Annotated in this window: 116 protein-coding genes, 4 tRNA genes and 2 pseudogenes (2 of these 122 running past the window's edge); 54 read left to right on the plus strand and 68 right to left on the minus strand. The window is 68.6% G+C overall.

All coding sequences use genetic code 11. The features are described from left to right. Positions 1–890 carry the 3' portion of a cytochrome P450 gene (locus tag QSK25_RS08935; protein WP_285636208.1) on the plus strand. The gene continues 295 nt to the left of window position 1, outside the view, so 890 of the gene's 1,185 nt are visible here — the last part of the coding sequence; the start codon falls outside the window, past its left edge; its stop codon occupies positions 888–890. A gap of 3 nt (positions 891–893) precedes the next feature. Here the strand turns inward: QSK25_RS08935 and QSK25_RS08940 are convergent, their stop codons facing one another. From QSK25_RS08940 to QSK25_RS08990, 11 genes are all read right to left on the minus strand, one after another. Further along, on the minus strand, positions 894–1,904 hold the full coding sequence (locus QSK25_RS08940) for a glycerophosphodiester phosphodiesterase (RefSeq protein ID WP_285636211.1): 1,011 nt from the start codon (positions 1,902–1,904) through the stop codon (positions 894–896). A 63-nt stretch (positions 1,905–1,967) separates the two neighbouring features. After that, positions 1,968–2,873 carry a DUF4328 domain-containing protein gene (locus QSK25_RS08945; RefSeq protein WP_285636213.1) on the minus strand — a complete coding sequence of 302 codons (906 nt, stop codon included), beginning with the start codon at positions 2,871–2,873 and terminating at the stop codon, positions 1,968–1,970. Positions 2,874–2,875: 2 nt separating this feature from the next. After that, positions 2,876–3,214 carry a rhodanese-like domain-containing protein gene (locus QSK25_RS08950; RefSeq protein WP_285636216.1) on the minus strand — a complete coding sequence of 113 codons (339 nt, stop codon included), beginning with the start codon at positions 3,212–3,214 and terminating at the stop codon, positions 2,876–2,878. Positions 3,215–3,274: 60 nt separating this feature from the next. Further along, positions 3,275–4,015, minus strand: coding sequence for a hypothetical protein (locus QSK25_RS08955; RefSeq protein ID WP_285636219.1), 741 nt, complete (start codon positions 4,013–4,015; stop codon positions 3,275–3,277). After that, the gene (locus QSK25_RS08960) at positions 4,012–4,506 is read right to left on the minus strand and encodes a SigE family RNA polymerase sigma factor (RefSeq protein ID WP_285636222.1); all 495 of its coding nucleotides are present in this window, start codon (positions 4,504–4,506) and stop codon (positions 4,012–4,014) included. The genes QSK25_RS08955 and QSK25_RS08960 overlap by 4 nt, the downstream gene beginning before the upstream one ends. Before the next feature lie 121 nt (positions 4,507–4,627). Further along, a complete protein-coding gene (locus tag QSK25_RS08965) occupies positions 4,628–6,220 on the minus strand; it encodes a monocarboxylic acid transporter (RefSeq protein WP_285636225.1) in 1,593 nt (530 codons plus the stop codon). Beyond that, positions 6,217–6,567 carry a DUF485 domain-containing protein gene (locus tag QSK25_RS08970; RefSeq protein WP_285636228.1) on the minus strand — a complete coding sequence of 117 codons (351 nt, stop codon included), beginning with the start codon at positions 6,565–6,567 and terminating at the stop codon, positions 6,217–6,219. Before QSK25_RS08970 ends, QSK25_RS08965 begins: the two co-directional genes overlap by 4 nt. Before the next feature lie 258 nt (positions 6,568–6,825). Continuing rightward, a complete protein-coding gene (locus tag QSK25_RS08975) occupies positions 6,826–8,625 on the minus strand; it encodes a sodium/solute symporter (protein ID WP_285636231.1) in 1,800 nt (599 codons plus the stop codon). Position 8,626: 1 nt separating this feature from the next. Further along, positions 8,627–9,055 carry a hypothetical protein gene (locus QSK25_RS08980; protein WP_285636234.1) on the minus strand — a complete coding sequence of 143 codons (429 nt, stop codon included), beginning with the start codon at positions 9,053–9,055 and terminating at the stop codon, positions 8,627–8,629. Beyond that, positions 9,052–9,909 carry a LytR/AlgR family response regulator transcription factor gene (locus tag QSK25_RS08985; RefSeq protein WP_285636237.1) on the minus strand — a complete coding sequence of 286 codons (858 nt, stop codon included), beginning with the start codon at positions 9,907–9,909 and terminating at the stop codon, positions 9,052–9,054. The genes QSK25_RS08980 and QSK25_RS08985 overlap by 4 nt, the downstream gene beginning before the upstream one ends. 72 nt (positions 9,910–9,981) lie before the next feature. After that, positions 9,982–10,842, minus strand: a complete 861-nt coding sequence (locus tag QSK25_RS08990) for a S49 family peptidase (RefSeq protein ID WP_285636240.1) — start codon at positions 10,840–10,842, stop codon at positions 9,982–9,984. A 103-nt stretch (positions 10,843–10,945) separates the two neighbouring features. Between QSK25_RS08990 and QSK25_RS08995 the strand changes: the two genes are divergently transcribed. Beyond that, a complete protein-coding gene (locus tag QSK25_RS08995; protein ID WP_177220854.1) occupies positions 10,946–11,113 on the plus strand; it encodes a hypothetical protein in 168 nt (55 codons plus the stop codon). A 241-nt stretch (positions 11,114–11,354) separates the two neighbouring features. Here QSK25_RS08995 and QSK25_RS09000 read toward each other — a convergent pair whose 3' ends face one another. The 3 genes from QSK25_RS09000 to QSK25_RS09010 are packed head-to-tail and all read right to left on the minus strand — an operon-like array spanning position 11,355 to position 13,745. Continuing rightward, positions 11,355–11,771, minus strand: a complete 417-nt coding sequence (locus QSK25_RS09000; RefSeq protein WP_285636250.1) for an Imm1 family immunity protein — start codon at positions 11,769–11,771, stop codon at positions 11,355–11,357. A 2-nt stretch (positions 11,772–11,773) separates the two neighbouring features. After that, positions 11,774–12,457, minus strand: coding sequence for a DddA-like double-stranded DNA deaminase toxin (locus QSK25_RS09005; protein WP_285636253.1), 684 nt, complete (start codon positions 12,455–12,457; stop codon positions 11,774–11,776). 25 nt (positions 12,458–12,482) lie between these two features. Then, positions 12,483–13,745 (minus strand): sensor histidine kinase, encoded by a 1,263-nt coding sequence (locus QSK25_RS09010; protein WP_285636256.1) that lies wholly within the window; start codon positions 13,743–13,745, stop codon positions 12,483–12,485. Between the two features lie 111 nt (positions 13,746–13,856). Between QSK25_RS09010 and QSK25_RS09015 the strand changes: the two genes are divergently transcribed. The 3 genes from QSK25_RS09015 to QSK25_RS09025 are packed head-to-tail and all read left to right on the plus strand — an operon-like array spanning position 13,857 to position 16,532. Then, entirely contained in the window at positions 13,857–14,564 is a 708-nt protein-coding gene (locus QSK25_RS09015) for a (Fe-S)-binding protein (protein WP_285637572.1), read from the plus strand. Further along, positions 14,546–15,964: a LutB/LldF family L-lactate oxidation iron-sulfur protein gene (locus QSK25_RS09020; protein ID WP_285636259.1), complete on the plus strand. Its 1,419-nt coding sequence runs from the start codon at positions 14,546–14,548 to the stop codon at positions 15,962–15,964. Before QSK25_RS09015 ends, QSK25_RS09020 begins: the two co-directional genes overlap by 19 nt. Continuing rightward, positions 15,957–16,532 carry a LutC/YkgG family protein gene (locus QSK25_RS09025; protein ID WP_285636263.1) on the plus strand — a complete coding sequence of 192 codons (576 nt, stop codon included), beginning with the start codon at positions 15,957–15,959 and terminating at the stop codon, positions 16,530–16,532. The genes QSK25_RS09020 and QSK25_RS09025 overlap by 8 nt, the downstream gene beginning before the upstream one ends. Here the strand turns inward: QSK25_RS09025 and QSK25_RS09030 are convergent. The 4 genes from QSK25_RS09030 to QSK25_RS09045 form a co-directional block, all read right to left on the minus strand. Then, the gene (locus QSK25_RS09030) at positions 16,529–16,975 is read right to left on the minus strand and encodes a hypothetical protein (RefSeq protein WP_285636266.1); all 447 of its coding nucleotides are present in this window, start codon (positions 16,973–16,975) and stop codon (positions 16,529–16,531) included. The two genes, QSK25_RS09025 and QSK25_RS09030, sit on opposite strands and share 4 nt — an antisense overlap. Before the next feature lie 35 nt (positions 16,976–17,010). Continuing rightward, positions 17,011–17,877, minus strand: a complete 867-nt coding sequence (locus QSK25_RS09035; RefSeq protein WP_285636269.1) for an Fpg/Nei family DNA glycosylase — start codon at positions 17,875–17,877, stop codon at positions 17,011–17,013. A gap of 15 nt (positions 17,878–17,892) precedes the next feature. Next, positions 17,893–18,330, minus strand: coding sequence for a DUF983 domain-containing protein (locus QSK25_RS09040; RefSeq protein ID WP_285636271.1), 438 nt, complete (start codon positions 18,328–18,330; stop codon positions 17,893–17,895). A gap of 94 nt (positions 18,331–18,424) precedes the next feature. Continuing rightward, positions 18,425–19,750, minus strand: coding sequence for a sigma-70 family RNA polymerase sigma factor (locus tag QSK25_RS09045; RefSeq protein WP_285636274.1), 1,326 nt, complete (start codon positions 19,748–19,750; stop codon positions 18,425–18,427). Positions 19,751–19,909: 159 nt separating this feature from the next. On the opposite strand from QSK25_RS09045, the gene QSK25_RS09050 reads away from it, so the two are divergent. Continuing rightward, entirely contained in the window at positions 19,910–20,308 is a 399-nt protein-coding gene (locus QSK25_RS09050) for a DUF7674 family protein (protein WP_285636278.1), read from the plus strand. Between the two features lie 31 nt (positions 20,309–20,339). Further along, a tRNA-Gly gene (locus tag QSK25_RS09055) sits at positions 20,340–20,415 on the plus strand. A 100-nt stretch (positions 20,416–20,515) separates the two neighbouring features. Here QSK25_RS09055 and QSK25_RS09060 read toward each other — a convergent pair. Next, positions 20,516–21,421, minus strand: coding sequence for a S66 peptidase family protein (locus tag QSK25_RS09060; RefSeq protein ID WP_285636281.1), 906 nt, complete (start codon positions 21,419–21,421; stop codon positions 20,516–20,518). Between the two features lie 125 nt (positions 21,422–21,546). On the opposite strand from QSK25_RS09060, the gene QSK25_RS09065 reads away from it, so the two are divergent. After that, complete coding sequence (locus QSK25_RS09065) at positions 21,547–21,975, plus strand: OsmC family protein (RefSeq protein ID WP_285636284.1); 429 nt, start codon at positions 21,547–21,549, stop codon at positions 21,973–21,975. On the opposite strand, the gene QSK25_RS09070 is transcribed toward QSK25_RS09065, so the two are convergent. After that, the gene (locus QSK25_RS09070) at positions 21,950–22,996 is read right to left on the minus strand and encodes a cytochrome P450 (protein ID WP_285636287.1); all 1,047 of its coding nucleotides are present in this window, start codon (positions 22,994–22,996) and stop codon (positions 21,950–21,952) included. The two genes, QSK25_RS09065 and QSK25_RS09070, sit on opposite strands and share 26 nt — an antisense overlap. Before the next feature lie 57 nt (positions 22,997–23,053). Here QSK25_RS09070 and QSK25_RS09075 point away from each other — a divergent pair, with 57 nt between their 5' ends. Genes QSK25_RS09075 through QSK25_RS09090 form a run of 4 tightly spaced genes read left to right on the plus strand, consistent with a single transcriptional unit; the run spans position 23,054 to position 27,335 of the window. Then, on the plus strand, positions 23,054–25,843 hold the full coding sequence (locus QSK25_RS09075) for an AfsR/SARP family transcriptional regulator (RefSeq protein ID WP_285636291.1): 2,790 nt from the start codon (positions 23,054–23,056) through the stop codon (positions 25,841–25,843). 39 nt (positions 25,844–25,882) lie between these two features. Then, positions 25,883–26,512, plus strand: a complete 630-nt coding sequence (locus QSK25_RS09080; RefSeq protein ID WP_285636294.1) for a hypothetical protein — start codon at positions 25,883–25,885, stop codon at positions 26,510–26,512. A 28-nt stretch (positions 26,513–26,540) separates the two neighbouring features. Beyond that, positions 26,541–26,933 carry a contact-dependent growth inhibition system immunity protein gene (locus tag QSK25_RS09085; protein WP_285636297.1) on the plus strand — a complete coding sequence of 131 codons (393 nt, stop codon included), beginning with the start codon at positions 26,541–26,543 and terminating at the stop codon, positions 26,931–26,933. Between the two features lie 45 nt (positions 26,934–26,978). Then, positions 26,979–27,335 (plus strand): septal ring lytic transglycosylase RlpA family protein, encoded by a 357-nt coding sequence (locus QSK25_RS09090; protein WP_285636300.1) that lies wholly within the window; start codon positions 26,979–26,981, stop codon positions 27,333–27,335. Positions 27,336–27,480: 145 nt separating this feature from the next. Here the strand turns inward: QSK25_RS09090 and QSK25_RS09095 are convergent, their stop codons facing one another. From QSK25_RS09095 to msrA, 4 genes are all read right to left on the minus strand, one after another. Further along, positions 27,481–27,771, minus strand: a complete 291-nt coding sequence (locus tag QSK25_RS09095; protein WP_285636303.1) for a hypothetical protein — start codon at positions 27,769–27,771, stop codon at positions 27,481–27,483. Positions 27,772–27,806: 35 nt separating this feature from the next. Beyond that, positions 27,807–29,717, minus strand: coding sequence for an LPXTG cell wall anchor domain-containing protein (locus QSK25_RS09100; RefSeq protein ID WP_285636307.1), 1,911 nt, complete (start codon positions 29,715–29,717; stop codon positions 27,807–27,809). A 136-nt stretch (positions 29,718–29,853) separates the two neighbouring features. After that, a complete protein-coding gene (locus QSK25_RS09105; protein ID WP_285636310.1) occupies positions 29,854–30,828 on the minus strand; it encodes a hypothetical protein in 975 nt (324 codons plus the stop codon). Beyond that, the gene (gene msrA, locus QSK25_RS09110) at positions 30,825–31,496 is read right to left on the minus strand and encodes a peptide-methionine (S)-S-oxide reductase MsrA (RefSeq protein WP_285636313.1); all 672 of its coding nucleotides are present in this window, start codon (positions 31,494–31,496) and stop codon (positions 30,825–30,827) included. Before msrA ends, QSK25_RS09105 begins: the two co-directional genes overlap by 4 nt. A gap of 123 nt (positions 31,497–31,619) precedes the next feature. Here msrA and QSK25_RS09115 point away from each other — a divergent pair, with 123 nt between their 5' ends. The 7 genes from QSK25_RS09115 to QSK25_RS09145 all read left to right on the plus strand — a co-directional run bounded on the left by QSK25_RS09115 (position 31,620) and on the right by QSK25_RS09145 (position 41,389). Then, the gene (locus QSK25_RS09115) at positions 31,620–32,723 is read left to right on the plus strand and encodes an SHOCT domain-containing protein (RefSeq protein WP_285636316.1); all 1,104 of its coding nucleotides are present in this window, start codon (positions 31,620–31,622) and stop codon (positions 32,721–32,723) included. Then, on the plus strand, positions 32,716–36,396 hold the full coding sequence (locus QSK25_RS09120; RefSeq protein WP_285636319.1) for an FkbM family methyltransferase: 3,681 nt from the start codon (positions 32,716–32,718) through the stop codon (positions 36,394–36,396). The genes QSK25_RS09115 and QSK25_RS09120 overlap by 8 nt, the downstream gene beginning before the upstream one ends. Positions 36,397–36,484: 88 nt before the next feature. After that, a complete protein-coding gene (locus QSK25_RS09125) occupies positions 36,485–37,141 on the plus strand; it encodes a DUF7373 family lipoprotein (RefSeq protein ID WP_285636322.1) in 657 nt (218 codons plus the stop codon). Continuing rightward, the gene (locus QSK25_RS09130; RefSeq protein ID WP_285636325.1) at positions 37,134–38,180 is read left to right on the plus strand and encodes a hypothetical protein; all 1,047 of its coding nucleotides are present in this window, start codon (positions 37,134–37,136) and stop codon (positions 38,178–38,180) included. The genes QSK25_RS09125 and QSK25_RS09130 overlap by 8 nt, the downstream gene beginning before the upstream one ends. Next, positions 38,177–39,283 (plus strand): acyltransferase family protein, encoded by a 1,107-nt coding sequence (locus tag QSK25_RS09135; RefSeq protein ID WP_285636328.1) that lies wholly within the window; start codon positions 38,177–38,179, stop codon positions 39,281–39,283. The genes QSK25_RS09130 and QSK25_RS09135 overlap by 4 nt, the downstream gene beginning before the upstream one ends. 90 nt (positions 39,284–39,373) lie before the next feature. Then, positions 39,374–40,699, plus strand: a complete 1,326-nt coding sequence (locus tag QSK25_RS09140; protein WP_285636330.1) for an acyltransferase family protein — start codon at positions 39,374–39,376, stop codon at positions 40,697–40,699. Positions 40,700–41,014: 315 nt separating this feature from the next. After that, positions 41,015–41,389 (plus strand): hypothetical protein, encoded by a 375-nt coding sequence (locus QSK25_RS09145; RefSeq protein WP_191302224.1) that lies wholly within the window; start codon positions 41,015–41,017, stop codon positions 41,387–41,389. A gap of 10 nt (positions 41,390–41,399) precedes the next feature. Here the strand turns inward: QSK25_RS09145 and QSK25_RS09150 are convergent, their stop codons facing one another. Further along, positions 41,400–41,579 (minus strand): DUF397 domain-containing protein, encoded by a 180-nt coding sequence (locus tag QSK25_RS09150; RefSeq protein ID WP_502881816.1) that lies wholly within the window; start codon positions 41,577–41,579, stop codon positions 41,400–41,402. 17 nt (positions 41,580–41,596) lie between these two features. Then, positions 41,597–42,409, minus strand: coding sequence for a helix-turn-helix domain-containing protein (locus QSK25_RS09155; protein WP_285636342.1), 813 nt, complete (start codon positions 42,407–42,409; stop codon positions 41,597–41,599). 55 nt (positions 42,410–42,464) lie between these two features. Between QSK25_RS09155 and QSK25_RS09160 the strand changes: the two genes are divergently transcribed. The 3 genes from QSK25_RS09160 to QSK25_RS09170 all read left to right on the plus strand — a co-directional run bounded on the left by QSK25_RS09160 (position 42,465) and on the right by QSK25_RS09170 (position 43,464). Continuing rightward, on the plus strand, positions 42,465–42,740 hold the full coding sequence (locus QSK25_RS09160) for a hypothetical protein (protein ID WP_285636345.1): 276 nt from the start codon (positions 42,465–42,467) through the stop codon (positions 42,738–42,740). 65 nt (positions 42,741–42,805) lie between these two features. Next, positions 42,806–43,153 (plus strand): hypothetical protein, encoded by a 348-nt coding sequence (locus QSK25_RS09165; RefSeq protein WP_285636348.1) that lies wholly within the window; start codon positions 42,806–42,808, stop codon positions 43,151–43,153. Between the two features lie 89 nt (positions 43,154–43,242). Further along, on the plus strand, positions 43,243–43,464 hold the full coding sequence (locus QSK25_RS09170; RefSeq protein ID WP_285636352.1) for a hypothetical protein: 222 nt from the start codon (positions 43,243–43,245) through the stop codon (positions 43,462–43,464). Here QSK25_RS09170 and QSK25_RS09175 read toward each other — a convergent pair. Next, positions 43,461–45,242 carry a gamma-glutamyltransferase family protein gene (locus tag QSK25_RS09175; RefSeq protein WP_285636355.1) on the minus strand — a complete coding sequence of 594 codons (1,782 nt, stop codon included), beginning with the start codon at positions 45,240–45,242 and terminating at the stop codon, positions 43,461–43,463. The genes QSK25_RS09170 and QSK25_RS09175 overlap by 4 nt on opposite strands. A 373-nt stretch (positions 45,243–45,615) precedes the next feature. Between QSK25_RS09175 and QSK25_RS09180 the strand changes: the two genes are divergently transcribed. Next, complete coding sequence (locus tag QSK25_RS09180) at positions 45,616–46,374, plus strand: SDR family NAD(P)-dependent oxidoreductase (RefSeq protein WP_285636358.1); 759 nt, start codon at positions 45,616–45,618, stop codon at positions 46,372–46,374. Positions 46,375–46,476: 102 nt separating this feature from the next. Here QSK25_RS09180 and QSK25_RS09185 read toward each other — a convergent pair whose 3' ends face one another. Continuing rightward, positions 46,477–48,123 carry a TM0106 family RecB-like putative nuclease gene (locus QSK25_RS09185; protein WP_285636361.1) on the minus strand — a complete coding sequence of 549 codons (1,647 nt, stop codon included), beginning with the start codon at positions 48,121–48,123 and terminating at the stop codon, positions 46,477–46,479. An 83-nt stretch (positions 48,124–48,206) separates the two neighbouring features. Here QSK25_RS09185 and QSK25_RS09190 point away from each other — a divergent pair, with 83 nt between their 5' ends. Then, positions 48,207–48,641, plus strand: coding sequence for a DUF6474 family protein (locus tag QSK25_RS09190; protein ID WP_285636364.1), 435 nt, complete (start codon positions 48,207–48,209; stop codon positions 48,639–48,641). Here QSK25_RS09190 and QSK25_RS09195 read toward each other — a convergent pair. Then, positions 48,619–50,268, minus strand: coding sequence for a BCCT family transporter (locus QSK25_RS09195; RefSeq protein WP_285636367.1), 1,650 nt, complete (start codon positions 50,266–50,268; stop codon positions 48,619–48,621). The genes QSK25_RS09190 and QSK25_RS09195 overlap by 23 nt on opposite strands. Positions 50,269–50,327: 59 nt before the next feature. Between QSK25_RS09195 and QSK25_RS09200 the strand changes: the two genes are divergently transcribed. Genes QSK25_RS09200 through QSK25_RS09215 form a run of 4 tightly spaced genes read left to right on the plus strand, consistent with a single transcriptional unit; the run spans position 50,328 to position 53,165 of the window. Further along, positions 50,328–50,843, plus strand: a complete 516-nt coding sequence (locus tag QSK25_RS09200) for a hypothetical protein (RefSeq protein WP_285636370.1) — start codon at positions 50,328–50,330, stop codon at positions 50,841–50,843. Between the two features lie 50 nt (positions 50,844–50,893). Further along, positions 50,894–51,628, plus strand: coding sequence for a YcnI family copper-binding membrane protein (locus tag QSK25_RS09205; RefSeq protein ID WP_285636373.1), 735 nt, complete (start codon positions 50,894–50,896; stop codon positions 51,626–51,628). After that, positions 51,625–52,149, plus strand: coding sequence for a copper resistance CopC family protein (locus QSK25_RS09210; protein ID WP_285636376.1), 525 nt, complete (start codon positions 51,625–51,627; stop codon positions 52,147–52,149). The genes QSK25_RS09205 and QSK25_RS09210 overlap by 4 nt, the downstream gene beginning before the upstream one ends. Beyond that, on the plus strand, positions 52,146–53,165 hold the full coding sequence (locus QSK25_RS09215; RefSeq protein WP_285636379.1) for a CopD family protein: 1,020 nt from the start codon (positions 52,146–52,148) through the stop codon (positions 53,163–53,165). The genes QSK25_RS09210 and QSK25_RS09215 overlap by 4 nt, the downstream gene beginning before the upstream one ends. Here QSK25_RS09215 and QSK25_RS09220 read toward each other — a convergent pair. Continuing rightward, positions 53,158–53,976: a LysR family transcriptional regulator gene (locus QSK25_RS09220; protein WP_285636382.1), complete on the minus strand. Its 819-nt coding sequence runs from the start codon at positions 53,974–53,976 to the stop codon at positions 53,158–53,160. The genes QSK25_RS09215 and QSK25_RS09220 overlap by 8 nt on opposite strands. 87 nt (positions 53,977–54,063) lie before the next feature. On the opposite strand from QSK25_RS09220, the gene QSK25_RS09225 reads away from it, so the two are divergent. Next, the gene (locus QSK25_RS09225) at positions 54,064–54,768 is read left to right on the plus strand and encodes an SDR family oxidoreductase (protein WP_285636385.1); all 705 of its coding nucleotides are present in this window, start codon (positions 54,064–54,066) and stop codon (positions 54,766–54,768) included. Between the two features lie 91 nt (positions 54,769–54,859). Here QSK25_RS09225 and QSK25_RS09230 read toward each other — a convergent pair whose 3' ends face one another. Then, positions 54,860–55,141, minus strand: a complete 282-nt coding sequence (locus QSK25_RS09230; protein ID WP_093596166.1) for a hypothetical protein — start codon at positions 55,139–55,141, stop codon at positions 54,860–54,862. A gap of 154 nt (positions 55,142–55,295) precedes the next feature. Continuing rightward, complete coding sequence (locus QSK25_RS09235) at positions 55,296–56,678, minus strand: helix-turn-helix transcriptional regulator (RefSeq protein ID WP_285636392.1); 1,383 nt, start codon at positions 56,676–56,678, stop codon at positions 55,296–55,298. Between the two features lie 219 nt (positions 56,679–56,897). On the opposite strand from QSK25_RS09235, the gene QSK25_RS09240 reads away from it, so the two are divergent. Continuing rightward, a complete protein-coding gene (locus QSK25_RS09240; protein WP_352235719.1) occupies positions 56,898–57,161 on the plus strand; it encodes a hypothetical protein in 264 nt (87 codons plus the stop codon). 13 nt (positions 57,162–57,174) lie between these two features. After that, on the plus strand, positions 57,175–57,534 hold the full coding sequence (locus QSK25_RS09245) for a hypothetical protein (RefSeq protein ID WP_030480258.1): 360 nt from the start codon (positions 57,175–57,177) through the stop codon (positions 57,532–57,534). A 261-nt stretch (positions 57,535–57,795) separates the two neighbouring features. On the opposite strand, the gene QSK25_RS09250 is transcribed toward QSK25_RS09245, so the two are convergent. Genes QSK25_RS09250 through QSK25_RS09260 form a run of 3 tightly spaced genes read right to left on the minus strand, consistent with a single transcriptional unit; the run spans position 57,796 to position 61,026 of the window. After that, positions 57,796–58,578, minus strand: a complete 783-nt coding sequence (locus QSK25_RS09250) for an SDR family NAD(P)-dependent oxidoreductase (RefSeq protein ID WP_285636414.1) — start codon at positions 58,576–58,578, stop codon at positions 57,796–57,798. Then, on the minus strand, positions 58,578–59,738 hold the full coding sequence (locus tag QSK25_RS09255; RefSeq protein ID WP_285637574.1) for an MFS transporter: 1,161 nt from the start codon (positions 59,736–59,738) through the stop codon (positions 58,578–58,580). Before QSK25_RS09255 ends, QSK25_RS09250 begins: the two co-directional genes overlap by 1 nt. Before the next feature lie 40 nt (positions 59,739–59,778). Then, the gene (locus tag QSK25_RS09260) at positions 59,779–61,026 is read right to left on the minus strand and encodes a GH1 family beta-glucosidase (protein WP_285636417.1); all 1,248 of its coding nucleotides are present in this window, start codon (positions 61,024–61,026) and stop codon (positions 59,779–59,781) included. A gap of 82 nt (positions 61,027–61,108) precedes the next feature. Here QSK25_RS09260 and QSK25_RS09265 point away from each other — a divergent pair, with 82 nt between their 5' ends. Then, positions 61,109–61,753 carry a TetR/AcrR family transcriptional regulator gene (locus QSK25_RS09265; protein WP_502881817.1) on the plus strand — a complete coding sequence of 215 codons (645 nt, stop codon included), beginning with the start codon at positions 61,109–61,111 and terminating at the stop codon, positions 61,751–61,753. 2 nt (positions 61,754–61,755) lie between these two features. On the opposite strand, the gene QSK25_RS09270 is transcribed toward QSK25_RS09265, so the two are convergent. Continuing rightward, entirely contained in the window at positions 61,756–62,940 is a 1,185-nt protein-coding gene (locus tag QSK25_RS09270; RefSeq protein ID WP_285636423.1) for an amino acid deaminase/aldolase, read from the minus strand. Between the two features lie 86 nt (positions 62,941–63,026). On the opposite strand from QSK25_RS09270, the gene QSK25_RS09275 reads away from it, so the two are divergent. Next, entirely contained in the window at positions 63,027–64,307 is a 1,281-nt protein-coding gene (locus QSK25_RS09275; protein WP_285636427.1) for a D-arabinono-1,4-lactone oxidase, read from the plus strand. On the opposite strand, the gene QSK25_RS09280 is transcribed toward QSK25_RS09275, so the two are convergent. From QSK25_RS09280 to QSK25_RS09300, 5 genes are all read right to left on the minus strand, one after another. Continuing rightward, positions 64,304–64,957, minus strand: a complete 654-nt coding sequence (locus QSK25_RS09280; protein ID WP_285636430.1) for an NAD(P)H-binding protein — start codon at positions 64,955–64,957, stop codon at positions 64,304–64,306. The two genes, QSK25_RS09275 and QSK25_RS09280, sit on opposite strands and share 4 nt — an antisense overlap. 14 nt (positions 64,958–64,971) lie before the next feature. Beyond that, complete coding sequence (locus QSK25_RS09285; RefSeq protein WP_285636433.1) at positions 64,972–65,589, minus strand: hypothetical protein; 618 nt, start codon at positions 65,587–65,589, stop codon at positions 64,972–64,974. A gap of 315 nt (positions 65,590–65,904) precedes the next feature. Then, positions 65,905–66,690, minus strand: coding sequence for an NADP-dependent oxidoreductase (locus QSK25_RS09290; protein ID WP_285636437.1), 786 nt, complete (start codon positions 66,688–66,690; stop codon positions 65,905–65,907). A 1-nt stretch (position 66,691) separates the two neighbouring features. Next, the gene (locus QSK25_RS09295; protein WP_285636440.1) at positions 66,692–67,027 is read right to left on the minus strand and encodes a hypothetical protein; all 336 of its coding nucleotides are present in this window, start codon (positions 67,025–67,027) and stop codon (positions 66,692–66,694) included. Between the two features lie 236 nt (positions 67,028–67,263). Next, positions 67,264–67,346: transfer RNA gene (locus QSK25_RS09300), tRNA-Leu, on the minus strand. A gap of 118 nt (positions 67,347–67,464) precedes the next feature. On the opposite strand from QSK25_RS09300, the gene QSK25_RS09305 reads away from it, so the two are divergent. From QSK25_RS09305 to pknB, 7 genes are read left to right on the plus strand one after another with little or no spacing between them, the layout of a single operon-like run. Beyond that, a complete protein-coding gene (locus QSK25_RS09305) occupies positions 67,465–68,715 on the plus strand; it encodes an FHA domain-containing protein (RefSeq protein ID WP_285636443.1) in 1,251 nt (416 codons plus the stop codon). A 51-nt stretch (positions 68,716–68,766) separates the two neighbouring features. Then, entirely contained in the window at positions 68,767–69,228 is a 462-nt protein-coding gene (locus tag QSK25_RS09310) for an FHA domain-containing protein FhaB/FipA (RefSeq protein WP_030480247.1), read from the plus strand. Beyond that, a complete protein-coding gene (locus QSK25_RS09315) occupies positions 69,225–70,661 on the plus strand; it encodes a PP2C family protein-serine/threonine phosphatase (protein ID WP_285636448.1) in 1,437 nt (478 codons plus the stop codon). The genes QSK25_RS09310 and QSK25_RS09315 overlap by 4 nt, the downstream gene beginning before the upstream one ends. A 3-nt stretch (positions 70,662–70,664) precedes the next feature. Beyond that, positions 70,665–72,137 carry an FtsW/RodA/SpoVE family cell cycle protein gene (locus QSK25_RS09320; RefSeq protein ID WP_285636451.1) on the plus strand — a complete coding sequence of 491 codons (1,473 nt, stop codon included), beginning with the start codon at positions 70,665–70,667 and terminating at the stop codon, positions 72,135–72,137. Next, positions 72,134–73,606 (plus strand): peptidoglycan D,D-transpeptidase FtsI family protein, encoded by a 1,473-nt coding sequence (locus QSK25_RS09325; RefSeq protein WP_285636454.1) that lies wholly within the window; start codon positions 72,134–72,136, stop codon positions 73,604–73,606. The genes QSK25_RS09320 and QSK25_RS09325 overlap by 4 nt, the downstream gene beginning before the upstream one ends. Further along, positions 73,606–75,087 carry a serine/threonine-protein kinase gene (locus tag QSK25_RS09330; protein ID WP_285636456.1) on the plus strand — a complete coding sequence of 494 codons (1,482 nt, stop codon included), beginning with the start codon at positions 73,606–73,608 and terminating at the stop codon, positions 75,085–75,087. Before QSK25_RS09325 ends, QSK25_RS09330 begins: the two co-directional genes overlap by 1 nt. 55 nt (positions 75,088–75,142) lie before the next feature. Then, complete coding sequence (gene pknB / locus QSK25_RS09335; protein ID WP_285636459.1) at positions 75,143–77,149, plus strand: Stk1 family PASTA domain-containing Ser/Thr kinase; 2,007 nt, start codon at positions 75,143–75,145, stop codon at positions 77,147–77,149. A 58-nt stretch (positions 77,150–77,207) separates the two neighbouring features. On the opposite strand, the gene QSK25_RS09340 is transcribed toward pknB, so the two are convergent. Beyond that, positions 77,208–77,849, minus strand: coding sequence for an aminodeoxychorismate/anthranilate synthase component II (locus QSK25_RS09340; protein WP_285636462.1), 642 nt, complete (start codon positions 77,847–77,849; stop codon positions 77,208–77,210). A 77-nt stretch (positions 77,850–77,926) separates the two neighbouring features. Between QSK25_RS09340 and QSK25_RS09345 the strand changes: the two are divergent. Beyond that, positions 77,927–79,269 (plus strand): annotated as a pseudogene (locus QSK25_RS09345) (FAD-dependent oxidoreductase). 53 nt (positions 79,270–79,322) lie between these two features. On the opposite strand, the gene QSK25_RS09350 reads toward QSK25_RS09345, so the two are convergent. Next, a complete protein-coding gene (locus QSK25_RS09350; RefSeq protein WP_285636465.1) occupies positions 79,323–79,478 on the minus strand; it encodes a hypothetical protein in 156 nt (51 codons plus the stop codon). A gap of 4 nt (positions 79,479–79,482) precedes the next feature. After that, the gene (locus QSK25_RS09355; protein WP_285636468.1) at positions 79,483–80,616 is read right to left on the minus strand and encodes a class E sortase; all 1,134 of its coding nucleotides are present in this window, start codon (positions 80,614–80,616) and stop codon (positions 79,483–79,485) included. Between the two features lie 238 nt (positions 80,617–80,854). Between QSK25_RS09355 and crgA the strand changes: the two genes are divergently transcribed. Continuing rightward, entirely contained in the window at positions 80,855–81,121 is a 267-nt protein-coding gene (crgA, locus tag QSK25_RS09360; protein ID WP_030465604.1) for a cell division protein CrgA, read from the plus strand. A 234-nt stretch (positions 81,122–81,355) separates the two neighbouring features. After that, a complete protein-coding gene (locus QSK25_RS09365; RefSeq protein ID WP_285636482.1) occupies positions 81,356–81,751 on the plus strand; it encodes a PH domain-containing protein in 396 nt (131 codons plus the stop codon). 7 nt (positions 81,752–81,758) lie between these two features. On the opposite strand, the gene QSK25_RS09370 is transcribed toward QSK25_RS09365, so the two are convergent. Both QSK25_RS09370 and QSK25_RS09375 read right to left on the minus strand, forming a co-directional pair. Further along, positions 81,759–82,502, minus strand: coding sequence for a rhomboid family intramembrane serine protease (locus QSK25_RS09370; protein WP_352235720.1), 744 nt, complete (start codon positions 82,500–82,502; stop codon positions 81,759–81,761). Positions 82,503–82,669: 167 nt separating this feature from the next. Next, positions 82,670–83,218, minus strand: a complete 549-nt coding sequence (locus QSK25_RS09375) for a peptidylprolyl isomerase (RefSeq protein WP_285636485.1) — start codon at positions 83,216–83,218, stop codon at positions 82,670–82,672. Between the two features lie 93 nt (positions 83,219–83,311). Between QSK25_RS09375 and QSK25_RS09380 the strand changes: the two genes are divergently transcribed. After that, on the plus strand, positions 83,312–83,878 hold the full coding sequence (locus QSK25_RS09380) for a hypothetical protein (protein ID WP_285636488.1): 567 nt from the start codon (positions 83,312–83,314) through the stop codon (positions 83,876–83,878). A 63-nt stretch (positions 83,879–83,941) separates the two neighbouring features. On the opposite strand, the gene QSK25_RS09385 is transcribed toward QSK25_RS09380, so the two are convergent. Then, positions 83,942–84,475 (minus strand): DUF2020 domain-containing protein, encoded by a 534-nt coding sequence (locus QSK25_RS09385; protein WP_285636491.1) that lies wholly within the window; start codon positions 84,473–84,475, stop codon positions 83,942–83,944. A 108-nt stretch (positions 84,476–84,583) separates the two neighbouring features. On the opposite strand from QSK25_RS09385, the gene QSK25_RS09390 reads away from it, so the two are divergent. Then, a complete protein-coding gene (locus tag QSK25_RS09390; RefSeq protein ID WP_285636494.1) occupies positions 84,584–84,976 on the plus strand; it encodes a DoxX family protein in 393 nt (130 codons plus the stop codon). A gap of 69 nt (positions 84,977–85,045) precedes the next feature. On the opposite strand, the gene QSK25_RS09395 is transcribed toward QSK25_RS09390, so the two are convergent. The 12 genes and pseudogenes from QSK25_RS09395 to dnaA form a co-directional block, all read right to left on the minus strand. Next, the gene (locus QSK25_RS09395; protein WP_285636497.1) at positions 85,046–85,477 is read right to left on the minus strand and encodes a hypothetical protein; all 432 of its coding nucleotides are present in this window, start codon (positions 85,475–85,477) and stop codon (positions 85,046–85,048) included. 211 nt (positions 85,478–85,688) lie between these two features. Next, positions 85,689–85,761, minus strand: a tRNA-Ala gene (locus QSK25_RS09400). A gap of 40 nt (positions 85,762–85,801) precedes the next feature. Further along, positions 85,802–85,960, minus strand: a pseudogene (locus tag QSK25_RS09405) (DLW-39 family protein); the annotation flags it as partial. 159 nt (positions 85,961–86,119) lie between these two features. After that, positions 86,120–86,193: transfer RNA gene (locus tag QSK25_RS09410), tRNA-Ile, on the minus strand. Between the two features lie 70 nt (positions 86,194–86,263). Then, the gene (locus QSK25_RS09415) at positions 86,264–86,881 is read right to left on the minus strand and encodes a DUF3566 domain-containing protein (protein ID WP_285637580.1); all 618 of its coding nucleotides are present in this window, start codon (positions 86,879–86,881) and stop codon (positions 86,264–86,266) included. 448 nt (positions 86,882–87,329) lie between these two features. Beyond that, positions 87,330–89,873: a DNA gyrase subunit A gene (gyrA, locus tag QSK25_RS09420; protein WP_285636500.1), complete on the minus strand. Its 2,544-nt coding sequence runs from the start codon at positions 89,871–89,873 to the stop codon at positions 87,330–87,332. A gap of 55 nt (positions 89,874–89,928) precedes the next feature. After that, entirely contained in the window at positions 89,929–91,899 is a 1,971-nt protein-coding gene (gene gyrB / locus QSK25_RS09425) for a DNA topoisomerase (ATP-hydrolyzing) subunit B (RefSeq protein WP_285636503.1), read from the minus strand. Positions 91,900–92,148: 249 nt separating this feature from the next. Beyond that, on the minus strand, positions 92,149–92,682 hold the full coding sequence (locus QSK25_RS09430; RefSeq protein ID WP_285636507.1) for a DciA family protein: 534 nt from the start codon (positions 92,680–92,682) through the stop codon (positions 92,149–92,151). 118 nt (positions 92,683–92,800) lie between these two features. Beyond that, positions 92,801–93,907 carry a DNA replication/repair protein RecF gene (gene recF / locus QSK25_RS09435; protein WP_285636510.1) on the minus strand — a complete coding sequence of 369 codons (1,107 nt, stop codon included), beginning with the start codon at positions 93,905–93,907 and terminating at the stop codon, positions 92,801–92,803. A gap of 5 nt (positions 93,908–93,912) precedes the next feature. Further along, the gene (gene gnd, locus QSK25_RS09440) at positions 93,913–94,827 is read right to left on the minus strand and encodes a phosphogluconate dehydrogenase (NAD(+)-dependent, decarboxylating) (protein WP_285636513.1); all 915 of its coding nucleotides are present in this window, start codon (positions 94,825–94,827) and stop codon (positions 93,913–93,915) included. Positions 94,828–94,871: 44 nt separating this feature from the next. Next, positions 94,872–95,996, minus strand: coding sequence for a DNA polymerase III subunit beta (gene dnaN, locus QSK25_RS09445; protein WP_285636517.1), 1,125 nt, complete (start codon positions 95,994–95,996; stop codon positions 94,872–94,874). A gap of 897 nt (positions 95,997–96,893) precedes the next feature. Beyond that, on the minus strand, positions 96,894–98,516 hold the full coding sequence (dnaA, locus tag QSK25_RS09450) for a chromosomal replication initiator protein DnaA (protein ID WP_285636522.1): 1,623 nt from the start codon (positions 98,514–98,516) through the stop codon (positions 96,894–96,896). A gap of 347 nt (positions 98,517–98,863) precedes the next feature. On the opposite strand from dnaA, the gene rpmH reads away from it, so the two are divergent. From rpmH to QSK25_RS09475, 5 genes are all read left to right on the plus strand, one after another. Beyond that, entirely contained in the window at positions 98,864–99,007 is a 144-nt protein-coding gene (rpmH, locus tag QSK25_RS09455) for a 50S ribosomal protein L34 (RefSeq protein WP_030465619.1), read from the plus strand. A 74-nt stretch (positions 99,008–99,081) separates the two neighbouring features. Then, positions 99,082–99,375, plus strand: a complete 294-nt coding sequence (gene rnpA, locus QSK25_RS09460) for a ribonuclease P protein component (protein WP_502881826.1) — start codon at positions 99,082–99,084, stop codon at positions 99,373–99,375. After that, positions 99,372–99,629: a membrane protein insertion efficiency factor YidD gene (gene yidD, locus QSK25_RS09465; RefSeq protein WP_030480223.1), complete on the plus strand. Its 258-nt coding sequence runs from the start codon at positions 99,372–99,374 to the stop codon at positions 99,627–99,629. Before rnpA ends, yidD begins: the two co-directional genes overlap by 4 nt. 5 nt (positions 99,630–99,634) lie before the next feature. Then, the gene (yidC, locus tag QSK25_RS09470) at positions 99,635–100,678 is read left to right on the plus strand and encodes a membrane protein insertase YidC (protein WP_285636540.1); all 1,044 of its coding nucleotides are present in this window, start codon (positions 99,635–99,637) and stop codon (positions 100,676–100,678) included. A gap of 30 nt (positions 100,679–100,708) precedes the next feature. Next, on the plus strand, positions 100,709–101,266 hold the full coding sequence (locus tag QSK25_RS09475) for a Jag family protein (RefSeq protein ID WP_285636542.1): 558 nt from the start codon (positions 100,709–100,711) through the stop codon (positions 101,264–101,266). 728 nt (positions 101,267–101,994) lie between these two features. Here the strand turns inward: QSK25_RS09475 and QSK25_RS45350 are convergent. After that, entirely contained in the window at positions 101,995–102,444 is a 450-nt protein-coding gene (locus QSK25_RS45350) for a protein-tyrosine phosphatase family protein (protein WP_352235721.1), read from the minus strand. A gap of 205 nt (positions 102,445–102,649) precedes the next feature. On the opposite strand from QSK25_RS45350, the gene rsmG reads away from it, so the two are divergent. The 3 genes from rsmG to QSK25_RS09490 all read left to right on the plus strand — a co-directional run bounded on the left by rsmG (position 102,650) and on the right by QSK25_RS09490 (position 105,299). Next, positions 102,650–103,297, plus strand: coding sequence for a 16S rRNA (guanine(527)-N(7))-methyltransferase RsmG (rsmG, locus tag QSK25_RS09480; RefSeq protein ID WP_285637582.1), 648 nt, complete (start codon positions 102,650–102,652; stop codon positions 103,295–103,297). Between the two features lie 158 nt (positions 103,298–103,455). Further along, positions 103,456–104,331: a ParA family protein gene (locus QSK25_RS09485; RefSeq protein WP_285637585.1), complete on the plus strand. Its 876-nt coding sequence runs from the start codon at positions 103,456–103,458 to the stop codon at positions 104,329–104,331. After that, on the plus strand, positions 104,328–105,299 hold the full coding sequence (locus QSK25_RS09490; RefSeq protein ID WP_285636545.1) for a ParB/RepB/Spo0J family partition protein: 972 nt from the start codon (positions 104,328–104,330) through the stop codon (positions 105,297–105,299). Before QSK25_RS09485 ends, QSK25_RS09490 begins: the two co-directional genes overlap by 4 nt. 137 nt (positions 105,300–105,436) lie before the next feature. On the opposite strand, the gene QSK25_RS09495 is transcribed toward QSK25_RS09490, so the two are convergent. Continuing rightward, complete coding sequence (locus tag QSK25_RS09495) at positions 105,437–106,381, minus strand: D-alanine--D-alanine ligase family protein (RefSeq protein ID WP_285636548.1); 945 nt, start codon at positions 106,379–106,381, stop codon at positions 105,437–105,439. 20 nt (positions 106,382–106,401) lie between these two features. Further along, complete coding sequence (locus QSK25_RS09500; protein ID WP_285636551.1) at positions 106,402–107,718, minus strand: aminotransferase-like domain-containing protein; 1,317 nt, start codon at positions 107,716–107,718, stop codon at positions 106,402–106,404. A gap of 135 nt (positions 107,719–107,853) precedes the next feature. Here QSK25_RS09500 and QSK25_RS09505 point away from each other — a divergent pair, with 135 nt between their 5' ends. After that, positions 107,854–108,486, plus strand: a complete 633-nt coding sequence (locus QSK25_RS09505; protein ID WP_285636554.1) for a GNAT family N-acetyltransferase — start codon at positions 107,854–107,856, stop codon at positions 108,484–108,486. 60 nt (positions 108,487–108,546) lie between these two features. On the opposite strand, the gene QSK25_RS09510 is transcribed toward QSK25_RS09505, so the two are convergent. The 6 genes from QSK25_RS09510 to QSK25_RS09535 all read right to left on the minus strand — a co-directional run. Continuing rightward, a complete protein-coding gene (locus tag QSK25_RS09510) occupies positions 108,547–109,686 on the minus strand; it encodes an N-acetylmuramoyl-L-alanine amidase (protein ID WP_285636557.1) in 1,140 nt (379 codons plus the stop codon). Positions 109,687–109,909: 223 nt separating this feature from the next. Beyond that, entirely contained in the window at positions 109,910–110,239 is a 330-nt protein-coding gene (trxA, locus tag QSK25_RS09515; RefSeq protein WP_285636560.1) for a thioredoxin, read from the minus strand. Positions 110,240–110,273: 34 nt separating this feature from the next. Further along, entirely contained in the window at positions 110,274–111,254 is a 981-nt protein-coding gene (gene trxB, locus QSK25_RS09520) for a thioredoxin-disulfide reductase (protein ID WP_285636563.1), read from the minus strand. 78 nt (positions 111,255–111,332) lie between these two features. Next, positions 111,333–112,082 carry an RsmA family anti-sigma factor gene (locus QSK25_RS09525; RefSeq protein WP_285636567.1) on the minus strand — a complete coding sequence of 250 codons (750 nt, stop codon included), beginning with the start codon at positions 112,080–112,082 and terminating at the stop codon, positions 111,333–111,335. Next, the gene (gene sigM, locus QSK25_RS09530; RefSeq protein WP_285636571.1) at positions 112,079–112,696 is read right to left on the minus strand and encodes an RNA polymerase sigma factor SigM; all 618 of its coding nucleotides are present in this window, start codon (positions 112,694–112,696) and stop codon (positions 112,079–112,081) included. Before sigM ends, QSK25_RS09525 begins: the two co-directional genes overlap by 4 nt. Positions 112,697–112,793: 97 nt before the next feature. After that, positions 112,794–113,361, minus strand: the 3' end of a protein-coding gene (locus QSK25_RS09535; protein ID WP_285636574.1) for a protein kinase family protein. The gene runs 953 nt beyond the window's last position; the window shows 568 of its 1,521 coding nt (coding positions 954–1,521); the start codon falls outside the window, past its right edge — the gene reads right to left on this strand; its stop codon occupies positions 112,794–112,796.

Here is a 113,361-nt window from a genome sequence, read left to right on the forward strand (position 1 = left end):
GCCACGTCGAACGCCTCCGCCCGTGGGTGGCCGACCTCGCCGACAAGCTCGTCGACGACCTGGCCGAGAAGATCAAGGACGAGGGCCAGGCCGACCTGCTCGCCCACGTGGCCGCCCCCCTGCCGGTCGAGGTGATCGCCGAACTCCTCGGCGTGCCCGGCCCGGACCGCCACCTGCTCCAGCCGTGGTCCAACGCCATCGTGAAGATGTACGAGTACGGCCTGCCCGCCGACCAGCAGGCGGCCGCCGAACGTGCCGCGACCGAGTTCGTCGCCTACCTGCGCGAACTGGTGGCGCTGCGCCGCGTCTCCCCCGGCTCGGACCTGGTGTCCGACCTGGTGGCCGTCACCGACACCGACGGCGCTCGCCTCACCGAGGACGAACTCGTTGCCACGGCCGTGTTGTTGTTGATGGCGGGACACGAGGCGACGGTCAACGTCATCGGCAACGGCGTGTACGCGCTGATGCAGCACCGGTCGCAGTGGGAACGGCTTTCGCCGGCCTTGATGCCCACGGCCGTCGAGGAGCTCATCCGCTTCGACTCGCCGTTGCAGCTCTTCGAGCGCACGGCCACCGAGCGCGTGGAGATCGCCGGGCACGTGATCGAGCCCGGCGAGAAGATCGCCGCTCTGCTCGGTGCCGCCGCGCGCGACCCGCTGGTGTTCGAGAACCCCGACTCGCTGGACATCGGGCGGGAGAAGAACCAGCACCTCGGGTTCGGGATGGGCATCCACTACTGCCTCGGGGCGCCGTTGGCCCGGATCGAGGTGGAGGCGGCGCTGTCGTCGTTGCACCGGAAGCTGCCCGGGGTGGTGCTGGCCGAGGAACCGCACCGGCGGGCCGAGTTCGTGATCCGCGGCCTGCACTCGCTGCCGCTCAGCGCCGAGTGACTCCTAACGCCTCGGGTAGCGCTTCGGGAGCTTGAACCCGCGGTCCTCCATCACGTCGCGCAGCCGGTCCGGGTAGTCGGTGATGATCCCGTCCACGCCGTCGTCGATGAGCTTGTGCATCGTCGCCGGGTCGTTGGTGGTCCACGGGACCACCTTGAGACCCTGGCGGTGTGCGTCAGCCACCAGCGCGCGGGTCGTGAACGGCACGTAGTCCGGGTCGCCGACCTTGCCGTTCTGCGGGTTGCCGTGCACCGGCGACAGGGCGGAGGCGCCGAAGGACTTCACGGCTCGCGCGACGCTGCCGCCGAAGTCGGCCAGTTCCAGGCCGCCCGTCCACGGTGAGCCGGGGCGCAGCATCTCGGGCTGGGTCAGCGCGACGAGCGGGAGGCGCGGTTCGACCTGGCGCATGCGCATCAGGGTGCCCCAGTCGAAGGACTGGACGGTCACGTTCGGCAGGAAGCCGGAGCGGCGGACCTCCTGGGCGGTGCGCTGCACGAACTGTTCGCGCGGGGCCGTTTCGTGCGGGGCTGCGGCTTCCACCTTGGTCTCGATGTTGAAGCGGACGCCCCACGCGCGGTGCTTGCGGGCCAGGTCGAAGAGTTCGGCGAGGGTGGGCATGCGGGCGCCGGGCGAGAGTTCCTGGTCCGGGTACTGCGACCAGCGCGTGCTGCCGCAGTCCAGTGTTCTGACCTGGGCGAACGTCAGGTCCTTCACGTACTTGCCTGCGTACGGGAACTCCGGGTCGCCGGGGAACGCGGGCGCCGTGTCCAGGCACTTGGAGGGGTTCGTCCTGCGGTCGTGGGTGATGACCTCACGGCCGTCGCGGGTGATCTGGACGTCCAGTTCCAGGGTGGTCACGCCGAGTTCGAGCGCCTTGCCGAACGCTTTGAGCGTGCTCTCGACCGTCAGGCCGATGCCGCCGCGGTGGGCCTGGAGGTCGAAGTCCCGGTGGTGAGCCTGAGCGACGCCCGGAACGGCCAAAGCGATCACCAGAGCCCCGATGAGTGTCCGCATGAACCCAACCTGGCACTCGCGCGGTGGCGCCGGAAGGTCCGCGAGGGCGAACGCGGGCTGAACTCAGCGGGGCGAACCGGAGGCGCGCACGGCCCGCAGCGGCGGCTCGGGAGCGTCCTTGACCTCGACCACGCGCATCAGCCGGACGGACGCGGCGTCCACCGGCAGCAGCAACGTCGTGATGCGGCGGATCACCAGCAGCGACGTCACGGCGAGACCGGCGAGCACCAGGTCGGCGAACGCGTGCAGCAGGACGCCGTCCGCCCTGGCCTGCGTGCTGTCCCGCGCGCTCCACATCAGCATGATCCAGAAGAGCAGGCCGGCGGCGACCCAGAAGCCCCACCACCAGCGCAGCACCTTCGACGGCTGCGGGCGCTGGTCGGCCGGACGGCGGGCCACGGCGTGTTCGAGTTCCGCGAGCACCGAACCGGGCACCACGAGGTTCACGCCGGGCACGAGCATCAGCAGCAGGGAGGTGACGCCGGACCGCGACGGCCCGTAGCCCGCGAGGCCCGCGGCCACGTTCCGCGCCCGCCACAACCACAGCAGGACGGGGACCTGGGCCAGGACCACGACGCACATGTAGAGCACCCCGGACGCGACGACCATGGCGTCCGAGGTGTTCACGACGGTCGGCGACAACGCGCCGAAACGGCTCTGCGCGACCAGCACGTAGCGCCAGATCTCGGAGCCCGCCGCCCACACGGCGAGGACGGCCAGCACGAACTGGGTGTTCTGCGCGAACCGGCCCAGCCGCCGGACGTTGTCGACGGAGTTCGCCGTCTCCGAGGCACCCGGCACCGCGGTCGGCCAGCGCCACGCGAGCAGCGGGAAACCCCACCGCGGCGGGACCGGGTAGGTCGGCGGACCGGCGTAGGACCGCCGCTGCGACCGGCGCGACGGCTGCGGGTACGCACCGGGTGGCGGGGTCGCCACCCAGTCCACGCGCATCGGCTGCAGCGGCTGCACGATCAGATGACCTGGGGTTCCGCGCCGTCGGTGCCGCCTTCGAGCGGACGGCCGGCGGCCTCCCAGTGCTGCATGCCGCCCTCGACGTTGACGGCCTCCCAGCCGTTCTCGTTGAGGTACTGGGTCACGCGGGCGGACCGGCCACCGGCGCGGCACACGACGTAGAGCTGCACGTCGTTCGGCACCTCCTCGAGGCGGGCGCCGATCTCGCTCATCGGGACGTGCACGGCGCCGGGCGCGTGGCCCGCGTCCCACTCGTCCTGCTCACGCACGTCCAGCAGGACGGCGCCCTCGGGCAGCTCGGCAGGAACGTCGGTGATACCCACGCTTGGAACAGTCACGCCGTAGATGTTCCCATGCCGGAGGTTGCACGGACGTGAACCTCCGGCACGGGTCCACCCTCAGAGCCCCTCCGCGACGGCGGCTCCGAGCTTCACGAAGTCCGCCTCGGACAGCGGCAGCGACCCGGCCTCCGACGCCACGCTGACCTGTTCCAGCTGCAGCGAGCGGCCGTCGGCCCGGAAGACGTACAGGGCCTGTCCCGTCGGGGCGGCGTCGTAGAGCTGGAACACGGTGCCCTCGGCGTTGGTGGTCCGGCGTGGCGGCGTACACCCGCCGGACGCCCACAGCGCCCGGTCCGCCGCCGCCGACGGGCTGAGACCGTCGAACCGCACCCTGGAGAACCGCACGGCGCTGGAGGTGCCCACGTCGACCGTGAACACGCGGACGAGGTCGTACCCGATGGGCGTCGAGGTGAGCTTCTCGTTCGGCAGCAACGACTGCGTCAGGTCCAGCCACGCGTCCGTCTGCTTCCGGTCCAGCGACTCGCCTCCCCTGCTGAGCACGGGCGGCGGGTTCGGGTTCTCGCTGCACGCCCGGCTGTCCCGGGGAGGGTCCGGCTGCTGCCCCGGCGCCTGGGTCGCACGAGCCCAGTTCACCGGGTCGGCCGGACCCGCCGACCTGAACGGCAGGCCGAGCACACCCGCCGCGACCACCGCGACGACGACCAGCACGCTTCCCGCGACACCGGCCCGCCGAACTGCGACCTTGCGCTTGCCGCGCCTGAGCACGTCTTCGAGCGTGGTGGCGGCTGGTGGCGCGGGCACGTCGAGAGCTCCGCGCAGCTCGTCTTCGATCCTCATGAGGCACTCTCCGATTCGACCGGGCGGCCGTACGCCTCGCGGAGCGCCGACAACCCCCTTGCTGACTGGCTCTTCACGTTGCCCTCCGAACAGCCCAGCTCAGCGGCTGCCTGCTCGATGGACAGGTCGTGCACGTACCGCAGCACGAGCACGGCCCGTTGCTTGGGCGGCACCTGTTGCAACGCCCGGTGCAACTGGGAGTCGGGCTCGCCGAAACCCCCGGCGACACCGCGTTCCGGCACCTCGGCGACGGGGTCTTCACGTCCGCGCACCCGTCGCTTGGTGTCCAGGAACAGGCGGGTGAGGATCATCCGCACGTACGCCTCGGCACTGTCGCGCCGCACGCTCGGCCACTTCGCATACGCCTTCACGAAGGCGTTCTGTGCGAGTTCTTCCGCTTCCGACCAGTCGCCGCACAACGCGTACGCCGTGCGCCTCGCCCAGTCGAACCTGCTCTGGAAGAACTCCGAGAACTCTTCGTCTCGTCGCACTCCGGTCCCCCAAGTTCTTGCCGCGGTCGCGTGCAATACGCCAACCGCGAGCTCAGGGTTGCACGACGACGAACGGGCCGCCCCTGGTGAGGGACGGCCCGTTCGCGGTGCTGCGGGGGAACTAGTGCGCGATGGCCTTCTCGGCGCCCGCACCCGTGAGGGAGCGGACCTCCATCTCGGCCTGCTTGGCGGGGTCGGCCTTGTCCTTCGAGAGGATCGTGCCGACGTAGCCCAGCAGGAACGCGACGGGGATCGAGACGATGCCGGGGTTCGACAGCGGGAACAGGTCGAAGTCGGCGTTCTTGAACATCGAGGTCGGCTTGCCGGAGACGGCGGGCGACAGGATGATCAGGGTGATCGTCACGATCAGACCGCCGTAGATGCTCCACAGCGCGCCCGAGGTGTTGAACCTCTTCCAGAACAGCGAGTAGAGGATCGTCGGCAGGTTCGCCGAGGCCGCGACCGCGAAGGCCAGTGCCACGAGGAACGCGATGTTCTGGCCGTTGGCGATGATGCCGCCGCCGATGGACACGAGGCCGATGACGATCGCGGTCATGCGAGCGACCTTGACCTCGGAGTCCTTGTCCTCCTCCTGGCCCTTCTTGATGATGTTGGCGTAGATGTCGTGTGCGAACGACGCCGACGCCGTGATCGTCAAGCCCGCCACGACCGCGAGGATCGTCGCGAAGGCGACCGCCGCGATCAGGCCGAGCAGGATCGGGCCACCCAGTTCCAGCGCGAGCAGCGGGGCGGCCGAGTTGGCCTTGCCGGGCGCCGCGTTGATCTTGTCGGGACCGACGAGCGCGCCGGCGCCGTAGCCCAGGACCAGGGTGAACAGGTAGAAGATGCCGATCAGCCAGATCGCCCAGACGACCGAGCGACGGGCTTCCTTCGCCGTCGGCACGGTGTAGAAGCGCATCAGGATGTGCGGCAGACCCGCGGTGCCGAGGACCAGGGCGAGGGCCAGCGACAGGAAGTCCAGCTTGCTGGTGCCGGTCGCGCCGTACTGCAGGCCCGGGCCGAGGAGCTTCTCGCCCGCCTTCGGGGCGGCGTCGACCGCGGCACCGAGCAGGGACGAGAGGTTGAAGCCGTACTTGGCGAGCACCCAGACGGTCATGATGCCCGCACCGGCGATCAGCAGGACCGCCTTGATGATCTGCACCCAGGTGGTGCCCTTCATGCCGCCGATGAGGACGTAGGCGATCATCAGGGCGCCAACGACGGCGATGACCAGGGCCTGGCCGCCGGTGCCGGTGATGCCGAGCAGCAGCGCGACGAGACCGCCGGCACCGGCCATCTGGGCCAGCAGGTAGAAGAACGAGACCGCCATGGTCGACGTGGCGGCGGCGGCGCGGACCGGACGCTGGCGCATCCGGAAGCTCAGCACGTCGCCCATCGTGTACTTGCCGGTGTTGCGCAGCAGCTCGGCGACCAGCAGCAGCGCGACGAGCCACGCCACCAGGAAGCCGATCGAGTACAGGAAGCCGTCGTAGCCGTTGAGGGCGATGGCGCCCGCGATGCCGAGGAACGACGCGGCCGACAGGTAGTCACCGGCGATCGCGATGCCGTTCTGCGGACCGGTGAACGCGCGGCCCGCCGCCAGGTAGTCGGCGGCGGTCTTCGTGTTGCGGCTCGCCCGGATGACCACGATCAACGTGGCGATGACGAAGACACCGAAGATGCTGATGTTGAGGATCGGGCTGGACTCGTTCACTTGCCGTCTCCCTCGATCTCGTTGCGGAGCTTCTCCGCGAGCGGGTCGAGGTTCTTGTTGGCGTGCCGCACGTACAGCGTCGTGATGACGAAGGTCGACACGAACTGCAGCAGGCCGAAGATGAGCCCGACGTTGATGTTGCCGATCACCTTGGTGGACATGAAGTCGTGTGCGTAGTCAGCCAGCAGCACGTACAGCAGGTACCAGGCGAGGAACAGTCCGGAGACGGGGAACACGAACTTGCGCAGTCGTTGCTTCAGCTCGGTGAAGTCAGCGCTCGCTTGGACGTCGGCCCACTTCTGTGCGTCTGGGGCCGACTCAGACGGGGTGTGTTCAACGCTGCTCACAGGCCCCTCCTCGCGGTACTCGTCGTAGGTGTCAGCAACGTGACGTGCACGTAATGCCTCCAGGTGCGGTCCGTTCTTGGTCAGGAACCGTATGGAGACTTGAGTCACTCAGGTAAGGCCCCGTTCGTGCCGTTGCGCCCAGCAGTCGGGTGATGCGACGAACGGTCAGTATGCGTAGACGAAGGGCACTCTGCGTGACCGGAATCACCGTTCACCGATTCGAGTGACCAATTTTCACCCATTTGAAACGGTGGTGACTCACAGTGTTCGTCCAGCTCCCCTGCGCTTGTCCTCGGCCATCCTGGCCTTCTCCTCGGCGGTCCCGAAGCGGGCGACGTCGCGGTCCCGGATGAAGCCCAGTGGGTCCGGGGCGTGCAGCCGCAGCAGGATCTGGCTGACGTCCGGCGGCACCCGTCTGCGGGTCGCCTTGCTGACCACGATCATGGTCGCGAACGCGATCGGAACGGTGATCAGCGCAGGTTGCGTGATGAACGCGGGCGCCCAGCGGCCGGTGTACGAGCTGACGACGCTGACGGCCTGGGCCGCGATGACCATGCCACCGCCGAGCACGAGCCCGCACACCGCGCCCACCCAGGTGAGTCCCCTCCACCAGATGCCCAGCACGAGGAGCGGGCAGAAGGTCGAGGCCGCCAACGCGAACGACATGGCCACGGTCAGTGACGCGTCCGAGCGCGGCAACAGCAGAGCGAGCCCGATAGCTACGAGTCCGGTGAACACGGTTGCCCACCGGAAGTCACGAACCTTGCCCGGCATGATGTCCGTCGACACGACGCCGGCGACCGACACCACGAGTCCCGAACTGGTCGAGAGGAACGCCGCGAACGCACCCGCCGCGACGATCGCGCCGACGATCTGACCGCCGAGGTTCGGCAGCATCGTCTCCGGCAGCATCAGCACCGCCGCGTCGGTCCGCCCGGTCACCAGCAGCTGCGGCAGGTAGAGCCGCGCCAGCACGCCCAGCACCGTCGGGAAGATGTAGAAGAGGCCCAGCAGGTAGAGCACGTGCAACGCCGTGCGCCGGGCCGCCTTGCCGTCCGGGTTGGTGTAGAAGCGGACCAGCACGTGCGGCAGGCCCATCGTGCCGAGGAACGTCGCGAAGATCAGCGAGTACGTCCTGATCAGCTCGGAGATGCCGCCGGTCTGCGGGCGCGTCCAGTCGTAGTTCGACGTCGGCGAGCCCTCGACCACCGGCACCGGGCTGCCCGCGGTGAACTCCATGGTCGTGCCGGGGCTCAGCTCGTAGACGCCGCGACCCCAGAACACCGGCCCGTCCGCGTCCCTGCCGTCGATCTGGCCGCGCACCCGCAACGTCAGCGGCTGGTCGACGCGGACCTTCACGACCTGTTCGGCGATGGTGACCGACTCGGACTTCGGGAACCGCACCACGCCGTCGTCGCTGATCGGCTGCGTGCCGCGGTCCGGCGCGGCCAGGAACACCACGAACAGCACGAACGTCGGCGCGGCGATCGCGAAGAGCTTGCCCCAGTACTGGAACGCCTGCACGAGCGTGATCGCGCGCATGCCGCCGCCGAGCACGTTGATCACCACGATGGCCGTCACGATCAGGCCGCCGAACCACGCGGGCAGGCCGGTGATCGTGGTCAGCGTGAGACCCGCGGACTGGAGCTGCGGCACCAGGTACAGCACGCCGATGCAGACCACGAAGAACGTGCTGAAGTGCCGGACGTTCGCCGATCCCAGCCGGGCCTCGGCGAAGTCGGGCAGCGTGTAGGCGCCGGACCGCCTGAGCGGTGCCGCCACGAACAGCAGCAGCGCGAGGTAGCCCGCCGTGAAGCCGATCGGGTACCAGAGGGCGTCGACGCCGTCCTTCAGCACGAGCCCGGCGACGCCGAGGAACGACGCCGCGGACAGGTACTCGCCGGAGATCGCGGCGGCGTTGCGGGTGGCCGGGATCGCGCGGCGCGCCACCAGGAAGTCCGGGGTGGTGTTCGCCTTGCGCGACCCGACGTAGCCGAGCAGGAACGTCACGGCCGCAACGGCGACGATGGCGCTGAGGCTCCAGTAGGTGGCGTTCACGTCAGCGGTCGACCATGTTCACGAAGTCCCGCTCGTGCCGTTCGGCCTGCCTGCGGAACACCCACCCGACGCCGTAGAGGATCGGGAAGGGCGCGAGACCGAGCACGAGCCACGGGAGGGGGATGCCGAGGATCTCGAGGTCACCGATGGACGGGACCAGGTAGAACGTGATCGGCAACAGGCACATGCCGATCAGGACCGCGAACGCGAGCCCGAACGCCGACTTGAGCTGCTGGCGGATGAGGTCGCGCACCAGCTTCTCACCGACGCTGGTCTGCTCCTCCAGCTCGATGATCGTGCGTAACGCCTTGCCGCTCTTCTTCGTGGAGTCCGCGAGCACGACCCGGCGCCGTCGTGGCCTGCTGCCCTGTTCACCCAGCCAGGCCTCGCGGGCGGGCTGCTCCGGCTTTCCCGCGTCGTGCCTGCTCACCAGCCGCTCTTCGGCGGTCGCACGATCCGTTCCTTGAGCTCCTTGGTGTGCCTGCGGCTGACCGGGAGCTCCTTGGCCCCGTCCCCGGTGCCGATCACGACCGCGTAGCCGTTCGCCGTCATCCGCAGCTCGCTCACCAGCGGCAACGCCACCAGGTACGACCGGTGGATGCGCACGAACCCGGCGTTCGCCCAGCGCTCTTCGAGCTGCGCCAGCGGGATGCGGACGAGGTGGCTGCCGTCCTGCGTGTGCAGGCGGGCGTAGTCGCCCTGCGCCTCGACGTACCGCACGGACGCGCGCGGGACGAGCTTGATGGTGCCGCCGAGCTCGACGGGGATGACCTCGTCGTCGGTCGGTTCGGCGGGGTTCTGGGCGGACTGCGCCGCCGGCGTGCTGGGGGCAGCCGTGCGCCCCACCCGGTCCGCGACCCGCGAGATGGCCTTGAGGACGCGTTCCTCGTTGATCGGCTTGTTGATGAAGTCGAGCGCGCCGACGTCGAAGGCCGTCACGAGCGCGTCCCGTTCCTCGACACCCGTCACGAACACGAGCGCGGGCGGGTACCGGAACGCGCTGAGCACCCGCGCCAGGTCCATGCCCGACAGCCCCGGCATGTTGATGTCGGCGAAGACGGCGTCGACCGGCGGCAGGCCTGCCTTGGTCCGAGCCATGACCTCCTGCTCGTAGTCACCCCTCAGGATGCGCAGTGCCTCGGCGGCGTCGAACGCCGTGAGGACGCGCCGGATGTGAGGGCTGCTCTCGAGCAGGAACTTGATCTCGCTCAGGCCAGGGGCCTCGTCATCGACTGCGAGGACGAGGAGACCGGCGTTGTCTTGGGTACTCACTGTGTCGGGCATCTTGCCCACCAATGTGCAGCCGTGTCTACGCCGGGGCAGGTCTCGACACGCCCGGTGAAACCGAACTGATGCTCACAGCCCGAATCGGGACCAGCGAGCACGTTCCTCGACGCTGGCGAGCACCTGCGTCACGAGATCGCCCGATCGGGTGGACGCGCCGGTCAGCCCGAGCTTGGCCAGCAACGGCTTGCGCGGCTCCGCGATGGTCAGCTCGGCGTCCGGGAACCGCTTCGCGATGACGGTCCGGATCGTGCCGAGACCGTCGATCAGGCCGAGTTCCTGCGCCTTGCTGCCGGTCCACACCTCGCCGCTGAACAGGTCGGCGTCTTGGGAGAGCTTCGCGCCGCGGCGTTCCGTCACCCACGCCTTGAACTGCTCGTGCAGATCGGCGTGCAGGCCCTTGAGCCACTCGACGTCCTCCGGCTTCTCGGCCTGGAACGGGTCGAGCCGCACCTTGTTCTCGCCCGCGGTGTAGACGCGGCGCTCGACGCCCGCCTTGTCCAGCAGGCCGTTGAGACCGAACCCCGAGCTCACGACACCGATCGAACCGACGAGGCTCGTGCCGTGCGCGTAGATCTCGTCACCGGCGCAGGCCAGCCAGTAGCCACCGGACGCCGCCACGTCCTCGCAGAACGCGAGCACCGGCACGTGCTTCTTGGTGGCGAGCTCGCGGATGCGTTCGGCGATGAGGGCGGACTGCGTCGGCGCGCCGCCGGGAGAGTTGATGAGCAGGGCCACGGCGATCAGCCGCTCGTTGTCGAACGCCCGGTTGATGGCCGACTCGACGTTCTGGAGGCTGATCGTGTTGCGGGCGACCGGCGAGGACTGCGGGGTGATGACCCCGTGCAACCGCACCGCAGCGACGACCGGAGGCCGTTCACCCCGGTCCATGACCCTCGGGAGACGGGCCGCGATCTTGTCCGTGACGCTCATGTACTCGACAGTACGTGCGTTTCGCGGTGACGCGGGAGCCTCGATGGTGGTCGGGTTGCTCCCACGTGACCTGGAACACCTTTTGGGCTGCTAGGTTCGGTCGGTGACGTTCAACCCGATCCGGTGGCTCGAACGGTACGTCGAGTGGTGGGACGACCGGGGACGGCAGAACGCGGCCGGGCCGACGCCGATGCACATCTACTGGATGTGGGTGAGCTGGGGGGTGTGCGCGGTCGTGCTGATCACGACCCTGGCGGTCGCGGCGCGCTGAACTGCGGGTTCACCGTGGTGCCGGGTCAGCACTTGCAGCTGTTGAAGCCCTTCGCGGTGCACTTGATGCAGACGCGGACGCGTTCGGGTGCTTTGGGTTCGTGCACTGGATGTGGCCTTTACTCGCGGCCGGCCTCTGGTTGCTCAACGACCGGCGGATCATTGGTCAACACCACAATCGGCACGATGCACGCCGGGGTTGAGCATGCTTGACCTTGCAACTTTCGTTGCGTCGGCGCGGGTCAGTCCGTCTCGGTCCAGTCCTGACCGACGGGCCGCTCGCCGCGGCTCTCCAGCAGCCCCCACAGGACTTCCCGGACGCGCCTCAGTGGTACCTCGGCGTCAGGCGGGAACTCCTGTGCTGTCCCGAAGTAGCCGAACGAGATGTTCTCGGGCCTGATGTGCTCGCCACGGACGTACCAGGTACCCGCCTCTGCGCTGTAGCGCACGGCCCCGAGCCCGGTCACCGCGTTCGCGCCGATCAACAGCTCGTGGTCGGGGAGGTCTTCGCTGTCTTCCTCCACCGCATACGCGGTGGCGGCGTTGTAGGAGGGTCCGAGGGTCAGCAGTTCGTCGACGAACGCGTCCACGTCCTCGCGGCTCCGCAGGTGTCTGGGCTCCTGATCGTGCCGATAAGCGATGTCGAGCACATAGCCCACGGTCAACGCTCCTTGCCGATGTACGACTTCACTCCGCCCGGCCAGTAGACCGTAAGCCGTTGGCCAGGCCGCAGCACCCTCGGTACCACCCGGTCGCAGGAGAACGGACCGACGTCGCACGGGCGGTTGTTGACCGCCAACATCGTGTCGGCTTCCCCGCTGAGCTCCGTTTGGACGGCGATCTGCACCTCGACGTGGTCCGCGACCGTCAAGGTGCCCTTCCCGGACACGAGGCCGAGCCGGCGAAGCCCTTCGACAGCTTGATCGCGCAGCGGCCCCCGACCACTCACGACCGGCCCTCGCACCCGTCCGTCCTGGTCCAGCCAGAACCCCGTGGTCTTCCCTCCGGGTTCCTCACGCTCGGGGAGGACCGAGAGAAGTCGCTCCTGCGGTTGCGCCCCAGCGGCGTCTTCGGCACGGGGGGTGCGGTCTTGCTTCGCACCCTGCCCTTCCAGTCTGTTCGCGGTCTCGACGACCGAACGCTCGATGCCGGTGAGCCGTTCCTGCAGTTCACCGATGCCGTCGACTGCCTGATCGAACGAACCGATGACCTGGGCGAACTCATCCTGCCCGCTGCCTTCGGCGACACGTTCGACCAACGCCTTCGCGCCTTCAGCCAGTTCGAGCGCATCCGCGAGCGCAGCGAACGGCAGGTCAGCGACCACGTGCCGGAGGGCGGCGACCACCTCGCCGATGCTCGCCAAGGCGTGGTCAGGCGCGGATCGCCGGCTGCTCGTTCGTCATCGGCTCGTCCGTCATCTGCGATCCGATGTTCAGGTTCGGCAGCACGTTGCGGGCGAACTTCGGCACGTTGAGGATCACCTTGGTGCCTGCGTTCGGCGCCGTCTCCACGACCAGGGCGTACTCGACGCCGAACACGGTGCGCATCCGGTCGTTGATGTTGCCGATGCCGACGTGGGCGCCGGTCTGGTGGGCGTCCTTGATGTCGTCGAGGCGTTCGGGGTCCATGCCCACGCCGTCGTCCTCGACGCTGATGAGGGCCTCGTTGCCGTTGTCCTCGGCGGTGATGGTGAGCATGCCGCCGCCGGGCTTCTTGGCCAGGCCGTGCCGGACCGCGTTCTCGACCAGCGGTTGCAGCACCAGGAACGGCAGGACGACCTGCAACACCTCGGGGGCGATCCTCAGCCGCACGTTCAACCGCGAGCCGTACCGCGCCTGTTCGATGGTCAGGTAGCGGTGGATGTTGGTCAGTTCGTCGGCGAGGGTCGTGAACAGGCCGTCGGTGCGGAACGAGTAGCGCGTGAACTCCGCGAACTCCTGCAGCAGCTCACGGGCGTGCGCGGGGTCGGTGCGGATCAGCGAGGAGATCGTGTTCAGGGCGTTGTAGACGAAGTGCGGCGAGATCTGGGCCCGCAGGGCCTTCACCTCGGCCTGGGCCAGGGCCTGGCGCTGCTTCTGGACGACCTCGAGTTCGAGCTGCGTGGAGACGAAGCGGGCCGTTTCCTCGGCCATGCGGATCTGGCGCTTGGAGGCGACGCCGGAGACCACGATCAACGTGCCGGCCACGTCGCCCTCGACCACCAGCGGGACCACGACGACGCTGTGCAGGGAGCACGGGCCCTGCAGCTCGCAGCCGAGCTTGCGGTGGTCGACGTGTTCCTTGTGGCAGTTGTTGATGGCCCGGGCCACCGTGTCGCGGAGGTACTCGTAGTGGTCGTTCGCGCCGCCGTCCCACGAGAGGACGGTGCCTTCTTCGTCGGTGATGGCGACCGCTACGCACCGGAGCATCTCGCGCAGGTGAGGGGTGGCCTTGTTGGCCGCCTCCTCGGTCAAGCCCGCGCGGAGGTCGCTCGACGCCCTGGACATGCGGTCGAGCATGTCCATCACAGCATCCTCGACGGAGGTGCTGACTCGTCGAGCGCGGCACAGCATCACGAAGAGGCCCAGAACGGCCAGGGTCGCGATGACACCGAGCACGGCGCGCTCGGTCAACAGGTCGCCCACGGTGCACATGCTGTGCTGTGGGGCGCCCCTATAGCAAGAGGCGCGCCCGGCGTACCCCCGGACGGTCCACCGATCCGGGTAGACATCGGATGAATTCAAGGAGAGGGTGTGCGGGTGAAAGTGGCACTGTTCGCGACCTGCCTGACCGACACGTTCTTCCCGGAGACGGCCCGGGCCGTGGTGCGTTTGCTGGAGAGGCTCGACTGCCAGGTCGAGTTCCCCCTCGACCAGACGTGCTGCGGCCAGATGCACTTCAACACCGGCTACCGGGAACATTCGAAGCCTCTGGCGCGCAAGTACACCGACGTCTTCGGGAGCTACGACTACGTCGTTGCGCCATCCGGGTCATGTGCGGGCATGGTTCGGGAAATCCATCCCACCCTCGGTGAGTCTCCGCCGCGCACTTTCGAGCTCGCGGAGTTCCTCGTCGACGTGCTCGGCGTGACCGACGTCGGCGCCTGGTTCCCCCACCGGGTCACCTACCACCCCACGTGTCACTCGTTGCGCATGCTGGGGGTCGGCGACAAGCCGTTGGCGCTGCTCAGAGCGGTGAAAGCACTCGATCTGGTGGAGCTGCCCGACGCGACGCACTGCTGCGGGTTCGGCGGCACGTTCGCGGTGAAGAACGCCGAGACGTCCACGGCGATGCTCGCGGACAAGATGCGGTGCGTGCTCGACACCGGCGCCGAGGTGCTGTCCGCGGGCGACAACTCGTGCCTCATGCACATCGGCGGCGGGCTCTCGCGGTTGCGCGCGGGCGTCCGGCCGGTGCACCTGGCGGAGATCCTGGCTTCGACGGAGGAGGAACCGTGGCTCGCAACCCGGTGACGTGGCTGGGCAGCCCGACGTTCCCGAAGGCCGCCAGGGAGGCGCTGCAGGACACCCAGCTGCGGCAGAACCTGCGCAGGGCCACCGGCACGATCCGGGGGCGCCGGGAGGCCGCGGTCGCCGAGATGACCGACTGGGAGATGCTCAGGGTCGCCGGCGAGCAGATCAAGAACGACGTCCTGGCGCGCCTCGAACCACTCCTGCTCCAGCTGGAGGAGCAGGTGACGGCCAGGGGCGGAACGGTCCACTGGGCGCGCGACGCCGAGGAGGCCAACCGGATCGTCCTCGACCTGTGCCGGCAGGAGAACGCGAACGAGGTCGTCAAGGTCAAGTCCATGGCCACGGCCGAGATCGGGCTGAACGAGGCGCTCGAAGCCGGCGGTGTGCACGCGATCGAGACCGACCTCGCCGAGCTGATCGTGCAGCTCGGTGACGACCGGCCGTCACACATCCTGGTGCCCGCGATCCACCGCAACCGCTCGGAGATCCGCGAGATCTTCCAGCGCCGCATGGGCGTCGAGGTGTCCGACGAACCGGCCGACCTCGCCGAGGCCGCCCGCGTCTACCTGCGCGAGAAGTTCCTCACCACCAAGGTCGCGATCTCCGGCGCGAACTTCGCCGTCGCCGACACCGGGTCGATCGTGGTGCTGGAGTCCGAGGGCAACGGCCGGATGTGCCTCACGCTGCCGGACACCCTGATCACCGTGATGGGCATCGAGAAACTCGTGCCGACGTGGCAGGACCTGGAGGTCTTCCTCCAGCTGCTGCCCCGCTCGTCCACGGCCGAACGCATGAACCCGTACACGAGCGTGTGGACGGGCGTCACCGAGGGCGACGGCCCGCAGCGGTTCCACCTCGTGCTGATCGACAACGGTCGCACCGCGACGCTCGAGGATTCCGTTGGGCGCCAAGCACTTCGCTGCATCCGGTGCAGTGCGTGCCTCAACGTCTGCCCCGTCTACGAACGCACCGGCGGCAAGTCGTACGGCTCGGTCTACCCCGGCCCGATCGGCGCGATCCTGACGCCGCAACTGGTCGGCGACATGCACGACCCGCAGGCGGCCTCGCTGCCCTACGCGTCGTCGTTGTGCGGCGCGTGCTTCGAGGTCTGCCCGGTGCGGATCGACATCCCGTCCGTCCTCACGCACCTGCGCGCCGAGGCAGTGGAGGCCAAGGGACGTACGGCGGAGTCGGTCGCGATGGCCGCCGCCGCGTGGCTGTTCGCCTCGGCCTCGCGCTACGAGAAGGCGCAGAAAGCCGGTTCCCTGGCCCGTTTCCTGGCCCGCGACGGCAGGATCACGTCGCTGCCGTGGCCCGGTTCGAAGTGGACGTCCTCGCGGGACGTGCCCGCACCGCCGGCCGAGTCGTTCCGCACGTGGTGGAGGAAGAACCGTGGCTAGCGCCAAAGAAGAGATCCTCAACCACATCCGCAACGCGAAGGTCCCGCCGGCGCCACCGACCGTCCGCGGCTACAACGCTGAGGGCCCGGGAGGTGTCGAACTGTTCGCCGAACGGGTCGCGGACTACCGCGCGATCGTCCACACCGTCACCGACGTGCCGGCCGCACTCGAACGCCTCAAGGGCAAGCGGATCGTTGCGCCCCAGGACGTTCCGGCCGAGTGGCTGATCGACGGCGTCACGTGGCTGCACGACCCGCTGACCATCGAGGAGCTGGACCAGGCCGACGGCGTGCTCACCGGGTGCGCGGTCGCGATCGCCGACACCGGCACGATCGTGCTGGACGGCGGCGAGGCCCAGGGACGCAGGGCGCTCACCCTGCTGCCCGACTACCACCTGTGCGTGGTGCGCACCGACCAGATCGCCGGTTCGGTGCCGGAAGCGTTGCGGCGCCTGGAACCGACGCGCCCGCTGACCTTCATCAGCGGGCCCTCGGCGACGAGCGACATCGAGCTCAACCGGGTCGAGGGCGTGCACGGCCCGCGCACGCTGGAGGTGTTGATCGTCTAACCGCAGTGAACGCCGACGGCGTCCTTCACGCCCACCTCGTCGTAGTAGTAGGTGGTCGCGCGGATCGTCACGCACTTGCCCTTGGCGTACACCTTGACCGGGCCGGCGTAGTACTGGAACTTGCCGGAGTCGAAGTCGTTGTTGTAGCCGGGACGGTTGTTGTCGTCCTCACGGAAGTCCTGGTTGTACATGGAGATGCTGGCCTCGTGCTTGAACTGCGAGTAGTAGGCCGTCTTCACGTTCGACGCGCAGTTGTAGCCCGTGCTGGAGTTGTAGTAGAGCCGGATCGTGCTCAGGTGGTTGCCCACGCGGGACTTCACCGCGTAGGTGTCGATCAACGTGCCGGTGCACCCGTACTCGGCGGCGTTCGCGGTGGTCGGTGCGATGACGAGGGCCGCGGCGGCGGCCAGCACGAGCGCGGCGGCTTTCCTCAGACGTGTCATGCCACTGAGGAAAGCCGGGTGCGGTTAAGCGGCGGTTATTTGAGCAACCGGGACAGCCGGCGGTCGGCGAGCGGTTTGCCGCCGGTCTGGCACGTCGGGCAGTACTGGAACGCCTTGTCCGCGAACGACACCTCGCGCACGGTGTCACCGCAGACGGGACAGGGCAGCCCGGTGCGCGCGTGCACCCGCAACCCCGAGCGCTTCTCGCCCTTCAACCGAGCCGCGTCCTGACCGACGGACCGTGCGACGGCATCGGTCAGTGTCGTCAGCATCGCCTCGTGCAGGTGGTCGAGCTGCTCGTCGTTCAACTTGCCCGTCGTCGCGTACGGCGAGAGCTTCGCCATGTGCATGATCTCGTCGGAGTACGCGTTGCCGATGCCCGCGATCAGGGTCTGGTCGGTCAGCGAAGTCTTGAGCCGCTCGGTGCGCCCGGCGAACAGGTCCTCGAGCTGCGTGCGGGTGATCCCCAACGCGTCGGGGCCCAGCCGGGCGACGCTCGGGATCGTCTGCGGGTCGCGCACGATCCACGCCGCGAGCCCCTTCTTGGTGCCCGCCTCCGTGAGGTCGAACCCCGGCCCCTGACCGGGCGGACCCAGGTGCACGCGCAACGCGAGCGGCCCGCGGCCCTGCTTGGGCGGCGGTGCGGACATGGTGTCGGCCCAGCGCAGCCAGCCGGCGCGGGCGAGGTGGACGACCAGGTGCAGGCCGTCCGCGACCTCCAGGTCGAGGTGCTTGCCGTGCCGGTGCGCCGCCACGACCTCCTGGCCGTGCAGCGCCGTCCACGGCGGGTCGAACGTCTTCAGCACCTGCAGGGACGCGACGTCGACGCGATGCACCGTGCGGCCCACCGCGTTCTCACGCAGGTGGTGGACCAGCGCTTCTACCTCGGGTAGCTCGGGCACCGGTCCAGTGTCGCATCAGTCGACGGGTTGCAACGGGCCTTCGACGTCCGGCAGCGAGTGCATCTCGATGGTGCGGGCGACCCGGGAGGCCTCCTGGCGCACCGCGAGCGGGCCTCGCACGGACCCGATCCACCGCTCGGGCGGCAGTTCGTCGGCGGTGGCCTTGCTCTCCGCGACCAGCGTGTGCGGGCGGCGCAGCGCCCAGCGGACCGGGAAGAAGGCGAACAGGAAGATCAGCGCGAGGATCAGCCACGCCGGCACCACGACCTGCTCCGGCGTCCAGGCGATCAGCACGACGACCATCACGACGAGGAAGCCCGCCATCATGATGCCGGGCAGGACGCCACCGCTGACGTCGTGCTCGAAGTCGTCGGACTCCACCGGGTTGCGCCACTCGATGCGGCTGTGGACCGTCCACATCCGCCCGTCAGCACCGCGCACCAGCCGCGTCATGTACCCGTCTCCCACGCTCGGTCGGTCTTGGTCAAACCGTACCTGGCGCGGGCCGAGCCTTGTGGGTGAACTCGGCCGGGCTTGATCGTCACCGTCAGTTTTCGAGCGCCGGTCGCGGGTAGAGCGTGATGGTGGTGGTCGTGGTCTGCGGCGTCGAGCAGGGGTCGGTGGTCGTCGTCGGCGTCTCAGTGGGTGACGACGGCGTGTTGAGCGAGTTGATCCCCCGTGACGACGGCGTGGTCTGCACCGTGATGTCGCCGGCCTGGTCCGACGTCTGCACGGGCGTCTCGGCCCGTTCGGTCGGCTCGTCCCGCCCTTCCTGGCTGGGAGGCGGCGGCACGGACGACGACGTGCGGCGCACGGTCTCCTGCTGCTGCCGCGGCGCACCGGGGTTGGCCACGTTCGCCTGCGGCTTGACCTGCTGCTGGACGGGCGGCGGAGGGGCCACCACGAGTTCCTGGCTGTGCTGCGAACTCGCCGACCCCGACGTGTTCATCGCGATCACCGGGTTCTGGTCCGGCTGCAGCACGGCCACGCCGGGGCCACCGTTGAACACCGCGGCCATCGTCCCGACCAGGCCGACGGTCGCCACGCTGGCCGCTGCGAACGCGAGCTTCGCCTTCGTGAGCAGGACCTTGCCGGCGAACGCCAGCCCGAGCGTCGCCGGCACGACCACGAACGCCGCGTTGGCGCGCAGCGTCGCGCAGACCTCGTTGAGCTCGGTGTAGAGCTGCGTGCACGCCGAGCAGGTGTCGAGGTGGGCGGCGATCCGCCGTTCCTCGACGCCCTGGACCCCACCCGCGGTGTAGGTGCCGAGCTTGGAACGGATCGCCGCGCACGACGAACGCCCGTCGTCGGCGGCGAGGTGAGCCTGCAGGTAGGCCGCACGCAATCCCTCACGCGCGCGGCGCGCCAGCGCCGACATGGCGTTCGGCGAAAGCCCGAAGTGCGGTGCCACGGAGGCGGGGCGTTCGCCCTCGACCTCGACGCGCCACAGCACGACCCGCCAGCGTTCCGGCAGGCTGGAGAAGGCCCTGGTGATGAGGTTGTGCTCGGCCCGCTTGTTCGCGTTGTCGCTCACCGGCTCGACGCGGCGGCCCAGCTCCTCGTCCTCCACCGGCACGTCCCGGCGCCGCCCGCTCCACTCCCACGCCACCCGGCGCGCGACGGTCAGCAGGTAGGTGCGGACGTGGTCGGTGGGCCCGCTGCCGCGGCGGATCGCCTGCAACATGCGGAAGAACGCCTCGGCGGTGAGGTCGTCGGCCTCGGCCGCCTCCCGGACGTGCCTGAGGGAAAAACGGCGGATCGCGTCCGCATGCCGGGAGAACAGTTCGCCGTAGGCCGAGTCGTCTCCCTCGCGCACCCTGGCGAGCAGGTCCCGGTCGACCTCGTTCTCGTCGACCATCACAGGCTTCAACATGCCACAAGGGGCCAGACCTGCTCCTTGTCGAGAACAGGTCGATACACAAGACCATCCGTTAGTAGTGGGCTGATCAGCGCAACGCGATCGGTGACAGGACGGTCACAGGTGGGCGTCGGAGGATCGGCCGGACAAGATCGAGCGACTATCGTCACGCCCGTGGTGGACTGGCGGGAACGCGCTTCGGCCCTCGTGCCGGAACTTCGTGCTGTCGCCGAGACCGAGGAGTGGTCCTGCCACGTCTTCTTCTCGGAGCTGTCGCAGCTGGCCCAGGAGGCGCACCGCGAGCACGACGACGACGTGCTGCGCCGGGCGTACGGCTTCGCGCACTGGTGCTTCCACCAGCCGGAGCAGTTCCTGGAGAACGCGGCGCTGGTGAGTTTCTACGAGCACGTGTTCGACGACTGGGACCTCCGCGAGGAGGTCGCGGCCTGGCTGCCGGTCGACGTGCTGCCGAAGGTGCGGGCGCTGTGGGAGTGGCGCTGGCCGAAGGAGCAGTTGTCCGAGGTAGATCAACTGCTGGCCGGATTGGCACCCCCCTCGCAAGACGCCGTCTGAGGCCCTGTATAGTTCTCTCCCGTAAGGCAGTGCGGATGTAGCGCAGTTGGTAGCGCATCACCTTGCCAAGGTGAGGGTCGCGAGTTCGAGTCTCGTCATCCGCTCCACTCGTGGTGGCCCATGCTCATGGAGAGCATGGGCCATCCTCGTTTCGCCATCGTGTTGGGGGGACGACCCCCCCCAAACCCCCCGCGTTTCGCCTTGTTCTCAGCTGACTGCCGGGCCGACGGTGAGCGTGCCCGCGTCGGCGTCCAGCACCGCGATCGGTCCGAGCGCCAGGGACAGCGGCGCGTCGCCGTGGCCGGCGTCGAGGCCGCCGAGCACCGGCACGTCCAGGAGCTCCAGCCGGTCGCGCAGCACGTCGAGAACGGTCCAGTCGCGATCGGTGTAGTCCTCGAACCCCGGGAACCGGCCGAGCGCGACACCCCGCAGCCCCCGCAGCGAGCCCGATCTGATGAGTTGCGTCAGCTGCCGGTCGACGTGGCCCAGCCCGACCGCGCGCGGCGCCTCCAGGAACAGGATCGCGCCGTCCAGGTCGAGCAGCCCGGTGCCCACGGACCACGCGATGGTGCCGAGGTGGCCGCCGACGACGTTGCCCGTGGTCACGCCGTCCACGCGCACGGCCGCCGTGAGCGCGGCGGGATCGCGGTGCAGCACGGCGGGTCCGGTCTCCATCAGCAACGACCTGGTCGAGGCCGCCGAACGGGAGGAGGCCAGGGAACCGTGCACGCCGGCGACCCGGCAGTGCCGCCACAGCGCCAGGTGCAGGTCGGTGATGTCGCTGAACCCCACCAACGGCTTGGGGTCGGCCCGCACGACGGCGAAGTCGACGGTGTGCGCGATGCGGTAGGCACCCGCTCCGCCGCGGGTCGCGAAGACCGCCCGCACTCCGGGATCGCGATAGGCGGCGTCGAGATCGGCCAGCCGGTCCTCGTCGCGGCCCGCCAGGTAGCCGTGGCGGTCCAGCGCGTGGGCACCGACCTCGACGACGAGTCCCCAGCCCTCCAGCACCCGCACGGACTCCGTGAGCTCCTCCTCGCCCGGGAAGCTCGCCGGTGACACGAGACGGACGCGATCTCCGGCGACGACACGTGGTGGCAGCACGACGTTCACCCGGCGGACTCTCGCAGATCCCGTCCAGTGGTTCTCGAGGTGATCTCCTGGCCCGCCCGTGAAAGGGTGGTGCCGGAAAGCTCGTTCACCCCGATCGAGCCCGTTCGACAAAGGACCTGGAGACCATGGCCATCAAGCAGACGGCAAACGCGCACTGGGAAGGCTCCCTCGTCGAGGGCAAGGGAAACGTCAGCCTCGCCACCTCCAACAGCGGCAGCTTCGACATCGACTGGAAGGCGCGCGCTGAGGAGGCGGGCGGCAAGACCAGCCCCGAGGAGCTCATCGCCGCGGCGCACTCGTCCTGCTACTCGATGGCGCTGTCGCACGGCCTGACCGGTGCGGGCACGCCTCCCACCTCGATCGACACCAAGGCCGAGGTCAGCTTCCAGGCCGGCGTCGGCATCACCGGCATCCACCTCACCGTGCGCGCCAACGTGCCGGGCCTCTCGCAGGAGGACTTCGTCGCGGCCGCCGAGGGCGCCAAGGCGAACTGCCCGGTCTCCAAGGCGCTCGCGGCCGTCGAGAACATCACCCTCGACGCCGCCCTGGTCTGAACCGCAGTGCCGCGGGCCCGTGACTGATCAGGTGCCTGCGGTAGCGGACGTCGCCCGGCTGCTCGGCCACCTCGGCCGAGCGGTCGAGCAGCTCCGCGGCGACGACGCGGCCCTGCAGCCGGGCCAGCCCGGCTCCGGGGCAGTAGTGCGGCCCGTGCCCGAAGCCCAGGTGAGCGGGCACGGACGGCCTGCCGGGGTCGAAGTCCTCGGTGAACACCTTCGGGTCGCGGTTGCCGGCCGCGTAGTCGAGGAACAGGTGCTCGCCCTGGCTGATCTGCACCCCGCCCACGGTCACCGGGCAGGTGGCGGTGCGGAAGAAGCCGGCGAACGGCGCGTCGAGGCGCACGACCTCCTCGACCACTCCGCCCAGTCGGCGTTCTGAGGGATCCAGCCGCAGGAACGTGCCGGCGAGCATGTTCGTGGTCGAGTCGGTGCCGGCCACGACGATCGCGAGGCACAGCGAGAGGCGTTCCTGTTCGGAGAGCCGGCCGCCGCGGAACGCGTCGGAGCGGCCGAAGTAGGCGCAGAACTCGTTCATACCGGCGAAGTACGACCCCAGCACGCGTTCGCTGACCTCCTCGCCGCTGGTCAGTTCGAGCACCGGGGTGACGAACTCGCGGAACAGCGGGAAGTCCGCTTTCGGCACGCCGAGCACGTCACCGACCACTCCCAGCGCGAACGGCGCGGCGAACTCGCTGACGAAGTCGGCTTCTTCCGGCAGTTCGTCCAAAAGAGTCCTCGCGCGTTCCCCTAATGAGTCAGCCATTCGGCGCACGGCCGTTGGAGTGAATTTCTGATTCGCCACCGCACGAATTCGGGCGTGCCTGGTCCCGTCCGCCGCGTTGAGCGAGGACATCAATTCGAGCAATCGCCGCTGCTCCGGTGCCAGCATCGCCGCCACGGCCGCGACCTGCGGACCTGTCATGTTCCGGGAGGAGAACGTCGCCGGATCAGCCAGCACGGCACGCAGCTCGGCGTATGCGGTCACCCGCTGGGCGTTGATTCTCGGGTCGAATTCCATTGCGATATCTTTGCGCGGTTCCGGCCTTTGTCGGGGGCTGACGACAGGACCAATGACGTGATCATCCGGCTGCTCGGACCGCTCGAACTCACCGGTCCGAACGGAGCAGTTCAACTCAGCAGTGCCGGTCAGCGGACGCTGGTCGCACGGCTGGCGCTGAACCCGGGAGAAACGGTGCCGAGGAGCGCGCTCGTGGACGCGCTCTGGTCGGACGAGGCACCGGCGACCGCCACGAAGACCTTGCACAGCCTGCTGGCGCGCCTGCGGGGGCAGATCCGCGACGCCGGGCTGGGCGAGCTGATCATGACCCGCGAGCCGGGTTACGTGTTCAACGCGTCCGCGGACACCGTGGACGTCGCACGGTTCGAAGCGCTCGTCTCATCAGCACGGCAGAGCACCGAACCGTTGGAGAGCGCCAAGATGCTCCGCGAGGCACTGGCGTTGTGGAACGGGGATCCGCTCGCGGACTGCCGTCCCGGCGACTGGACGCGGCAGGAGTCGGCGCGCCTCATCGACCTGCGGATGGACGCGACCGAGGACCTGATGGACGCCTCGCTCGCGCTGGGCGAGCACGCCGCGGTGGCGCCGCTGGTCAACTCGCTGGTCGAGCAGCACCCGTTCCGCGAACGGCTGTGGGAGCAGCTGATGCTCGCGCTCTACCGGTGCGGGCGGCAGGCCGAGTCGCTGGGGGCGTTCCAACGCGCGCGCGGCGTGCTGATCGACGAGCTCGGCATCGAACCGGGCACCCGGCTGCGCGATCTCGAACAGGCGGTGCTGACCGCCGATCCCCGCCTCGACCTGGCCGAACACGTCCCGGTGCCGGTGCGCGGCAACCTCCCGGCCGACAGGTCGAGCTTCGTCGACCGCCCGGAGGCCGACCACGTCGCCGACCTGATCCGCCGGCACCGGCTGGTGACGCTGATCGGCGTCGGCGGGGTGGGCAAGACGCGGCTCGCGATGCACGTGGCGCGGGGCGAGCAACCGCCCGACGGCGTGTGGCTGGTGGAGCTCGCGGCGTTGCGCGACAGGGCCCTGGTGCCGCACACCGTCGCCGAGGCGCTCGGGGTGGTGGACCAGACGGGGCGTGGCCAGTTGAACGTCCTCACGGAGTTCCTGACGGGCAAGGACGCGTTGCTGGTGCTCGACAACTGCGAACACGTGGTGGCCCACTGCGCGGTCTTGGTGGACACGCTGCTGCGCGTTGCACCGAAGCTCCGTGTCATCGCCACGTCCCGGCGCGCGCTACGCGTCTATGGCGAGCAGGTCCTGTCCGTAGCGCCGTTGTCCGTGCCGTATCCGGCGGCGACGTTGTTCGCCCAACGCGCTGATGCTGCCATCCCCGGTTCGTTCGTCATCACGCCCGAGAACGAGCGTGCCGTGACGGACCTGTGCCGCAGGCTGGACGGCATCCCGCTCGCGATCGAGATGGCGGCGTTGCGCGTGCGTGCGCTGACGCCCGCACAACTCCTGGAACGCCTCGACGACAGGTTCCGGGTGCTGACCGACGACGGGCGCACGGCGTTGCCGCAGCACCAAACCCTGCTGGCGACCATGGACTGGAGCTTCGACCTCTGCTCGCCGCGCGAACAGCTGTTGTGGGCGCGGGCATCGGTGTTCGCCGGCAGCTTCGACCTCGGCGCGGCCGAGGCCGTGTGCTCGGACGACGCGCTGACCGCGGACTTCATGTTCGACGCGGTCGACGGCCTGGTCGACAAATCCGTGCTGCAACGCGAAGAACACGCGGGTGTGGCGCGCTACCGGTTGCTGGAGACGATGCGCCAATACGGGCAGACGCGCCTGCGTGCGAGCGATGAGGAGCCACGGCTGAAGGCGCGCCATCGTGACTGGTACGCGGGCATTGCGCGGCAAGGGGAACAGGCCTGGTTCACGCCCCGGCAGGCCGCGACGGTCGGGGCGATGGCGGCGGAACGCGGCAACCTGCGCGCCGCTCTGGAGTATTCGCTGACGACACCGGGCGAGGCGGATTCGGGGCTGCGGCTGGCGTCGACGCTGTGGTTCTACTGGGTGGGCTGCGGCCGGTTCGCCGAGGGACGGCACTGGCTGAACTGGGCGCTGTCACTGGACACCGAACCGTCGAACGCGCGCTGCAAAGCGTTGTGGGTCAACGGCTATCTCGCGACCCTGCAGGGCAACACGGCCGCGGTGCCGGCGCTGCTGGAGACGTGCCGGACCGAGGCGGCGGCGCTGGGCGACGAGGACGCCGACGTCTACGCGACGTACGTGCAGGGCGCGGCGGCGGTGTTCGACGACGACCTGCCGTTGGGCGCGACCCTGCTGGCGGAGGCCGATCGCCGGCACGCCGAGCTGGGGCACATGGACAGCAACGTCGTCATGGCACGGGTGGCGTTGGCGATCACCGTGGCGTTCGGCGGGGAACTCGACCGTGCGGCGGAGATCTGCTCGAACGCGCGCGCTGTGTGCGAGGAGAACGGCGAACTGTGGGCGCGGGCGTTCGCGTTGTACGTCCTGGCGTTCGTGGCGATGGGCCGCGGTGACGTCGCCGAGGCCCGCGAGCTGGCCACGACCTCGTTGCGCATCAAGGAGAGCTTCCACGACCTGCTGGGCATCGCGGTGTCCGTGGAGCTGCTGGCGTTGATCTCGGTGATCACCGGTTCGGCCGCGCACGCCGCGGTGCTGCTGGGTGGCGCGGACCGGGTCTGGCAGTCCGTCGGGCTGCCCCTGTTCGGGTCGGCCAACTTCGCCGCCTCGCACGACCAGTGCGTCGCGTTGTGCCGGCAGGCGTTGGGGCCGGAGGGGTACGAGGAGCACTTCGCGCGTGGTGCCGCCATGACCGTGGCCTCGGTGGTGGCGGCCGCGCAGTCGTGACGCAGGTTCCGTGCAACCGGTGCGCGCGACGCTGGCGGGATGAGGACCAGCGTGCGCACACCAGACGCGGGAGTCGTCGAGGAAGTCCTGAAACTCGCGGCGCGGGCGCCGTCGTTCGGCATCGTTCCGCCGTGGCGATGGCGCAACGGCACCGAGTGCCTTGAGCTGGTGACGACGCGCACGGACCAGATGGCGTTGCTCGCGTGTGGTGCGGTCCTGCACCACGTGCGGGTGGCGTTGTCCGCGATGGGCTGGGACTGCCACGTGCTGCGGGCCGCGCAGCCGGACGGCCAGGTGGCGTCGGTGCACCCGCGCTGGGAGCTCGACCCGTTCTCCTGCGAGGTGGCCTCCGCGGCGGCGATCTCGTTGCGCAGGGCCGATCCCCGTCCCTACCTGTCCGACGAGGTGCCGGACTCGGCGCTGACGTGGCTGTTGCACGCGGCCCGCGCCGAGAACTGCGAGATGGAACTCGTGGCGCGGCGCAACGGCGTGCTGCTCCGGATGGTCGGCGAGGACTGGCTGAGCGTCGGTGAGGCCGTGAGCGCCGTGGTGCTCGCATCGACCGTGTGGGGACTCGCGTCGCAACCGCTGCTGCACGAGGGCGAGGTGCTCGTCCGGGTGGGCTGGCAGTCGCCCAATGCCGAACCGTTGCCTCAGTCGGCCCGCTAGCGCGCCGGTTTGCGGGGACCATGGGTGCGTGGACCGGGACAGGACGCTGGCGCACCTCAGCGACGACGACTGGCGCAGCCCCGACGCGTCGTCGACCCAGCTGTACCGGGACCTGTGCGCGTTGCGCGATCTGCCGGTCGGGCAGCTGACCCCGACGTCGCTGCACCTGCTGGTCACGCACCAGGTGGGGCTCGACGTGACGGCGCTGCTGGCGTTGGAGGAGGTCGAACGCGACCCGCTGCGGTCGGTCTCCCTCTACCCCGGTGACCTGCTCGCCGCTCTACTGAGAGTAGATCACTCGTTCTGGGCCGATCACCCAGCGTTGCTGGCCAGGATGTCCGCTCTGCTGGACCGGCTGCGGACGTTGCCCGACGGCGACTGGCACCTGCTGGTGTCCGCGGCCGACCAGTTCCCCGGTTAGGTGCGCTTTAGGCGTCCCTTTGCCACGGCGTGAGTTGCTTGCAACATGACAAAGACCCTCGCGGCCGCCGGCCTCACGCTGGCGTCCCTCGCCACCTCCGCCGTGCTGTTCTCCCCCGTGGCTTCTGCCGAGACCTGCAAGGCTTCCTACTACTCCGGCGGCGGCACGACCGCGAGCGGCGAGCGCTTCGACCCCGACAAGCTCACCGCCGCGCACAAGACCCTGCCGTTCGGCACCCGCGTGAAGGTGAAGAACCGCGCCAACGGCAAGACGGTGACCGTGCGGATCAACGACCGCGGCCCGTTCATCACCGGCCGGTGCGTCGACCTGACGCCCAAGGCGTTCAAGACGATCGCGACCCTGTCACAGGGAGTGGTCGGGGTGACGGTCACCAAGGTGTGAACGAGTAGAAAAAGACCGGTTTCCTTGACCCAATCGAGTGAACGAGATACTCAATCTGGGTGTTCGGGGCAATGAGTGGGCCTGCTCGGCTCGCAACCGGAGCTGTGGTCGGCGTTGTCGTCGCCGCGTTTGGCGTGCTCGGGACCTATGCCGGGGGCCTGATGGGGGCTGAACCGGAAGGTCCCGGCAGCGACAGACCGGCGCGCGTTTCGCTCATCAACACGCCTTCGTTGCTGCCGACGGAATCCGAGCTCCCGTCACAGACAGTGGCGTCGAGTTCGTCGTCCGCACCGTCGTCCTCCGCGTCTTCGTCCTCCTCGGCCACCACGACGACGAAGACCACCAACACGCCTTCGAGCGTCGTCGTCACCACGACTCCACCGCCGCCCGTCACGACAACGACCCCGCGATCGCGGCCGCCGGTGACGACGACCACGACCACGAGGCCGTGTGGACTGATCTTCTGCTGAGCTAGGCGGTCCTGCGGCGCGCGAGGAAGATCGACGCGCCACCGAGCAGCAGGGTCAGCGCACCCGCGAGTGCCAGACCCTCGACGCTCGCACCGGTCTGCGCGAGCGGGCTCGCCGTCGCCGTCGGGCGGAACGTGTCGACCTGCACGACCTTGGCCGGCTCGGGCGTTTCGGGCTGCGAGTCGCCACCACCCGGCGTGCCACCGGGCTCGTCAGCGGGAACGACCTCGACGGCCCAGCCGTAGTTGCACCACTCGGGGCAGGACGCGGCGTTGATGAACCACTCCGGGTGCTTCAGCTTCCACGGCCCCTCGACGACAGGCCGGTAGAGCCCGACCGGGATGTCGGTGAAGAAGGCCCGTCCGAACTCGTCGTCCGTGGTGGTGGCGGTGGCGACGACCGCACCGGTCTTCGGGTCGACCAGGCTGATCGAGACGCCGGTCAGGTGCTCGGCGTCGTTCATCCACCCGTTGCCGTCGCGGTCCACGTAGACCGAACCGTTGGTGTCCGTGCGGCGGTCGCCGACCTGGACGTACTCGAAGACGCCGGGGAAACCGTCGAGGATGCCGTCACGCGGACCGAAGTCGCACCCGATGAAGGCGTAGCCGTAGACGTCGGCGTTCTCCGGAATCACCGCCGCGGCCGTGAACACGCGGGTCTGCCCGGCGGGGATGGTCGCACCCTTGTTCCAGTCGAGGTCGCTCAGCCCGTTGGGGAACGTCAGGTGCGGGCCCATGCCGGCGCGGTTGCAGCCCTCGACGACGTCGACGACGTCGGCGCCACCCCGGTTGGACAGGGTGATCTCCACGGTCGCGGACCCGCCGGGCACGGGATCGGTGGCGATGATGCGCGCGGACGCGGACAGCTGGTCGGTCAGCGGCCGGACCGCCTGGAAGCGCAGGTTCGAGGTGGCCCCGGTGCCGTCCACGTTCTGGTAGTTGTTGCCAGGGGTCAGGACCCAGCCACCGGGCAGCTCGGTGAAGTTGAGCGACCAGACGCGCAGTTCGAGGTCGGCGAGGGTGAAGCGGCCGTTGGCGTCGGTGCGGGTGCTCGGGTCGCCGTTCGGGTTCCAGCCGGCGTTCGCGTACACGCGCGCACCGGCGAGGCCCTCACCGGCGTCCTGCACGCCGTTGCCGTTCGCGTCGCCCCAGAGGACGCCGCTGATGGTGCCCGTCTTGACCGTCTCCCGCACCGCGAACTCGATGGTGGCGTGACCCTCGTACGGGTTCGCGTCGTTGGCGGCGTAGACGCGGATCATGAACTTCGAGATGCCCGGCGCCACGTAGGTCTGCGGCTTGCCCGTGAGGGTGTAGGTCCGCGTCTCGCCGGCCGCGAACTTCGTCGTGCCCCGCAGGTCGCCCCAGCTCTCCAGGTCGACGCCGTAGTACGGCCCCGACTGGTGGTCCTGGTACGCGTAGACACCGGTGGCCTCGACGGCCGAGGTGTTCGTGACGGTGAGCTTGACCGTCACGGTCTGACCGACGAGGAACGGACCGGAGCCGACGACCTCGGCCGAGGCCTTCATGTCAGCCTGGGCGACGGGGTTCTGCTGCTGCTCCTGATCGGCCGGCTTCTCGCCGGCCTTCTCCTCGGGCTTGCCCGCCGGGGTGTCGGCCGGGGCGTCGGCCGGCTTGTCAGCGGGCTTGTCGGCCGGGGTCTCGGTGGCGGGCGTTTCCGTGACCGGCGTCTCGGTGACCGGCGTCTCGGTGACCGGCGTCTCGGTGACCGGCGTCTCGTCCGGAGTGGACGGTGCGGTGGTCTCGGCCGGCGTGCTCGGCGCCGTGACCTCGGTGGTCGGTGTGACCGGGTCTTCCTGCGCGGATGCGGTGAAAGTGGTGGTGGCCGTCAACGCCAGAACGGCCGCGAACACGGCCGATCTGCGCGCGGCACCACGCGCACGTGATGCGGACAAAGCAGAGCTCCCCAGAGATAGGCCACCGCGCCGACGCGACACGACCCCCGACGTACCGCGCAATACCCCCGCCGTGCGGTGTGCATGGCTTCAGGCGTGGACGCTAAGTCGGCCGACCTGGGAAAACAAGTCTCTTTTAGCTCACAATCGGCGAACTGCGCCGCTCGTAGATCAAGTCGAACCGGCTGGTGTCGGTGAGCCCGTGCCGGAGCAGTCTCGCCACGTCGACCAGGTTCTTGTCGGCGCGGCACAACGGTTCGCTGACCTGGTCGAGGCACGCGTTGACCAGGTCGTCGTTGCTGGGCAGGGAAAGTCCGAAGTGGAGCTCCTCCAGCCGGGCCACGAACTCGGCTCGCAGGAAGGCGATTTCCTTGTCCGTGTACACACGTTCCGCACGTCCGTGCTCCCACATCCAGAACACGAAGTCCACGAACCGCTGTCGCTCAGGCACTTCGTCGTGCGACGAGGTGCGCGCCGCGGCCAGCCGCGTGCAGTACCGCCACCACGAACGGAAGTCCGCGGGCGCTTTCGTTGCCGCCCAACGAACCCGTTGCTCGACGGGCATGGCGGCGACCGCTTTCAGCTGCTGCCACACGATCTTGGGGTCGCCGTCGAACGTGATCGTGAGGTCGCGCCCGAACGCCGTGCAGACCTTCTGCACGCTGCCGGGGTGGTGCTCCTCGCCCACGCCCACGAACAACGTCATCTGCGACTCCGGCGCCCAGTACTCCTGGAGCCCCTGCCTCGGCCCGCCGAGCGCGACGAGGTCGACGCCGCGCCGGGTCAGCTCCGCGGCCAGGTCGTCGAACATCATCAGGCCCTCGAACCGGCCGTGGTGCGCGGCGACGGCGTCGTCCACCCACTCGGGACCGTGCTCGAGCCGGTGCGCCTGCACGGCGAGGTGCTCGCCCTGCCAGCCCAGGTCGCGTCGCCGGAGGTACCAGCCGACCTCGACGAGTCCGTACGAACGCCAGTAGGAGCGGCCGCTGCGGTTCTCGCCGCCGAGCCCGCCCATGACCGTGGCGGCGGCGTCCGGGCCGAGGTTGGCGTCGAGGCCGAGGACGGTGCCGGTCTGCACGACGTCCGCGAAGAAGCCGGTCTTCCCGCTCACCGCGGGGCGTCGACGTTCAGGCCCACCGGGCAGCTGACGCCCGTGCCGCCCAACCCGCAGTAGCCGTAGGGGTTCTTCACGTCCGACAGGTACTGCTGGTGGTAGTCCTCGGCGTAGTAGAACTCGCCGAGCTCCTCCACCGTCGTCGTGATCTTCCGGGCACCGGCGGCATCGAGCGCCTGCTGGTAAACGTTCAGCGAAGCTTCAGCCGTGACGCGCTGGCCCTCGTCGGCCACGAGCACCAGAGATCGGTACTGGGTGCCGATGTCGGCTCCCTGCCGCATTCCCTGGGTCGGGTCGTGGCCCTCCCAGAACACCCGCAGCAGCTCCGCGAACGGCAGCGCGGTGGGGTCGAAGACGACCAGGACCACCTCTGCGTGGCCGGTCAGGCCGGAGCAGACTTCCTCGTAGGTGGGGTTCGGGGTGGTGCCGCCCGCGTAGCCGACGGCGGTGGTCCAGACGCCCGGCGTCTGCCAGAAAAGGCGTTCGGCGCCCCAGAAGCAGCCGAGTCCGAGGACGGCGGTCCGATGACCGGACGGGAAGGGCGGCTGGAGCGGCCGGTCCGTGAACACCGCGTGGGACGGCGCCACCTGCAGCGGTTCAGTTCGGCCCGGTAGAGCGTCTGCCGGGGCCACCACCTGCGGTTTGTTGCGTCCGAACCAGGCCATGCGGCCAATATATCGGTGCGAAGCGCCACAACCAGGTCACGACTTGAGAGGCCCGCACGAAGGCCTTACAGGACACGGGCACAATGTCCGAGTCTCATGTTCGCGCGGAAGGGGGTGCCAGGGGTGACCTGGCAAGACGAGCTGCAGAAGCTCGACAACGAACTCGCCTCTGGTCGGATCTCGGCTGACGACTACCGACGTCGCCGGGACGAGATCCTCTCCGGTTCTGCGGGTGGTGCACCTGCTCAGGCGGCACCTCAGGCTCCGTTCGCTCCCCCGTTCAAGTGGGAGGCGAAGCCGCCCAGCGCCTCGAACTCGGACGCCACCCAGGTGGTCCCGAACCAGGCGCCGCCCCAGCAGCAGCCGCAGCAGCAGAACCCCAACCCGGACGCCACGCAGGTGGTGAACACGCAGAACCGGTCGAGCGACGCGGAGCGGACGCAGTACGTCACGCCCGTGCAGCCCGGTCCCGGCGGGTGGGGCCAGCCCCAGCAACAGCAGTCGGCGCCGCCGCCGTGGATCGGTGGCGACTTCGACGCGATCAACCAGCCCTCGCCGGGCTGGAGCCACGGACCCGAGGTCTTCGACGAGGGTTCCAAGGGCGGCAAGGGCAAGGTCATCGGCATCGTGCTGGCCGTGGTCCTGCTGGCCGGTCTCGGTTTCGGCGCCTACTGGCTGTGGGGCCGGGGCGGCACCGACACCACCGCCGGTGGCACCACGACCACGACGTCGACCAGCACCACGCCGAGCGCGCCGCCGGACCCGTTGCCCGCGGGCAAGCTGCCCGGCAAGGTCGCCGAGAACAAGCAGGTCAAGGACTTCACCCCGGTTCCGACGCTCAAGTACCTGCTCGACAGCGAGGTGCTGTCCTACAACGTCGCCGGCGCGACCAAGACCAAGCTCGTCCAGTTCACGACGGACGACGGTTCCAAGGGCATCCTGCTGATCGTCCAGGCCAAGGACGCCGCGGCCGCCAAGACCGCCGCCAAGGAACTGGCCGACATCCAGATCAACAACGGCATGACCGAGGCCACGGGCGCGCCCAACGGCGTGCTGGTCGGCAACCTCGAGGCCAAGGCTCCGGACAACGCCCGCGTGCGTGGTCACTACACGAGCAAGGACCTCATCATCCGGCTCGACATGTCCTCCAAGACGACCGAAGCCGCGCAGAAGAACTTCAAGGACGCCCTCGACGCGCAGTTGAAGGCCCTGTCTGCCGATGAGTGACGAGCGCCGGGTCACCGCCTGCACGGTGGTGGCCGGCAACTACCTGCCCGCTGCCCGCGTCCTCGCCACCTCGTACCTGGAGCACCACCCCGGTCACCACTTCGTCATCGCTGTCATCGACGCGGAGTGGGACCGGACCGAGGAGCAGAACGGCTGGACGATCGTCGGTCCCGGCACCGCCGGGATCGGCGAGGACGACTACTTCCGCATGGCCACCGGCTACTCGGTCACCGAGCTCGCCACGGCCGTGAAGCCCTACCTGCTGCGTGAGCTGCGCAAGTCCAGCGATGTCGTCATGTACATCGACCCGGACATCGAGGTCTTCGCCCCGATGCCCGAGCTCGCGGACCTGGCGATGGCGCACGGCATCGTGCTCACGCCGCACTTCCTGCAGCCGCTGCCCCGCGACGGCAAGGAGCCCAGCGAGGCCGCGATCATGGGGTCCGGCATCTTCAACCTGGGCTTCGTCGCGACGGGTCCGGGTTCGGAGGCGTTCCTCGACTTCTGGGCCGAACGCCTGCGCCACGACGCGATCGTCGCGCCGCACAGGCAGCTCTTCACCGACCAGCGCTGGGTCGACCAGGTCCCGGCGTTGTTCCCGAACACCGTGCTGCGCGATCCCGGCTTCAACGTCGCCTACTGGAACGTCCACGAGCGTCCGGTGCGCGAGGAGAACGGCGTGTTCACCGCGGGCGGGGAACCGTTGCGGTTCTTCCACTACAGCGGTTACCGCCCCGAACGCCCGTGGATCCTGACGAGCCACGCGCCGTTCAAGCCCCGTGTGCTGCTGTCCGAACACCCGGTCGTGCGTCAGCTGTGCGATTCGTACGGCGCCAAGCTCAAGGCGAACGGCTACGCGCAGACGCTGGAGTCGATCCCCTACGGCTTCGCGAAGGCCGCGGACGGCACCAAGATCACCCCGGCGATGCGGACGCTGTTCCGCGACGCGTGGGTGAAGGCGGAGCGCGAGAAGGAGGACGCGCCGCCGCACGCGTTCGACGCCGAGCACCACGCCGCGCTCAAGCAGTGGCTGACCGAACTGCCCGAGAACGCGCCGAAGGACAGCGGCCTCAACCGGCTCGCGCTCGCCGTCTGGGAGTCGCGGGCCGACCTGCAGATGGCGTTCCCCGCACCGCACGGCGCGGACGCGGAGGGCTTCCGGAGCTGGTGCCGCACCAGTGGCATCCGCGAGGAGGCGTTGCCGGCGTGGGCGCTGCCCGGCGAACCGGCTCAGCTCAAGGAGCCCGTGGACGCGTTCGGCGTCAACGTCGTCGGCTACCTGACGGCGGAGCTCGGTGTCGGCGAGATGGCCAGGATCGTGCACGACGCGATCGACCAGGCGGGCGTGCCCGTCGCGTCGGTCGTCGAGGACGAGCTGGTCACCAACCGCAAGGGCATCGACCGGCCGGGCACCGTCGGCGAGCCGCGCTTCCCGGTCAGCCTGCTGTGCGTGAACGCCGACCAGACGCAGGCCGTGCTCCGGCACCGCCCGCAGGTCGGTCACCACCGCTACCGGATCGGCCTCTGGGCGTGGGAGCTCGAGGACTTCCCCGAGCACATGCACGCCGCGTTCCGCGAGGTCGACGAGGTGTGGACGGTCAGCGACTTCGTCCGCGACGCGCTGACCAGGCACTCGCCGGTGCCGGTCAAGACGATCCCGGTGCCGGTGCGCGATCCGGGTGAGCCGGACCGCCGTCCTGACCCGGCGCAGGCGCGGTTCCTGTTCGCGTTCGACTTCGCGAGCATCGGCGAGCGCAAGAACCCGTGGGGCGTCGTGACGGCGTTCCAGAAGGCCTTCGAGGGACGCGACGACGTCCGGCTCGTGCTGAAGGCGATCAACGGCGCGAAGCACCCGCACACCGCGGAGAAGCTGCGCGTGCTGATCGCGGACGACGACCGGATCGAACTCGTCGAGCGCTACCTGAGCGTGGCCGAGCTGGACGAGCTGTACGCGACGAGCACCGCCTACGTGTCGTTGCACCGCAGCGAGGGCTTCGGCCTGACCGTCGCCGAGGCGATGGCCCGCGCGCTGCCGGTGATCTCCACGGACTACTCCAGCACCACGGAGTTCCTGGACGAGCGCACCGGCTGGCCCGTCCCGTACCGGCTCGTCCCGGTGGGCAAGGGCAACTACCCGTACCCGGAGGACTCGCACTGGGCGGATCCCGACCTCGACGCCGCGGCCGCCGCGATGCGTGAGGTCGCGGACAACCCGGAAGAGGCCGCACGGCGCGGTAAGGCTGCACGCACGCACGTCCTGCGCACGAGGTCGATGCGCGACGCGGCGACGTGGATGCGCGAGCAGCTCGAAGCGGCCTACCAGATCTGGAAGTCCCCGCACGCGTCCCAGACCGGGCAGAAGATCGACGACCCGCTGCAGCCGTTGCGCGACTCCCGGCAGGCTCTGCTGTGGCGGGCGGAGGTGGGCACCGCGTCCCGCATCCCGCTCGCCCCGGTGCTGCGCAAGGCGGTCCTGCGTTCGATCGACCACTACGACGTGCACCAGCGCAAGGTGCTCGGCGCGGTCGTCGACGGCGTGGAGCACACGCTCGGCTCGATGATGGCGCGGCTGGAGGCGGTCGAACGCGACACCGAACGGCTCACGCTGATCGAGCACGAGATCTCGGACCTCGCCGACCAGGGCCGTGAGCTGGGCGAGGACTTCGCCCGGCTGGACAAGTCCGTCACGGACCTCGCCGCCGACCGGGGTGACGAGCTCGCCGCCGCCATCGACGAACGCCTGGGCAAGGTCTGGGAACGGCTCGAGGCGAGCGACCGCAAGACGTTCGAGATGTTCGCCGACCGGGACCGCAGGCTGGACGACGACGAGGCGCGGTTCGCGCACGTGGTCGAGGACGTCGAGGCGGTCTACCAGGTGCAACGCCTCCGGCACGCCCCCGTGCCGCCGGACGCCGACGTGGTCGTGTGCGACGCGGGCACGTTGCTCATGCCGAAGGACGCCGTGGTGTTCCCGTGGCTGCAACACCACCGTTCGTGGGAGATCGGCGAGGCCGATCTCATGGCGGAACTGGTGGGCGACGGCACGTTCCTCGACATCGGCGCGCACGTCGGCTATCACACGTTGCGGCTGCTCCAGCGCACGTCGGGCATGGCGGGCGCGGTCGCGGTGGAGGCCAACCCGGTCAACGCCGACTTCCTGAGCCGCAACGTGCGGGTCAACATCGGCGACCGGGCTCCGGTCACCGTGCTGGCCATGGCCGCGTGGGACTCGGAGACCGAGATCCGCCTGGTGCAGGCCGAGGAGAACAACAGCGGCGACTACCGGGCCCACGAGGGTTCGGGTGCCGGCGTGGTGATCCCGGCGGTCCGGCTCGACGGCCGCGACGAGGTGACCTCGCAGCGGATCTCGCTGGTCAAGATCGACCTGCAGGGCCGTGACCACCGGGCGTTGAACGGGCTCACCGGCATCGTCGAACGGGACAGGCCGCACGTCGTGTGCGAGTTCGACCCCGGCGCGATCGAGGAGCTCGGCGACGACCCGGCCGAGGTGCTGGCCGAGTACCGGGCGCTGGGCTACGACCCGTCACCGGTGCGGGAGAACGGGACCACGGGTGGTGACTACACGGACGCGGAGCTGATCTCCGAGGCGATCAACTCGGAGTCCGGGTTCACGACTTTGTGGCTGCGACCCAGCTCACCTGCGCAAAGCTAGGAAATTTGGCGTAACGTCCTGCGACAATCGACGGGTGGCGACGAAGGTTGCCACCCGTTCGTCGTCTTCTGGGGGAAGGATTGACCGCGTGGAGGACGGTCGTCGCAACGTCCGGCCTGCCCGGCTGCTGAGTGCGCTCGCGGTCGTCGTCGCGCTGGCGGGTGTCGCGTTCGGGGGGTGGCTGATCTGGGGAGGACAGCCGTTGCCCGCGACCGCGCGCAACCTCGAACCGACCGGCGAGGAAGGCCGGCTGGCCGCTGATCCGCTGGCCCTGGCGGACTTCGACTCCGGGCTGGAGAGCTACGCGTTCGTGCGCAGCTGGCCGGAGGTCGAGAACATGCAGTTCCTCAGCCCGGTGGAGATCGACACCTACGAGGCGGGGGACGCCGGCGCGGCTCGCGTGGCCGTCTCGTCGCGCCGTCCGGAGGGCAAGGTCATCGTGGCGGTCGTGCAACTGCGTGACCGGGACGCGGCGATCGCGGCTGCCGACGGGCTCGACGCGTACCAGTTCGAGGCGGGGTTCCAGCGGCGTGATCCGGAGCCCGCGTCCGTGCAGCGGCAGGCGGAGGTGTTCCCGGTGAGCGGGACGTCCGACCCGGAACGCAAGCCGGTCGTGCGCGCGCACTACGTCCACGGCGACCTGGTGGTGCGGCTGGAGTTGCACGCCAACACCGCCGAGGACGCGCGGGACCGGTTCGGCGCTCTGCTCGAGCGCCAGCTGAAGGTGTTGCCCGCCGATGGTTGACCAGGTGGTGCGGACCGAACGCGTGGCCGGGCTGTCGGTGCTCGCGGCGGCGGGGGTCGTCCTCGTCGGCTACAGCTACCTCTTCGGGCTCTGGACGAGCCGGTACGGGCAGTCGCCGGACCTGCTCGTGACGATCCGCGGCTGGGTGAACCAGCCGACCGGCATCGGTGAGGACTTCGGGTTCCTCGGCGTCGCGCTGCTGCTGGTGGTGGCCGGGTACGTGCTGTCGGAGTCGGCGGCACAGCGGTCGCCGCGGCAGTTCCTGACGTTGCTGGGGCGGACCGTGCTGCCGGTCGTCGTCGGCGCGGTGCTGCTCAGCACGGTGCTGGTGCTGGTGGGCGCCACGCCGTTGACCGAACCCGCCGAACCGTCGCTGTCGTTCGGCGCGGTGTTCGCGAACCTCTGGCTCGTACCGGGTCTCTTCGGGCAGCCGTCGTTGCTCGGACTCAACGCTCCTGTCACGGCTGCTTTGTTGTTCGTGCTGCTGTTGCTCGCAGTGCGGCCGTTGCTGCGCTATCCGAAGATCGCCGCGGTCGTGCAACTCGAGGTCGTCGGCGGGCTGATCCTGCTGGGCGGCTGGTCGAACGAGGTGGACGCGTCCTCGTTCCTGCACTCGCTCGGGCTGGTCGCGGGCTACCTGCCGCTGCTGCTGATCGGCCAGCTGGCCTGGATGTTCCGGTCGGGCGGGCTGAACGCGCGGTTCGGCGTCGGGTTCGGAGTGGCGAGCCTGGTGCTGCTCGTCGTGCACGACCGGTTGTTCCCGGAACTGGGTGGCTGGTGGCACCCGTTGAGCGGTGCTTATGCCGTGCTGCTGATGCTCATCGCACTGCCGCGTGGCGCTGCCGTCGCCGGCAAGGCCCCGGTGCGCTGGCTCGCGAGCCGCGCGCTGCCGTTGTTCTTCTCGATCCTGGTGGTCGGCTACGCCGTGCTCGGACTCCAGCGCGGCTGGATGCCGCTGGTGCTGGCGATCCCGATCGCATTCGCCGTGGCAGGTCTCTGCGCTGAAGGCGTGCATCGCGCCGTGGGGCGGCTGTCGTGACCGATACCTTGACCAAGCCTGTCGTGCCGCCGGCCGCCAAGCCCGCGACCGGGTACATGCACGGCCTCGACCTGCTGCGCGTCATCGCGTCGGTCTGCGTGGTGCTGACCCACCTGACCGCCTGGTTCACGTTGCGGGACAAGGACTTCTGGCTGGCGCACTGGGTCGAGCGCGACGTCGTCGGCACGTTGCACCTGAACCCGCGGCTGTCGTTCCTGGGTGTGGCGCTGTTCCTGGTGGTCAGCGGTGTCGTGGTGACGCACGTGGCCGACCGCGAGAAGCCGCTGCAGTTCCTGCGGCGCCGCGTCGTGCGGCTCCTGCCACTGCTGTGGGTCGTCACGCCGCTGGTCTGGCTGCTGATCAACCTGGGTTTCCAGGTGTCGTCGGCCAAGGAGAGCGACCTGACGTTCGGCGACATGATCAGCGGCATGTTCCTGGTGAACTACTTCCAGGACCCGTTCGTCGCGCTGGTCGCGGTGACGTGGACGCTGACCATCCAGATCGTGTTCTACGCGTACGTGGCGGCGACGATCCCGGCGCTGCGCCGCTGGCCGTGGATCCCGCCGCTGGCCGCCGCACCGTTGTGCTTCATCACGCTGCTGATCACCGACCAGTTCTCGACCAACACCTCGCACCAGATCGGCCAGTTCGGCGCGTACCTGCCGGTGCTCGTCATCGGTCAGCTGATCTCGCTCGTGCACTCGCGCAAGGTGCACCCACTCGCGGGCGTGGCCATCGGCGCGGTCCACTTCGTGCTGTTCACCTGGGCGGACAAGGTCGGCGGCTACACCTCGCAGGGCGATTCGGTGCCGCGGACGTTGTTCATCGCGGTGCTGCTGACGATCGTGCTGGTGTCCGCGTCCGGGCCGGTGACGCGGTCGGCGTTCGTCCGGGGCTGGTCGAAGCGGACGTACGCCATCTACCTCGTGCACCTGTCCTGCATGTACCCGCTGTTCGACACTCTCATGGGTGTGCTCGACCCGAACCTCGTCGCCGTGATGGGGCTCGCGCTGACCGCGTTGGTGGCCGAGGTCCTGCACCGCCTGGTGGAGATGCCTGCCCACAACGCCACCCGACGGTGGGAGAAGCGGACCAAACGCTGATCTGAACCGTATCCACCAGGTGCACCGATCGTTACCCCTGGTGTGCAACACCCCGCCCCAGACGTCGGTCAGAAGACCAGAGTCGCGTTCGTGGACATCGGCCGGGCGGTAGCCGCGCTGCTGGTCGTCTACAGCCACCTCTCCGAGCAGTGGGTCGCCAAGGTCGAGGGCGACGACGCGCCGGTCTTCTCCTTCGTCGACGCACTGACGTCCGACCCGATGCACATGGGACTGCAGGGCATCGGGCAGATCGCCGTGCCGTTCTTCTTCCTGGTCAGCGGGTTCGTCGTGACGCCGATCGCGATGAAGCAGGGCCAGTGGCGGTTCGCCGTGAACCGGTTCGTGCGCGTCTACATCCCGATGACGTTCGTCGTGCTGCTGACGGCGCTGGTGATGACGCTGGGCGCCGACGCGCACTCCGTGGTCGTCGGCAAGAACCACGACATCACGCTGTGGACGATCATCACCAACTCGCTGGTGGTCAACTACCTGATCGTGCCGCAGGTCGTGCTGGTCGGCGTGGCCTGGACGCTGGTCGTCGAGGTCATCTTCTACGTCCTGCTGGTGTTGCTGCTGCCGTTGCTGCGCAAGCACGTGTGGCTGGTCATCTCGATCCTGCTCGTGTTCGTGTTCGTCGTGCTGATGTCGCGGCGCGAGTTCGGGCCGTCGTGGGCGTTGTTCGCGGTGAACGTCTCGTACCTGCCGATACCGATCCTCGGACAGATCATCTGGGCGACCACGACCCGGCGGATCCCGCTGTGGGCCGGCGGGGTGTTCTTCGGCGTCGCGTGGTCGTTGTACGTGCTGGGCGAGCACCTGAAGCTCGGCCGGCTCGACACCTCGTACCCGCTGGCGCTGATGGTCGCGGTGCTGTTCTTCTTCGTCGGCCTGTTCGCCGAGCCCCGGCTGCGCGAGCGCAAGGTCTGGATCGCGTTGTCCGAGCGCAGCTACTCGATCTACCTGTTGCACGGTCTGGTGGCGTTCGGGCTGCTGAGCCTGATGCGGCCGACGCTGCCGCTGTGGCTCGCGATGGTGCTGGCGATGGTCGGCCTGGCCCTCGTCGTCGAGGTGAGCTACCGGCTGGTCGAGAAGCCGAGCCACGTGCTCGCGCGCAAGCTGTCGCGCCGCAGGCGGCCCGCCGACACCCCGTCGTCGCCCCAGGTCGTCACGGCCGAGGTGACCGTGGAGATCCCGCGGGTCCGCAAGCCTGCGGAGTCCTCCGAGGAGTCTCCCGAGGAACAGACGGCGTTGCTGCCCCGCGTGCCGGCGTTCCCCGCCGACGACCCGGACGAACGCCGCCGGCGCCGGCTGGAGGACAGCGCGACGCAGGCGATCTCGGTGGCCTCGTTGCTCGCCAAACAGGAGCAGGAAGGGCAACGGCGCGACCGCCGGCCGACAAATCGCCCCGTGCAGTGAGTCGGTCCCACCTGCAACCGCGAGCGAGTGCTACACGTCTACTACGGGTGTAGGAGCCACTCGGAGGCGACAATGTTGATCACCGTGACATTAGTCACATTGGGCGGTTTGGCGTTCTTGGTGCGAACCGTAGCGGTCCTCCTGGCCGTTTCCTCTTCCAAGAAGACCAACGATTACCCTGCGCCACAAACGTCCACCAATTGAGATACTCGTTCGGAGTACGTCTTACGGCGGAACGTTGACTTACCGTACGATCCTTTCGGGTCGTATGACTGATCAGTCACCCGAAGGGGACCTCACAGGGGTAGGTGCGCCATGGACCACGCACTGAACAAGGTCATCGAGCTGCGCGAGAGTGGCTTTCAGTTCCTCCACCTGAGGGACGACGCCGGGCAGCTCGACCGAATCATGGCGTTCAAGCAGCGCAGAGGCTTCATCGACTCGATCCTGTTCTGGTCGGAGACCGAGGCGCGCGCGGGACGACTTCCCGCGGTGCGCGACTCCGCTCGTCCGGCCCAGGCCGTGTGGATCTACGAGGGCCCGTTGGTCGAGGCCGTGGACAGGCTGCTGGACCTGCCTGAACCCGGCGCGCGCAACGCTCCCACGTTGATGAAGGCGACGGCATCCGATCTCGCCGTCGTGACGACGTTGCCGTTCAAGCTGAAGTTGCCGCCCGGCGCCATCGCCTAGGCCGGTCCCGTCAGTTCTTTTCGAAGTCGCCGCGTTTCACGGCGCCGATGAACGACGCCCACTGGGGCGCGGCGACTTCCGAACTCGCTCGGTTCTTGGAGTCGCGCACGCGCGCGGCCTGGCCGTTCAGCGCGATTTCCACGCAGTTGCCGTTTCCGCCGTTGTTGCTGCGGCTGCTCTTGCGCCACACAGCAGACACCTGGACCCCTACCTCTCGGCAGCCAACCCCTCGATCCACGCGGCGGACTCTTCGGCGGTCAACGCCAGCTTCGAGAGGTGCTTGAAGGTAAGGGTAGCGGCCTTGACCCGGTGCTGGTCCTCGATGTGCATCGAGCCACCGGCGTGCTCGACGTAGAGGACCTGAGGGTCTCCGTCGAACGGGAAGTCCAGCAAAGTGAAGGGCCCGTTGTGCCCGTCGTGCAGGCCGGCTGTGTCCAATACGACCTGAATGGTGACGTTCGGTAGCAGGCAGAGCTCGGCGATGTGCCGCAGTTGCCCGCCATCCGCATGACGAAGCGCGGATTCCGCGATGATCGCGTGATAGCTCACCGGGTCGGCGCCGAGAAGGCGTTGCTGCCTCCGGACCCGGACCTCGATCTGGTTGTCGATCCACTTCTTGGACCGTTGCGTCCGAGCACCCGCGAACACCGCGCGCATGTACCCCCTGGTCTGCACCATGCCGGGGAGGTAGCTCGACTGGAACTCCTTGATCGCGGACGCGTCGTGTTCGAGGCTGATGTACCCCTGATCCTCCAGGCGGTACTGCTTCCACCAACCCTTTTCCTTGGCGAGCTCCCACATCTCGACGTAAGGCGCTTCTTCGTCGGCGATGACGCCGTAGATGTCGAGCATGGCCCGCAACGCGTGGATGTCCGGCACCTGACCGTTCTCGATGCGGCTGAGCTTCGGGACGTTGTAGTCGATCCGGTCGGAAGCTTCCCGCTGGCTCAGGCCCGAGCGTTCGCGCAGCAGTTTCAACGCCTCGCCGAGGCGCCTCTGCCGGAACGTGGGTTCAGCCACGGCCCAAACGTTACGGGCAAGATCCGGAAATTGAGATTCTCACTCGCTGGGTGCGGTGAGGAACGTACTGGTCATGGACCACCTCCACCGCATCGAGTACCACCGGCGCCTCCCCGACGGCGCGCTGGTGCTCGAGCACACCGAAGAGGTCGTCGACCACGGTTGGTACATAAAGAAAGGCGATGACTGGCGGCAGCAGTACACGCGGGAGTGCGCGTACGACTTCATGTCGCGGGCCGGAACGAAACCGGGGCTGTACGCGATATCCGTGTGGCGTGGCGGGGAACGGGTTTGCACGGCCGCTCTGCGCTGGCGCCCCCTGAAAGAATGAAGAACTTCCCCCGCCTGAGTTACGGAGCTTGATGTAGAGGGTCCGGACACGAAACGTTCGCGCCCATGAACCTCAGGAAGACCGTCGCGGGGGCCGCTGTCGCCCTCGGCAGCACCGCCGTCATGCTCGGCCTGGGTGGTACCGCACACGCCGCCGACCACGCGGACGTCACCGCCAACACGCAGCCCGACCTCGGTGGTCAGCTGGGCGACGTCGCCCAGGTCGGCAACCTCGCGTCCGTCGACACCGCCGACGCCACCGGCAAGATCCAGGCCATCAACGCGGAAGAGGCCAACCTCGACGCGATCGTCGAGAACGTCGACGCCGGCGCCACCGGTCTCCCGGCCGCGACGCTGCTCGGCCTCAACGAGCCGCAGGGCGACCCGCACGGCTTCGCGCACCTCGACATCTGATCCGACCGGTTCTTCCCTGGCCGGGGCGGCGCCCGATTCCCTCCCCCTCGAATCGGGCGCCGTTCCACTTTCTTCAGGAGCGAAACGCCTTGGGCATCAAGAAGATCGTCGCTTCCGCCGGTATCGCCGCGGGCGCGCTCGCCGCGCTGGCCGGTACCGCGCACGCCGCGCCGCAGCTGCCGGACGTCGACCCGATCGGCAAGATCAGCGAGCTCGGTGACAGCGCCGGGGTGTCCACGCTGCACAACTTCGGTGGCGCCAACGTGGAGATGGTCCACGACGGCTCCAAGGTCGTCGACAGCCGGCCCTAGCGGCCTGCTGCGTACCCCTGCGCGCCGCGTGGATTCGCCCCGGCGCGCAGGAGTCCGTCTGCGGCATCCCGTGCCACGGCGGACATCCGGCCGAGCGTCCACTCACCCGCGTCCACGACCTCGTGGCCGCGTGAGCGCAGTTCCGCCAGCACGTCGGCACCGACGCGCGATTCGATGACCAGTTCCCCCGGGGTCCAGGCCCTCGGGTAGAACGAGCTCGGGAACGCGTTGGAGTGCCACATCGGCGAGTCGATCGCCTCCTGCAGGTTCAGACCCGCCTGGTGCGCGAGCCAGAACCCGAGCTGCCACTGGTCCTGCTGGTCACCGCCGGGCGTGCCGAACGCGAGCGCCGGACGGCCGTCGCGCAGTGCCATCGACGGCGACAGGGTGATCCGCGGCCGCTTGCCGGGGGCCAGCGAGTTCGGCAGGTCCCGGTCCAGCCAGAACATCTGGGCGCGGCTGCCCAGGCAGAAGCCGAGCGACGGGATCGTCGGCGAGGACTGCAACCAGCCGCCGGACGGGGTCGCCGAGACCATGTTGCCCCAGCGGTCCACGACGTCCACGTGCACCGTGTCGCCGCGCGTCACGCCGGAGCGTTCCACCGTCGGCTCCCCGATCGCACCGGTCGGGTCGGAGACCAGGTGGGACGGTCCGCTGGTGATGTGCTTGGGCAGCAACGGGTTGCGGCCGTCGGGCGAGCCGGGCCGGAGTTCGAACGAGGCGGTGTCGCCGATCAGCGCGCGCCGCTGCGAGGCGTACTCGCGGGACAGCAACGTCTCCAGCGGCACGGCCGGGTCGTCGCCGTACCAGGCCTCGCGGTCGGCGAACGCGAGCTTGGCCGCCTCGACGGCGAGGTGCAGCGTCTCCGCGGTCGGCTTGCCGTCCACGTAGGACAGGTCGTAGCCCTCCAGCAGCCGGAGCTGTTGTGCCAGCACGGGTCCCTGCGTCCAGGCACCGGCCTTCACGACCGACCACTCGCCGAAGTCCGCCACGACGGCGTCCTCGTAGGACGCCTCCCAGGACGCCATGTCGGCACCGGTCAGCACACCCGCGTGGTCGCGGCCGGAGTCGTCGCGGAACTCGGAGCGGCAGAACTCGTCGATCTGCGCGGCCACGAACCCCTGCGACCACGCCCGGCGCGCCGCCTCGATCTGCGCCTCGCGGTCGGACCCCGCGGCCTCGGCGGCGGCGAGCAGCCACTCCCAGGTGTCGGCGAGCTTGGGGTTGCGGAACTTCCCGCCGGGCGCGGGCAGGACGCCGTCGGGCATCCACTGCGCGGCCGAGGTGGGCCAGTGGTCGCGGAAGAGGTCCGAGACCATCGAGATCGTGTGCACCGCACGTTCGACGAGGGGAAAGCCCTCGCGGGCGTAGCCGATTGCCCGATCGAGCACGTCGCGCAACGACTTCGTGCCGTGGTCACGCAGAAGGGTGAGCCAGCCGTCCCACGCGCCGGGCACCGTCGCGGACAGCAGACCGCTGCCGGGGACGAGGTCCAGACCGAGGTCGGTGTAGTGCTCGATGGACGCTCCGGCCGGCGCGACGCCCTGTCCGCAGAGCACCTGCGGGGCCGCTCCGGCCGCCGAGAAGAGGATCGGCACCTCGCCGCCGGGGCCGTTGAGGTGCGGTTCCACCACCTGCAACACGAATCCGGCGGTGACCGCGGCGTCGAAGGCGTTGCCGCCGTCCTCCAGGACCGCCATGGCCGACGCGGAGGCCAGCCAGTGGGTCGAAGCGACCATGCCGAAGGTGCCGACGAGTTCGGGGCGCGTGGTGAACACGATCTAAAGGTACGCGAGGCTAACTATCTTGCATGACTCCGAGTGACGCACACCCCACCCCCGAATGGAGCAGTCGCCCGTCCGGCGGATCAAGAACCTCGAACGGCCGCACACCCTGACCTCGTACAACTTTGGTCGTAGCCGAGGGCGACAGATCTCCTACCAGAGGTCTACCGGCGCGGGCGATGTTTCAACCAAGATCAAACTGCACACTTCTAAGCATGGGAATTCTGACCATCGCAACGATCTTCATCGGTCTCGCGTTCGTGGCAGCGGTGCCGCTGGTGGCACTGCTCCACTGGTCCGACCGTTGATGTCGAGGTAACGACCGTTAACCTCCTCGCGAGCACTTCGCTTCGAGGAGGATGAAGGCATGGAGATCTCGGGTACCGCGGCCATCGTCACCGGTGGCGCGTCCGGTCTCGGCGGCGCCACCGCCCGTGCGCTGGCGGCGCGGGGAGCGCAGGTGTTCGCCCTCGACCTGCCGAGCGCCATCGAGCAGGCCGACGCGATCGAGAACGTCACCTACCTGGCCGCCGACGTGACCTCGGGCGAAGAGGTCCAGGCCGCCGTCGACACCGCCGCCGGCTCCGGTTCCCCGCTGCGCATCACGGTCAACTGCGCGGGCATCGGCCCGTCGTCGCGCACCGTCGGCAAGACCGGCCCGCACGACCTCGACCTCTACCGCAAGATCATCGAGGTCAACCTCATCGGCACGTTCAACGTGCTGCGCCTGGCCGCCGCGGCGATGGGCAAGACCGAGGAGCTCGAGCACGGCGCCCGCGGCGTCATCATCAACACCGCGTCCATCGCCGCGTTCGACGGCCAGATCGGCCAGGTCGCCTACGCCTCCTCCAAGGGCGGCGTCGTCGGCATGACCCTCCCGGCCGCCCGCGACCTGTCGAACGTGGGCATCCGCGTGCTGACGATCGCGCCCGGCATCGTCGACACCCCGATGCTCGCCACGGTCTCCGACGAGTTCCGCGCGGGCCTCGCCGCCGGCGTGCCGTTCCCGAAGCGCCTCGCGCAGCCGTCGGAGTACGCGCAGCTCGCGCTCTCGATCATCGAGCACGACTACCTGAACGCGGAGGTCATCCGCATGGACGGCGCCCTCCGCATGGCCCCCCGCTAGCACCCTCCGCTGAGGGCACGCGGGGGCCTCGCGTGTCCTCAGCGCGAACGAAAGGTCCCCGCGTGCACTTTGAAAGCGGGGAGCGGTCCGGTTGTACGGGGGTCAGAGGTCTCCCGCGTACGGCAGGCGGGACATGGCGTCCGAGGTCATCCACTCGCGCAGGCGGTGGGTGGCCAGGACGTCGTCCTCGTTGTACTCCAGCAGCCGCTGCCGCTGGGCCACGTCGAGCTCGTCACCCTCGTTCAGCCCCACCGCGGCCCGGTACCAGCGCATCGAGTTCTCGCCACCGGCCTCGGGGTCGCGCCACGAGAACCCGGCGACCGGCGCGATGACCTTCAGGCCCTTGCCGTGCGCGCACAGGAACTGCTCGCGGACGATGCCGAACAGGTCGACCCAGGAGTCCGACTCGATGAACTCCTTGATCTGCGCGACCGTCGGGATGCCGGGCTTGCCCGCGAACCGTTCCGCCGACGCCAGCAGCCAGCGGTTCTCGGCCAGCTCGTTGTAGCAGTAGGCGCGGAACGAGAGGCCGCGTGCCTTGGCGCGCAAGCGGATGCCGGTCAGCCAGGTCCAGAACTCGGCGAACGAACGGGCCTCGTCGTCGCACGGCAGCGCGTCCCACGTGACGAACGCGCGGTAGCCCTGCGGTTCGTCGATGTCCTTGCCGGACAACAGACAGCCCCACATGTACGCGCCGAGGTCGCCGAAGCTCTCCATGTCGACGTCGACCTCGACGTCCGCGCGCGGCACGTTCATCTCGGGCACGCGGCGCACCAGCGTGAGGTCGCGCAGCCACGCGCGCGCCAGCACCACGGCGTCGCCGAACGGCATGCCGACGAGCTGGATCGGCCCCTCGGCGGCGGGGTCGAGCTCAGCCAGCTTGTCCACAGTGGACAGACCGATCTTCCGCAACGCCACCGCGTCCTCGCCGCGCACGACGAGGCTGACGTCGCGGCCCTGCTTGAGGTCGTTGTCGCAGGTGGGCCACCACGGGCAGGTCTTGCAGTCGACGATCCGCGACGGCCGCGCCAGCGGTTCCTTCTGGTTCGCCGCCGCCAGTGCCACGGACAGCCGGTCGCTGAACCGCGCGTCGTACTCGGCCAGCGCGTTGCGGCCGCCCGGCCAGGTCGGCGCCTCCAGGTCGTGCCACAGCACCACGTCGGCGTCCATGCCGATCACGCCGCCGGTGGCCCTGCCGTTGCGCGCGTACCCGGCGGCCTGCAGCTGCCGTTGCGCGTGGGCGAGCCTGAGCTGGTCGCGGGGCTGGGGCCGGACCTTGCGGTGCGGGTCCGTGCGGCTGCCGTCGGGCAACGGGATGCTGAGCGGCGAGGTCTTCGCGCCCTGACCGGGGTCGGTGATCTTGTGCCGCACCACCAGCACCGGCACGTAACCCGTGGAGTCCTTGACCAGCAGGTCGATCCCGCCACGCCGGCCACCGCGGGCGTCCCGGGGCAGCGCGGCACCCCAGATGTACGGCGTGCCCATCTCCATCGCCGCGAGCGTCACCCGTTCGCGGTCGGCCGTGCGCACGTCCGGCCCGTTCGGCACCTCGAAGAGGTTGGAGCCGACAATTCTGCCGAGCGCGTCCGCCACCGCACGACGGTGGTTCGTCGCGTCCGCTTTCCGTTGCTCCGAAGCCGGATCCGGCGCCGCCTTGGGAGCGTCGCGCATCTCCGGATCGTTTTCGAGGTGCACCCGCCGCCGACAACGAGTGACCACGCCGGCGTCTAGCTGCACCTGGGAAGTCACAGGATGCAGGGTATGTCGCGCGTCCACCTGATGTGTCAGCAACCTGGGCAGTAAGTTTCACGTGACGGAGGAGGAGTACCCGAATGGCGCGCAAAGCGAAGTCCGGCTTCACGCCCGGCCGAGCGAAGAACCTGGTCGGCATCGCGAAGGTGGTGGGGCCTGCTCTCATTCCGGTGCTCGCCCCGGCGATCGTGCGCGGAGCTGGGGTTTTGAGCGAGCAGTACGACCGCTATCGCGCCCGTAGGCTCGGCATCGACGTCGCCGACATCGGCAAGTACTCCGGCTACGGCGCTCGCCTGCACGCGCGAATTGTCGGCTTTTCGGAGTCGTTGGAGACATTGCGGACCGCAGATTCCGATTGGGTTTCGAAGACCGAGTCGCGGCTGGCTCAGTTGCTCGCGGCGGTTCGCGCTTCCGAACGCATGCCGACGGCCCGGCGCAAAGCAGCGCACCGGGCCGTCGGGACTGATCTGGACGTGCTGGAGCAGGAACTGCTCAGGCGTTTGAACGTTCGCTGACGTTCGGCACCTTGCCGGTCACCTCCGCAACGGCCTTCACCGCCGCCTCCTCGACCACCTGACCGGGGTCGAGGTGCGCGGTGACCTCCTCCATCACCTCGGCGACGCGTTCCTCGCGCCGGATCATGGGGTCGGAGCGCAGGTCCTTCGCGAGCGAGACGCAGAGACCGACCATCACGACCATGAACGGCAACGCGACGATGATGGTGAGGTTCTGCAGGCCCGTCAGCGCGTTCGACCCGCCGACCAGCAACATCACCGCGGCGACGGCACCGGTGAGCACACCCCAGAAGATCACCACCGGCTTCTGGGGCGCGATGGTCCCCTCCTGCGAGAGCGTTCCCATCACGATCGACGCCGCGTCCGCGCCGGACACGAAGAAGATCGCCACGAGGATCATGACGATCACCCCGGCGACGGCGGCGAGCGGGAACTGGTCGAGCAGCGTGAAGAGTTGCGACTCCGGCGTCGACTGGCCGGCGATGTCCACGCCCGACCGCTGCTCGAAGATCGCGGTGCCGCCGAGGATCGCGAACCACACCAGCGAGACCGCGGACGGCACCAGGATGACGCCGGCGACGAACTGCTTGATCGTGCGGCCGCGCGAGATGCGCGCGATGAACATGCCGACGAACGGCGTCCACGAGATCCACCACGCCCAGTAGAAGATCGTCCACCCGGACAGCCACGTCTCGGTCGCGTCACCACCGGAGGCGGCGGTGCGACCGGCCATCGTGGCGAGTTCGCGGAAGTAGTCGCCGAGCGCGGTGGGCAGCAGGTTCAGGATGAAGATCGTCGGGCCGACCACGAACAGGAACAGCGCGAGCACCACGGCCAGCACCATGTTGATGTTCGACAGCCACTGGATGCCCTTGGCGACACCCGAGACGGCGGAGGCGACGAACGCGACGGTCAGGATCGCGATGATCGCGACCAGCGCACCCTTGCCGACCTCACCGCCCCAGCCGGCCGCCTCCAGCCCGCTCCCGATCTGCAGGGCGCCGAGACCGAGGGAGGCGGCCGAGCCGAACAGGGTCGCGAAGATCGCCATCACGTCGATGGCGCGACCCCAGCCGGAGGCGGCGCGCTTGCCGAGCAGCGGCGCGAACGCCGAGCTGATCAGTGACGAGCGGCCGCGGCGGAAGCTCGAGTAGGCGATCGCGATGCCGACGATGGCGTAGATGGCCCACGGGTGGAGCGTCCAGTGGAAGAGCGTGGTGGCCATCGCCGTTTCCAGCGGGTCGCCGTCGGTGCCGGGCGGCGGCTTCACGAAGTGGGTCAGCGGCTCGTTGACGCCGTAGAACATGAGGCCGATGCCCATTCCGGCGCTGAACATCATCGCGACCCAGGACACGGTCTTGAACTCGGGTTTTTCGTCGTCCCGACCCAGCGGGATCTTCCCGTAGCGGCTGAACGCGAGCCAGAGCGCGAACACCACGAAGCCAGTGGCGGAGAGCACAAAAGCCCAGCCCAGATGCTGGATGATCCAGCCGAGCGCGGCCTTCGAGGCCGACGCCAACGAGTCTGTACCGACGATCCCCCAGGTCACGAACGCAAGCGTGAGACCTGCGGCAACGCCGAAAACAACCCGGTCGGTACGTCCCGGCTTGTCGCATTGAACGGTCATGCGGGCGTGAATACCCGCTCGTAGACCTGGTCAAACTCCTCCGATTACCCTCAAGTCCCGTGAGCACCTGGTCGAGTGAGTTGCGCACCCTGCGTGGTGCCGCACTTGCGCTGACCTCTGCCGCGCTGACGATCGCCGCCCACGGCCTGGGCGGCGGCGAGCTGTCGGAGTTCATCCACGCGCTGCCGCTGGTGGTGCTGATCGCGTTCGCCGCGTCGTCACTCGCCGACAAGCGCTCCGGGAAGCTCTCGGTCATCGCCGGGCTCGGCACGGCCCAGCTCGCCCAGCACCTGCTGCTCACCTGGGTCAACCACGAGCACACGAACACGCTGACGTGGCAGATGGTCGTGGCGCACCTCGTCGCCGCGACGCTGACCGGCATCCTGCTGTTCCACGCGGAGAACGCCCTGTTCAGGCTGTTCGCCACACTCCGCCGCCTGATCCCCCGCAGGCTCGCGCCGCTGCCGGTCACCGTGCCGGCGCGGACGTTCACCGGCAAGCCGTACGTCCGGAGCGCTCACCACCTGGACCTCGTGCGGGCGAATCGGCGGCGCGGTCCACCCATCGGCTCCTGATCATCCGTATCCCCTTGCAAGCCCCCTTTGGCATCAGGAGCCACAACTTCATGTCGACAAATCGCTTTGGCGTGCGCACGCTCGCCGTCCTCGCCGTTGCCGGACTCGCCGTGCTCGGCACTCCGACCATCGCCTCGGCGCACGTCAGCGCCCAGCCCGCCGAGTTCACCCAGGGCGGCCGCGCCACGTTCGCGTTCCGCGTCCCGAACGAGCGGGACAACGCCGGCACCACCAAGATCGAGGTGACGCTGCCGCAGGACACGCCGCTCACGTCGGTGCGCACCAAGCCGCTCGCCGGCTGGAAGGCCGAGGTCGTCAAGGGCAAGCTCGACAAGCCCGTGACAATCGCCGGCAAGGAGGTCACGGAGGCCTTCAAGACCATCACCTGGACCGCGGAGCCCGGTGTGAAGATCAACGTCAACGAGTACCAGGAGTTCTTCGTCGCCATCGGCACGCTGCCGGAGGGCAAGGACAAGCTGGAGCTCCCGACGAAGCAGACCTACGAGAACGGCGAGGTCGTCGACTGGGCGCAGGCCACCGGCGCGGACGGCAAGGAGCCGGAGCACCCGGCGCCCGCGCTGAAGCTCGCCCCCAAGGCCGCCGGTGACGACGGCCACGGCGGTCACGGCACGACCCCGGCCGCCACCAGCACGGACACGCACGAGGCGTCCGCTGCGGGCACCGACAACACCGCCCGCTACCTCGGCGGTGCCGGTCTCGCCATCGGCGCGCTCGGCCTGGGCTTCGGCGTCGGCGCCATCCTGCGTTCGCGGCGCAAGGCATGAAGCGCGCTCTGATCGCGTTCCTGTTCGCCGGTGCGGCCGTGCTCGCCACGGCCGCCCCCGCGGCGGCGCACAACGCCCTCATCGGCAGCGACCCGAAGGACAAGACCTCGCTGGAGGTCGGTCCGACGACCGTCACGCTGACGTTCGACCAGGACGTCCAGGGTGGGCAGGGCATCAACGAGATCACGGTGACCGACGCCGCCGGCGGCCACTACGAGGTCGACGGCGATCCGGCGATCAAGGACACCGCGGTCACGCAGAAGGTCAACGCCCTCGGCAAGGCCGGTGAGTACAAGATCGGCTACCGCATCCTGTCGGCGGACGGCCACCCCGTGTCGGGTGAGCTGACGTTCACGCTGACCAAGGACGGCACCGGCACGGCGACCGCGCCGGTGAGCTCCGAGGCGCCGAGCGACTCCGGCGGTGGCCTGCCCATCTGGGTGTGGATCGTCGGCGCGGTCGTGCTGCTGGGCGGGGGCGTGTTCTTCGCCCTGCGCGGTGGCGGGGACGCGAAGGCATGAGCGACGTCCGGACCGCCGCCCCCACCCACTACCGGGTCCTCGCCGGACTGCTGTTCGGCGCGCTCGGTGGCATCGCGCTCGGCCTCGTGCTGGCACCACCCGTCGTGGTCGCCGGGGTCACCGATGCCGGGGCGGTGGTCCGGTTCGGGCTCCCCGTCACGCGAGTCCTGCTCGACGTCTCGGCGACGATCGTCGTCGGGCTCTCGATCCTGCCGAAGCTGCTCGGCTTCGACCGGCCCACGCACACCGAGCCGGTCATGCGGCTGGCACGCCCGGCCGCGGTCGTCGCCGCCGCCGTCTGGGTGGCCACGGCGCTCACGGCGATCGTGTTGCAGGCCGCCGAGCTGCGGCCGGGCAGCAACGTCAGCATCGGCAACGCGATCGACTACATCGGATCAGTGGGCGCCGGCAAGGGCCTGCTGTTCAGCGCGGCCTGCGCGTTCGTCTACCTGATCGTCGGCGTGATGGCCGTGCGCAGCGGCGAGTCCGTGCCCGCTGAGCTGCGGATCCTCGTCTCGATGTTCGGCCTGCTGCCGATCCCGGTGACCGGGCACGCCTCCAACTGGAAGTACCACGACTACTCGATGGTCTCCATGGAGCTGCACGTGCTGGGCGCGGCCGCGTGGACCGGCGGGCTCGGCGCGTTGATGGCGCTGGTGGCCTACCGCAAGGGACTGCTGGCGATCGCGCTGCCGCGGTTCTCGAAGATCGCGACCGTCAGCCTGGTCGTCGTCGCGGTGACGGGCCTGTTCAACGGCTTGCTGGAGCTGGTCCTCAACCCGGTCGTGCCGTTCCCTCAGTCGCTCTTCACCACCGGCTACGGCCTGCTGTTCCTCGGCAAGTTCGTGTGCGCGGGCCTCATCGCGCTGCTGGGCGCGCACATCCGGTGGCGGTTGCTGCCGAAGATCGCCCAGCACAAGGTCACCGCGATCGTCGGGTGGGCGGTCCTCGAGGTGACGATCATGGGTATCGCGTTCGGGCTCGCCGTCGTGCTGAGCCGCGCACCCGTCAGCTGAACCCCGTCGCCACCCTGACCAGGTCCGCGACGGCGCGTGACCTGCTGTGCGGTGGCCACGCGATCACCGTCGTCACCTTCGGCGCGTCCGCCACCGGCACGGCGACCAGGCCCTCCGGCAGACCGACCCGGACCACCTCGGGCATGACCGCGGCGGCACGGCCGAGCGTGATCATCTGGAACAGCTGCGTCAGGTTGTGCACCTCCACGCCGGGGCCGGGCAGGTAGCTGCCGTCGGGCTCGGGCCAGCGGGCGAGGTCCGGCAGGTCGGCCATCCGCACCTGCGTCTCCCCCGCCAGCGGGTGCGAGGCCGGCAGGATCGCGTACTGGCTCTCGGCGTGCAACGGCTCGACGTCGAGGCCGGCCGTCGAGTCGAACGGCTCGTGCAGGATCGCGACGTCGGCCCGGCCGTCGAGCAGCGGCTGCCAGGTGTGCGCCTCGCAGAGCAGCAGGTCGACGGCGACCGCGCCGGGCTCGGCGGCGTAGGCGTCGAGCAGCTTCGCCAGCAGTTCACCCGAGCCCCCTGCCTTGGCGGCGAGCACCAGCGACGGCCGGTCGACCGTCCGGGTCCGCCGCTCCGCAGCGGTGACGGCGCCGAGGATCGTCCTGGCCTCGGTCAGCAGCACCGCTCCCGCCTCGGTGAGCGACACCTTGCGGCTGGTGCGGGTCAGCAACGCGACGCCGAGCCGGTGTTCGAGCTGGGCGATCGTCCGCGACAACGGCGGCTGGGCGATGCCGAGCCGGTCGGCGGCACGGCCGAAGTGCAGTTCCTCGGCGACCGCGACGAAGTACCGAAGCTCCCGGGTCTCCACGCGACCACGGTATCGATACCCGCGAGGTATCGCCGCCAGACCGAAGCGGTGTTGGTTCCGCCGCGCTGTCCGAGCACGATCAAATGCATGAGCGAGCAGACGATTGCGCTGGTCACGGGCGCGAACAAGGGCATCGGGTACGAGATCGCGGCAGGGCTCGGCATGACCGTCGGGGTCGGCGCGAGGGACGCGGGGCGTGGAGAGGAGGCCACCGCGAAGCTGCGGGCGACGGGTGTGGACGCGTTCTTCGTGCCGCTGGACGTGACCGACGACGAGAGCGTCGCGGCTGCGGCGAAGCTGGTCGAGAAGCGGTTCGGCCGCCTCGACGTGCTGGTGAACAACGCCGCGATCGCCGGAGGCTGGCCGGACGCGCCGTCGACGGCCACGCCGGAGGGCATCAGGGCGGTGATGGAGACCAACGTGATCGGCGTCGTCCGGGTCACCAACGCCATGTTGCCGCTGCTCAACCGGTCGTCGAGGCCACGGATCGTGAACCTGTCGAGCCACGTCGCGTCACTGACCTTGCAGAGCACGCAGGACCTGGGCGGGGTCAGCGGGACCTACTCGCCGTCGAAGACGTTCCTGAACGCCATCACCGTCCAGTACGCCAAGGAACTGGAGAACATCAAGGTCAACGGCGCGTGCCCCGGTTACGTGGCGACCGACCTCAACGGCTTCCAGGGGAGGGACACCCCCGCGGAAGGGGCCAGGATCGCGATCGAGTTGGCCACCCTGCCCGACGACGGCCCTACCGGCGGTCTGTTCGACCACGCCGGAGCCGTGCCGTGGTGAGTGCCACCGGGATGTTCAACGTGAAACATCCACGGAACCGGCCGAACTCGGTGAGTGGTCCGATCGGCGCGACGAACTGCGCACGAACGGACTAATCGGTGATCAGTCGAGCCGAAGATTCTTCGCGCATGCGGGCCAGGCGGTTCATCGTCCGCTGACCGCGACGGTCCAGCTCACGGCTGTCGATCCAGCCGTTGGCGTAGTAGCGGTAGTCCTGGGCCAACGCCACGAGCTCGGCGAGGTAGTCGGCGGATCGTCGCCGGCGCTCCTCGTCAAAACCCGCCAGCAGCGGTAGCTGGGTGTCCACCACCTCGTCGAGCAACTGCGCGGATCGCAGCGCTCTCCTGGAACGCCACCTCCGAGTAAGGCTCACGCGCCGCACCTCGTCCTTCGCCCCGACCTGCCGCACCTTAGGCGTGGATTTCTCGCCCGTCGATGCTGCATTCGTGGGAGAAGGCTCTGGCGTTACCGGTTCGTGTCCCACACCATCCAATCGTGGTGCTATAGGACCCAAACGAGTTCGCAGGTCAGGCGGCCGACTCGGTGCCCGTGAAGCGTGCGACGCGGTCCGCGAGCTCGCGGGCCTCGGGGTTGTTGCGGCGCTTGTCGGCTTCCTGGCGAAGCGGCTCCATGCGCTGCTTGGTGCGCACGGACTTCAGGCTTTCCGACAGGTCAACGGCCTGGCGACCGATCTTGGCGCCGTGGTCGACGTCGCCTTCGAGCAGGTGGTTGATCGCCATGGACGTCAGGTTGAACGAACGGCTGCGGGCCATGTCGTCGCCGAAGCTGTTGATCGCCTTGGAGAGTGCGGGGATCGCGGTCCTCGTGTACTTGACGTCCACCGTCTGCGCCAGCTCCGTGTGCACCGTGCCGATCATCGACGAGAGGTCGATCTCGTTGAAGAACTTGGCCCAGGCGGGGGCTTCGACGACGTTCGCGCGGGAGAACTCGTCCCGCGCGCGGCCGAGCAGCTTGAGCGCCTGCTCGTCGGACCCCATCTTCGCGTAGGCCCAGGCCTCGTTCGCGCAGAGGATGCCCACCGCGAGCTCGGAACCGGAGTTCTGCGCGGCCAGTTGGCCGAGCTGGAACACCTTGAGCGCGTCGTCGGGGGCGTTCTGGTGCAAGTACACGCGGCCCATGCGGTACAGGATGTTCGCCATCAGCGCCTCGTTCTCGCCCTGCTTGGCGAGGTCGAGCGCCTGCCCGAAGTGGTTGCGGGCGGAGTCCATCAGGCCGGTGTCGAACGACGTCCAGCCGGCGAGGTTGTGCAGGTCCGCCAGTGCGACGAAGAGTCGCTGGCGCACGATGTCCGTCGAGCTCGCCCCGAGCATCTGCTGTCCCCAGGACAGCTGCGCGACCACCGCGTCGCGGCAGGAACCGCCGCCGTACTGGTAGTCCAGCGCACGCAACGCGCGAGTGGCCGCTTCGACCTGGCGCACATCGGTCATGCCGATGCGTCCCGGAGCCGGAGTCTGTGTGGGGTGTGAAACCCACGACCCGGAGTCCGCTCCGAACACGGCCGCGCCGACTGTCACGGCGGCGGCGTGCGCGAGGAACTTCCGACGCTTCACCGACTCGTCCTCCTCAGGATGGGGTGAGTCCGCGGTTGCGGCCACCCGTACTGCCGTTGTCTCGTCATAGGCGAGACCCATGTATCCACGTGGGACACCCAGGCCGACGGCGATCCTGGTCAGGACGTCATATGCCATCACCTGGCGTCCCTTGAGGATCTCCGAGACCTCGGACTGCGACTGCCCAGTGAGCGCCGCGATCTGGCGCTGGGACACGCCGTGCCTTCGGAGCAGCCGGTAGACCGAGCTGATCTCTCGTCGGGCCAGTGCGTCCCGCATCTCCTGGTTGTCCCACACCTCGGCGGGGATAGGAGAGCCCTGGGAACTCATGGTGTTCATCGCGCACCCTCACAGTCCGTTGGGCGTCATCGGCAGACTAGGGGCAGGTCCCCGAGCCCGAGAAGTCCTCTTCGGCGGAGCTGATCGGCCCTACCGAACACCGCTTACCGCTCACCGTAAGACTTCCACCGGTGGGCGCTGTGACGTCCCGTTCCGACATGAATCATCGCAATCTAGATTCCGGTAAGCGAGTGAGCACGGAGAGGAATGACCAATCAGATGGACAGCTCCTCCTCGTACTCCACCTCCATTGTGGAGACGGGTGACACCGACTCCACATGGCGCGGCACGACCGGGCAGCGTCGGACGTGGCAGATCAGCTGCGGCGACGTGGTCGACCGGGACCGCCAGCTCACCGTGAAGGTCGTCCAGGGCCAAGTGGTCCTGGTGGGACCTCCCGGGGAGACGGCAGTCTTGTCCCACGACCAGCTCGTACAGCTCAGGGCTGCGCTACGCGAAGCCGCCGACCAGGCGGAAAGGTGACGGTGACGTTTCGATGGACGCGATCCTCGGACAGGTTCTTCGCAACGCTGTGTGGGAACGCCTCGACCTGCTCACGGAGCTGGCGAGCCGCGCTGACGCCCCGTCCCTCCTGTCGGTGGCTCGATCCGAGCTCCCTCGGCTGACCGAGGGATGGCGTGCTCTGCTGGCAGCGCACGAGCCGGACGAGAAGGGCAACTGCCCTGAGTGCTCCGGCCGCTGGCGCCAGCAGAAGTCACCTTGCTCGGTGTGGCGCGCCGCGTACGAACACCTGGTTGCGGGCGGACTCGCCCCGCGCCCGGCTCGCCACCTGCGCGAGGCCCCGGTGACTCCTCCTGTCACCCGGTCCCGCCGCGCGGTGGCTCGAGCCCACTAACGGGCGTTTGCGACTGACCTGGCGTCCCCCCGACACGACCAGGTCTGCAAACCGCCTACTGACCGGTGGTCCGCGATGTGCGAACCCCCGACCGCGACATCGCGGGCCCCGGTCAGCTTCACAACTCCACAGATTCCCGCGGGCCGGTGACGTGCACACACCCTTCCCCGACCGTTGTCGGCCCGCGGTCACCAACCACGGCCCTTGTCTGCACCTCCCGCGCAGGCAAGGGCCCCATTTTTTTGAACGCTGCCACGTTCTTCAGCGGTGGGTGCCGGTCTTCCAGGCCAGGTACGAGGTCAGGCCGGGGAACAGCCGGCCGGAGATCTCGAACGCCTTGAGCTGCCACGGGAACAGGTGCTCGGCACGTTCCTTCTCCACGGCGTCGACGATCGCCTTCGCGCACTGCTCCGGGGTGACCGTGGGAATCGCCAGCCGGGCGATCGCGGGGATCCGTTCCTCCGCACCGGGGTTGTTGACGAAGTACTCGCTGCTCACCTTGCCGGGGATGACCTCGCTGACGCCGACGCCGGTGCCGCGCAGGTCCTGCCGCAGTGACGCGGTCAAGCCGCGCAACGCCCACCGCGCCGACTGGTAGCCCACGCAGCCGGGGATCGGCAGCCGGGACACCGGCGAGTTCACGTTGACGATCCAGCCCGCACCCCTCGCCCGCATGGCGCCCAGGTACTCCCTGGTCAGGAGCAGAGCCGCCAGGTACGGGACGGCGGTCATCGACAGCAGCTCGTCCGGCTCGGTGTCGTCGAGGAACAGCCAGCGGCCCACGCCCGCGTTGTTGACCAGCACGTCAGGGGCCGGAACGGCCTCGGCGAGCGCGCGGATCTGCGCGCCGTCCGCAAGATCGGCCTGATGAGCGGTCGCCGAGCCGCCGAACTCGGTGATCCGCTTGACCTGTTGATCGAGCAGTTCGGCGCTCCGGGCCACAAGGTGGACGTGCGCGCCGCGACCGGCGAACCGGAACGCCGCCTCTGCCCCGATGCCCTGGGACGCGCCCGTGACCAGAACCGTCTTGCCCGAGACCTGCATCAGACCACCGATCGCACTCGACTCATCAACACCGCCGCCAGCGCCGTCGCCGCCGCCGAGACCGCGAACAGTCCGCGGTACCCGCCCAGGTTGGCCAAGATCAATGCGGTGAGCAAGGGTGCGATGACCTGGGGCAGAGCATTGGCCACGTTCAGCACACCCAGGTCCTTGGCGCGGTCCGACGCCGCCGGCAGCACCTGGGTGAGCAGCGCGATCGCGACGGCCCAGTACGTGCCGAAGCCGACGCCGAGCAGCGGCGCGGCGACCAGTGCGGCCTCCCACGTGGGGAAGGCGACCAGCAGGAGCGCCGCGATGGCCATGACGACCGACGCGAGGTAGACGTACGGCTTCCGGTGGCCGGAACGATCACTCCGTGCGCCGAACAGCACCGCTCCTGCGGCGAGCGCCACCCCGTAGAGCGCCATGAGCACCAGCAGACCGTCTTCCGGGGACGGGTGGTGGACGACGTCGCCGAGGAAGTACAGGAGGTAGAGGGTGCCGAACGCGTTGCCGAGGTTGATCATCAGGTGGCCGAGCCACGCCCAGGCGAAGTCGGGGTGCTCGCGCGGGGAGATCCAGAACGTCGGCTTCACCGGCTTGGCGATGAGTTGCATGTCGGGTGTGCGCCACACGAACAAGGCAGCGCCCACCACCACGATGAACGCGCACGCCAGGTAGCCGTTCGTCAGGCCGCTGACCAGCAACGTCACCACGACCGCGCCCAGCACCGTGCCGAGCATCTGGCTGATGCCGATGAGCCCGCCGACCTGTGCTCGTTGCGCGACGGGCACGCGGTCCGGCACCGCCGAGGTCAGCGCGGCGAGCATGCCGCCGATCCCCGCCTGCACCAGGCACCAGCCCACGGTCATGACGAACACCGACGGCGCGTTGGCCAGCACGGCCAGACCGGCGGCACCGAGAGCAGCGCCGGCCAACGTCCACGGATGACGACGACCGAACCGTGAGGTCGTGCGGTCGCTCAGGAACCCGATGAGCGGTACGACCAGCAACGACACCAGCGCGCCGACACCGGTGACGATGCCGAAGACGAACTCCTTGTTCGCCTTGTCGAGCAGCTCGGCCTGCTGCGGCAACAGCACCTGGATCGGCGCGTAGACCGCGAGCCACAGTCCGAGGTTCGCCGCGAAGAGCCAGGCCATCCAGCCCCTGCGAACCGGGACCACCGGTTCGGCGAGCGCCTCACTCACCTCTGATCACCCCGCGGTACCAGTGGAACGAGTCGCGCGGCGTGCGGGCCTGCGTCTCGAAGTCGACCTCGACCAGGCCGAACCGCTGCGAGTACCCGGCCTCCCACTCGAAGTTGTCGATCAGCGACCACACGAAGTACCCGGAGACGTCCGCCGCCTGCGCCGCCTTGAGGTGCCCGTCGAGGTAGGCGACCCGGTCGGTGTCGTGGAGACCGGCCGGGAAGCTGCAGCCGCTCTCGGTGACGTGCACCGGCGGCAGGTCCGGGTGGCGTTCGCGCAGGGCCTTGATCATCTCGGTCAGCCCGGACGGCACGATCGGCCAGCCGAAACCGGTCCGTTCGTACTCGTCGATCTCCGCCAGTTCGAACGGCAGGGGGTTGCCCTCGGACGGCGCCTTCAGCCGCGTCGGGTTGTAGTAGTTCACGCCGTAGAAGTCGAGCGGTTGGTTGATCGTGCGCAGATCTCCGTCCTGAACGGGCAGAAGATCGGCGACTGCGTCCGGATATCGGCCCGACAGCACCGGATCCGCGTACAACCAGTTGTGGATTTCGCTGTAAGCCTCGGCAGCTGCCACGTCGTCGGGCCCCGCGGGCCACGCCGGCGTGTGGTTGTTCGCCGTGCCAACCGCTTGCGCGCCCGCCGAACGGAGCACTTCGACCGCACGGCCGTGCGCGAGGTTGAGGTGGTGGGCGGTCGGCAACGCGTCGAAGAGCAACGTCTTGCCGGGGGCGTGCTCACCGATCGCATAGCCCTGCAACGTCACCATCGCGGGTTCGTTGATCGGGATCCACAGCTTCACCCGGTCGGCCAGCCGGTCCGCGACCAGTGCCGCGTAGTCGGCGAACCGGTCGGCGATGTCCCGGTTGAGCCAACCGCCCTCGTCTTCCAGCGCCGCGGGGGTGTCCCAGTGGTACAACGTCACCACTGGGGCGACACCGACGTCGACGAGCGCGTCGACCAGGCGGTCGTAGAAGTCGAGTCCCTCGGCGTTGACAGGTCCTTTGCCGGTCGGCTGGATGCGCGGCCACGCGATCGAGAACCGATACGCGTTGACGCCGAGCTGCGTCATGAGCGCAACGTCCTCACGCCACCGGTGGTAGTGGTCGCACGCAACGGAAGCGTTCTGGTTCTCGTGTACCGGAGAGAAGTCGTCCCACACGGAGGGACCCCGACCGCCGGCATCGAACGCGCCCTCGATCTGGAACGCGGACGTCGACACTCCCCACAGGAAGTCGCTCATCGATCCTCCAAATGTGAAACTTGTTCGGATCGTAGGCGTGTTGACAGGTTCAGGGAAGTGAAAGAGCCGTACAACGGGCAAGATGGAAGTACCCGAACTACTGGGAGTCGCCGTGACGAGCACCACCCCGCTTCGCCGCCAGCCCGTCCAGCAGCGCAGCGCCAAAAGAGTCGAGCGGATGCTCGAAGCCTGCGCCACCCTGATCGACGAGGTGGGCTACGACGGCGTCACCACGACGCTGATCGCGGAGAGAGCGGGCGTCGCAGTCGGTTCGCTCTACCAGTTCTTCCCCGACAAGCGCGCCGTCGTGCAGGCGTTGACCCTGCGCAACGTCGACAAGTTCTCCCAGGGCATCACCGAACGTCTCGAGCAGGCGACCCTCGAGCACTGGTGGGACGCCGTGGACACGGTGTTCGACGTCTACGTGACGATGCACCGCGAGATCCCCGCGTTCGGGAAGCTGCACTTCGGTGACGTCGTGGACATGCGGCTGCTGGACGACCGCCGTGACAACAACGCCGTCATCTCCGACAAGATCTCGGAGCTGATCTCCGGCAAGTTCAGCATCCCGTTCGGCGAGGTCGGCCTGCCGATCGCGATCGCCGTCGAGGCCGCGGACGCCGTGCTGAAGATGGCGTTCCGCAACAACCCGAACGGCGATCAGGCGATCCTCGTCGAGGCGAAGGCGCTGGTCAGGGGTTACCTGTCGTCGCGCCTGCCCGCCTAGACCTAACCGAAGTTCCTGCGCTCGCCGCGGTAGGTGGGCACGGTGCGCTCGATGCCGTCGCCGCGCACCAGGTGCACCTCGTCGAACCGCTCGAACAGCTCGCCCGCCTTGGCGTGCCGCATCCAGACCCGGTCCCCGATCTTCAACAGCTCCGCGGCCTTGCCGGTGACCGGCGTCTGCACCTCGCCGGCACCTTCGAGGCCGAGCGTCTTCAGCCCCTCCGGCAGGTACGGCGACGGCTGGCGGTCGGGGGTGGAGGTGCCGGACGCGATGTAGCCACCGGCGAACAGGGTCGCGACCCGCTTGGTCGGCTTGCGCACCACCGACAACGCGAAGAGCGCCGACGGTTCCGGCTTGAAGGCCTGGTAGCCGTCGAACAGCGTCGGCCCGAAGAGCCCGCTGCCCGCGGCGAGTTCCGTGACGGACGGGTCGGTGCCGGTCAGCTCCAGGCTGCCGGTGCCACCGCCGTTCACGAACTCGAGGTCCGCGACCTGCCTGACAGCGTTGACGACGGCCGTGCGCCGCTTGATCAGCTCGGGTCCGGACTTCGACTGGATGAACCGGATGCCGAGCGCCCGCAGCGGCCGACCGGGCGGGTTGTCGCCGAGACCGGCGATCTGCCCCTCGTACGCCATGATCCCGACGAGCTTGAACCCGCTGCGCCGCACGATCTTCGCGGCCACGGCCCCCGCCTGCTGCGCGGTGAAGACCGGCGAGCGGCGGACTCCGATGTGGACACCGGGCAGCGGCCGCCACGACACGTCGAGCTCCAGGCAGACCCGGATGTCGGCGTGCGGGCCGATCGCCGCGTCGACGAAGTCGAGCGACTCCACCGAGTCGACCATGATCGTGACGCGCTGCCGAGCCGTCTCGTTGGCCGCGAGCTTCTGCAGGCTGGCGCGGTCCGCCGTCGGGTAGGCGACCAGCAGGTCCTCGCTGACGTTCTGCTCCGACAACCACAACGCCTCGGCCAGCGAGTAGCACATGACCCCGGCGAAACCGGGCCGTTCGAGCACCCGGCTCACCAGGTCACGCACGCGGATCGACTTGCTCGCCACCCGGATCGGATGACCGGCAGCGCGACGGGCGAGGTCCGCCGCGTTGTGGTCGAAGGCGTCCAGGTCGACGATCGCGAACGGAGGATCCAGGTCCTTCGTCGCGGCATCGAGGCGAGTTCTGCTGCGCATGCTCTGACGGTACGTCCTCAACCCTTGAAACGTGAAGAGCTTTCACTTACGTTACTCGCAGGTCACACTCTCTCGTGGAGGTTCGCGTGTGGACGAACTGGGCTAAAACGGCGTCGTGCTCAGCGCGGATCGTCCACCCGTCCAGCACCGACGAGATCGCCGAAGCGGTCCTGTCGGGTTCCCGCGTCCGCGCGCGAGGCAGCGGTCACTCGTTCAACGACATCGCCGTCGCCTCCGACGTCGCCCTGGACCTGGACCGCTGGACCGGCATCGTCCGCGCGGACACCGAAACCGGCCTCGTGACCGTACGCTCCGGCACTCCCCTGTGGGCGTTCAACGCCGACCTGCACCGCCTCGGCCTCGCGATGCCGAACCTGGGCGACATCGACGCCCAGACCGTGGCCGGCGCCGTCTCCACCTCGACCCACGGCACCGGCGCCAAACTGGGCGTCCTCGCCACCGCGATCCACTCGCTGGAACTGGTCCTGGCCGACGGCTCGGTGGTCTCCTGTTCACGCACCGAGCGACCGGAACTGTTCAACGCCGCCCGCGTGGGCCTGGGGGCGTTGGGCGTCATCAGCACCCTGACCCTGCAGTGCGTGCCGTCGTTCGTCCTGCAGGCGTCCGAGTCCCCCGGCCGCCTCGACGCCGTGCTGGACCAGTTCGACGACCTCTGCGCCGTCGAGGACCACGTCGAGTTCCACTGGTTCACGCACTCCGACCGCGTGATCCTCAAGCGCAACAACAGGATCACCACCCCGGCCCGCCCGCTGTCGAAGCTCCGCCAGGCCTGGGAGTACGAGGTGATGGAGAACGCCGCGTTCGGCGCCGTCACCAAGGTCGCCAAGACCTTCCCCCGCTACACCCAGCGCCTCAACGAACTCTGCGGCGCCCTCATCTCCGAGCGGTCCTATTCGGACTACTCGCACAACGTCTTCGTGACCCCGCGCCGAGTGCGCTTCGTCGAGACCGAGTTCTCGATCCCCCGCGAGACCCTGACCGACGTCCTGCGCGAACTCCGTGCCGTGGCCCGGAAACTGGACGCGCGCGACCACCTGATCGTCCCGTGCGAGGTGCGCGTCGCCCAAGCCGACGACATCTGGCTGTCCACGGCGAACGGCCGCGACACCGCGTACATCTCGATGCACCAGGCACTCGGCATGCAGTACAAGGCGTTCTTCGACGCGTACGCGAGCATCGCGGCCTCGGTGGGCGGCCGCCCGCACTGGGGCAAGATGCACGACCTCACCGCAGACGACCTCCGCCCGCTGTACCCGCACTTCGACGACTTCCTGCGGGTGCGCGACGAGGTCGATCCGGGCAGGACGTTCACGAACGCCTACCTGGACCGGGTGCTCGGCAGTTAGAAGGCGCGGACCGCCTCGGCGATCGGCGTCTCGCCGTTCACCAGCTCGATCGTCTTGCCGATCGTGTTGCGAGCCTCCGGCAACTCCGCCAGCACGGCAGCGACATCGGCACGAGTGACCGGCGACCGAGGCAACCGCGGCGCGCCCAAAGTGACCAGCCCAGTCCCCGGATCGTTCACCAGCGGACCGGGCCGCAGGATCGTCCAATCCAGATCCCGCGACTTCAAGTCCTCCTCAGCCAGCTTCTTGGCCTTGAGGTACACCGCGAACTCAGGATCCACCTCGGGCGAGTCGGCAGCCTCGATCCCGACCGTCGACACCTGGACGAACCGCCGCACCCCGGCCTCCACGCAGGCAGAGGCGAAGAGCGCAGCGGCTCCGTAGTCCACGGTGTCCTTCCGGGCGGCACCGGATCCAGCGCCTGCACCAGCGGCGAACACGGCCGCATCAGCACCGTTCAAATACTCGGCGACCGAGTCCAGCGAAGCGGACTCCAGGTCGCACAGAACCGGAACGGCTCCGGCTTCTTGCACGTCAGCGAAGTGATCGGGGTTTCGGACCAGTGCGGTGGCGGCGTGTCCACGGGTGGCCAGCTGCTGCTCGAGAAGCAGCGCGATCTGCCCGTGTCCACCGGCTATGACTACTCGCATGGACCGACCGTAGATCAGGACGCGGTGGCGAGCACCTGCTCGTAGACGAGCTCGTTGACCCAGCGGGTGATGGCGGTGTCCTCGGCGGGCACCAGTTCCTGGCGGCCCGAGACGTCGACCGAGAGGTCCTTCTCGTCGTCGGCCAGCAGCACGGAGACGCCGTAGCGGCGGACTCGCGGCAGGCAGTTCGCCAGGTAGTCGTGCGAGAAGGCGACCGACTCGGGGAGGACGACCGCGGCGTTGCCGTAGCGGGCGAAGGGGACGGCGGACGCGAGCGCGGTGCGCCAGTGGCGGGCGACGGCGAGGACGCCGACGATGCGCACGGCGGCCGGCGGGACGCGGCCTTCCATCTCCGGCCACACCCAGGTGGAGACGGTGGTCTTGTCGGCTTCGGGGGCCGCACCGACGCAGACGCGCTCGGCGTGGGCGTCGGCCAGGAGCTCGGCCACCACGACGACCTTGCGGCCCATCAGGACCATCTCCGGGAGAACGACTCCGTGCCAGCCGAGGCGGATCGCCGCAGCGGCTGCCAACTCCTCGACGGACGCGGGCAGTTCCGGAACCGGGACCGGGGTGGTCGACAGTCCGTTCGAGCTGTCGAGTGCCGCGATCCTTGCTGGGGTGCTGCTCACGCCAGTGCCTCCTCGTCACCCGCGGCGGGAGATCCGCCGCGTTTCGACTCGTGCTCTGGATAAGAATTAGCAGGAAGCCCGCGGCCCGCCCCCAGGTCAGCGCACCCCCTGCGATCGACGGCGCCGACCGGTCGGTGACCGGTCGAAGAGTGGTGCGGCGAGTTCGGTCCTACGGTGCTGCCGTCTGGGTGACGTTAATCCGTATGGACGCACCAAAAGACCTGCTCAGGGTGTGTGCGTCAGGCGTGGCGGGAAAAATCCGCCGAGCGGTGCCGGTCACCGTCCGCCGACCGTTCACCGCTCCAGAACGACCACCTACATGATGATCACTGTCTTACCGTGGCTGTGACCTGCGAAAACATCCACGGCCTCGCGCAACGGCACGCGCCGGGCGATCGGTACTTCGAGGTCGCCCGCCTGGACCATGGACGCCAAGCGCACCAACGTCTCCCGCGAGCCCTTCATGCTGAAGTTCTGCGCTTTGTCAGCGGAAACGAAGTTGGTGTTGAACGCCAACGGCGCGTAGCGCGCGTTCGCCTCGAACGACGAACGGTCGGCGCTCACGAGGTCGATCAGAGCGTCGGCCTCCACGAGAGAATCGCCACGGCCGATCGGGATCACCTTCTTGCCGGCCGCCCGCGCGATCTGGACGGCGAACGACCCCACACCACCCGTCGCTCCGACGATCAGGACGGATTCCGCGGCGCCGAGCGACTCGACCAACTGCAACGCCGTCATGCCGGCCGTCGGCAGTGCGGCGGCGACGGCGGGATCGAGCTCTTCCGGCAGCGGCGCCAACGCGTTGCCGACCGGAACTGTGACGTACTCGGCGTAGGTGCCGCGGCCGACCGGCCGGTGGAAGAACGTCCCGAAGACCCGCTCGCCCGATCCTTCGACCTCACCGGCGCCGTCGGTGCCGGGAACCAGCGGGAAGAGGTGCTCTCCGGAGTCGCGCAGCATCCCGTCGACGACCTTGCGGTCGAACGGGTTCACGCTCGCCGCCAGCAACCGCACCTTGAGCTCGCCCGCGCCCACCTCAGGTTCGGGCAGCTCGACGAGCTCGAGCCCGGCTCCGAATTCCGCAGCAGCTACCGCCCACATCTCATTCCTCCGCAGCACCGGCACCACTTCCGAACGCGGTCACCAACCTAACATTTGCCCGCTCGCACCAGACCTGCCGAATTCGGACATGCGATTCACCGGAAAATCGACGCTCAATTCCTGCGCGCGACCTTTCCGCTGCGCAGCGACCGCTGCCACGGCCTTGCAGCGCACGGATGTCCACCTGCCCGGCGCCGCCGCGCAGCCGCTCGAGGCCAGCCGCTCCGCCGACGCCTGACGCCGCCGCGCCGTTCCCGGTGGTCGCGCTGTTCCACGACGACTTCGAGAAAATCATCGATTCTGGATTCAAGTCCGTGAATCCGATGATTCCGAGCATCGGAAGACGATCAAGCGACTGAGCCTCGAGCCGGCCGGAGCTCGTTCGGGCCCGCTGCAGGTTCCGGAACGCGACGGGGGCCGGTCCGCGCCGGACATCGGCCGGCGCTGTCGCCCACATGCCGACCCCCCGAACGAGTGACAGACATCACCCGGTGGATCAAGGAATCCGATACTGCCGATCAACGAAAGAACCCCCCTCGCGATTCCGCGAGGGGGGTTCCATCTGTCTTTCGATGGGCAAGGGGGGAGTTGAACCCCCACGTCCTTTCGGACACACGGACCTGAACCGTGCGCGTCTGCCATTCCGCCACTTGCCCCTGGAGACGTTGGAAACACTAGCACGCGTCCAAACCAGCTTCCTAATCGCCCCCCTGTAAGCGTCGTCGTACCCGGATACGATCGGGGTGGGAGCCCGTCCGCGTGGAAGGAGTCGACATGGGCCTGCAACGCTTCGAGCGCAAGCTCGAGGGCCTCGTCGGCAACACCTTCGCGCGGGTGTTCGGCGGCAGCGTCGTGCCCCAAGAGGTGGCACAGGCACTGCAACGGGAGGGTGACGGCAACATCCGCGAGCTCGCGGGTGGCAGACTGCTAGCCCCCAACCACTACAAGGTGCTCCTCGGACCTCAGGACCACGAACGTCTTGCGGGCGACGAGCAGGATGAACTACGCATCACACAGCTTCTCGCAGAGGGCCTGCGAGAGCACCTGGCCGAGTCCGGATGGGATACCTATGGTGACGTCGTAGTCTCCCTGGAGCGCTCCGAGGCGCTGCACACCGGACAGTTCCGAACCAGCTCGTCCGTCGACCCCGACGTGAAAGCGGCCAGCCGACGGTCAGCACAACCTCGCACCGCAGGAGACCGACCCATGAGCCAGCCACCCGGCTACGGACAAGGACAGGGCCAGCCCGCCCAGGACCCTTATGGTCAGGGCGGCTACGGCCAGCAGGGCTACGACCAGCAGGGCTACGGCCAGCAGCAAGGCGGCTACGGCCAGGACCAGGGCTACGGCCAGCAAGGCGGCTACGGCCAGGACCAGGGTTACGGCCAGCAGCAGGGCTACGGCCAGCAGGGCTACGACCAGGGATATGGCGGCGGCCAGCAGGGCGGCGGCTACGACCAGGGTTACGGCCAGCAGCAGCAGGGCTACGACCAGGGCTACGGCGGCGGCCAGCAGCAGGGCTACGGCCAGGACCAGGGTTACGGCCAGCAGCAGGGCTACGGCCAGCAGGGCTACGACCAGGGTTACGGCGGCGGCCAGCAGGGCGGCTACGACCAGGGTTACGGCCAGCAGCAGGGCGGCGGCTACGACCAGGGTTACGGCCAGCAAGGTGGCTACGACCAGGGCTACAACCAGGGCGGATACGCCCCGCCGGCCACCCAGGGCGGCAACCGTCAGCTCAACGCGACGCTGCACCTCGACGACGGATCGAACCGCACGTACAACCTGAAGCAGGGTGGAAACGTCGTAGGACGTGGGCAGGAAGCCGACTTCCGCCTCCCGGACACGGGTGTCTCCAGGCGCCACCTGGAAATCTCCTGGGACGGGCAGAATGCGATGCTCGCTGATCTCGGTTCGACGAACGGCACCACGGTGAACGGGACGCCAGTGCAGACTTGGCAGCTCGCGGAAGGCGACGTCGTCCGCATCGGCCACTCTTCTCTGGTCTTCCGCACCGCGGGCTAGTGGTCGATACGGGCATCGGTAAGCAACTCAAGGCAGGAGCGGTTACAACCGGTGCAAGAGCTGGTGATGCAGCTGACCAGAGCGGGCTTTCTCGTGCTCCTCTGGCTCTTTGTGCTGGCCGCCCTACGTGTGGTCCGCTCTGATCTATACGCAGCCTCAGGGCTCCGGGCGTCAGGTCTGCCCGGATTCCGGAGGTCCGAGAAGTCGGCGAGGGGAAGCAAGGCACCTCGGCAACTCGTGGTCACCCACGGGGCGCTGACGGGCACCCGCATCTCACTCGACGGCAGGCCGATCCTGATCGGCCGCGCTGACGACTCCACCCTCGTCCTGGACGACGACTTCGCGTCGACCAGGCACGCGCGGCTGTCCATGCGCGGTACCGACTGGTACGTGGAGGACCTCGGCTCCACGAACGGCACCTACCTGGACCGAGCCAAGGTCACCGCACCCCTGCGCGTACCTCTCGGCACCCCGATCCGCATTGGCAAAACGGTGATCGAGCTGCGCTCATGACCTTGGTTCTTCGATACGCGGCCCGCAGCGACAGGGGCCTGGTTCGTTCCAACAACCAGGACTCCGTGTACGCGGGCCCCCGCCTGCTCGCAGTCGCCGACGGCATGGGTGGCCACGCCGCCGGTGAGGTCGCGAGCAAGGTGGTCATCGCCTCGCTGGCCCACGTCGACGACGACGAGCCCGGCGACGACCTCCTCGGCAAGCTGCGCGACGCGGTCGCGAGTGGCAACGGCGCCATCTCCGAGCTCGTGACGAGCGACCCGGACCTGGAGGGCATGGGCACCACGCTCACGGCCATCCTGTTCGCGGGCAACCGCCTCGGGCTCGTGCACATCGGCGACTCGCGCGCGTACCTCCTGAGGGAGGGGTCCTTCGCGCAGATCACGCACGACGACACGTTCGTCCAGTCGTTGATCGACGAGGGCCGGATCACGCCGGACGAGGCCGCCACGCACCCGCAACGCTCGTTGCTGCTGCGCGCCCTCACCGGACACGACTTCGAGCCCAGTCTCACGGTGCGCGAGGCGCGCTCCGGTGACCGGTTCCTGCTCTGCTCGGACGGTCTGTCCGGTGTCGTGAGCCTGGAGACGCTCGACGAGGCGATCCGCATCCCCGACCCGCAGGCCTGCGCGGACCGGATGATCGAGCTGGCGCTCAAGGGCGGCGGTCCCGACAACGTCACGGTGATCGTGGCGGACGTCGAGGACGTCGACTTCGGCGACAACTACCCGATCGTCGGGGGCGCGGCCGGTGACGGCAGCGACCAGCACGACACTCCCCCGGACTCGGCGGCTTCGCGGGCGGCGACGCTCACGCAGCAGCGTCCGCCCATGCCGCAGCGCATGGACGCACCGCCGCCGCCTCCGCCGGACCCCAAGCGCAAGAAGCGCAACGCCATCAAGGCGTTCGCGATCATCTTCGTGCTGCTGCTGCTCACGGCGGTCGTCGCGGTCGGCGGCAAGCTGTGGATCAACACGCAGTACTACGTCGGCGCCACCGAGGACGGTCAGGTCGCGATCTTCCGCGGCCTCAACGGTTCGGTGCTCGGCTTCAAGCTGTCGTCCAAGGTCGAGGACTCGTGCCCGCCCGGTTCCACGGGCTGCACCCCGATCACGCTGAAGGACCTGCAGGAAGCCGGCCGCACGACGATCACCGCGGGCATCCGCAGCGACAACGGCCTCGACGGCGCGCGCGCCGCGGTCCGGTTGCTGCGCACCGAGCACCTGCTGCCGCTGTGCAAGGACACCTCGTCGACGTCGACCACCCCGTCGACGCCCTCGACGACGCCGTCCACCCCGAGCAGCACGCCGCCGACCTCCGGCACCGGCACGCCGCCCGCCAACGGTTCGGGCGCACCGCAGACCGGTACCTCGGAGCCTTCACTCACCCCGTCCCAGCAGCAGGTCGGTGTGGAATGCCGGGAGGGTCCGTAGTTGATGGGCTCGCCCGCCCCCACCGGGGAAGGCTCACCAGGCGCGTCGGTGGCGACGAGCACGTCGCCAGGGCTGAAGGCGCCGACGCGACGCGGCACCGAACTGGTGATGCTGTCGTTCGCCGCCGGTCTCGTGACGCTGGCGCTGATCCTCGTCGAACTGAACCAGGAACGCTCGCTGAGCCTGCGGATCCTCTACCTGGGTCTCGCCTACCTGGCTCTGTTCGCGTGCGCGCACCTCGCCGTCCGCAGGTGGGCGCCGTACGCCGACCCGGCGATCCTGCCGTGCGTCGCGTTGCTCAACGGGCTCGGGCTGGTGGTCATCCACCGGATCGACCTCGCCATGGAGGGCACCGTCTTCCTGGACGGCTCGACGTGGGACCCGGTGGCGTTCAAGCAGGTCATCTGGACCGCCATCGGGTTGTTGCTGTTCGCGGCGACGCTCAAGTTCCTGCCGGACCACCGCATGCTCGCGCGGTTCGGCTACACGTTCGGCCTCGTCGGTCTCGTCGCGCTGATGCTCCCCGGTGTGCTGCCGGGCTTCATCGCGCCCGAGATCAACGGCGCGAAGATCTGGCTGCGCCTCGGCCCGTTGTCGATCCAGCCCGGTGAGTTCGCCAAGATCCTGCTGATGGTCTTCTTCGCCGCCTTCCTGGTGTCGAAGCGGGACCTGTTCACCGTGGCGGGCCGCCGGTTCCTCGGCATGGACCTGCCCCGCGCCCGCGACCTCGGCCCGCTGTTCGCGGCCTGGGGCGTCACGGTCGCGGTCATGGTGCTGCAGAAGGACCTCGGTTCCTCGCTGCTGTTCTTCGGCATCGTGCTGGTGCTGCTCTACATCGCCACCGAACGCGCGGCGTGGGTCGTGCTCGGGCTCGGCCTGTTCTCCGGCGGCGCGATCATCGCGTGGAAGCTCTTCAACCACGTCCAGCAGCGCGTGGCGAACTGGCAGGACCCGATCGCCCGCTACGAGGTCATCGGCGGCGGCTACCAGATCTCCCAGTCGCTGTTCGGTCTCGCGACCGGCGGCATCGGCGGTGCCGGGCTCGGCGCCGGCCGACCGGAGATGATCCCCGAGGCCAACACCGACTTCATCACCGCCGTCATCGGTGAAGAGCTCGGGTTCGTCGGCTTCGCGGCCCTGCTGCTGATCTACATGGTCTTCGCGTTGCGCGGCCTGCGCGGTGCGATCTCCGTGCGCGACAGCTTCGGCAAGCTCCTGGGCGGCGGTCTCGCGTTCGCGGTCTGCTTCCAGGTGTTCATCGTCGTCGGCGGTGTCACGAAGCTGATCCCGATGACGGGTATCACCGCGCCGTTCCTGTCCTACGGCGGTTCGTCGCTGCTCGCGAACTACATCCTGGTCGCGTTGCTACTGCGAATTTCTGCGGCGGCGAGGGCCCCGCAGCGGGTCGCGAAGCCGAAACCGCAACAACCGGCTATCGCCGACCAGCACACTGTGATGGTGGAGCGTCCCAAATGAACACACCGCTCCGCCGCGTCGGCATGGCCATGATGGTCATGATCGTGCTCCTGCTGGGCAACGCCACGTGGGTGCAGGTCATCAACGCCGACGAGTGGCGCAAGAACGCGTACAACCGCCGGGTGCTGCTCGACGAGTACGCCCGCAAGCGCGGGCTGATCATCGCCGCGGACGGCACCACGATCGCGGACGTGAAGGAGACGACCGACCGTCTCCGGTTCCTGCGCACCTACAGCAACGGCCCTGTCTACGCGCCGGTGACCGGGTACCTGTCGGTCACCTACGGCACGTCCGGCATGGAACGCGCCGAGAACGACCTGCTCAACGGCTCGGACGACCGGCTGTTCACGCGCCGCGTCTCGGCGTTGATCACCGGTCGCGACCCGGTCGGCGGCAACGTCCAGCTCACCCTGAACGCCAAGGTGCAGCAGACCGCGTACGACCAGCTGACCGCCAAGGGCTTCACGGGATCCGTCGTCGCGATCAAGCCGGACACCGGCGAGATCCTCGCGATGGTGAGCACCCCGTCCTACAACCCGAACCTGCTCGCGAGCCACGACTCGAACGAGCAGGTGTCGGCGTGGAAGCAGCTCAACGCGGAGGACTCCGGCGACCCGCTGCTCAACCGCGCGACGCAGGCCCTGTACCCGGCCGGGTCGACGTTGAAGGTCGTCGTCGCGGCGGCCGCGCTCGCCGACGGCAAGAACAAGGAGACGCAGTACACCGCCAAGGGCTCGATCACCCTGCCGGGCAGCCAGACGCCGTTGCCGAACTTCAACGGCACCCCGTGCGGCCCCGGCGAGACGGTGTCGATGGAGACCGCGCTCGCGAAGTCGTGCAACACGGCGTTCGGTGAGATGGCGGGTCAGCTCGGCGCGAACAAGCTGCGCCGCCAGGCCGAGAAGTTCGGGTTCAACGACGCGGACCTCCAGATGCCGCTGCCCGTCGAGACCTCGACCCTCGGCCCGATCAAGGACGACGCTGCGCTGTACCAGACCGGCATCGGCCAGCGCGACGTGCAGATCACGCCGCTGGAGAACGCGGTGATCGCGGCGACGATCGCGAACAACGGCAAGCGGATGCAGCCGTACCTGGTGTCGAAGATCCTCGGCCCGGACCTGAAGTCGATCGACGACACCGACCCCGACGAGGTCGAGACGGCGATGAGCACGGCGAACGCCAACGCCCTGCGGGACATGATGATCCAGTCGGAGATCAACACCGGTGGCGAGGGCCGCCTGCAGAACGTGCAGGTGGCGTCGAAGACCGGTACCGCCGAGCACGGCGCCGACGTGACGAAGAACAACCCGCACGCCTGGTACATCGCCTTCGCGCCGGCGCAGAAGCCGGAGATCGCGATCGCGGTCATCGTGGAGGACGGCGGCGACCGCGGTCTGGGTGCCACCGGCGGCAAGGTCGCCGCTCCGATCGGGCGCGCCGTGATGAACGCGTACCTGGCAGGCCGCTGATGCTGACCAAGGGCCAGCTCCTCGCCGACCGCTACCGCCTGACCAGGCGGATAGCGGTCGGTGGCATGGGCGAGGTCTGGGAAGCGGCGGACGACCGGCTCGATCGCCGCGTCGCCGTGAAGGTGCTCAAGGCGGAGCTCTCGGGCGATCCCGAGTTCCTGCACCGCTTCCGCGTCGAGGCGCGGATGACCGCCTCGCTGAACCACCCCGGCATCGCGTCGGTGCACGACTACGGCGAGACCGCGTCCATCGCCGAGGGGCCGGAGGACACGGCCTACCTGGTGATGGAACTGGTCGAGGGCGAGCCGCTCGCGACGATCATCTCCCGCGGCCGGCTGACCGCCGAGGTGACGCTGGACCTGCTGGAGCAGACCGGAAACGCGTTGCAGGCGGCCCACGAACGCGGGCTCGTGCACCGGGACGTGAAGCCCGGCAACATCATGGTGACCCCTTCGGGCAAGGTGAAGATCACCGACTTCGGCATCGCGAAGGCCGTGGACGCGGCACCCGTGACGCGATCCGGCATGGTGATGGGCACCGCGCACTACATCGCACCGGAACAAGCTCTTGGCGGTGAGGCCGAACCGGCGAGCGACGTCTACTCGTTGGCCGTGTGTGGCTACGAGTGCTTGGCCGGTCACCGGCCGTTCCTCTCCGACAACGCGGTGACCGTCGCGATGATGCACATCCGCGACATCGCGCCGCCGTTGCCGCGCGACGTCCCGCCGGGTGCGCGGGCGTTGATCGAGGCGACGCTGGTCAAGGACCCGAGGCAGCGCTACCGGACCGGCGGCGAGTTCGCCGCGGCCGTCAGCGCGGTGCGGGTGGGCCAGCCGCTGCCGACGCCGTCGGGGTTCACGATGCCCCCGCCGATCCCGCAGCAGGTGACGCAGGCTCCGCCACCGCCCCAGGTGTCACAGCCGCTGCCGATCCCGCCGCAGATGCAGCACCACCAGAGCGGTCCGGTGCGTGCCGGTACCCATCCGGCGATGCAGCCGGCGCACCAGACCGGCATGCAACCGGTGCACCAGACCGGAACGTTCACCCCCATGCCGACGCAACCGGGGAGAAACCGCACCGTCGTCTGGGTTATGGTCGCTTTTCTGGTGGCTGTGCTGCTCGTGCTCGGCGTGGTCGTGTTGTGGAAGTTCACCGTCAAGCAGAACGACGGCACCGGGCAAGGCAGCCGGGCGACGTCCTCCAGCACGGCGAACCCGAACGCTCCGGCGAACGGACAGGCGAAGCCCGACTCCGCCGACCGGATTCCGGGCAGTGCGCCGCAGCGCATCAACGAGGACGACTACATCGGTCGTTCCGGCGACGAGGTCAGCATCGATCTGATCGGCCACGGCCTGGAACCCGAGGTGCGCAGCGCGCAGGGCACGGCACCGGGCGACCTGAAGAAGTGCCGGGTCACCGCCATCGCGCCCACGGGCGAGGTGCCGGTCGGCTCGAAGGTGAAGGTGACGTGCGCGCCATGAGCAAGACCAGAACCGAGTTCGGAACACCGTCGACTAGGAGCGGGACGAAGCACCGATGAGCACTCCGCGACTGCTCTCAAACCGCTACGAACTGGGTGAGACTCTCGGGTACGGCGGCATGTCCGAGGTCCACAAGGGGCGGGACGTCCGCCTCGGCAGAGACGTGGCGATCAAGGTGCTTCGAGCCGACCTCGCTCGTGACGCCCAGTTCCAGGAACGGTTCCGGCGTGAGGCGCAGAACTCCGCCGCCCTGAACCACCCGGCGATCGTCGCCGTTTACGACACCGGTGAGACGCAGACCGAGTACGGCCCGTTGCCGTACATCGTGATGGAGTTCGTCGACGGACGAACGCTGCGCGACATCGTGAAGACGCAGGGCCCGCTGTCGGGCAAGCGCGCGATGGAGGTCATGGCCGACGTCTCGGCCGCGCTCGACTTCTCGCACCGCCACGGCATCGTCCACCGCGACGTGAAGCCGGCGAACGTGATGATCACGAAGTCCGGTGCCGTGAAGGTGATGGACTTCGGCATCGCGAGGGCGATACACGATGGTCAGGCCGCGGTCACACAGACCGCCGCGGTCATCGGCACGGCCCAGTACCTGTCGCCGGAGCAGGCGCGCGGCGAGTCCGTCGACGCCCGTTCCGACGTGTACGCGGCCGGTTGTGTGCTGTTCGAACTGCTGACGGGCGAGCCGCCGTTCACCGGTGACTCGCCGGTGGCCGTGGCGTACCAGCACGTCCGGGAGGACCCGAAGGCGCCGTCGCAGCTCAACCCGAAGGTGTCGCCGCAGCTCGACGCGATCGTGCTGAAGGCGATGTCGAAGGGTCCGGCCAACCGTTACCAGTCGGCCGCGGAGATGCGCGCCGACCTGGTCCGCGTGTTGTCCGGCCAGCGCCCGTCCGCCCCGGCCGTGATGACGGCCGAGGACCGCACCGCCGTGATGAACGAGCAGGCGTCGCGCGCACCGCGCACGCAGGTCGTCTCCAGCGGTGGCGGCGGCAGGCACCGTCCGGCGGCGCTGAAGTCGGAGCCGGACGACTACGACCCGATCGCGGACGAAGAGGAAGAGCGTCGCGCCCGCCGCAAGAAGGCGATCATGGTGACGCTGGTGGTGATCCTGTGCCTGGCCGTGCTCGGCCTCGCCGCGTGGATCACCAACAACCTGATGAACCAGAGCAGCGAGTCGACCGCGAAGGTCCCCATCCCGTCGGTCGTCGGACTGAGCCCGGTCGAGGCCAGGGAGAAGCTCACCAAGGCCGGTCTGCAGTCGTCGCAGCAGGAAGTGGCCTGCGAGCCCGGCGCGGCAGGCACCCAGGCGACGTGCAACGCCGACCAGATCAACAAGGTCATCAACTCGGACCCGCCGGAGGGCACCGACGTCCCCAAGGGCAGCACGGTCAAGATCTCCGTCGGTGCGCCACCGGGAGAGGGCACCGTGCCGGACCTCGCGGGCAAGACCCCGCAGGAGGCCCAGCAGCTGCTCGACAAGGACCCCAACGGCTTCAAGCTGCAGCAGAGCGACCAGGCCGTCGAGGTCGACGACCCTGCCAAGGCCGGCAAGGTCGCGCAGCAGAACCCCGCCGTGGGCCTGAAGCTGAAGAAGGGCGGCACGATCACCATCCAGCTCGGCAAGGCGCCGGACAAGGTGAACGTGCCGGGCGTCGTCAACGACGACAAGGACAACGCGCAGCAGACCCTCGAGGGCTCCGGCTTCAAGGTCGTCATCGAGCCGGTCGACAGCCCCAAGCCGGAAGGCACCGTGATCCAGCAGACCCCGGTCGCCAACAGCAAGGTGGACAAGGGCGCGACGGTCACGCTGAAGGTCTCGAAGGGCAACCAGTTCGAGATGCCCGACCTCGTCGGCATGGACAAGCGGGAAGCGGAGCAGAAGCTGCGCCAGCTGGGCTGGAACGCCTCCTTCAACGTGCAGAACGAGCAGACCCTCGACCCGTCGAAGCGCGACAAGGTGCTCACGCAGCAGCCGGCGAAGGGCACGCTGATCACCAAGGGCACCGCGGTGACCGTGACCGTGGCGACGCTGGGCGCCGGCGGTAGTTAGGCCGGATGTGACAAGGGGCGGCTTCCCGGTCGGGGAAGCCGCCCCTTTTTCGTTGCTCTCAGAGGCGTGCGGCCGCGGCGAGCGTGCGCATGCCGTTCTCCAGCTGGGCGACGGTGGCCTCGGGAACCTCGAAGCCGCAGACCTTCAGCCAGTTGGCCAGCATCCGGTGGCCGCCGTCGGTCAGCACAGACTCGGGGTGGAACTGCACGCCCTCGACCGGCAGCTCGCGGTGCCGCATGCCCATGACGATGCCGGACTCGGTCTTGCCGGTGACCTCGAACTCCGCGGGGATCGTCTCCGGCAGCACCGTCAGCGAGTGGTACCGCGTCGCGATGAACGGCTGCGGCACCCCCTTGAGCACACCGCTGCCCTCGTGGAAGACGATGCTCGTCTTGCCGTGCAACAGCTCGGGCGCACGGTCGACCGTGCCACCCCACACGACACCGATGGCCTGGTGGCCGAGGCACACGCCGAACACGGGCTTCCCGATGTCGGCGCACTTCTTGATGACGTCGATGCTCGCACCAGCACGCTCCGGCGTACCGGGGCCTGGGCTGACGAGCACACCGTCGACCTCGTCGATCTCGTCGAGGTCCACCTCGTCGTTGCGCCGCACGACGCACTCGGCCCCGAGCTGGGCGAGGTACTGGACGAGGTTGTAGACGAAGCTGTCGTAGTTGTCGACCACGAGCACGCGCATGAAGAGAGCTTAGTTGGTCGGCGCGAGTGAGTTAGCTCTCGTCCGCGTTCAGGTTAGGCTTCCCTAAAATAGGTGTCATGAGTCGCCCCTTGCGCGTCGCGATCGTCGGCGCCGGACCGGCCGGCGTCTACGCCGCCGACATCCTGACCAAGTCCGACGTCGACGCGCAGATCGACCTCTTCGAGAAGCTGCCGGCCCCCTACGGCCTGGTGCGCTACGGCGTCGCCCCCGACCACCCCCGCATCAAGGGCATCGTCGGTGCCCTGCAGAAGGTGCTCGACCGGCCGTCCGTCCGGTTCTTCGGCAACGTCGAGTACGGCGTCGACATCAAGCTCGACGACCTGCGCCAGTTCTACGACGCGGTGATCTTCTCCACGGGCGCCTCCGCTGACCGCGCGATGGACGTTCCCGGCATCGACCTGCCCGGCAGCTTCGGTGCCGCGGACTTCGTGTCCTGGTACGACGGGCACCCCGACGTGCCGCGGACCTGGCCGTTGACCGCCACCTCCGTCGCGGTGCTCGGGGTCGGCAACGTGGCCTTGGACGTGGCGCGGGTGCTGGCCAAGACGGCGGACGAGCTGCTGGTCACCGAGATTCCCGCGAACGTCTATGAGGGGCTTCGGTCGTCACCCGTCACCGATGTGCACGTGTTCGGGCGTCGCGGGCCCGCACAGGCGAAGTTCACGCCGTTGGAGCTGCGGGAGCTGGACCACTCCCCCAACGTCGAGGTGATCGTGCACGCCGAGGGCATCGAGTTCGACGAGGCCTCGATGCACGCGATCCGGACCAACAAGCAGGTCGAGATGATCGTGAAAACGCTGCAGGAGTGGGCGATTCGCGATGTCGGGTCGCGGCCGCGGCGGTTGCACCTGCACTTCCTGGAGGCGCCGGTCGAGGTGCTCGGGTCCGATTGTGTGACCGGGCTGCGGACCGAGACCCAGGAATTGACCGGGGACGGGAACGTGCGCGGCACCGGCGTGTTCACCGACTGGGACGTCCAGGCTGTTTACCGGGCCGTCGGATACCTGTCGACGCATTTGCCGGACATTCCGTTCGACCACGTTTCCGGGACCATTCCGCACGAGGCCGGGCGAGTGCTGGACCTGGACGAGGTGCCCATGCCCGGGGTGTACACGACCGGCTGGATCAAGCGCGGTCCCATCGGGCTGATCGGGCACACCAAGGGCGATGCCCTGGAGACCATCACCAGCCTGCTGGCCGATGTCGACGGGTTGCCGCAGGCTGTCTCGCCGTCGGCGGACGCGGTGGTGGAGTTCCTTCCGCACGTGGGGTGCCGTTCGTCACCAACGAGGGGTGGGGCCGACTCGACGCCCACGAGATCGCGCTCGGTGCCGCTCACGGGCGTGAGCGGATCAAGGTCGTCTCTCGTGAGGAGATGACTTCAGTCTCGAACGGCTGACGCCGTTCCTCGATGGAGCCGCCATCGCGCTTTGCGCGGTGGCGGTTTCACCTCTACTGGGTCGTGACGTTGTTGAACGGGAGCTTCGGCTCTGCCCACGGGAACACGACGAACATCAGCAGGGCCACGACGGCCAGCGCCAGGACCACGGCTTCGAGCACCCGCACGACTGTCGGGCCCGGCAGGTGGCGCCAGATCCAGCTGTACATCGGACTAGGCCCCCGTCATCTCGGGTGGCACGAAGCCGTCGGCCACCGGGTAGCTCTTGGTTTCGATGGCGTGCACGATCAGGCGCTGCTTGTCCGAGAAGCGCGGGTGGCACGTGGTGAGGGTGAGCAGGCGGGCCTGCTTGTCCGCCGGGACGGTGGCGCCCACCTGGTGCGGGATCGGTGCGATCACCTCGCCCTGGCTCGGGACCACGATCTCCTGGCCCACGGTCTTCGCGTAGACCTCGCCGAGGGTGGTGGAGAGCGGGGCCACGCCGGCGCAGGCCGCTTCCTTGGACTTCGGGTTGGTGGCCCAGCCCTGGACCTCGCTGCTCATGGGGAGCACCCGGTAGACGAACCACTGCGTCTGGGTCTGCACGACGATCGAGTTGCAGGACTCGAGCAGGTCGAGGTCGTTGAACGGCGCGCCCTTGCCCACGCGGTGGCCCGCGATGGAGAAGTTGCCCGCCTCGCCCGGCTGCGCGGTGTCCTTGTAGTGGCCAGGGCCGATTTCGAGGTGCTTGTCGGTCGTGCCCTCCACGACGGAGAACTTCCAGTCGTTGCCGAAGACCGGGATGTACATCTTCGCGAAGGCCTTGCCCTCGATCAGGTTCAGCTGCGACTTGCGGTTCGGGTCCGCCGGCGGTGGCGTGACGACGTTCGAACTCCATTCGGAGTCGAGAGCCGCGGTGGCGTCCTCCTGCTTCGCCGCGGAGAGCAGGTCGGTCACGTAGACCTCGTAGACGACGAAGAGCAGAACGACGAGGCCCATGGTGATGAGGGCTTCACCCACACCTCTGACCGTTTTGCGGGCCAGGCTGTCGGGAGGCAGGTCGTCCTTCTTGGCGGCCGGCTTCTCGTCGTCGTAGTAATCGTCATCGTCGTAGTACTCGTCGTCGTAGTCGTCCTCGACGCGCGGGATCACCTCGGTGGGCGGGTCTACCGGGCGTGGGCGAGGAGGCATTTGACGCGGGGGCATTCCCCTCGGCGGCGTACCGGGCGGCGGACCGGGACGGCCCGGCTGCGGCATGCCCCTGGCCGGGGTGCCGGGCGGCGGGAAGTTCGGCCGCTGCTGCTGCGGGTTCGGGGGCAGGCTTCCGGAGAAAGCGCTGGTGAACTGCGTTGCGTCCGCCGGAGGCATGGGCCGGGGAGACGGTGTTGCCCGCACGTGCTGAAGGTCATCACGACGGGGTGCAGGGCGCCTGGGAGGCGGCTGCTGCGGTCCCGAGTTCACCTGAGAACCTCCGCGCGGACTGTGAACTGAAAACAACTGCGTCTGCAAGGTGGTTCGCTCACCACCGCCGCTACGTTAACGTGTCTCCTGAGTAGTGCACGTAAACTCGCGTCACTCACGGATATCCACGTCAGGCGAGGACAGCATGCCCAAGTCGAAGGTCCGGAAGAAGGCGGTCTACACCGCACCCACTGACCGCCGCACGCCGGTCAAGGTCAAGGCAGCGGGGCCGTCTCACCCGGTCTACGTCGTTGTCATGCTCGGCTTCATGCTGCTCGGCCTCGCGTGGCTGGTCGTCAACTACATCGCGGCCGAGAAGATCCCGTTCATGCTGGAGCTCGGGGCGTGGAACTTCGCCATCGGGTTCGCACTCATGATCATCGGCCTGCTGATGACGATGCGCTGGCGCTGAGCGCACGGCAGCTCACAGTTCGTACTGGTCGGCCCGGACGTCACACGTCCGGGCCGACCTTTGTTCGCTCCGGGTTCACCTGGTTCATCCGAGCGTCACGGAAGCACACAGCTGTAAGTCATCCCCATTGGGGACAAGTCCTGTGGACAACTTTGCACCAAAATGCACAAGCGACGGTTTTCCCTCATGCGGACCCGTTCGGTTGTCCACATTTCATGCGGCACACTCGACAGTGTGACTCGCACCTGGTCCACCCCAGCCACGGTCGTCCTCCTCGGGTGGCTGGCGGCCGCCTCGCTCGCCATCGCGACGCTCGTCGCCGACGACAACGCCGGTCGTCTCCTCATCGGACTGGCGACGCTGCTGGTCGCCTACCTGGCCGCGTTCGCCTCGCTGGCGCGCCCGCGGCTCTCCGCCGACGCGAACGGCCTGGTCGTGCGCGGGTTCGCGAGCAGGACGCAGCTGCCGTGGCACGAGGTGAAGGTCAAGCTGCAGACCACGCGCCGGCTCGGGCGCGAGCAGCAGACGCTGGAACTCGACGCCGACGACCGGCTCGTGGTGCTCACGAGGCTGGACCTCGGCGCCGATCCCGAAGAGGTGGCCGGAGTGCTGCACGCACTGCGGCCGTGAATCGCCGCTAGCGGCAGGTGTTGTACTCCAGGAGGAACTCCGCCGCCGTGTCGAGCTGCGCGGCGCGCAACGCGAACATGCCGACGAGCAGCACGGCGGCCGCCACCACGGCACCGATCTGGTAGGCGTTGCGGTTCTGTCGCGGCGCCTTGACCATCGCGAGCGTCAGCAGACCGCCGATCACGAGGCCGCCGAGGTGCCCGAGCAGTGACGCGTTGGTGAAGAGGTTCGACACCAGGTTGAGCACGACGATCACGACGATCGTCGAGATGTCCCGCTGCTGCCGCTTGAACACGATCAGCAGCGCGCCCATCAGGCCGAACACCGCACCGGACGCGCCGGCGTACGTCGGGCAGACGCTGCCGAAGAGGAACGCCGACGCACTGCCGCCGAGCAGCGACAGGAAGTAGACGGCGCTGTACCTCAGCTTGCCGAGTTCCTGCTCGATCACCGGGCCGACCACGAACAACGCGGCCATGTTGAGCGCCAGGTGGATCAGGCCGAAGTGCATGAAGCCCGACGTGACGACCCGCCACCACTCACCGGCGGCGGTGAGGCCGGGGATCATCGCGGTCTCGACGAAGATGCTCGACCGCTGGTTGTTCATCGGGCTGCCGGACTGCACGACGGTGGCGATGTACGCCAGGACGTTCACCGCGATCATCAGCTGGGTGATGATCGGCCGGCCACCCGAGGCCACCGCGCCCGCGGACGTGCGCGCCTGACGGACCGAGCGAGAACCTTCGTTCACGCAGTCGACGCACTGCATGCCGACCGACGCGTCACGCAGGCACTCAGGACACGCCGGGCGGTCGCACCTGGTGCAGCGCAGCCGGGTAGGCCGATCGGAATGACGTGCGCAGACCGGGGTTTCCGGCTGTGCTCCGATCGGCCCTTCCGGTGGCACGGATGCGTTGCTCACGCGCGTTCGATCGTGATCCGCTCGATCTTGATGTCGTTGACCGGGCGGTCGCCCGCACCGGTCGTGGTGTTGCCGATCGCGTCGACGACGTCGCGCGACTCCTGGTCCGCGACCTCACCGAAGATCGTGTGCTTGAAGTTCAGCCACGTCGTCGGCGCCACGGTGATGAAGAACTGGGAGCCGTTGGTGTTGGGCCCGGCGTTCGCCATCGCGAGGATGTACGGCTTGTTGAACTGGAGTTCCGAGTGGAACTCGTCGGCGAAGCGGTAGCCGGGGCCACCGCGGCCGGTGCCCGTCGGGTCACCGGTCTGGAGCATGAAGCCGGCGATGACGCGGTGGAAGAGGGTGCCGTCGTAGAACGGGCCCGACTTCGTGCCACTCGCGTTCGCCTCGGAGTAGTCCTTGGTGCCCTCGGCGAGCCCGACGAAGTTCGACACCGTCTTGGGCGCGTGGTCGGGGAGCAGGTTGATCCGGATGTCGCCCTGCGTGGTGTGCAGGGTCGCCGTCACCTTGGTCCCGACGAGGGATTCGTTGCTGTCAGCCACCACCCCATCGTGCCATCACAGGCGGAGATGTTCAGAAACGGGCACGATGGGTATCTCTATGGCATCACCGGACGACAACGTGTGGAGCACAGGATGGACGAGGTGGACGTCATGACCCGCGCCGGCGAGAACGTTGGCAAGGCTGTCGGCACCGGTCTGAAGGCCGCGCGTCAGGGTGTCGTTCGCGCTGGTCACGTCGCTGAGGCCAAGCTGGCCGACCGCGGCATCACAACCGACCAGGTCCGCGGCGCACTCGTGGAGCGGGCCGACGCGCTCATGGGCAAGGCCGAGGACTGGGAGAAGCAGACGCGCCGCTCGCGCAAGCGGCTCGCGAAGAAGAGCGCCAAGACACGCGCCGACCTCATCGGCAAGGCGGAGGTCGTGCGCAAGGAAGTGAAGAAGGCGGCCAAGCACGCGCGCAAGGACGCCAAGGTGCGCGCCAAGGAGATCCGCAAGGCCGCGGCCCAGCTCGGTGCGGACGCGCCGAAGCGCCGCCGCTGGCCGTGGGTGCTGGGTCTGCTGATCGCGGCCGCCGCGGCGGGCTACGTCGCGATGACGCGCAGGCCGCAGGAGGTGCACCTGCAGGACGAGGAGGCGGTTCCGCACGCGGAGCCGGTCCTCAACGGCCAGGTGCCGTCCCAGAAGGAACCCGCGAAGTAGGTTCTGAACGCTGAACGCCCCCGTCGTCTCCCTGCAGGTGGAGACGACGGGGGCGTTCGGCGTTCAGAGCTCGAGCCCCTTGATCGCCTCCTCGGCGATGCGACGAGCCTTGATCGACTGCTTCTGGTTGGTCGTCACCACCACGGCCGCCTCGCCCTTGCCGACGGCGTAGACGACGCCGGCGTCGCTGCTGACGTACCCTCCGGTCCACCCGGTGGGCGCGGTGGCGGGCTGCGAACCGTCCGGCGCCGCCTCGTTCACGATGAGCTTCGCGACCCGCTCGTCCCCCACGTAGACCCGCACGGTCAACTGGACCTCAGTTGCGTTGGCGTAGAAAAAGCACGCAGGGTGAGGCTGATCCGTTGACAGTTTCACTTTGGGTACACGCTGCCCGTTGGCCTCCGCGACGAATCCGGTCGCCAGGTACGGGCACGTGCCGTCGGTCGCGGGCTGGGGCGCGGGCGGCACGGTCGGAGCAGCGCTGGTCGTCGTGGTGACCTGCTGGGTCTGGGTGGTCGGCACCGGCACGTCTTGGGCGACCTGAGAGCCGCAGGCGGCGAGGACGCCGAGCAGGGGCAGCAACAGTGCTCGTTTCATAGGGGCAACAGTCAACCAGATACCAAAAGCGCCTCAACCGGGACACTCTAAATTGGTCCATACCTTTTGTGCCTTTGCCCCCTCCCCCGCCATGGAAGGACTCAGCGCATGGAGTTCCTCGAGCAACGACGTGAGCACGCCCTGGCTCTCTTCCGCATCATCATCGGTCTGTTCTTCGTGTTCCACGGGGTGCAGAAGCTCTCCAAGGGAGTCGACTTCCTCGCCTGGCCGTCGGGCCCGGTCACCCTGATCGAACTGATCGGCGGCGGCCTCATCCTCATCGGCCTGTGGACACGCTGGGCGGCCCTGATCAGCTCCGGTGCCATGGCCTACGCCTACTTCGTGGTGCACCAGCCCAAGGCCCTGCTGCCGATCGAGAACGGCGGCGAACTGGCGGCCGTCTACTCGTGGGCCTTCCTGCTGCTCGTGTTCACGGGCGCCGGCGCCTGGAGCATCGACACGATCCGCAAGTCGTCGAAGAAGTCACTGGCTGCGGCGTGACGCCATGACCAACACCCGCTGAGGCCCCGTTCGCAACGCCGCGAACGGGGCTTCCGCACATCCAGCCGGCTACTGCTGTCCGGGAGAACGCACCCGCGGCGCATGACGCTCCCCCGGCTCCAGGGCACCTCGCCAGTACCGGAAGACCGTTCCCTGAACCACCTCGACCCCACCGGCCGCCACCAGACACGTCACCGGTTCCACGCCACCGGCCTCAGCTTCGAAGGAGACCAGGATGCCCGGTGCTTCGCCGAACCGCCGCGTGACGGCCTCGATCTCGTCCGGTCGCGGCGCACGGAAAACGGGGTCCTGGAACGCGGTTGGGCACTGCACGAACAAAGGATCCGAGAACACGAGCTCGAGCCCATGTGAGTAGGTCAGGTCGTGCCCGGCACCCAGCCGCAGCTCCCCCGCATCGCAGGAAACCACGTCCCAGTCCCACCAGGACCCGTCCGGCAGTTCGACCACGGCACCAACAACCTGGCGCTCTTGCGGCAACACGGCGCACCCCCCACGCTCAACCGCCCCGAAGCTACGCCGAAGGCAGGGCACCGCGCGACGGGATGAGGCCTGCCGACGCCGAAGGCGAGGCGGCCTGGGGTCCGGGGGCCTTGCCCCCGGCATGGGGTTCTGGGGGCTCAGCCCCCAGAAAACACTTCGGGCCGAGGAGGTCTGCGCTTTCCGCAGACACTCCTCGACCCGAGGAACGAAATGGAGACGAGGGGAATCGAACCCCTAACCCCCGCCTTGCAAAGGCGGTGCTCTGCCAATTGAGCTACGTCCCCGCGCCTGAGGGCGGCTGGCCGCCCGTCAAGGCAAAGATCAGTCGGTGGGGGCGGTGGCCTCGCGCCACAGGTCCGCGTCGGCCTTGGCCGAACGGCTGCGCTTCACGAAGAACAGGACCGCACCGGCGACCACGACGAGTGCGATGATCTTCTTAGCCACTTCGAATCCCTCCCAAGACCAAAAAGTAAGCGACCCCATCACGTTACAGCAAGCAGAAACCTACCGGCTGATCAACTGTGATGGGGGTCCGGGGGTGTCCCCCGGCCGGGGGTCTGGGGGCTCGGCCCCCAGAGAAAGAAACGATGATTCGGCTAACGGTTGGCGCATTCCGCCAACATGAATATCCGCCGAATCGAGTGGGCCTAGGAGGACTTGAACCTCCGACCTCTTCATTATCAGTGAAGCGCTCTAACCGCCTGAGCTATAGGCCCTCGATCATCACCCCTTGGGGCAACGAGGAGAACCTTACAGGATCGCCCTTCGCTGCCCCAAATCAGGGGGTCACTCTCGTTCGGACAACGTCAGTTCGAGGCCACCGGCCAGGTCCGCGGACACGTTGTAGACGAACGCGCCGACGGTTGCGAGGGCCGTGAACAGGACGATGTTGACCGCGCCGATGATCGCCGAGACGCCGAAGACGCGACCCGCGCTGATCAGCGGTTCACCCGGCTCGTTGGCCTGGAGCAGGTCGTTCGCGGTGCTGTTGATCTTGTCCCAGACGCCCATGCCGTGCAGGACGCCGTAGAGGACGCCGACCGCCACGAGCCAGACGAAGAACAGGGCCACGCCCAGCACCAGGGCGAGCTTGAGGACCGACCACGGGTCGACGCGCTTCACCTGGAGCGAGGCGCGGCGGGGGCCGCGGCCGGGGCGGCGGGCCGACGGGGCGGAGGCCGCAGGGCGTGAGCCGCCGGCGCCCATGTTCACGGACGTGCGGCTGCTGCCCAGGCCCACCGGCACCGCGGAGCCCGTGACCACGGGCTTCTGCACCTTCACGGTGTCCGGGTCGGTGACCGGGAAGGCCGGAGCGGACTCCGCGGCGGACGGGACCGGGGGTGCGGCCGGGGCCGTGTACGTCTCGGTCGCGTCCTGCTGGGCGGCTTCCGTGTCGTTCGTCACCCGCTGCCAGGGCGGCGGGGCCGAGACGACGACCGGCTCGTCGGCGACGGGCGCCGAGGTGACCGGAGCCGACGTCGGGGCCGGGGTGGCCGCGGGCGCCGGCGTGGACGGCGGGGTGTTGAGCGAGACGGTCTTCTCCCCGACTGCGGGAGCGGCCTTCTCGACCTTCTCCGCCGGCTTTTCCGCCGGCTTCTCTGCGGGAGCGGCGGCAGCGGTGGTGGCCTCCTTGGCCTTCTCCGCCGACACCGGCTTGGTCTTGTCCTGCGCGGTTCCACCCGAGGAACCGGAGGCCGGTGCCGCGGCCGAGTCCGCCTTCTTCTCCGCCTGCTTGGACGCGGAGTTCTGCGGAGTCGGCTTGGTGATGACCGCGGTCTTGTCCGCGTCCCGACCTTCGCGGTTCTCGGGTGGAGTCACGAGCTTGTCCTTGACCTCTCGCTAACGATTCCGACTACTCAGCCGAGTCGGTGGGGGTGGCTGCCTGGTCAGCGGCAGAGTCCTCCGCGGCAGACGTCTCACTGTTAGTGACGTCGCTGGGCTCGTCCGCGTTGCGTGCGACGGCGATCAAAGTGGTGCTCTCGCCGAGGTTCATCAGCCGCACGCCCTTCGTCTGCCGTCCAGCCTTGCGCACCTGCTCGGCCTTGGTCCTGATGACCCCGCCGGTCGAGGTGATGGCGTAGAGCTCGTCGTCGACGTCGACGATGAGCGCGCCCACCAGCCTGCCACGTCGGCGGTCGTGCTGGATCGTCAGCACACCCTTGCCACCCCGGCCTTGGACCGGGTAGTCCTCGATCGGCGTTCGCTTCGAGTACCCACCGTCCGTCGCGACCAAAACGAACAGACCCTCCTGGACGACGCCGACGGAAAGCAGCTCGTCGTCGGCGTTGAAGCGCATGCCCTGAACGCCTGACGTGGCACGACCCATCGGGCGCAGCACGTCGTCGGTCGCGTGGAAGCGGATCGACTGGCCGTCCGCCGACACCATCAGCAGGTCGTCGTCGGCCGAGCAGAGCACGGCGCCGACCAGCTCGTCGTCCTCGCGCAGGTTGATGCCGATAAGACCACCCGATCGGTTGGAATCGAAGTCGGACAGCTTCGACTTCTTGACCAGGCCCTTGCGGGTGGCGAGCACGAGGTACGGCGACACCTCGTAGTTCTTGATCTGGATGACCTGTGCGATCTCCTCGTCCGGCTGGAACGCGAGGAGGTTCGCGACGTGCTGACCGCGGGCGTTGCGGTTCGCCTCGGGCAGTTCGTACGCCTTCGTGCGGTACACGCGGCCCTTGTTCGTGAAGAACAGGATCCAGTCGTGCGTGGAGCACACGAAGAAGTGCGCGACGATGTCGTCCTGCTTGAGCTGCGCGCCCTGGACGCCCTTGCCGCCGCGCTTCTGCGCCCGGTACAGGTCGGTCTTGGTGCGCTTCGCGTAGCCGGTGCGCGTGATCGTGACGACCACGTCCTCGACCGCGATCAGGTCCTCCATGGACACGTCGCCGTCGAACGGGATGATCTTCGTCCGGCGGTCGTCGCCGAACTTGTCCACGATCGCCGTGAGCTCGTCGCGCACGATCTTGCGCTGCCGCTCGGGCTTTTCGAGGATGTCCTTGAGGTCCGCGATCTCCAGCTCGATCTCGGCCAACTGGTCGATGATCTTCTGGCGCTCCAGGGCGGCGAGCCGGCGGAGCTGCATCTCCAGGATCGCGTTGGCCTGGATCTCGTCGACCTCGAGGAGCTCCATCAGGCCCGAACGCGCGATGTCCGGCGTCTCGGAGCGGCGGATCAACGCGATGACGGCGTCGAGCTGGTCGAGCGCCTTCACCAGACCGCGCAGGATGTGTGCGCGCTCCTCGGCCTTGCGCAGGCGGAACCGCGTGCGCCGGACGATGACCTCGATCTGGTGCTTCACGTAGTGGCGGATCATCTGGTCGATCCGCAGCGTCCGCGGCACGCCGTCCACGAGGGACAGCATGTTCACGCCGAACGAGTACTGCAGCTGCGTGTGCTTGTAGAGGTTGTTCAGCACGACCTTCGCCACGGCGTCGCGCTTCAGCGTGATGACGATGCGCATGCCGATGCGGCGGTTCGACTCGTCGGCGATGTTCGCGATGCCGGTGAGCTTGGCGTCGCGCACCAGCGAGGCGATGTTCTCGACCAGGTTGTCCGGGTTGACCTGGTACGGCAGCTCGGTGACGACGAGAATCGTGCGGCCCTTGGCGTCCTCGTCCATCTCCACGACGGCGCGCATGCGGACCGAGCCGCGACCGGTGCGGTACGCGTCCTCGATGCCCGACGTGCCGAGGATCTGGCCGTACGTCGGGAAGTCCGGGCCCTTGATCCGCGCGATCATCGCTTCGAGGGTCTCCTCGTCGGAGGCCTCGAAGTTGTCCAGCGCCCACACCACGCCGTCCGCGACCTCGCGGAGGTTGTGCGGCGGGATGTTCGTCGCCATGCCGACCGCGATGCCGGAACTGCCGTTGATCAGCAGGTTCGGGATGCGCGACGGCAGGACCGTCGGTTCCTGGATGCGGCCGTCGTAGTTGTCGCGGAAGTCGACGGTCTCTTCCTCGATGTCCTGCAGCATGTGCATGGCCAACGGGGAGAGCCGGCACTCCGTGTACCGCATGGCGGCGGCGGGGTCGTTGCCGACCGAGCCGAAGTTGCCCTGCCCCTGGATCAGCGGGTAGCGCAACGCCCACGGCTGGGCGAGACGCACCAACGCGTCGTAGATCGCCGAGTCACCGTGCGGGTGGTAGTTGCCCATCACGTCGCCGACGACGCGCGCGCACTTGTTGAAGCCGCGGTCGGGGCGGAAGCCGGAGTCGAACATCGAGTACAGCACCCGGACGTGCACGGGCTTGAGCCCGTCCCGCACGTCCGGCAGCGCGCGTCCGACGATCACGGACATCGCGTAGTTGATGTACGAGTTCTGCATCTCCTGCTGGATCTCGACCGGCTCGATGCGGTCGTGCTCCGGGGGCAGAGTCGTCTCGCTCACTGTTCTCTTTCCTTCTCGCCAGAAACGATCACGTGCCTAGGGATCGAGCTCGGACTCAGATGTCCAGGAACTTGATGCTCTTGGCGTTGCGGGTGATGAACGAACGGCGTGCTTCGACGTCCTCGCCCATGAGCACGCTGAACAGCTCGTCGGCGGTGGCCGCGTCGTCCATGGTGACCTGGCGCAGGATCCGGTTCGCCGGGTCCATCGTGGTCTCCCACAGCTCCTCGGCGTTCATCTCGCCGAGACCCTTGTACCGCTGGATGTTGTCGTCCTTGCCGAGCTTCTTGCCGGACGCGATGCCGTCCTTGATCACGGCGTCCCGCTCGCGGTCGGAGTAGGCGTACTCCGGCTCCGCGCGCTGCCACTTGATCTTGTAGAGCGGCGGCTGCGCGAGGTAGACGTGGTTGTGCTCGATGAGCGGCTGCATGAAGCGGAACAGCAGCGTCAGCAACAGGGTGCGGATGTGCTGGCCGTCGACGTCGGCGTCGGCCATCAGCACGATCTTGTGGTAGCGCAGCTTCGTCAGGTCGAACTCGTCGTGGATGCCGGTGCCGAGCGCCGTGATCAGCGACTGGACCTCGGTGTTCTTGAGAACGCGGTCGATGCGCGCCTTCTCCACGTTGATGATCTTGCCGCGGATCGGGAGGATGGCCTGGTACATGGAGTCCCGGCCTTCCTTGGCCGAGCCACCTGCCGAGTCACCCTCGACGATGTAGAGCTCGCAGCGCTCCGGTTCGGTGGAGCGGCAGTCCTTGAGCTTGCCGGGCAGGCCGCCGATGTCCAGCGCGCCCTTGCGGCGCACCAGTTCGCGGGCCTTGCGGGCGGCGATGCGGGCTTGCGCCGACGACACCGACTTGGTGACGATCGTCTTGGCCTCGTTGGGGTGGCGCTCGAACCAGTCGGCCAGGTGCTCGTTCGTCGACTTCTGCACGAACGACTTGGCCTCGCTGTTGCCCAGCTTGGTCTTCGTCTGGCCCTCGAACTGGGGCTCCTTCAACTTCACCGAGATGATCGCGGCGAGACCCTCGCGGATGTCGTCACCGGTGAGGTTGGCGTCCTTCTCCTTGAGCAGCTTCTTCTCGCGCGCGTACTCGTTGACCACACGGGTCAGCGCGGCGCGGAAGCCCTCCTCGTGGGTACCGCCCTCGTGCGTGTTGATCGTGTTCGCGAACGTGTAGACCGACGCGGTGTAGCCGGTGTTCCACTGCATCGCGACCTCGACCTGGAGGTCCTCCCCCTGCGCCTCGAAGCCGATCACCTTCTGGTGCACGGCCTCGCGCGTGTGGTTGATGTGGCGGACGAAGTCCTCCAGACCGCCCGGGTAGTGGAAGGTGCGCTCCTTGACGCCGGCCTTGTGGCCCTCGGCGTCGGCCTCCTCGTCCTCCGGCGAGACCCGCTCGTCGCGCAGGATGATCGTGATCCCCTTGTTGAGGAACGCCATCTCCTGCAACCGGCGCGCGATCGTCTCGACGTTGTACTCGGTGGTCTCGAAGATCTCCGGGTCCGCCCAGAACGTGACGGACGTGCCCGTCTCCTCGGTCGGCTCGATCTGCTTCAACGCGTGCGCGGGCTTTGAGGCCTCGTAGCGCTGCGTCCAGACGTGGCCGGCGTTCTTGATCTCCAGGTCGACGGCGGTGGACAGCGCGTTGACCACGGAGATGCCGACGCCGTGCAGACCGCCGGACACCGCGTAGGAGTCGCTGTCGAACTTGCCGCCCGCGTGCAGCTTGGTCATGACGACCTCGACGGTCGGGACGCCCTCGACGGGGTGGATGCCCGTCGGGATGCCGCGGCCGTCGTCGATCACCCGGACACCGCCGTTGGCCAGCAGGGTGACGTCGACTGTCGTCGCGTAGCCCGCCATCGCCTCGTCGACCGAGTTGTCCACAACCTCCTGGACCAGGTGGTGCAGACCGCGTTCACCGGTCGAGCCGATGTACATGCCTGGCCTCTTGCGCACTGCCTCGAGGCCTTCGAGGACGGTGATCGAGGACGCGTCGTACTGGTTCTTCTGAGCTGACACGGGCCTGGAGTCTCCTCGCTGATGCGGGCAGGACCCGCACGATGTTCCCCGACTACTGGGATTGGGGTTGAAGCTCTCCCGTTGATTCTACCGGGGCACCCCGACAGAACGGGGTCAAGGACACCTTTGATTCGGTCACAGAGCGCCTCAAGCGGCGCCGGACGGGTCAGGACGGCTGAAACGGGGGTTTAAATCCGCAGGTGAACGCTCATTGAGCCACAGAACGGCCGCTGAGCGCCTCGCGGGACCTCACCCGTAGGTGTCACGCGGACCGCGCCCAGGCGCGTGCCTGGGGCCGTGTCGCCAGCTCGGCGCGTCCGGTCCCTTGATCTTGAGCCGTTTGACGACGCCGTGGCCGACGCCCGCGGCGATCCGCTTGAGCAGGTCGCGCTGCAGGAGGCGCAGCTGGGTGGCCCACGCCGTCGACGACGCCTGGACCGTCAGTTCCCCGTCACTGAGCGCGATCGGTTTCGCGTGCTCGGCGACGTCCTCGCCCACTAATTTTGCCCAACGACCGAAGACCTGACCACCCTGGAGTTGCTCGACCCAGCCCCGGTCGGCGGCGATCCTGGACGCGATCCGGCCGAGGGGCTGGGGGTCGCGGTCGTCGGGGCCGGCACCGGACCAGCGACGCCGGCTGCGGTTGACCGGACGGCCCTTCGACTTGCTCCCGGGCACCCGCCCGCGGGCCTTCGCGCTGGCTTTCGCGGCCTCCAGAGCGGCCCGCGCGAGGTCCGACCCCTTCAGTGGCTCACCCTCAGGTGTGAATGAACCTGTGGACAAGTCCGGATTTGTGACGGAGTTATCCACACCATCCACAGACTTGTCCCCAGATGTGTGGGCGGACACACCCGATCGAGCTACATGTGGGGACTTCGAACCCCCAGAGTCAGCCTCTGAGTCAGACACGTCGCACCTCCCCGCCGTGCACCTCGAACCGGGCACCGTTCAGCTCGTCCGGAACGTCCTCCGCCACCGCCGCGGTGATCAGCACCTGCTCGGCGGCGGCCGCCACCTTGGCCAGTTGCTGACGCCGGCCGCGGTCGAGTTCCGCGAACACATCGTCCAGCACAAGCACCGGTTCGATGCCGTCGACACGCATCAGCTCGTACCCCCCGAGCCGCAGCGCGAGCGCGAACGACCATGACTCTCCGTGACTGGCGTAGCCCTTCGCGGGGAGTTCGCCGAGCGTCAGGTCGAGGTCGTCCCGGTGGGGACCGACGAGACACACGCCGCGTTCGATCTCCTGCTTGCGCACCCGGTCGAGCTCCGCCAGCAGCAGGTCCTCGATGCTCTCCCTGTCTTCCGGCAGGTCGCCGACGCTCGACCGGTACGAGATGAGCGCCGGACGCGACTCCGGAGCGACCTCCGCGTACGCCGAGGTCACGTGGTCCGCCATGTCGCGGACCAGCTTCAACCGCGCGGCCAGCAGCTCCGCGCCGTGCTTCGCGAGGTGCCCGTCCCAGACGTCGAGCGTCGAGAGGTCCGCCGACCGCGAATGCTTCACCGTCTTCAACAACGCGCTGCGCTGCTTGAGGACACGGTCGTAGTCACTGCGGACACCGGCATAACGCGGCGCGCGCAGCACGAGCATCTCGTCGAGGAACCTGCGCCGGTCGCTCGGATCGCCCCTCACGAGAGAGAGGTCCTCCGGTGCGAACAGCACCGTGCGAAGAATCCCGAGCACGTCACGCGGACGCGGCACCGGACCCCGGTTGATCCGCGCCCGGTTCGACTTGCCGGCCGTGATCTCCAGTTCCACGAGCAGCTCGCGGTCCTCGTTGACCACGGCCGCCCGCACCACGGCGCGCTGGGCGCCGTGCCGGATCAGCGGTGCGTCGCTGGACACGCGGTGCGACCCCAGCGTCGCCACGTACCCGATCGCCTCGACCAGGTTCGTCTTGCCCTGGCCGTTGCGGCCGACGAGCACCGACGCGCCGGGGTCGAGTTCCAGGTCAGCGAGCTGCCACGACCGGAAGTCGCTGACCTGGAGGTGTCTGACGTGCAACTTTGTCAGCCCTGGGTGCTGCCGCCGCCGGACGACGGCCCGGCGAGGTGCACCGCGTGGCCACCGAACTGGTTGCGCAGCGCGGCGACGGCGCGCATCGCGGGCGAGTCCTCCTGCCGCGACTGGAACCGCGCGAAGAGCGCAGCGGAGATCACCGGGAGCGGCACCGCGTTGTTGATGCCCTCCTCGACGGTCCACCGGCCCTCGCCCGAGTCCTCGACGTACCCGCGCAGGTCGTCGAGTTCCGGGTCGGACTCCAGCGCGCGCACCAGCAGGTCGAGCAGCCACGACCGGACGACGGTTCCCCGCTGCCACGCCGAGATGACCGCGGGCACGTTGTCCACGACGTCGGTCTTGTCGAGGAGTTCGAAGCCCTCGGCGTAGGCCTGCATCAGGCCGTACTCGATGCCGTTGTGGACCATCTTCGAGTAGTGGCCGGCGCCGACCTTGCCCGCGTGCGCGAAGCCTTCCTCGCGCGGACCCTCCGGGCGGAGCGCGTCGAAGATCGGCATTGCCTGCTCGACGTGCTTCGCGTCGCCGCCCACCATGAGCGCGTAGCCGTTCTCGAGGCCCCACACGCCACCGGACACACCGCAGTCGGCGTAGCCGATCCCCTTCTCCGCCAACAGGTCCGCGTGGATCCGGTCGTCGGTGAACTTGGAGTTGCCGCCGTCGACGACGAGGTCGCCCTCTTCGAGCAGCTCGGACAACTCCTTCACCGTGTTACGGGTGATGTCGCCGGCCGGCACCATGACCCACACGACGCGCGGCGCCTGGAGCTTGGACACCATGTCCGCCAACGACTCCGAGTCGCTGACCTCGGGGTTGCGGTCGTAGCCGATCACCTCGTGACCGGCCCGGCGCACCCGCTCGCGCATGTTGAAACCCATCTTGCCGAGGCCGACGAGTCCGAGCTGCACGGTGTTCTCCCCTACTACGTTTCTGTTCCCCGGTAAGGGTTTTCTCAGCCGGGAAGGCGAACGGGCATCAGCAGGTACAGGTAGCCCGGCGCCACGTTCCCATCCTCGTCCACCGGCTTGAGCAGCGCCGGTCGGCTCGGTGTGGTGAAGGACAAGTGGACTTTCTGCGTGCGGACGGCTCCGAGACCGTCGAGCAGGTAGCCCGGGTTGAACGCGATGGTGACCGCTTCGCCGGTGTACTCGACCGGGAGTTCTTCCTCGGCGGAGCCTTCGTCGTCGCCACCGGCGGAGAGGCGCAGGCCGCCGTCGACGAACTCGAGGCGCACCTGCGTGCCGCGCTCGGCGACGAGGGACACGCGCTTGATCGCCTGCTGCAGCGCGTCGATGTCGATGATCGCCGCGGCGCTGTGCTCGGAGGGCAGCAACTGGCGGTACTTCGGGAAGTCCGCGTCGAGCAGCCGGGTCGTCGTGCGCTTGCCGGAACCGGAGAGGCCGAGCAGTCCGTCGTTGGCCGCGAGCGACATCTCGACCTTGCCGCCGGACGAGCCGAGCGTCTTGGCCGCGTCGCCGAGCGTGCGGGCCGGGACGAGGACGGCGACGTCGCCGAGGGTCGCGTCCGGCTCCCACGGGAACTCGCGCATCGCGAGGCGGAAGCGGTCGGTGGCGACGAGCGTCAGCTTGCCCTCGCCGATCTCGACGCGGACGCCGGTCAGCATCGGCAGCGTGTCGTCCTTGCCGGCCGCGACGGCGACCTGGCTGACGGCCTCGCCGAAGATCTCGCCGGGGAGCTCACCGATCAACTGCGGCATGGACGGGAGCGCCGGGTAGTCCTCGACCGGCATCGTCGGGAGGCTGAACCTGGCGCTGCCACAGCTGATCATCATGCGAGCGCCGTCGACCGCGATCTCGACGGGGTGGTTCGGGAGCGCCTTGGTGATGTCGGCGAGAAGACGCCCGGAGACCAGCGCGCGGCCGCCGTCGGCGATCGTCGCGGGGACACCGACCTGAGCGGAGACCTCGTAGTCGAACCCGGAGACCGTCAGCGAATCGTCCGACTCCGCGTCGAGCAGCACACCGCCCAGCACGGGAACCGGCGGACGGGACGGAAGGCTGCGAGCGACCCAGGCGACAGCGTCGGCCAGGCCGTCGCGTTCGACGCGGATCTTCATGAGGCGTCCTTTCCTCGACAGTCGACAAGCCCAACCACGACAACGTGCCAGTGGGGGTTAGGGAGCCTCGTCCCTCGGCAACCCGAGGTGCGGAGCAACCACGTTAGAGCGTCCTGGCCCTTCCCGTCACTTCGGGGTTCGGCCACCGATCCCCGGGAACCATCCACGCTGTTTTGCTTTTGAAGATCTTCCTTGAAGAGATCCAACAGCAGTAACAGTAAGGGCTGTGGATTGTGGGGACAGGTGTTAAACGCGCAGGTCAAGGTGTCACCCACCATGTGGACTAAGGGGGGATGGCACCCGGGGACAGATCGGCGCACCCGGGGACAGCCAGTTGTGCACAGCTCTCGATCCACAGATCGTCCACAGTTGTCCCCGGGTGCGTCCCCGGGTGCGGGCCAGTTGTACCCGGGTGTTCAACAGGCTTCTGTGGCCAGATCGTGGCCGGGGCCACAGACTTTTCCAGTTGTCCCCACCCCTTCGAGTGCAGGGGGTGAACAGAAACCTTCGTCGCGCGGCCGATCCGGGCTCGTTCACCCGGGTCCGTGCGGCGCTCGTGGTGGTGGTTGGGCACGCACGTACTGATGCAGTCCCATAGGTACGGCCAAGTCGTGCCCAGGTGGTGGCCGGTCGGATCGCGATCACGTCCCCGGGTGCTCGCCGTCGGGCCGCGCCACCGTCCCCGGGTGGCGGTCAGCGGGTCGTGCCGTCGTCCGAGGGGCGGCGGCACGACGGCCGCGGGTGGGGGTTGCCGGCGACGGCGGCGTCCCCGGGTGTTCGGCGGCGCGGCGCCCGGTCGCCTCCCGCCGGGTCGGCCGGCACCGTTCGCCGTCCCCGGGTGCGGACGAAAAAGGGGCCCTCCGCGGCGGAGGACCCCTTCGTGGCTACCCGGGTGGATCAGGGAGCGTGGCGAGCGCGCTGCTTGATCCGCGACGTCAGTTCCTGGACCTGGTCGTAGATCCGGCGGCGCTCCGCCATCTCCTTGCGGATCTTCTTGTCCGCGTGCATGACGGTCGTGTGGTCTCGGCCGCCGAACGTCTGGCCGATCTTCGGCAGCGACAGGTCCGTCAGCTCGCGGCACAGGTACATGGAGATCTGCCGCGCCTGCGCGAGCGCCTTCGTCTTGCCGGGCCCGCACAGGTCGTCGATCGAGACGCCGAAGAACTCGGCGGTGACCGCCATGATCGTCGGGGCGGTGATCTCCGGCGCGTGCGAGTCGGGGATCAGGTCCCGCAGCACGATCTCGGCGAGCTGGATGTCGACCGGCTGGCGGTTGAGCGACGCGAACGCCGTGACGCGGATGAGCGCGCCCTCGAGCTCGCGGATGTTCCGCTCTATGCGCGAGGCGATGAACTCCAGCACGTCGGCCGGAGCGGCGAGCCGGTCCTGGGCCGCCTTCTTGCGCAGGATCGCGATCCGCGTCTCCAGTTCGGGTGGCTGGATGTCCGTGATCAGACCCCACTCGAACCGCGTGCGCAGGCGGTCTTCCAGCGTCTCCAGCCGCTTGGGCGGCCGGTCGCTCGACACCACGATCTGCTTGTTCGTGTTGTGGAGCGTGTTGAAGGTGTGGAAGAACTCCTCCTGCGTGCCTTCCTTGCCCTCCAGGAACTGGATGTCGTCGACGAGCAGCACGTCGATGTCCCGGTAGCGGCGCTGGAAGGCGACCTTGCGGTCGTCGCGCAGCGAGTTGATGAAGTCGTTCGTGAACTCCTCGGTCGACACGTACCGCACGCGCATGCCGGGGAACAGGCGCTGGGCGTAGTGCCCGACGGCGTGCAGCAGGTGCGTCTTGCCGAGGCCGCTCTCACCCCAGATGAAGAGCGGGTTGTACGCGCGGGCCGGTGCCTCGGCCACCGCGACGGCCGCGGCGTGCGCGAACCGGTTCGAGGCGCCGATGACGAACGTGTCGAAGTTGTACTTCTCGTTCAGGCGCGTCTGCGACGGCGACGGGTTCGCGGGCCGCGTGTACGGCAGGTTCGCGTTCGGCGTCACGGCGGCCGCCGTGTTGGCGGTGTTGAACGTGGGCCAGATCTCGGAGACGGCGGCGAGCGCGTCGCCGGCCTCGTCCACCTCTTCTTCAGCGCCGTCCGCGGTCGTCGACCCCGGCTCGTCCGTGATCACGGGGCCGGGCGTGTCGCCGTTGGGGACGATCGGAACGGGCGGGATGACCTGCGGCGCGACCGGCGAGATGACCTGCTGCTGGATCGCCTGCATGGAGATCGGCGTGGTGGGCGGGCTGACGGGCGGCGCCGGCGGTTCCGGGGAGTCGACCTTCACCGCGAGCGAGACGGACCGGCCGAGCCGGCGGGACAGCGCGTCGGTGATCGGGTCGCGCAGCGCGCGTTCGATCGCTTCCTTCGCGAAGTCGCTCGGAGCAGCGAGCAGTGCCGTTCCATCCAGCAAACCGATCGGACGGGTGACCCTCATCCACGCGCGTTGCTGAGGGGACAGGTGGCTGGTCGCCAACTCCTGCACCACCTCGGCCCACACGAGACCAAGATCGACCTGCTGGTTCGACACCTCCGCGCTCCCCTCCCCTCCGCCGGAGCCCAAGACTCCACATGTGGACACGGAGAATAGAGGTATCCACAGAGTTATCCACAACTGTGCACTAAAAGGTGCGTTGTGTTGCCGGTGCGATGGCGGCTCCCACGCCGGCCCGGCACGCGCGAGGGGAGAACGGTAACAAGGCCCGGGACGCCTCACAAGACGTGGGCTGGGGCACCCCGATTTGGTCGTGGCACCCGGGCGTGCGTACCCTCAAAGGAGTCTCCCGCTTGCGACGGGCGCCTTTCGCGCGCCTACGTCCACTGCCGTCGGGGACAACCACAAGGCTTTGTCAGCAGTGAAGCACCGGGAGACCGACCGTGAGCAAGGGTAAGCGCACCTTCCAGCCCAACAACCGCCGCCGCGCGAAGACGCACGGCTTCCGGCTGCGCATGCGGACCCGCGCCGGCCGCGCCATTCTGGCCGCGCGCCGCAGCAAGGGCCGTGCCACGCTGTCCGCCTGACAGCGGCTGGTAAGCGCAGCGTCGTCGTGCTCCCACCGGCCGCCCGGCTCACCCGCAGCCAGGACTTCGGCCTGGTGGTCCGCCGAGGCCGCCGCGCCGGACGACCCCGGTTGGTCGTCCACGTCTTGAAGCCCGACGTGCCCACCTTGGATTCGTCCAAGGTGGGCTTCGTCGTGAGCAAGGCAGTTGGCAACTCGGTGGTCCGCCACCGCGTGTACCGCCGCCTGCGCCACGTCGTGCGCCCCTCGCTGGCAGAGATGCCGCCGGGAACTCTCGTCGTGGTGCGCGCGTTGGCACCAGCAGCCGATGCGACGAGCTCGGAGCTCGCCGCTGACTTCTCTTCCGCTCTGCGCAAGGTGCTGCGATGACCACGTTGCCCGCGAAGGTCGCGCTGCTGCCGGTGCACTTCTACCGGAAGTTCATCTCGCCGCTGCTGCCACCGACCTGTCGCTTCTACCCGAGCTGCAGCGCGTACGCGGTGGAGGCGTTGACCGTCCACGGTGCGCTGCGAGGAACCTGGCTGACCATCCGCCGGTTGCTGCGCTGCGGACCCTGGCACCCTGGAGGCCTGGACCCCGTTCCGCCGAGGCGGCAGGTCCCCGACGTATCCACCGAGGAGTAGCTCCCGTGCTCAACTTCATCTACTACCCGGTGTCCTTCATCTTGTGGTGTTGGCACTGGGTGTTCGGCAAGGTCTTCGGTGAAGCGAGCGGGTTCGCCTGGGCGCTGGCCGTGATCTTCCTGGTCTTCACCCTCCGCGCCATCCTCTTCAAGCCGTTCGTCGGCCAGGTGCGCTCCATGCGGCGGATGCAGGAGTTCGCCCCGGAGATGCAGAAGATCAAGAAGAAGTACCCGAACGACCGCCAGCGCCAGGCTCAGGAGATGCAGAAGCTGCAGTCCGAGCACGGCGTCAACCCGCTCGGCGGCTGCCTGCCGATGCTGGTGCAGATCCCGGTGTTCATCGGTCTGTTCCACGTGCTGCGCTCGTTCAAGCCCGGCTGGGGCGAGGTCTACTTCTTCGACAAGCAGGGCGTCGACTCGTTCGTCAACGCCAAGCTCTTCGGCACGAACCTCTCGACGTTCATCACGATGCCGTCCGACCAGCTCGCGCAGTTCGGCACGGAGCGCCTGAACGTCATCCTGCTGTCGGTGCCGCTGATGATCGTGGCGTCCATCGCGACCCACTTCACGGCCCGCCACTCGGTGGCCCGCCAGAACCAGGCCGCGCTGGACAACCCCCAGACCGCCATCATGAACAAGCTGACGCTCTGGATCTTCCCCCTTGGCGTCCTCGCCGGCGGTTTCTTCTTCCCCGTCGCCATCCTCCTCTACTGGCTGTCCAACAACGCGTGGACGCTCGGCCAGCAGCACTTCGTCTACAAGCGCATCGACGCCGAGGAAGAGGAGAAGAAGGCCACGGTCGTCGAAACCCGCCAGGCCCTCGCCCCCAAGCCGGGCGCCAAGCCCGTCAACCCGAAGAAGCCCGCCCCCGGCGCCAAGCCGGCCAACGGTGCCAAGCGCATGCCGACCGCGGGCCCGAGCGGCCCCTCGAAGTCCGCTGCCGCGTCCTCTTCGGACTCCCCCGCCGCCACCAACGGCAACACCGAGATTCCCGGCCTGACCCCAGGCCGATCCACCAGCAAGAAGCCGGGCAGCAAGAAGCGCCGCTGATTTCGGGCGCAGCCCCGGAGAGGAGACATCGTGTCGGAGACCTTGCAGGCGACCGACGACGTCGAGGCGTCGTCCGAGGCCTCAGCCGAGGCCACGGCAGAACCGCAGTCGCAGAGCAAGACCGAAGACCTGCTCGTCCAGGAAGGCGACATCGCAGGCGACTACCTCGAGCGCCTGCTGGACCTGCTCGACTACGACGGCGACATCGACCTGGACGTCGAGAGCGGCCGCGCCATCGTCAGCATCGACGGCGGCGAGGACCTGGCCAAGCTGGTGGGCCCCCGAGGCAACGTCCTCGAATCACTCCAGGAACTCACCCGCCTGGCAGTCCAGCAGGAAACAGGAGTCCGCTCCCGCCTGATGCTGGACATCGCCCAGTGGCGAGCGGGCCGCCGAGCCGAACTGGCGGAGATGGGCCGCACCACCGCGGAGAAGGTCGCCGCCTCAGGCGAGCGCGCCCGCCTGCACCCGATGACCCCCTTCGAGCGCAAGGTGGTCCACGACGCCGTAGCCACGGTGGCGGGCGTGCACAGCGAAAGCGAAGGCGAAGAGCCGCAGCGCCGGGTAATCATCTTCCCGAAGCCCTGACAGCTCCAGCCGCACAACGGCCCCCGGTTCCTCGGAACCGGGGGCCGTTTGCTGTCTGCGAGGAGGGGACGCGAGCCCACCGAGGAGAGAAGAGACGGAGATCGGCGGGACGGGAGGCGGCGGGAAGAGGGGCAGCGGGCCGAGAAGGGACGGAGCGGGAGGCCGAGCAGCGGAGGGCGGGAGCACCGAAGTTGAGGTGACGCGTGGTGAGGAGATGCCGGAGTGAGGTGTCTGACGGGACGCCAGGTGCGAAGGGGGCGAGGCGGGCGTGCAGGGCGGCACAGGTGGAGCGCAAGGCCGCTGTCGTGTCTGGCGCCAACCGCAGTCGTCATCTCAAGGGCGACCACCTACGCAGGCCCGGCAGGCGGTGCCAGCCGGACAGCCGACATCGCCGGTCAACCACCTACGAGTCCTGGCGTGGCGAAGCGGAGCGAGCCCGAACGGGCTGCTTCCCATCACCGAGCCGGTTCCCCCTGCCTTGGCGATTGGGGCTTGACCTTGAGGGGCGGGATGCCACCATGTCAGACCGGCCGGGGCGCTTCTGTCCCCGGCTTTTGAGGTCGATACGCATCCCGCCCGAGGCTCGAGGTCAAACCCCAATCGCACCCCGCATCATTCGTCCCGACCTGCTGGACCACCCTCGCAAGGTGACGGACCCCAACTCAACGAGACCACCTCGGCACAAGGTGACGGGACGTACGGACCACCGGCGCAACGCGACCGGAAACCTACGAGCCAGATGTTCCACGTGAAACCCACCAGGCATCCAGCCAGTCAGCCTGCTCGGCCGTGTCCGGCACCGCCCTCCCCCGAGCCTCCCCGAGCAACCGCCACGCCTCCTCCGGCGCAACCCCCTCCAACCCCAACAACATCCCCGCCATCAACGATGACCGCCCCACCCCAGCCCAACAGTGGAACACCACATGCGCCCCACTCAAATAGGCGTCATGCACCCGCCGAACCACCACCTCGGCCGCATCAACCGATGGCACAGTCCGATCAGGAATCGGGAAGCACAGGTACTGGATCCCAGCGGCGCGAACCACCCGCTCCTCATCCTGCAGGTCGCACTCAACCCGCTCCGAGTCCGTCTGCAGCGAAACCAACACCCCAACGCCGGCAGCGCGAAGCCCGGCCACCTTCCCCTCCAGCAACCGCCCACCCGCCGGATGAGCCATCGTCGAAACCACTCCGGGACCGGTGTGAGCAACGGTGTAGAGCTGAGGCAGCAACTTTCCCCCAAGTTTCACGTGAAACGGCGCTCAGGATTTGGCGTCGCACACGGTCGATCCGTCATGATGGTGCCCTGGCATTCGCCAGCTTTTCCACCGGCCGCTGGGACACTGCCGCCGCGTGGTTTCACGTGAAACGTGGACGGAGAACATGGCCGGGGAGTTGCCCGACAGCGCGAAGCTCGTCTTTGGTGAGCACGTGGAGCGTGCCGCTGAGTTTGTCCGGCTCCTGGAGGAGCACGGCGTCGAGCGTGGACTCATCGGTCCTCGCGAGGTCGAGAAGATTTGGGATCGGCACGTGCTCAACTCGGCGGTGATCGAGGAGCTCTTCAAGCCGAACGAACGTGTGGTCGACGTGGGGTCGGGTGCCGGATTGCCCGGCGTGCCGTTGGCGATCGCGCGGCCGGACCTTCGCATCACGCTGCTGGAGCCGATGGCGCGTCGCATCGCCTGGCTCGAAGAGGTGAAGGAACGCCTGCAGCTCGACAACGTGACGGTGCTCCGCGGGCGGGCTGAGGAGGGGCCGATTCGCAAGCAGCTCCTCAACTGCGATGCGGTGACCGCGAGGGCCGTGGCGCCGTTGGAGAAGTTGGCGAGGTGGTGTCTGCCGCTCTTGAAGGGTGGTGGGCGGATGGTGGCGCTCAAGGGCGAGCGTGCCGAGGAAGAGTTGGAACGCGACGGCGCCGCGGTGGCCAAGGCTGGGGGTAGCAATGCCGAGGTTGTCGTCGTCGGAGCTGACGTACTTGAGGTGCCTACGACGGTGCTCATCATCGAGCGCCAGACGAGGAGGGATCGGTGAGCGTGTACCCGGAGTTCCAGGCCGCTGACGCTGCCGGCAACGGTGCTGCCGGCGCTGCTGCCAACGCGGGCCGTGCGGCCAGGGCTGCCGATGTTCCACGTGAAACGACGACCTCCAAACCCAAAGCCAAGCCGACCAACAACGGAGATGACAGCGCCGTGGTGTGGACCCCGATTGCAGAAGAGGCGGCTCGTGCGGCAAGTGTGCTGCACCCCGACGAGTCGCTGCTCCCCCGCCCGACCCATCGCCGGGTGATCACCGTCGCCAACCAGAAGGGTGGCGTCGGCAAGACGACGAGCACGGTGAACCTGGCCGCGGCGCTCGCCATCCACGGGCTCAAGACGCTCGTGATCGACCTCGACCCGCAGGGCAACGCCAGCACGGCGCTCTCCGTCGAGCACCGCAGCGGCACGCCGTCCGTCTACGAGGTGCTCATCGGCGAGATCTCCATCGCCGAGGCGGCTCAGGTCAGCCCGACGTCCCCGAACCTCTACTGCGTGCCCGCGACGATCGACCTCGCCGGCGCCGAGATCGAGCTCGTGTCGATGGTGGCGCGCGAGTCGCGGCTCAAGGAAGCCCTCTCCCCCGAGGCGCTCGACCAGTTGCAGCCCGACTACGTCTTCATCGACTGCCCGCCGAGCCTCGGCCTGCTGACGGTCAACGCGATGGTGGCCGCGCAGGAGGTGCTGATCCCCATCCAGTGCGAGTACTACGCGCTGGAGGGTCTGAGCCAGCTGCTGCGCAACATCGAACTCGTGCAGCAGCACCTCAACCCCGACCTCTCGATCTCCACGATCCTCCTCACGATGTACGACGGCCGCACGAAGCTCGCGGACCAGGTGACCAGTGAGGTCCGCGGTCACTTCGGCGACGTCGCCCTCAAGACCGTGATTCCGCGCAGCGTGAAGGTCTCCGAGGCACCAGGATTCGGGCAGACGGTGTTGACGTACGACCCGGGTTCGCGCGGTTCGATGAGCTACCTCGACGCCGCGAAGGAGATCGCGATCCGCGGGGCCAAGAGGGAGGGCGCATGACGGAGCAGCGCAAGGGCGGACTCGGGCGCGGCCTGGCCGCACTCATTCCGCAGGGTCCGCCGGCCGGCGCGCCCAGCACGATCCGGCCCGCCGTGGCTGGCAACGGCACCACGACGAAGACCCAGCCGCAGCAGCCTGCCGGTGAGGTCGCGGGGGCGGTGTACCGCGAGATCGCGGTGACGGCGATCCGCACGAACGCCAAGCAGCCGCGGCAGGTGTTCGACCAGGACGCGATTGACGAGCTCTCGTTCTCCATCAAGGAGTTCGGGCTCATGCAGCCGATCGTGGTCCGCGAGCTCACCGGGGACACCTTCGAGCTCGTCATGGGCGAACGCCGGTGGCGCGCCACGCAGCAGGCCGGGCTCAAGACGATCCCGGCCATCGTCCGGCAGACCGCCGACGACGTCATGCTGCGCGACGCGTTGCTGGAGAACATCCACCGCGTCCAGCTGAACCCGCTCGAAGAGGCGGCGGCGTATCAGCAGCTGCTCGAGGAGTTCGGTGTCACGCACGAGGAACTCGCGGACCGCATCGGTCGCAGCCGGCCCGTCGTCACGAACACCATCCGGCTGCTGAAGCTCCCCCTCCCCGTCCAGCGGCGGGTCGCGGCGGGCGTGCTGAGCGCCGGTCACGCGCGGGCGTTGCTCGGCCTGGACGACGCCGGGACGCAGGAAGACCTCGCGGCACGAATCGTCGCCGAGGGCATGTCGGTCCGCGCGACCGAAGAAGCGGTCACGATCGCCAAGAACGAGAAGCCCAAGAAGGAGAAGGCAGCCCCGCGCAAGCAGATGCACGCGCCGGGTCTGCAGGAGCTCGCCGAGCGCCTCTCCGACAACTTCGACACCCGCGTGAAGGTCGAACTCGGGCAGCGGAAGGGCCGGATCGTCGTCGAATTCGGGTCAGTTGACGATCTTGAACGCATCGTCGGCATGATCAGCCCGAATACGACAATTCGGACTTCGGAGTAGGCCCATAGGATCACCCACGGGCCTTATGTCACGGTGACGATGACGCCCCGCATCCGGAAGGGTACGGGGTGTCACCTATGAGCAGAACAAAAAGGGGCGGCACCGACAGCGTCGGCACCGCCCCGGCAACGCGAAAATCAGCGAGCGACCGCGCGCTCGATCAGCCCGGCATAGATCTCGCCCAAAGACTGCCCCGCCGCTTCGACGGCCATCGGCAACAACGACGTCTCCGTCAGACCCGGCGACACGTTCACTTCGAGGAAGTAGACCGTCCCGTCCTCGGCGACGACAGCGTCGGTCCGCGACACGTCCCGCAGCCCGAGCAACCGGTGCGCCGCGACCGCCAGCTCCCCCACCGACTTGGCGGCGGCCGCGTCCAGCCGAGCCGGCGCGTGGAAGTCCGTCAGCCCCGCCGTGTACCGAGCGGTGTAGTCGTACACCCCGCTCTCCGGAACGATCTCCACGGCCGGCAGCGCGTACGGACCGTCCGGCCCGTCGACGACCGACACCGCCACCTCCACCCCGGAGATGAACTGTTCGGCCAGCACGGTGTCCCCGTACGCCAGGCACCCGACCATCGCCGACGGCAGTTCCGCGGCATCGCGCACGACCTGAGCGCCGAGGGCAGACCCGCCCTGGTCCGGCTTCAGCATCAGCGGCAGCCCCAAAGTCGAGACCATCGCGTCCAGTACCGGACGAGCACCCAGCTCCCGGAACGTGGCGTGCGGCAGCACGACCCACTCCGGCGTCGCGAGCCCGGCACGGGCCAGCTCCGCCTTCGCGGTCGGCTTGTCCCACGCCCGGCGGCACGCCCGCGAGTCCGTCCCGACGTACGGCACCCCGAACATCTCGAGGATCGTCTGCACGGACCCGTTCTCGCCCTCGCCGCCGTGCAGGGCGACGACGACGGCATCCGGGCGCGAAGCCTGCAGGCGCGACACCAACGACGCGTCCGCGTCCCACTCCTCCACCGTCACGCCCACAGACCGCAGGGCAGCCGACAGACGGCGACCCGAGCGGATCGAGACCTCGCGTTCGTGGGAGAGCCCACCGGACAGCACAGCGACCATGCGGTCAGCCACAGCACAACTCCAAAGAAAGATCAGGCGGTGTCAGGCGACGGGGTCTGCGGACCGGACAGCTGACGGCCCGGCGTCGCCCCGAAGGTCGCGGCCAGTTGCATCTCTTCCTCGATGACGTTCGCCAGGCGGCGCACGCCCTCGCGGATGCGTTCCGGCGTCGGGTAGCAGTACGAGATCCGCAACTGCCGCGACCCGAAGCCGTCCGCGTAGAACCCGGTGCCGGACGCGTAGGCCACGCGGGCCGTCACGGCCCGGGGCAGCATCGCCTTCGTGTCGATGCCCTCCGGCACCGTCACCCAGACGTAGAAGCCGCCATCCGGAATGTTCCACGTGGAACCTTGCGGCATGTGCTGCTCCAAAGCGGAGATGGCCGCATCACGCCGATCCCGGTACGCCTCGCGGTACGTCTTGATCTGACCCTTCCAGTCCTGGGTCGACAGGTACCGGGACACGATCATCTGGTTCAGCGTGGGCGGGCACAGCGTGGCCGACTCGGCCGCCAGCACCAGCTTCTCGCGCACCGCGTGCGGCGCCAGCACCCAGCCGACCCGCAAACCGGCCGCGAACGTCTTCGAGAACGACCCGAGGTACACCACGTTGTCCGGGTCCATGGACCGCAGAGCGGGGTACGTCTGCCCGTCGAAGCCCAACAGCCCGTACGGGTTGTCCTCCACCACCAGCACGCCGTACGACCGGCAGATCTCCAGGATCTCGGCTCGCCGTGAGACCGCCAGCGTCACGCCGGCCGGGTTGTGGAAGTTCGGGATCGTGTAGAGGAACTTCACCCGCTGTCCGGCGCGCTTGCAGGCCTCCAGGGCCTCTCGCAGCAACGACGGCACGAGCCCGTCAGCGTCCATCGCGACGTGCACGACCTGCGCCTGGTAAGCCGTGAACGACCCGAGAGCGCCCACATAAGAAGGTCCCTCGGCGATCACCACGTCGCCGGGGTCGCAGAAGATCCGGGTGACCATGTCGAGGCCCATCTGCGAGCCCACGGTCACCACCACGTCGTCCGGGTGGCCGTTGATGCCTTCCAACGCCATGACGTCGCAGATCTGCTCGCGAAGCAACGGGACACCGTGCGCCGAGCCGTACTGCAGGGCCACGAGCCCCTCGGACGCCACCAGCTGACCGATCTCCGCGGACAGCGACTCCAGCGGCAACGCGGCCAGGTGCGGCATGCCACCGGCCAGCGACACGACCTCGGGACGGGACGCGACTGCGAAAAGTGCCCGGATCTCCGATGCCGTCATCCCTGCCGTGCGCGCTGCGTAGCGGCGGAGGTGGGGGTCAAGGCTTCTGGGGCCCTGCTTGGCAGGCTGACCGGGCATAGTCATGGGGACTCCTGTATGGGAAATGTCCCGAGCGAGTGTAACCGTCGTCCCGTTCAGGGCACGCGCCTTCCGGGTTCCGTCACATTCGCCTACCCTCGTATGGGTTCACTATGTGTGTGCCAAGGGGTGGAGGTCGGGGTGTCGCGACGCGTCGTGGGCGTCACGTTGGACAACCTGGAACATCTGTCCAAGCACAGCAGGACGTGCGTCTTCTGGGAACTTGCTCCTCACCTGCGAGAACAGGCTGAGGAATACGGCGACACCGAGTTCGAGAAGGAAGCCTGGGTCTCCAGCGTCCTGCTCGAGTGGGGTTCGTGCGGCCGCCTCATCTACTGCGACGGCATCCCCGCCGGTTCGGTGTTCTACGCACCACCGGCCGCCGTTCCGCGCAGCGCCGCCTTCCCCACCTCTCCGGTGAGCCCGGACGCGGTCCTCATGACGTCGCTGGACGTCCTCCCGGAGTTCCGAGGGGGTGGACTCGCGCGCGTGCTCGTGCAGGCCGTGGCGAAGGATCTGACGCGTCGTGGCGTGAAGGCCATCGAGGCGTTCGGCGACATGCGCCCGGACGACTCCGAGCCCAGTTGCGTCACGCCGGCCGACTTCCTGACGAGCGTCGGCTTCAAGACCGTGCGGCCGCACCCGCGCTGGCCCCGGTTGCGCATGGAGCTCCGCAGCTCCATCACCTGGAAGGAAGACGTCGAGGCCGCTCTCGAACGCCTCCTCAACAGCGTCACCGTCTCCACCGCGGAACCCAGCTTCCGCCCGGTCTGAGACAGCGAAAAGGCCCCCTCCGCGTTGGCGGAGGGGGCCTTTTCGTCAGTCAGAACCAGCTCAGCTCTTCGACATCTCGTACCGCAGCAGGTCGTTGAACGTGAACGTGCCCGTCGGCTGGTCGTCCTTGCCGAGCAGGTAGAGCCGCTTCACGGCCACGAGGATGCCCTCGGCCACGATGTCGCGGAACCCGGGAGTCGCCAGTCGCGCGCGGTCCTCGGCGTTCGTCAGGTAACCCACCTCGACGCGGACGGCCGTGCAGCGGGTGAGCCGCAGCAGGTCCCACGACTTGGGGTGCGACCCGCAGTTCGACATGGTCGTGCGGGCGGTGACCTCGCGCTGGATGAACCCCGCGAGCGCCTCGCCGACCGTCGACGACGTGCCGTTGCCGGTGCCGTAGTGGAACGTCGCCACGCCCTGAGCGTTCGGCGACGAGTTGCCGTCGCTGTGCAGCGACAGGATCAGGTCGGCACCCGCCTCGTTCGCGAACCGCGCGCGCTCGGCCTCGTCCGGGCAGTTGTCAGGACCGCGCGTGAGCAGGGCCTCCATGCCGGTCGCGGCCATCTTGCCCTCGAGGCGGCGGGCCAGGTCCAGCATCAGATCGGCCTCGGACAGCCCGTCCACGACCACGCCGCGGTCCTGGCCGCCGTGGCCGGGGTCGATGACGATCCGCTTGCCGGACAGACGGGAACCGGCGCCCCGCAACCGTTCCTGCTCGCGCAGCAACTGGGGACGGCCACCGCGGACCTTCGGCTGGAGCTGGCGCAACGCGCGCACGGTGTCGGGACCGCACATGCCGTCCACGATCAGTCCGTAGTCGCGCTGGAAGTTCCGCAGCGCCTGCTCGGTCTGCTGACCGAACACACCGTTGGCGCGGCCGACGTCGTAGCCGAGCTCCAGCAGTCGTTCCTGCAGCATCAGCACGTCGTCACCGGTCGTCGGCTGCGACATCAGGAACGCGAGCGGCCGGTCCCCCAACCGGAACGTCGCGTCACGCAGCGAGCGGTAGGTGGCCGGGCCGACGATGCCATCGATGATCAGCCCCCGCTGCTGCTGGAACGCGCGCACGGCGTGCTCGACCTGCTGGTCGAACACCGGCGGCGCCTGTGGGTCGGCCGGCGGAAGCAGTCCGAGCCTGGTCAGGATCGACCGGATCTCGGCAACATCACTTCCGACGTCCCCGCGGCGGAGCAGCTGCATGCACCCTCGCTCGACTAGGGCGCCGAACCTGGTCGGCGCGTCAGTTGGGAAGTCTTCATTGTGCCCTGCTGCGCTCAGTGATCGATGCAGGGCTACTCACAGTCGTACCGAGATCACCGACCCGGCACCGAAAACGAACGTGACCCGCCCGTCTTATCGATAGACGGGCGGGTCACGTTGCTCGTTGCAGAGGACTTCGTGGCCAATGCAACTCTTTTGTGTCTCAGGCGAGGACGTCCTGCAGGTCGTTCAGCAGAGCGGCCTTGGGCTTCGCGCCGACGATCTGCTTCACCGGGCGGCCGCCCTGGAACAGGATCAGCGTCGGCACGGACATGATCTGGTAGTCGCGGGCGATCGCCTGGTTGGCGTCGATGTCGACCTTGGCGATGGTGAGCTTGTCGCCGTGCTCGGCGGCGATCTCCTCCAGGACGGGAGCGACCATCTTGCACGGGCCGCACCAGGTCGCCCAGAAGTCGACCAGCACGGGCTTCTCGCTGGTCAGCACGTCGTCCGCGAACGACTTGTCGGTCACCGTGATGGTGGCGCCTGCCATGTTGCTCTCCCTAAAAGATCTCGCAGAAGGAACTTCAGTTGCTCTTGCCGTAGCCGCCACCGACGGCCTCGGCGGCGATCTCGGCCTGCTCGGTGCCGTGCTCGGCCAGCCACCGTTCCGCGTCGATCGCGGCGCTGCAACCGGAGCCGGCGGCGGTGATCGCCTGGCGGTACTCGTGGTCGACGAGGTCACCGGCGGCGAAGACGCCGTCCAGGTTCGTGTAGGAGGACTTGTCCTTCGTCAGGACGTAGCCCTCGGCGTCCAGGTCGACCTGGCCCTTGACCAGCGCCGAGCGCGGGTCGTGGCCGATCGCGAGGAAGAAGCCGGTGACGGGCATCTCGGACTCGGCGCCGGTCTTGGTGTCCTTGATCTTGATGGACGACACGGTGCCGTCACCCAGCACGTCGGTGACCTGCGTGTTCAGCTGCCACTTGATCTTCTCGTTGGCCCGCGCGCGTTCCAGCATGACCTTCGAGGCGCGGAACTCCTCGCGGCGGTGGATGACCGTCACGGACTTGGCGAAGCGCGTGAGGAACGTGGCCTCCTCCATCGCCGTGTCACCGCCGCCGACGACCGCGATGTCGTGGTCGCGGAAGAAGAACCCGTCACAGGTCGCACACGCGGACACGCCGCGGCCGAGCAGCTCCTGCTCGCCCGGGATGTCGAGGTACCGAGCCGCGGCGCCCATCGCGAGGATGACGGCCTTGGCCTCGTAGGTGACGCCGTTCGCGACGACCTTCTTGATCTCCCCGGTCAGCTCGACCGACTCGACGTCCTCGGCGCGCAGCTCGGCGCCGAAGCGGGTGGCCTGCTCGCGCATCTGCTCCATGAGCTCGGGGCCCATGATGCCGTCGCGGAAGCCGGGGTAGTTCTCGACCTCGGTCGTCGTCATGAGGGCGCCGCCGTACTGCGAACCCTCGAAGACCAGGGGCTCCAGCTGCGCACGTGCCGCGTAGACCGCAGCGGTGTACCCCGCGGGTCCAGATCCAATGATGATCACGTTGCGCACGCTCACGGCTGATGCAACTCCTCGATCTCGTCGTCTGACTGGCTCAACGGATCGTAGGTGCAGCTAATTCCGTGACTTGAGCGACTACCTCTGGCCCACGGTCGTGTCCGCGAGAACGCCCTGGGGCTCGTCCGGTCCGCAGGTCTCCGGGTCCAGCACGACCAGCCGGTACTTCCCGAGGCCCGCCGGCAGGATCGCCATCACGGCGTTCTTGCCCTCGAGGTTGATCGGGCTGATGCCGAGCGGGGTGCCCGAGCTGGTGATGCCGCCGCCCTTCAGACAGCCCGCCAACCGGTCCGGGGTCTCCAGCGGGCCGTAGTTCTGGGCCTTGAGCACCTCGCCGACCGCGGTCCCCAGTTCGTCGCGCTTCAGCGACAACGGCGGCTGCGCCGACCCGGCCGAGTTCTGCGTCGTGGGTGCCGGAGCCGCGTCACCGGGCGTGTTCGCCTGCTGCCCACCGGGGGCGACGGCGAGCACGATGCCGAACGCGGCCGCGGCGGCCACCAGCACGCCACCGCCGAGTCCCAGCCTGCGGTTGCGGCGCTTGCGGGCGTCGTTCAACGACACGACCGGGGCGATGCCCGGACGTGCCTCAGCGGCCAACGCGGCGTCGATCCGCGCGGCCACGTGGTCGGGCATCGGAATGGGGGGCAGCGACTGCAGGTCCTCCAGCGTGGCGTCGAGCGCCCGCAGGATCTCCCTGGCCTCGGCATCCGCCTCGACCCTCGGGCGCAGCTGTGCGGCGACCTCAGGGGGCAGCACGCCCGCGTGCAGGTCCGCGATGAGGTCAACCGACCACGGCGGACCCATCGGCACGCGCTCCATGCCGGTCATCGGCCCTCCCACTGACGTTGCTCTTGCACATTCACACCGTCAGCTCGGACGTTCGCATCTGCGATTCGGTTCCTGAGGTGCCCGAGAACTTTGGCGAGCTTGGCGCGACCTCGCGCACACCGGCTCTTGACCGTGCCCTCCGCGATGCCGAGGAGCTTGGCCGTCTCGGCGACCGAGTACCCCTCGACGTCGACGAGCACGATGGGCGCCCGCTGCTCCTCCGGCAGCTCCATCAACGCCTGCTGCACGATCAGGCTGGTCTCGCGGTCGCTCATCGCGTCGCGGGGCGCGACGGGCTCGCCGGGACCGGCCTCGGGCAGCGGCACTGTCGGTCTTGTTTGTCGGCGTCTCATCCGATCGAGGCACGCGTTGACCACGATCCGGTGAAGCCAGGTGGTGACCTGTGACTCCGCGCGGAACGACGAGGCGGCGCGGAAGGCCGAGATGAACGCCTCCTGCAGCGCGTCCGCGGCCTCTTCCGGGTCACGCAGCGTGCGCAACGCCACCGCCCACATCCGGTCGCGGTGCCGTTTGACCAGCTCCGAGAACGCGTAGGGGTCACCTGCGGCGTGGGCCGAGATGAGGTCGGCGTCCGAGCTGGCTGCGGCGGTCACGTGAGGAACCATAGCGAGCGTGATCACAGATCACCCGGACAGGTCTACCCAGCGTGGCTGAGTACTTCTACCCGGCTTGCCGCGTTGGCGGCCGACGTCACTGCGCGCGGGTGTAGAGGATCTCGCGGATCTCGCTCTGGTTCTTGCCGCCGCCCGAACTCGACAGCTGCGTGATCCAGATCAGCACGTGCCCGGTCGGCTCGTGGTCGTTCAGCTGGATCTGCGTCTGCCCGTCGGACAGGTCCGCGACGCCGATGACCTTGGTCTCCTCCAGCGGCGAGTCGAGCGCCGACGCCACCCGGATCTCGACCTTCGTGCCCTTGCTCGGCGAGGTGATCGTGATCGAGGCCAGCTTCACCGGTTCCGCGAACGACCCCATCAGGCCGATGCCGGGCTTGAGCGCCGGGAACTGCTGGAAGTAGTTGTCGGTGCGCCAGAACGTGCCGGCGTTGTTGTCCGCCGCCCTGCTCGCCTGGTTCGCGTTGTCGGGCTGGTTCGTCACGTCGTAGACGCCGAGCGCCGCGGGCTGCACCGGGCCGGCGGGCGCCGGCGGGGGTGCGGTCTGGCCGTTCGACCCCGGCTGGTTGATGACCACGGTCGGGCCGCCGCCCTTGGACGGTTCGTCGCTGAAGAAGCCGACGATCTGCACGCTCAGCCAGACGATC

This window comes from Lentzea sp. NBRC 102530 (assembly GCF_030269365.1).
Classification (GTDB): domain Bacteria; phylum Actinomycetota; class Actinomycetes; order Mycobacteriales; family Pseudonocardiaceae; genus Lentzea.

Bases quoted from the DNA above. Each gene is read 5' to 3' on its own strand.
- QSK25_RS09325 (WP_285636454.1), top strand. From the start codon at position 72,134: ATGAACACACCGCTCCGCCGCGTCGGCATGGCCATGATGGTCATGATC.
- QSK25_RS09235 (WP_285636392.1), bottom strand. From the start codon at position 56,678: ATGAACACCATGAGTTCCCAGGGCTCTCCTATCCCCGCCGAGGTGTGG.
- pknB (WP_285636459.1), top strand. From the start codon at position 75,143: ATGAGCACTCCGCGACTGCTCTCAAACCGCTACGAACTGGGTGAGACT.
- trxA (WP_285636560.1), bottom strand. From the start codon at position 110,239: ATGGCAGGCGCCACCATCACGGTGACCGACAAGTCGTTCGCGGACGAC.
- QSK25_RS09195 (WP_285636367.1), bottom strand. From the start codon at position 50,268: ATGACCGTTCAATGCGACAAGCCGGGACGTACCGACCGGGTTGTTTTC.
- QSK25_RS09330 (WP_285636456.1), top strand. From the start codon at position 73,606: ATGCTGACCAAGGGCCAGCTCCTCGCCGACCGCTACCGCCTGACCAGG.
- QSK25_RS09120 (WP_285636319.1), top strand. From the start codon at position 32,716: ATGAGTGACGAGCGCCGGGTCACCGCCTGCACGGTGGTGGCCGGCAAC.
- QSK25_RS09045 (WP_285636274.1), bottom strand. From the start codon at position 19,750: ATGTTGAAGCCTGTGATGGTCGACGAGAACGAGGTCGACCGGGACCTG.
- QSK25_RS09265 (WP_502881817.1), top strand. From the start codon at position 61,109: ATGGAAGTACCCGAACTACTGGGAGTCGCCGTGACGAGCACCACCCCG.
- QSK25_RS09225 (WP_285636385.1), top strand. From the start codon at position 54,064: ATGAGCGAGCAGACGATTGCGCTGGTCACGGGCGCGAACAAGGGCATC.
- QSK25_RS09090 (WP_285636300.1), top strand. From the start codon at position 26,979: ATGACAAAGACCCTCGCGGCCGCCGGCCTCACGCTGGCGTCCCTCGCC.
- QSK25_RS09250 (WP_285636414.1), bottom strand. From the start codon at position 58,578: ATGCAGGTCTCGGGCAAGACGGTTCTGGTCACGGGCGCGTCCCAGGGC.
- msrA (WP_285636313.1), bottom strand. From the start codon at position 31,496: ATGGCCTGGTTCGGACGCAACAAACCGCAGGTGGTGGCCCCGGCAGAC.
- QSK25_RS09130 (WP_285636325.1), top strand. From the start codon at position 37,134: ATGGTTGACCAGGTGGTGCGGACCGAACGCGTGGCCGGGCTGTCGGTG.
- yidD (WP_030480223.1), top strand. From the start codon at position 99,372: ATGACCACGTTGCCCGCGAAGGTCGCGCTGCTGCCGGTGCACTTCTAC.
- QSK25_RS09315 (WP_285636448.1), top strand. From the start codon at position 69,225: ATGACCTTGGTTCTTCGATACGCGGCCCGCAGCGACAGGGGCCTGGTT.
- QSK25_RS09080 (WP_285636294.1), top strand. From the start codon at position 25,883: ATGAGGACCAGCGTGCGCACACCAGACGCGGGAGTCGTCGAGGAAGTC.
- QSK25_RS09280 (WP_285636430.1), bottom strand. From the start codon at position 64,957: ATGCGAGTAGTCATAGCCGGTGGACACGGGCAGATCGCGCTGCTTCTC.
- QSK25_RS09030 (WP_285636266.1), bottom strand. From the start codon at position 16,975: ATGACACGTCTGAGGAAAGCCGCCGCGCTCGTGCTGGCCGCCGCCGCG.
- QSK25_RS08940 (WP_285636211.1), bottom strand. From the start codon at position 1,904: ATGCGGACACTCATCGGGGCTCTGGTGATCGCTTTGGCCGTTCCGGGC.
- QSK25_RS09065 (WP_285636284.1), top strand. From the start codon at position 21,547: ATGGCCATCAAGCAGACGGCAAACGCGCACTGGGAAGGCTCCCTCGTC.
- QSK25_RS09385 (WP_285636491.1), bottom strand. From the start codon at position 84,475: ATGAAACGAGCACTGTTGCTGCCCCTGCTCGGCGTCCTCGCCGCCTGC.
- rsmG (WP_285637582.1), top strand. From the start codon at position 102,650: ATGGCCGGGGAGTTGCCCGACAGCGCGAAGCTCGTCTTTGGTGAGCAC.
- QSK25_RS08955 (WP_285636219.1), bottom strand. From the start codon at position 4,015: ATGAGGATCGAAGACGAGCTGCGCGGAGCTCTCGACGTGCCCGCGCCA.
- QSK25_RS09180 (WP_285636358.1), top strand. From the start codon at position 45,616: ATGGAGATCTCGGGTACCGCGGCCATCGTCACCGGTGGCGCGTCCGGT.
- QSK25_RS09205 (WP_285636373.1), top strand. From the start codon at position 50,894: ATGTCGACAAATCGCTTTGGCGTGCGCACGCTCGCCGTCCTCGCCGTT.
- QSK25_RS09010 (WP_285636256.1), bottom strand. From the start codon at position 13,745: ATGTGCACCGTGGGCGACCTGTTGACCGAGCGCGCCGTGCTCGGTGTC.
- QSK25_RS09295 (WP_285636440.1), bottom strand. From the start codon at position 67,027: ATGCTCGGAATCATCGGATTCACGGACTTGAATCCAGAATCGATGATT.
- QSK25_RS09165 (WP_285636348.1), top strand. From the start codon at position 42,806: ATGAACCTCAGGAAGACCGTCGCGGGGGCCGCTGTCGCCCTCGGCAGC.
- QSK25_RS09255 (WP_285637574.1), bottom strand. From the start codon at position 59,738: ATGGCCTGGCTCTTCGCGGCGAACCTCGGACTGTGGCTCGCGGTCTAC.
- QSK25_RS09290 (WP_285636437.1), bottom strand. From the start codon at position 66,690: ATGTGGGCGGTAGCTGCTGCGGAATTCGGAGCCGGGCTCGAGCTCGTC.
- QSK25_RS09350 (WP_285636465.1), bottom strand. From the start codon at position 79,478: ATGTACAGCTGGATCTGGCGCCACCTGCCGGGCCCGACAGTCGTGCGG.
- QSK25_RS09040 (WP_285636271.1), bottom strand. From the start codon at position 18,330: ATGACGCGGCTGGTGCGCGGTGCTGACGGGCGGATGTGGACGGTCCAC.
- QSK25_RS09260 (WP_285636417.1), bottom strand. From the start codon at position 61,026: ATGAGCGACTTCCTGTGGGGAGTGTCGACGTCCGCGTTCCAGATCGAG.
- QSK25_RS09070 (WP_285636287.1), bottom strand. From the start codon at position 22,996: ATGGAATTCGACCCGAGAATCAACGCCCAGCGGGTGACCGCATACGCC.
- QSK25_RS09145 (WP_191302224.1), top strand. From the start codon at position 41,015: ATGGACCACGCACTGAACAAGGTCATCGAGCTGCGCGAGAGTGGCTTT.
- QSK25_RS09215 (WP_285636379.1), top strand. From the start codon at position 52,146: ATGAGCGACGTCCGGACCGCCGCCCCCACCCACTACCGGGTCCTCGCC.
- QSK25_RS09525 (WP_285636567.1), bottom strand. From the start codon at position 112,082: ATGACCGGCATGGAGCGCGTGCCGATGGGTCCGCCGTGGTCGGTTGAC.
- QSK25_RS09500 (WP_285636551.1), bottom strand. From the start codon at position 107,718: ATGACTATGCCCGGTCAGCCTGCCAAGCAGGGCCCCAGAAGCCTTGAC.
- crgA (WP_030465604.1), top strand. From the start codon at position 80,855: ATGCCCAAGTCGAAGGTCCGGAAGAAGGCGGTCTACACCGCACCCACT.
- dnaN (WP_285636517.1), bottom strand. From the start codon at position 95,996: ATGAAGATCCGCGTCGAACGCGACGGCCTGGCCGACGCTGTCGCCTGG.
- QSK25_RS09510 (WP_285636557.1), bottom strand. From the start codon at position 109,686: ATGCAGCTGCTCCGCCGCGGGGACGTCGGAAGTGATGTTGCCGAGATC.
- QSK25_RS09190 (WP_285636364.1), top strand. From the start codon at position 48,207: ATGGCGCGCAAAGCGAAGTCCGGCTTCACGCCCGGCCGAGCGAAGAAC.
- QSK25_RS09210 (WP_285636376.1), top strand. From the start codon at position 51,625: ATGAAGCGCGCTCTGATCGCGTTCCTGTTCGCCGGTGCGGCCGTGCTC.
- QSK25_RS45350 (WP_352235721.1), bottom strand. From the start codon at position 102,444: ATGGCTCATCCGGCGGGTGGGCGGTTGCTGGAGGGGAAGGTGGCCGGG.
- QSK25_RS09490 (WP_285636545.1), top strand. From the start codon at position 104,328: ATGACGGAGCAGCGCAAGGGCGGACTCGGGCGCGGCCTGGCCGCACTC.
- QSK25_RS08990 (WP_285636240.1), bottom strand. From the start codon at position 10,842: ATGAGCGTCACGGACAAGATCGCGGCCCGTCTCCCGAGGGTCATGGAC.
- QSK25_RS08985 (WP_285636237.1), bottom strand. From the start codon at position 9,909: ATGCCCGACACAGTGAGTACCCAAGACAACGCCGGTCTCCTCGTCCTC.
- QSK25_RS09240 (WP_352235719.1), top strand. From the start codon at position 56,898: ATGGACAGCTCCTCCTCGTACTCCACCTCCATTGTGGAGACGGGTGAC.
- QSK25_RS09380 (WP_285636488.1), top strand. From the start codon at position 83,312: ATGGACGAGGTGGACGTCATGACCCGCGCCGGCGAGAACGTTGGCAAG.
- QSK25_RS09270 (WP_285636423.1), bottom strand. From the start codon at position 62,940: ATGCGCAGCAGAACTCGCCTCGATGCCGCGACGAAGGACCTGGATCCT.
- QSK25_RS09320 (WP_285636451.1), top strand. From the start codon at position 70,665: ATGGGCTCGCCCGCCCCCACCGGGGAAGGCTCACCAGGCGCGTCGGTG.
- QSK25_RS09355 (WP_285636468.1), bottom strand. From the start codon at position 80,616: ATGCCTCCGGCGGACGCAACGCAGTTCACCAGCGCTTTCTCCGGAAGC.
- QSK25_RS09305 (WP_285636443.1), top strand. From the start codon at position 67,465: ATGGGCCTGCAACGCTTCGAGCGCAAGCTCGAGGGCCTCGTCGGCAAC.
- QSK25_RS09245 (WP_030480258.1), top strand. From the start codon at position 57,175: ATGGACGCGATCCTCGGACAGGTTCTTCGCAACGCTGTGTGGGAACGC.
- QSK25_RS09340 (WP_285636462.1), bottom strand. From the start codon at position 77,849: ATGCGCGTGCTCGTGGTCGACAACTACGACAGCTTCGTCTACAACCTC.
- QSK25_RS09390 (WP_285636494.1), top strand. From the start codon at position 84,584: ATGGAGTTCCTCGAGCAACGACGTGAGCACGCCCTGGCTCTCTTCCGC.